Genomic DNA, 113,301 nt, shown 5'->3' with positions numbered 1-113,301 from the left:
GGTGCGGGCTGCGGCCGGGCGGACTGCTCGGGCCGCGCCCCGCCGGACGACGCCCCCGCAACCTCCCAACGCACCTCGTACCGCCGCCCGAGCACCGCCTCGATCGCGGACTGCACCGCTTCGACATATTTCGGATTCGCCAGCCGCTGCGCCAACGGCGCGTGCTGATGAGCCAACACGACCGTCTCCCCCTCCAACCGCGCCACCGATGCCCCCGACAGCAGCGCGTGCACGGCCGCGCCGAACTCCCGCACCTTGGACCGAATATCTCCCCAGGCCGCCTCGACCTCGCGCAACGTATCCGCTCCGGCCGATTGCCGCGGTGCGACAGCGGGTTCGGCAGCGGGAGCGGGTTCGGGCGCCTGTTCCGACACGACTTCGTCCGGCTCGACCGCGAGGGGTTCGGAACCGGCCGACTCCGCCGAGCGCGGGTCACCCTCGGGTACGGATGGCGTTTCGTTCAGCGAATCATCCTGCGGCACAACATCTTCGGCATCAGCTTCGGCGTCCCGCCGACCGGACGCGAAGGCGAATTCCGAAGGATCCGGCGACCCCGGATCGAGCGAATCATCCTGCGATGCATCGAATTCCGACTCCATCGACAGGTCGGCATTCGAGTCGTCGGCAGCCGGTCGACCCGGCACATCGACAGCGGGCGCGGGGTCGTCCTCGACCGGATCACCGCTCCGCGACGACTGGGAAGCAGTGCGGTCAGCAGGCTGTTCCGCAGCCACACCATCGACGGGCGGCATAGATGCGGCATCGGACCGCGACACGCTGCTAGTTGCGGATTCCTGACCTGGCTGCGACGCACCACTCGGCGCAGACTCCCGGCCGGACCGCGACACACCGCCCTGCGCGGACGCCTGACCCGACTGCGACGCACCACTCGGCACGGACTCCTGACCAGACCGCGACACACCGCCCTGCGCGAATTCCTGACCTGGCCGCGACGCACTACTCGGCGAAGACTCCGGGCCGGACCGGGTCACACCGCCCTGCGCCGACTCGTAGCCGGACTGCGACACACTCCTCGGCGCGGACTCCTGATCGGACGGCGAAGCGCTGGCCGGCGCGGATTCCTGAGGTGAGGCCGCGCCTTCTGCATCCGGATTTCGTTGGGAGCCAGTCGATTCGGTGCCAGGCGGCTGGGCGCGCTGGGCTGGATGGGGACGTTGCTGGGCGGCCGGGGCAGGCGAATCCTGCGGCTCGGGCGCTGCCTGAGGCCCACCGGCGCGGGTCCCGCGGATGGCGGCCAGCGCCTCGGCCCCGCGACGACGAGGCGGACCGGATTGCGGACGTTCGACGGGAGCCTGGCGGGGCTGCTCGCCCTCCTGGGCGGGCGAGGCTGGGGCGCGGGTCGGTGCGGCCGCACTCGGTGCGGGCGGAACAGCACCGCCCGCCATCTGACGTTCGAGTCGCTCGAGACGTTGCAGGGTCGCGGATTCGGAGTCCGAGGCGACCGGCAGGAGCATGCGGGCGCAGATGACCTCGAGCAGGAGGCGGGGGGCGGTCGCGCCGCGCATCTCGCCCAGGCCCTCGTGCAGCAGTTCGGCGTAGCGGGTCAGGGCCGCGGAGCCCAGGCGCTGGGCCTGATCCCGCATCCGGTCCAGGACGTCACCCGGGCCGGTGACCAGATTGCGGTCGGCGGCGTCGGGGACCGCGCGCAACAGGATCAGATCGCGCATCCGCTCCAGCAGATCACCCGCGAACCGGCGAGGGTCGTGTCCGGCCTCGACCACGCGGTCCACGGTGCCGAACAGCGCCGCGCCATCGTCGTGAGCCAGCGCCTCGATCGCATCATCGATCAGCGCGATATCGGTCACGCCCAGCAGCGCCAGCGCCCGGGGATAGGTCACGCCCTCCGGGCCCGCGCCCGCGAGCAGCTGGTCCAGCACGCTCAGACTGTCGCGCGGGGAACCGCCACCGGCCCGGATGACCAGCGGATACACCGCCTCCTCGACCGGTACGCCCTCCTGCTCGCAGATCGTGCCGAGCAGCCCGCGCATGGTCGCGGGCGGGAGCAACCGGAACGGATAGTGATGGGTGCGCGAGCGAATGGTCGGCAACACCTTGTCCGGCTCGGTGGTGGCGAAGACGAAGATCAGATGGGCGGGCGGCTCCTCCACGATCTTGAGCAGGGCATTGAACCCCGCGGTGGTGACCATGTGCGCCTCGTCCACGATGAACACCCGGTACCGCGACTCGGCGGGCGCGTAGAAGGCCCGGTCGCGCAGCTCGCGAGTGTCGTCCACACCGCCGTGGCTGGCGGCGTCGAGTTCGATGACGTCCAGATTCCCCGAGCCGCCCGGCGCGAGCGCCACACAGGACGAGCACACCCCGCACGGCCGCGAGGTCGGCCCCTCGACGCAGTTGAGCGAGCGCGCGAGGATGCGCGCGGAAGAGGTCTTACCGCAGCCGCGCGGACCGGAGAACAGATAGGCATGACTGATCCGCCCGGTGTCCAGCGCCGTACTTAGAGGCTCGGTGACATGCTCCTGCCCAACCACCTCTGCGAATGTTGCCGGTCGATACTTCCGGTACAGAGCCACGGCCCGAGGGTACCGGCGACCACCGACACACAGTATTTTCGGCCTCCGCTTCGCTCCGACGGACGTGGCCGGGCCCGGGGTGTTCCGGGGAGTGGGCGGTAGTCGGCAGGCTTGCGGCGCGCTCTTCCGTCCACCTCACCTCAATCATTCCTTCGGCTTGTTCACGAGCCGGGCAGCGAACTCTGCGAACTGCGGTGGTGCGAAGAAATTGGAAATGCAATCAATCACCGTTTCGTATAGCTGAACCGAAAACAGTCAAGACGCGAAGTAACAAACTGTACACCTGTATTAATCGGACAACACATACATAACGATCGAGTAAACCGATTGGCATTCAAGGCAATCGGCTGGCTAACGTGGATCACGGCAACTTCGGTAGCCAAACCTTCATCAGGTTGGTGGTCCCGGCCGGTCCCTCATCCCGACCGGGGCGCAACCTGGCAATCCACAGCACGCATCGGGAGTCCTCCCATCTCCGCGTCGCGCTCCCGCCAACGTCCCGGAGGAATATCCACCGTGCAGTCGTGTGACACCACCGCCGCCGCGTGGCTCTCACATACCGAATTCGCCGGTAACAACGCGGCCACCGGCCTGCTGAGCAGGGCGATCAGCCCCGCGGATTTCGCGCTCAATCGCGATTCGCTCCCGGTCTCGGCCGCCGCCGACCCGCACACCGCCGCGGCCATTCTGGAACTCCTCGACCGCGGCCAGGTGCCGACGCCCGCCGCGGTCCGCACCCTCATCGTGCAGAACCAGATGCGCGCCGAGGCCGAACGCATCGAACGCCTGGGCCGCCGCGCACAGCGCAATATCGACGAATTCGGCCGGGTGCTGGCAACCCTGACCCAGCAATACTGGGACGACCACGGCCACGGTCCGACCCGTCGCGACATCCTGCAGACCCGGCAGGTCATGAACCTCATCGTCGAACACGTCGGCGATATCGCGCCGACCGCGGTGAAACACCTCTGGCTGATCGAGCGGGTGCAGCGCGCCGGGTGGATCGCCTACGACGCGACGCCCCGGTCGCTGTGCGCGGCACGGCGCTTCCATTCGGCGAAATTCGGCAACCGGGTCTCACTACGGCCGGTGAATGCCATAGGCACGATCGTGGCCACCTACCTCGAGGACTACCGGAACGAACAGGGCCGCCCGCCGCGCTGGTCCGTGCTCGCGCACGAGCTACGCGACGACCGCGGCCGCCGGGTGTTCAACGACACCGCCGACGCGCGGGCCCAGCAGCAGTGGCTCGCCACCGCCGGCTGGCTGGCCCTGGAGGACGAGCTGCCGGTACCCGGCCCGCGCGGACGCCGCGCACTGGCCCGGCGCGCCCGCCGGGGATAGCTTCCAGCCGGACGCGCCCGGCCACCCGACACGCCGGGGTGTGAGCATTCGGTAACTTCCATGCAGCGCTTCACGCGCGTGGAAGGAGTCCCCATGCCCTCAACCCTCGACCCCGCTGCCACCGCCTGGCTACTTGCCAGCACCGCGCTCGTTCTGCTCATGACACCCGGCCTGGCCGTGTTCTACGGCGGTATGGTGCGGTCCACCGGCGTGCTGAACATGCTGATGATGAGCTTCATCTCGATCCCCCTCGTGACGGTGACGTGGCTGTTGTTCGGCTACACCCTGGCATTCGGCCCGGACGCGGGCGGCGGCGTGATCGGCACACTCGCGCACACCGCGATGTCCGGCATCGGCCCGGCCACCGTGCGCGGCGGCGTACCGGAACTGCTGTACGCCACCTTCGAGCTGACTTTCGCCATCCTCACCGCGGCGCTGGTCAGCGGCGCGATCGCGGACCGCGCGAAGTTCTCCGCGTGGATGGTGTTCGTCCCGTTGTGGACGCTGCTGGTGTTCGCCCCGGTCGCGCACTGGGTGTGGGGGCCGAACGGCTGGCTCTCCTCGTTCGGCACGCTCGATTTCGCGGGCGGGCTGGTGGTCGAGATCGCCTCCGGCGCTTCGGCATTGGCCCTGGCCCTGGTGCTGGGACCGCGGATCGGCTTCAAGGTCGACGCGATGCGCCCGCACAATCTGCCGTTCGTGCTGCTGGGCGCGGGCCTGCTGTGGTTCGGCTGGTTCGGGTTCAATGCCGGATCGGCGTTGCGGGTCAACGGAATCGCCGCGGCGGCCTTCCTCAACACCCTCGTCGCGGGCTGCCTGGGCATGCTGGGATGGCTTGCGGTGGAACGGATTCGCGACGGCCGGCCCACCACCTTCGGCGCCGCCTCGGGTGCGGTGGCCGGGCTGGTCGCGATCACGCCGTCCTGCGGTTCGGTGAACACCCTCGGCGGAGTGATCGTGGGATTGGTTGCGGGCGTTGTCTGTTCGTTCGCCGTTGGCTGGAAATTCCGTGCCGGATACGACGATTCACTCGATGTGGTGGGCGTGCACTTCGCGGGCGGCATCGTCGGCACGCTGCTGATCGGCCTGCTGGCCAGCCGGGTGATGACCGGCGGTCCGCGCGGGCTGTTCTACGGCGGCGGCCTGACTCAGCTGGGCAAGCAGGCGGTCGGGGTGATCGTGGTCGCCGCGTGGGCCTTCGTCGTCTCGTACGTGCTGGGCAAGATCATCGATCGCGTGATGGGCTTCCGGATCAGCAAGGAGGAGGAGGTCGGCGGCATCGACTTCGCCCTGCACGCGGAGACCGCCTACGCCGAGGGCGTGCACGGGCACGCCCCGCGCGGGCTGTTCGGCCACGGTCAACAGGGCCACCGCGACCAGCACGGTGACCGAGATCACTGACCCCTTGCGCGACGGTGAGGTAACGGCGTTATGCTAACGCTGTTACCTCACCGTGGACTGGGGGCTCCCATGTTGACCCGAATCGCACAATTCTCGACCCGATACCCGCGAGCGGTGCTGCTCACCGCACTCGCGCTGGCCGTGTTCTGCGGCCTGTTCGGCGCATCGGTCGCCGCGCATCTCGAGGCCGGCGGCTTCACCTCCGACGACGCGGAGTCCTCCCGTGCCGCGCAGTTGCTCGCGCGGGATTTCAACGGCGCGCAGCCCAATTTCGTCCTGCTCGTCGATGCCGACCAGGGCGTGGACACCCCCGCCGCACGTCAGGCGGGGACGCGGATCGTCGACACCCTGCAGGCCCGCGACGACACGGTAGGAGTGCGGTCGTACTGGACCAGCCCGGGGCCGGTCGCCTCGGCCCTGCGCGGCACCGACGGGCACGGCGCCCTGGTCCTGGCGTATCTGAAGGGCGGTGACGACCTCGCCCAGAAGACCGCCGGACACATCGCCGCGCAATTCGCGGACACGTCGCCCGGAATCACCGTCCGGGCCGGGGGCGAGACGGCGGTCTACCACGATGTGAACAACCAGATCACCAAGGACCTCACCCTCGCCGAGGGCGTCGCCGTGCCGTTGACCGCGATCGTGCTCACGCTGGTCTTCGGCAGCGTGATCGCCGCGGCTCTGCCGCTGGCGGTCGGCCTGTTCGCGATTGCCAGCGCGCTGGCGATCCTGCGCGGATTCACGCTGTTCACCGACGTGTCGATCTACGCGCTGAACATGACCACCGCACTCGGGCTGGCGCTGGCGATCGACTACAGCCTGTTCATCGTCAGCCGCTTCCGCGAAGAGTTGCGCGGCGGGCGCACGCATCGGGATGCCGCCATCCGCGCGGTGCAGACCGCCGGACGCACGGTGTTGTTCTCGGCGCTCACCGTGGCGCTGGCGATGGCCGTGCTCAGCGTGTTCAACCTGTACTTCCTCAAATCCTTCGCCTATGCGGGCGTCGCGGTGGTGGTGGCCGCGGCGGCGGCCTCGATCGTGCTGCTGCCCGCCGCGCTGGTCCTGCTCGGCGACCGGGTCAACGCCCTGGACGCTCGCGCCGGGGTGCGGCGTCTGCTGCGCCGGGGTGCGCCGGTGCCCGTCGCACCCGAACGGTCGCGGTGGTATCGCACGGTCGATTGGGTTATGCGACACGCGATTCCGGTGGCGCTGGTGATCGTCGTGGTGCTGCTCGCGCTCGGATCCCCGTTCCTGGGCGTGAAATTCGGTTATCCGGACGATCGGGTGATGCCCAAGGGCACCACGAGCCGGACGGTCGGCGACGCGTTGCGCAGCGACTTCCCGAGCGTCAACGCCGGCAACGGCACAACCGTTGTACTGCACGGTTATTCGGGCAACGCGAGTTCGTATGCCACGGCGTTGTCGAAGGTGAACGGCGTGTCCGCGGTGCTGTCCGACGCCGGGGTCTACATCTCCGGCGGCCGAATGGCTTCCGCGCCACCGGGTATGGCCAACCCCTCGGGTCAATACCTCACCGTCGCGTCGACGATCGACCCGTATTCCGCGGCCGGACAGCAGCAACTGCGTGACCTGCGGGCGGTACCGCCGCCCGCCCCGGCATTGTTCGGCGGTATGGCCGAAATCGATGCCGACGGACTGCATTCGCTGGCCGCGCGCCTGCCGCTGGCGATCGCGCTGATCGCGCTGTCCACCTTCGTGGTGCTGTTCCTGTTCACCGGGAGCGTGGTGATACCGCTGAAGGCGGTGCTGATCAACACTCTCTCGCTCACCGCGATGTTCGGCATGATGGTGTGGATCTTCCAGGACGGGAATCTGTCGAATCTGCTGGGCTTCACCACAACCGGCTATCTGGTCCCGACGATGCCGCTGCTGATGTTCTGCCTGGCGTTCGGTATGTCGATGGACTACGAGGTGTTCCTGCTCTCGCGGATCCGGGAGGCATGGCTCGCCTCCGACCGCACCCCGGCGGACAACACCCGCTCGGTGGCCCTGGGCGTCGCGCACACCGGGCGGATCGTCACCGCCGCGGCCCTCCTGATGGCTATCGTGTTGGGAGCCATGGTTTCCGCGAAGGTGTCGTTCATGCAGATGTTCGGCCTGGGTCTGACCCTGACCGTACTCGCCGACGCCACCGTCATTCGCGGACTGCTGGTACCCGCGCTGATGCGGCTGCTCGGCACCGCCAACTGGTGGGCGCCCGCACCGCTGCGCCGCCTGCACGAAAGGTTCGGATTCCATGAGGAATCCGCGCCGCCCGCCCACGACCCCGAGCTGGTGATGCATACGTGATGTCCTCCCGGCGGCCGCGTTCGGCCCGCGGATCCGGAGCGCGGTTGCGCGAGGAGATTCTCGACGCCACTCGAGAACTGCTCGCGCGCACCGGAAATGCCGACGCGGTCTCCATCCGGGCGGTCGGCAAACTGGTCGGGGTGAGCGCTCCCTCGATCTACCGGCACTTCGCCGACAAGGACGCGCTCATCGACGCCGCGGTCGCGCAGGTTTTCGAGAACCTCGACGCCGCAATGGGTTCGGCCACCGATCCGGCGCGCTCACCGATCACCCGGCTGCGCGATCAGGGGGTGGCCTACGTGCGATTCGCCCTGGACAACCCCGAGCAGTACCGGCTGGCCTTCATGCCCACCGGCGAGCAGGGGCCGACCGCGGTGGACAAGGTGCTCGGCAGCGGCGCGGTCGTCCGGTTCGCCGCAACCGTCCGGGAGGCAATGGATTCCGGCGTCATCGCCGAGGGGGATACGCTGCCGGTCGTCCTGGAATTGTGGGCCGCGGCGCACGGCATCGCCTCGCTGCTGATCGCCAAACCCGCGCTGCCGTGGGGTGATGTGGATACGCTCATCGATCGCGTGCTGGGCTCGGCGTGCATGGGGCACGCGGTTCTGGACATCATCGGCTGCGACCCGGTCCCCGAACCCGACGAGGGCGCCCGCTGGCTGGCCGAAATTCGTCGCGCACAACGCGAATCCGGGACCTGATCAGTTCACTCCGCTCTCATCGAGCATCCGAAGTCAGCTCACCTGACTCGACGAGGCTGTGTAGGTATTGCACCGAGCGGTGTTGTTCCGGTCGTATCCGAGACTGAACCAGTCACCCGAATGCTGGTTCGTGCCGTGATCGCGCATATCGGAATCGTCGTCGCCGCGGGAGTAGGCGTCCTTGCGCGCCATGGTGATCTGCGTCGAGGTCAGTGATCCGCCTCCGGCGCTCGACGCCAGGTACATGCCGTCGAAACACTGCGCCTGCAACTCGATCCGGCGCGAGACCTCCATTCCCTTCGAGGTGTCCACGCCCGCGTCGTACTCGTCCTCGTGCGCCTTGCTCAGGATGCCCGCCTGCTGCTGGACGTGATGTCCGTACTCGTGCGCGAAGACCGAAAGGTAACGCTCCCAATGGTTTCCGATGATATCGGTCTGGATGTGATCCAGCGGGATGTAGATGGTCTGATTCGCATTGCAGTAGAACGCGGCGAAGTTGGTCGTGCTGCCCGTGCAGGGTGTGCTGAGCCCGGTGGTGCTCGCGGTCACGTTCAGCACCGGCGGGTTGAACGGCAGATTCGCCTTGGCCAGCACCGGTTTCCAGGCCGCGGCAAGGCACGTCGCGGCGCTCTCGAAGAATTTGCGGGCCTGGTCGACCCGGGTGCTCCAGGCGGCGTAGGGACAGTTCGCCGTGCTCAGCGCCGTTCCAGGATCGGCCAGGATGGGATTGCTGCCCGTCGCGGCGACTCCGACGGTGGCGGTCGAGGTGGGATAGGTGGTGTAGGGACCGGCCTCGGATGTGGTGCTGTGGTCGATCGCGGTGTACAGCCCGAGCCGCACCAGCGTACCGGCGACGACGACCACGACCACGGCGACGAGCACGCCGATCGCGCCGCCGCGCCCGCCGCTCGGCGGACGTCCGGGCGGCGGCGCGTACGGCATCCGGCCCATCGGCGGTCCGTAGGTCGCGGGGCGAACTCCGGCCGGGCCGTAGGGACGCGGGGGCATCTGCCCGCCGTATCCCGGTGGTCGCGGCGGCGCGGCATAACCCGGCTGCTGTGGATAACCCGGTCCGGGGCCGTACTGCGGCTGGCCGGGCTGTTGTGGATAACGCGGCTGTTGTGGATAACCGGGCTGCTGGGGATAGCGGGATGGCTGTGGATAACTTGGATTACGTCCGTATCCCGGTGGGTTTCCCGGCTGCGGACCGTGCGGCCCGGCCGGACCACCGGGCGTGCCGGGACCGTTCCCATAGGGTGGTCGGCTCACTCCCCCGCGCCCCCGTCTCTCGGTCAACTGATTAGCTGATGCCGAAGAATACCAAGCTGTCTATGCTGTTGCGCCATGCTGATTTTTCGGGGGGGCGCTCTCGGCGCCATGATGCTGGTTCTCGCCGGGATGTTGCTGACAGCACCCGCCGCAAGAGCACAGGCACCGGCCGACGGGGTGGCGATTTCGGCCGATGTGAAACTCAGCAGGGACGGGAACCTCGAGGTCGCAGAGAAGGTGACCGTTCCGCCGGGCGGGGAATTCCGGATGGCGCTGCCGCTGCGAGTTGCCTTGGGAGACAAGGGCGGTGAGCGCCGGTTCAAGGTCAGCGACATCTCCAGCACGGGACCCGGCTCGGCCACGGTGAGCGGTGAGGTGTTCACCGTCGACGCGCCCGTGGGGACATCGTCGTTCAGGTACACCGTGCACAACACGGTCAGCGATGCACCGGGTACTCAGATCTTCCGCTGGACAGGCGTTCTCCAGTCCGATGTGGCCTCCTTCGACGCCAGTCTGATCAGCCCCAGCTACCGGATGGGCATCATCGACTGCAAGGTCGGCCCGCAGACCGGCACGCACAAATGCGATGCCACAGTCGAACCCGACGGCGTGCTCACGTTGCACGAGACCGGCCTGCACAAGGGCGATATCGTCGATGTCACCCTGCAACTGCCGCCCGGGACCGTGCCCGCCAACGCCGATATCACCGACGGCGGCTCGCACGGCCCGTTCTCGATCACCGCGCCGGTGCTGATCGCCTTCGGGGTGCTGATCGTGGCACTCGTCGCACTGGCCGGATACGTGCTGTGGTCGCGTCGGCAGAACGCGGCGGCGCTCGGCGGTGACGAGGTCGTGGATCCGGTGCAGCGCAAGGGAAGCAGGGCACAGTTCGTCTCACCGGACGGCGTCCTGCCGGGCGAGGCGGGTCTGCTGCTCGACAATTCCGTCGACGCCGTCGATCTCGCCTCGACCGTCGTGGATCTGGCTGTGCGCCGGTACATCTGGGTCGCGCCGGTCGGCGATTCCGACTGGCGCATCACCCGGTTGAATCCGGCCGACGAGCAGTTGCGCGAGTTCGAACGGGAGATCCACCGGGCCGTCCTGCCCGACGGTGCGGAGTCGATTCTGTTGTCGGAGTTGCGCACTCGCGTCTCGGGCGAACCGGCCCGCGCGGCACTGCGGGCCGACGCCCTGGCCCATGGCATCCTGATCGACCGCAAACGCCGTGGCCTGACCTTCTGGCTGGGCGCGATACTCCTGATCGTCGGCGCGGCCGCAACCGTCGGATTGGCGATATCGGGCGGATACGCGCTGGTCGGCGTCGCGGTCGCCCTCGGCGGCGTGGCCGCGCTGCTGCTGCCCGCCTACCTTCCGGCCCGCACGGCCGCCGGGCGGACCCTGGCCGGACGGGTGCGCGGCCTACAGCGCGGACTCGAAACGATGCGGGTGGAGATGGTGCCGCCGGCCGAACGCGAGCAGGTGTTCTCCCGCGGCCTGCCGTACACGATCATCGGCGCCCGCTCGGACAACTGGATCCGCACCTTCCGCGAGATCGATCTGTCCGCCGACCGCGAACCCGGCCTGTACTGGTTCGGCGGATTCGAACAGGATCGGGACCTGAGCCGCTTCGCCGGACGTTTCCCGTATTTCATCACCGCCGTGGAGGGGCTGTTCGCCACGAACGGCACCGCTCGATGACACCGGCGGCCGCGCTCTCCGTGGTGGAACCGGCCACGATCGCCCGGCTCGTCGATCTCGGGCCCTGTTCGAGCAAGGCATCGGATCTCAGCGGGCGCGCAGGCCCGCCAGGACGATATCCATTGTGCGGCGGGCGGTTTCGACGTACGACTCGTCCGGGAAGACGAACACCTGCAACGTCATGAGTGCGGCGATGTCCCGGGGGCCGACGTCGGCGCGTAGATCGCCGGACGCCCGGGCCCGGGTGGTCATGTCCTCGACGTGGTCGGCGATGCGGGCGCGCACCTCGGTCAGCGCGGGATCGCTGCGGATGTCGGCGTGCAGGGTCGGCTCGATGGCCGAGGCCAGCGCGCCCAAGCGCATCTCCGCGCATTCGCGCAGGAACCGGCACAGGGTAGACCACGCGTCCTCCTCGTCCCGGATGGCGGTTGCCGCCAGATCCGCCAGACCCGACAGATAGGCGTGTGCGGCCGCGCTGATCAGCGCCCCGCGATCGGGAAACCGGCGATACAGGGTGCCGACGCCGACGCCCGCGCGGTCGGCGATCTCCTTCATCGAGACCTCCACGCCCTGCTCCAGGAACACGACCTGCGCGGCCGCCACGATCTGGTCGCGATTACTGCGTGCGTCGGCTCGCACTGCACAAACCTCCGAAACAAGTGGACGATTTTCTTCCGCTTAGTGTACAGTCAATGAAGTGGACGAAATCCGTCCGCTTACCACGGAGGATTCGATATGAGCGGGTTCCCGAACGAATCATCGACGCAGCACGCCGTGCGCCTGCCGAAGGCGAGCGTCGGCAGGGTACGAAAATGAGAAGGCGCGTGCTGATCTCCGGTGCCGGGGTCGCCGGTTCGACCCTGGCGTATTGGCTTGCGCGACAAGGGTGGACGGTGACCGTCGTGGAACGCGCGGCCGGGCAGCGCTCCAGCGGCAATCCGGTCGACGTCAAGGGACCCGCGCTCGACGTGGTCGAGCGGATGGGGATCGCGCCCCGGCTCCGGGCCTCCGCGACAGCCGTGCGGCGGATCGCCTTCCTCGACGCATCGGGGCGCGAGCGGGCGTCGATGAACATCAACTCGATACAGGGTTCACCCGACGGTCGCGAAATCGAGATCGCCCGCGCCGATCTCGCCGCGGCGCTGCTGTCGACCGCGCAGGATATCGCCGAAATCCGTTGGGGTGAAACGATCACCGGACTCACCCAGCGCGACGGCGGGGTCGAGGTCCGTTTCGAACACGGCGAACCCGCCCGGTTCGATCTGGTCGTCGGGGCGGACGGACTGCATTCGGGTGTGCGGCAGTTGGCCTTCGGCCCCGAGCACGAGTTCATCCGGCACATGGGCATGTTCGTCGCCACCCTGCCGGTGGACCGCACCCTCGCCGGGGATCACGCCGTGGCCATGTACAACACGCCCGGCCGATCCTTCAGCGTGCATCCGGCACACGGAATTCCGTTGGCGGCGTTCATCTTCCGGCACGCGCCCGTGCCCGGCTTCGACCATCGCGATCTCGCCGCGCACAAACGCCTGGTCACCGAGACGTACACCGGCCGACTGGGCATATTCGAGGACTTCCTCGACCGGGTCGCCGATGCCGAGGACATGTACTTCGACTCGGTCAGCCAGGTCCGGCTGCCGTCGTGGACGAACGGCCGCGTCACCCTGATCGGCGACGCCGCCTCGAGCCTGTCTCTGTTCGGCGACGGCTCCACCCTAGCCATCGCCGCCGCACACACCCTCGCCGAAGAACTCGCCGACACCCCCACCGACATGTCCGCCGCCCTACGCCGCTACGAACGCCGTCACCGCACCCTGGTCAAGCCCAGACAACGCGGCTTCGCCCTGGCCGGACAACTCCTCGTCCCCCGATCCCGCGCGGCAATAGCGTTGCGCAACACCGCGGTTCGCACCTTCGCCCACTGATCCCGTAGCCTCGCACCTCGAACTCCGCGACGTCGGACCAGTCCAAACCCGATGCATCGAGCAGCCGGATGTCACATCGCCGCGGAACAGCGGCCCGAGAGCCGCAACTGGGCACCGTACCGAACACAGGCAACGCCAGCGCTACGGCCACAGGGCAATCCAGGACCGAGACGCCAATCCAGCAGGGCAGCAGCCGATCCCGCAACCCGCATACGGACGACCGGACTGCACCCAGGGCGATTGCGGACCAAGTGGAAGAGCGAAGAGAACCGCCGCTCAGGTAGCCCCCGGGGGGATGCCGTACAGCGGACGAGAGGTCCGCACCGAGCCTCCGCACCGCTGAAACGAAGCGGAGGCGATCGGCGACGACGGAACTATGCCCGGGTGGCGCGGCGCATGGCGGACAGCGGGTCGGCGTAGAAAACGCTCAGCGACGTCACCGCGGCGGCGTGCTCCTGGACTCGGCCGCCGAAGCGGCTGATCCGCAGGTCCGCGGGTGGGAGGTTGGTGTTCTTCGCGAATGCCTGTGCTACGCCTTCGATTCCGGGGCGGTAGCCGGTGAATGCCTGGCCGCCCAGGATCACTCGGTCCGGGTTGAACATGTCGCGGATGAGAGCCGCTGTGCGGCCGAGGATTTCGGCGCGCTCGTCGAGCATGTCGCGAGCGGCGTCGGATCCGGAATCCGCGGCGCGGTACAGGTCGGCGATCACCGGGCGGCGGGGAGCCTCGCGGCGGGGCACGATTCCCGCACGCACGGCGCGGCCAAGGATCGCGGCCTCGCCGATGGTGGCCTCCAAGCAGCCGCGACGTCCGCAGGCGCATTCGATATCGGAGCCGGTGGGCAGGTGCGCGATCGAACCCGGACCGTTGGCGGGGGTGTGCACGCGATCGTGCAGGGTGACCGCGACACCGGCGGTCTCCCGCGCGTAGATGTACAGGCTGCTGCCGGGACGCTGCTGTTCACCGGGGGTGAGCAGCAATTCCGCCGCCGCCATCGCCTCCACGTGCGCGGACACCGAAACCGGCAGGTCGAGCACGGCGGCGAAGACCGCGGCAACCGGTGCGGCCTGCCAGCCCAGGCGCGGATGATCGACCAGCCCGGCGGCCGGATCGACCCGCCCGGCCAGCGCGACGCCGGTCCACAGCGGACGACGGCGCGGCAGCCGATCCAGGAATGCCTTGGCACTGCGGGCGATGATGGTCAGCGCCGCATCCTGACCGACCTGCGGCGTCGCGATCTCCAGCCCGCCGAGAATCCGGCCGGACAGGTCCGCGGCGATGATCCGGGTCACCGTGGCGCCGATGTGCACGCCCAGCGTGGTGAACGTGTCGGTATCGACCTCGAACGGGATGCGCGGGCGTCCGACCGCCCCCGACGCGGTCAGATCGGCGCGCTCACGCAGGAGACCGGTCGAAAGTAGCGCCGACACTTGGCGATTCACCGTCGCGATGCTGGAACCCGTTGTCTGCGCCGCGGAATCGCGGAAGATCGGGCCGCGGGTCGCGGCACGCAGCACGGCGGCGGCGGGGTTGTCGGAGATGCGCAGTTCCGGCGGTACCGCCGGACGCGCGGATACGACCCGGACAGGCGCGGTAGCGGTGGTCGACGGTCGCTCGATGGTGGGGATCGTCATTTCGAAATCCTTGTTGAAAGCCCGCGAAGGGTGTGTTCGGCAACGACAACAAGGCAGTGAGAAGGGGCCCGGACAAAACGCGACAGGCCGTCACGAATCAAGCAGGAGCGGTTCTCAGCTGCGCGGCCGAGGGCAACACAGCTCCCGCTGCCGCGGCAGCCGCACACCGAGCGCAATGGTCATGTACGTGACCTGAGCGGGGTTCGGTCGGCTGGGGGACATGGTTGAGAACGTTATCATCCGATGTGTGATGGACGCCAGACCAGGCGGTCTGCATCCATTCCGATCAGCGAGATTCCAATGTCCCGGCCCGGTCGGCCGGGTGGCGCAATGGCCGAAATCACTCCCGTTTCGGCTGGCCGCCGCGATCGGTGTGCGGCGCATTACCCACCGGCGCACGCCCCCGGCCCGGACATCGGCCCGGAACCGCTACGAGATCCCGTTACTCTCGGAAACCGCAGGTCACAGGCGGAAGGAGGATGAGATGACGCCGCAGCCGGCCCCCCCGCGCACACCTATCCGCCGCGCCGATCGCGCCCGTCAGGTGGCCGATGTGCTGCGTCAGCAGATCCACGCGGAGACCTTCGCGCACACCCTGCCCAGCGAGGGCGAGCTCGCTGCCGAATTCGCGGTCTCGCGCAATACCGTGCGCGACGCCCTCGCTTTGCTCAAGGACGAGGGGCTCATCGAACGCGCGCCGAAGGTCGGCACCCATGTCGCCCAGCGCAAGTACGAACACGGCCTGGACGCGCTGCGCGGACTGAAGGAGACCCTGCGCGGGCACGGCGAGGTCCGGAACGAGGTGCGGGTGGCCACCTGGGTGACCCCGCCGCCGGCCGTCGCGTGCCGCTTGGACCTGAATCCGGGCGAGCAGGCCGTGTACATCGAACGGCTGCGTTATCTCGCTGATCTGCCGCTCAGCCTGGATCTGACCTATCTCGCACCGGACATCGGTTCCCAGGTGATCACCCGGGAACTGGAGACCAACGACGTGTTCGCCCTCATCGAGGAGATCGGCGGCGGCGCACTGGGTTCGGCCGATCTGGTGCTCGAGGCGATCACCGCGGATCCGCATTCCGCGGCCGCCCTGCAGATGCCCGAGGGCGGCGCGCTGCTGCTCCTGGAACGACTGACCCGGCTCGAGGACGGCCGCCCGGTGGACCTCGAGTACATCCGGCTGCGCGGAGACCGAATCACCATGCGCGGCAGCCTCGTTCGGCCCGCGGAAAGCAGCGATTGGAGGCTGATCTGAATGGCCCTGGTGAACCAGCGTGCAGACGTCCCGGTGACCATCGACGAATCCCTGTGCATTCAGGGATGCACCCTGTGTGTCGAGATCTGCCCACTCGATTCACTGGCGATCAACCCGGACAACGGCAAGGCGTACATGCACGTCGACGAGTGCTGGTACTGCGGCCCGTGCGCCGCACGCTGTCCCACCGGCGCCGTCACCGTCAACATGCCCTTCCTGCTGCGCTGATCCGCGCACCGAGATCGCCGCCGCGCGATCACATTTTCGAGGATTCCGATGAAATACCGTCCTGCCCGCCTCGTCGCGGGTCTATCAGCCATGGCTCTGATCGCCGCGGGCTGCTCACTCGAGTCGGCCACATCCGGGAATACCGTCCGGGTCGTGGTGGGCTATCAATCCAAGACCATCAATACCGTGACTGCGGGAACACTGTTGCGGGCCAAGGGATTTCTGGAACAGCGCCTGGCGAAGCTGACCGCCGCGGGCGGGCCGGAGTACCAGGTCGAATGGCAGGATTACGGCACCGGTGCGCCGATCACCGCGCAGATGGTCGCGGAGAAGATCGATATCGGCTCGATGGGCGACTATCCGCTGCTGATCAACGGCTCGCGCACGCAGGCGAGCGAGCGATCCCGCACCGAACTGGTCTCGGTCACCGGGTATCAGCCCAAGGGTTCGCTCAATATGGTTGTGGTGCCGCCTACTTCGCCGATCCACGACCTGAAGGAGCTGGCCGGGAAGAAGGTCTCGGCGAGCGTCGGTTCGGCCGGTGACGGGACGCTGCGTCAGGGACTCACCCGGGCCGGGATCGATCCGAAGTCGGGTGTGCAGATCCTCAATCAGCAGCCGCAGATCGGGGCATCGGCGCTGGATTCCGGTCAGGTGCAGGCACTTTCGCAGTTCGTCGCGTGGCCGGGACTGCTGGTGTTCCAGAACAAGGCCCAATTGCTCTACGACGGCGCGGAATTGAATGTGCCGACCTTCCACGGAGTCGTCGCGCGGCGGGATTACGCGAAACAACATCCCGAGGTGCTCGACGCATTCCTGCAGGCCCAGCTGGACGCGACCGATTTCCTGCATGCGAAACCGGTCGAGGCCGCCGAATCGGTCGCGCACGATACCGGGCTGCCGGCGGAGGTGGTGTACCTCTACAACGGCCCCGGCGGAACCTCCTTCGACACGCCACTGAAACCGCAGCTCATCCAGGCTCTGAAGGGTGACATCCCGTATCTGAAGTCGATCGGCGATTTCGCCGATCTGGACGTGAACGGATTCGTCGACGACGCCCCGCTGCGAAAGGCGTTCGGCGAGCGGGGTGTCGACTACGCCAAGGCGGTCGCGAATTTCGCAGATCCCGCGCCGATCACGGGTACCGATCCAGTGCGGAACCGGCCGGTCACCGATCCCGCTCTCGCCGGGGAGATCTGGCTCGAGGGACAGGAGAGCACCCAGCCCGCCGCCGATCCGACGAGTCTGCTGCGCGCGGTGAAAGCCGCTCGGGCACAGGACCGGAAGGTGCGCGCGGCGTACGTTCCCGATGCCGAGGTGGCCACGCGCTGGTTCGCCGACAAGGCGCTGTGGGTGCGCGACGGACAGACCTATCTGCCGTTCACCACGTCTGCGGCGGTGCAGCGGTATCTGAGCGGGCATCCCGGCAGCGTTCAGCTGTCCTACGACCAGGCGGTCGACGAGGTGCAGCCGTGAACGAGCCGATCACGGGCACAGTGCCCGGCGAGCACGGGCGACCGGGCGTGACAGCCGTCGAGCGAAACGCCGCACTCGAAACGGAATCGCTCACAGGCGAGGTGAATCGATGAAAACACCGGTTGATCGGATGACCGAAGCGGCCATGCACGGACGAAACGTGGGCGCAGCGCCCGGTGCGACGCACGCGAGGTGGCGCGTCATGGTTTGGACGACATCCATGGCGGTAGAGGCGAATCGATGAACGCCCCGGCTTCCGCTCGGCTGGACTCGCACGACGGTGGCGCCGATATCGACGCGGTGCCGCTCCCGGTGGTCGCTGATGAATCCGCCGAGGACGCATCGGATCGGGGCGAAGGCGGCCGGGTGTGGCGGTCCCGCATCATCCGGCTGGTATCCGTGATCGCGGCCGTCGTCGCTTGGCAGTTGTCGACCGCCAACCACATTCGGCTCTGGGTGCGTTTCGACACGCTCCCGACAGTCACCCAGATCGTGCACGCGTTCGGGCACCAGCTCGGCACCGGAACCTATTGGCTGGATCTGGGCCAGTCGGTGATCCGCATCCTGAGCGGATTCGTACTGGCCGCCATCGCTGGCGTGGGATCCGGTGTGGCCCTGGGACGTTCGCGTTTGTTCGCCGACATCTTCGGACCGCTGACCGAATTAGCCCGGCCGATTCCGGCGATCGCGATCGTGCCGGTGGCCATTCTGCTGTTCCCCACCGACGAGGCCGGAATCGTATTCATCACCTTTCTGGCCGCGTACTTCCCGATCATGGTCAGCACCCGGCACGCGGTGCGGGCACTGCCGGTGATCTGGGAGGATTCGGTGCGCACGCTCGGCGGCAGCCGGTGGGACGTGCTGATACGAGTGGTATTGCCCGGCAGTCTGCCCGGGGTGTTCGGCGGCCTGTCGGTGGGCATCGGCGTGGCCTGGATCTGCGTGGTGTCGGCCGAAATGATCTCGGGCCGTTTGGGTGTCGGTTATCGCACCTGGCAGGCGTACACGATCGTGGACTATCCGGGCGTGTTCGTCGGCATCATCACCATCGGGGTACTGGGTTTCGCGACGTCGGCGGCGGTGGAGTTGCTGGGTCGCCGGGCCACCGTATGGCTTCCCCGGGCAGGAGCGGAGACGAAGTGAGCGAATCTCGCGGTACCGCAATGGATCTACAGCTGGACAAGGTCGAGCTGCGCTACTCCGGAACACCGGTGATCAGCGAGTTGACCCTCGATATCCGACCTGGCGAGATCCTCGTACTGACCGGGCCGTCGGGTTGCGGCAAATCGACCGTCCTGCGGGCGCTGGCCGGGCTGCTGCCCGCACGCTCGGGCCGGGTGCTCGCCGACGGCCAACCCGTCACCGGCCCCTCCCGTGATCGCGCGATGGTGTTCCAGGACAACGCGTTACTGCCCTGGCGAACGGTCCGCTCGAATGTCGAACTGGCCCTGCGGCTGCGCGGTGAACCCCGGGCCGGACGACGCGAGCGTGCCGAACGATGGATCGACGAGGTCGGCCTGACCGGATTCGGGAAATACCTGCCCAAGGACCTGTCCGGCGGTATGCGCCAGCGCGTGCAACTCGCCCGCGGCCTGGCCGGTGCGCCGCGCGCGGTGCTGATGGACGAACCGTTCGGCGCCCTGGACGCGCCCACCCGCGCCACCATGCAGCGCCTGCTCGTGGACACCTGGCGGGCGCATCCGACCACCGTCGTGTTCGTCACCCACGATGTGGACGAGGCGCTGCTGCTGGGTGATCGCATCGCCGTACTCGACCGGGCCGCGCTCCCGGTGCGCGCCCTGCTGGACATTCCCGCACCCCGCGATCCGGCTGCCGACCGCACCCCGCTGCGCACCGAAATACTTGCCGCCCTTGATCGTTCGGACGATCTCGCCCCGGCCCACCGCTGACCATCGCCGCTTGGAGCACCGCTGATGAAGATTCCCGACCTGGCCGACACCGTCCGGCTCGACTGCGATGTGCTGGTGATCGGCGGCGGCACCGCCGGAACCATGGCCGCGCTCACCGCAGCCGAAAACGGCGCGAACGTGCTGCTGCTGGAGAAGGCGCACGTGCGGCATTCCGGCGCGCTGGCGATGGGGATGGACGGGGTCAACAATGCCGTCGTCCCCGGTAAGGCCGAACCGGAGGACTACGTCGCCGAGATCACCCGGGCCAACGACGGAATCGTCAACCAGCGCACCATCTATCAGACCGCCACTCGCGGTTTCGCGATGGTGCAGCGGCTCGAGCGATACGGGGTGAAGTTCGAGAAGGACGCCTACGGCGAATACGCGGTGCGCCGGGTGCACCGGTCCGGATCGTACGTCCTGCCGATGCCCGAGGGCAAGGACGTCAAGAAGGCGCTGTATCGCGTTCTGCGGCAACGGAAGATGCGCGAGAAGATCCGGATCGAGAATCGGCTGATGCCGGTGCGGGTACTCACCGACGGCGGACGGGCGGTCGGCGCGGCCGCATTGAACACGCGCACCGGGGAATTCGTCGCCGTCGGCGCGAAGGCGGTGATCCTGGCGACCGGCCCGTGCGGACGGCTGGGTCTGCCCGCCTCGGGATATCTGTATGGCACGTACGAGAATCCGACCAATGCCGGTGACGGGTATTCGATGGCGTATCACGCGGGTGCGGAGCTCTCGGGTATCGAATGTTTCCAGATCAACCCGCTGATCAAGGATTACAACGGTCCGGCGTGCGCGTACGTCGCGAACCCGTTCGGCGGCTATCAGGTGAATGCCGACGGCGAGCGGTTCGTGGATTCGGACTACTGGTCCGGGCAGATGATGAGCGAGGTCAAGCACGAGATCGAATCCGCCCGCGGTCCGATCTATCTGAAGGTCTCCCATCTGCCCGACGAGACGCTCACCGCATTGGAAGGGATTCTGCACACCACCGAGCGGCCCACCCGCGGCACCTTCCACGCCAACCGCGGTCACGACTACCGGACCCACGACATCGAGATGCACATCTCCGAGATCGGTTTGTGCAGTGGTCATTCCGCGTCGGGCGTCTGGGTGGACGAGCACGCCCGGACCACGGTGCCCGGTCTGTACGCGGCCGGGGATCTGGCCTGCGTTCCGCACAACTACATGATCGGCGCGTTCGTGTACGGCGATCTGGCCGGTGAGCATGCCGCGAGTACGCGCGTCGATATCGCTGCACCGCAAGAGCTTCCGACCGATCAGCTGGCCGAAGCGCACGAACTGGTGTATCGCCCGCTGCGCGATCCGGACGGCCCGCCGCAGCAGCAGGTGGAGTACAAACTCCGCCGCTTCGTCAACGACTATGTGGCGCCGCCGAAGACGGCGACGAAACTCTCCCTGGCGATCGAAACGTTCGAGCGGATGAGCCGGGAGATCGCCGAGATGGGCGCGACCACGCCACACGAGCTGATGCGTTGCGCGGAGGTGAGTTTCATCCGCGACTGCGCCGAGATGGCGGCGCGCTCCTCGCTGACCCGCACCGAATCCCGCTGGGGCCTCTACCACGAGCGCGCCGATCTGCCCGAGCGCGACGACGCGCAGTGGCACTATCACCTGAACCTGCGCAAGGGCACGGACGGGACGATGGAATTCCTGAAACGCCCTGTCGCACCGTATTTCGTCCCGGTGCCCGAACTCGCCGGGCGATTCAGCGCATCCGATGTCACCGAGCCCGTGGCACAGCCCGGCCTGATAACCGGACCGCCCCGCACGGCCGCGCCGGAAGCGGGCGTCGCACGGGCACGCACCGCGACCGTGGCCGATACCGCCGACGAGGTCGCGCCCGCGATCGCGCGACTGCTCAGCCTGGACGCGCCGTCGCTCGCCGAACTGCGTTCCTTCCTCGCCGATGGCGATCCGCGGGTGCGCGCCACCGCGGTCTCGGTCCTGACCGAGGGCACGCCGGACGGTTTCGCCGACGCACTGATCGCCGCGCTCGCCGATCCGGTCGCGGCGGTCCGTGCCGCCGCCCTGGCGGGACTTCGGGAGTTGGTCGAAATCCTGCCTGCCACAACAGGGTTGAGCGAGCACGCCGAATCGCCCGATCCGCTCGTCCGGGCCGGTGTGGTGGATCTGCTGCGGGCGCTGCGGGCGGGTTCGTCCGAACTGTTCGGCAAGGCCGTCGTGGACGACGATCACCGCGTGCGGATCGAAGGCGTGCGCGCCCTGGTCTCGATCGACGACTGGACCGCCCTGACCACCGCCGCACGAGACGAGAACCGCGAGGTCCGCATCGCCGCCGCCCAGGGCCTGGCCACCGTCGGACAGGGCGGCGCGGACACCGTGCGCGAGCTGACCGGCGACCGCGATCCGCTCGTCCGCGCCGCCGCCCTGTCCGCCCTGTCCCGGCTCGGCGACGCCACCGACGCCGCCGCCCTCACCGCGGCCCTCACCGATTCGGCCTGGCAGATTCGCGAGGGCGCGGTCCGCGGCTGGACCGCCCTGGGCCCCGAACTCGCCGCCGCCCCACTGCATACCGCCCTGTCCGACCCCCACCCCGACGTCCGCAAGGCCGCGGTCCTCACCCTGGGCCTCTGGCCCGACAACCCATCCGCCCGCGACGCCCTCCACCAGGCCGTCGACGATTCGGACGCCGATGTCCGCGCCTACGCCCGCCGCGCACTTGGCTGACGGTCGGCACCGCGTCCGACAGCAGCACACAGACCCGCCCGCCGGACATCTCGACCGCCGATGTACCGGCCACACGGGCGTGCGGACGCCGCGCGCCATGGGACCGGACGGACCGCACCGTGCCCGGCAGCGACATCCGGATCCACTCGTGACACCCCGCACTCGGCCGTTGTCGGCTACGAGAAACACCCGTGCATTCCGTACTCGAAGCCGACCGTCGAGGGTCACGAGGTGGTCGGCGGTGCAGCGATTTCTTCGTACTCGAAGGTCCCGCAACGGCGCACCGTTCCCGCGGGCAACCTCGTATGGAGGCGGTGGGACCACCATCCTCGGAGTACGACATGCCATTCGTCGATGGGTGGTCGGCATATTGTGCATGCGGACCGGAAACCCCCGCGACACTCCGGATTACGCCTGCTTTTCGCTGCGAGCGCCTGGTTCGATCCAGGCGCGAAATAAGCTACGCACCACAGAGAGCCCACAGAAATAGGCGGTACGCTCCCGCGCGCACCCATTCATTAGCCTCGCTAGGAATCATATGATCCGGAATTCCAACCGTATCCGTCGCGGCGCCGCCGCCCTGGCCGTGGCCGCCGTCGGGCTGGGGACCTCCGCACTCGCTCCGTCGGCCACCGCCGCGCCGTTACCCAGTGTGCCGGTGGGTGCACTGACCTACACGGTCGATGTGAACAAGCCCGGCGCGAGTCCCGGGTACATCTACTACACCAGCGGGGTCAGCGCGGCGGCGCTGGTGCCGGGGCTGGGGCAGGCGCTGTCGAACGTGCCGCAGGCCGCACCCGGCAATGTGGTGATGGACAAGGCCGGACACGAGGTCTGGCGGTACACCCCGCCGAAGGGTCAGGACGTGTCGAACTTCCGGACGCAGACCTATCGGGGCAAGCGGGTGCTCACCTGGTGGCAGGGCAGCACAGTCGGCGGGCACGGCACGGGTACCGACTACATCGCCGACGAGCACGGCCGCGTCATCGAAACGCTCACCGCCGGAAACGGTTCGGGCTCGGATGTGCACGAGTTCCGGCTGACGCCCGACGGCCGCGCGCTGATCACCTCGTACCGTGAGGTCGACGCGGATCTCAGCGCGATCGGCGGCCCGAAGAACGGGAAGATGTACGACACCATCGCCTCGGTGGTCGACGTCGCCACCAAGCAGGTGCTGTTCCAGTGGAGTGCGGCCCAGCACGTCCCGCTCACCGACACCACGGCGAGCACCTCTTCGCCGGGCTCCACGGTCTACGACCCGTACCACATGAATTCGATCGCCCTGGATCCGCAAGGGAATCTGGTGATTTCGATGCGCGACACCTCCGCGGTGTACGACGTCGACATCCACACCGGCAAGATCCGCTGGCAGCTCGGCGGTAAGCATTCCACCCTCGCGCTGGGCCCCGGCGTGCAGTTCGCCTTCCAGCACGACGCAGAATTCGACGGGCCCGATACGGTCCGGCTGTTCAACGACAATTCCAGCGGAACTCAGACGCTGGGTCTTTCGAGTGTGCAGTGGATCCACCTGGACACCGCCGCGCACCGAGCGACGCTGGTGCGCAACCAGACTCACCCGAACAACCTGGTCGCCCCGGCGATGGGTAACGCGCAGGGCCTGCCCGGCGGCAATACGCTGGTGGGCTGGGGCATGGCGCCGCACATCTCGGAGTTCACCCGCTCCGGCGCACTGGTCTACGACGTCGCGCTGCCGATGGGCACGTACCGTGCGTACCTCGAAGACTGGGCTCCGTCCAAATAACCTGTTACGCAGCTACTTCCACCGCCCGTCACCGTGTGTGGCGGGCGGTGCCGCATGCCGGGCCGGTCAACGGGTGTACCCGAGCACCGAAGTTCCCCGTTTCGCGGCAATGCCTTGCAGTGCCGCCGAATCCACCGGACCTGGTCGTCATCGGCCGGAGTCGCCGGGGCGAATCCGATCTGACCTCGCGCGGTGAGCCAGGACAGGTTGGGGGCGTCGCACACTCTCAGCGCGAGTCAGGCCACAGGGCACGCGCACCGGCTGTCAGGCCGCGCGCACGTGCGAGAGCCCCCACTCCTGGGCGAGCAGGCGGTGCGAAGCGAGACGGTCCTCGTGGCGGTGGGTGACGCTGGTGATCACGAGTTCGTCCGCGCCGGTCAACTGCTGTAGCGCGCTCAGGCGGGCGGTCACTTCGGCGGGGGTGCCGACGAATTGGGTGGTGGTTCGGTCGCGCACCAGACGTTGCTGCTGCTGGGACAGGGGTTCCGCGGTGTCGGGATCCTGGTAGTCGGCCGCGCCCGCCCCGCTGCGGATGCTGTAGACCCAGTGCCCGTAGGTCGAGGCGAGATGTTCGGCGGTCGCGTGGTCGGGCGCGACGACGACGTCCGCGGAGACCACGAGATACGGCCTCGGGTAGCGCGCCGACGGCCGGAACGAGTCGCGATATGCCGCAACGGTTTCCAGAATAGTCCCGGGCGAGACGTGGTAGTTCGCCGCGAAGGGCAATCCGAGCCGCCCGGCCAGTTTCGCGCTGTCACCGCCGCTGCTGCCGAACAGCCACAGTTCGATGTCCGCGCCCTCGCCCGGAACCGCGTGCAGCGCGACGTCTTCCGCGGATCGATAGCTCCCGTCCAGGAAATCGCGGATCTGCCCCACCTGCTCGGCGTAGTCCAGCGGTCGCGACCCGGGCAACGTCAACACCTGCAATCCCGCCGACAACCGGGTCGTGTTCAACAGCTGCCCCGGGCTGAACGGCGGCGGAATCACCACGCCGTCGCGCACCTCGATGGGCCGCTCCTGCGACGGCACCGGCGGCACACCGGCCGAACGAATCTGGTCGGCCCGATGTCCGGACCGCCCGAGCCCGAGATCCAGGCGTCCCGGATACAGCGCATCGATCGTCCCGAACGCCTCGACCACCGAGGCCGAGGTGTGATGCCCCAGCTGCACCGCCGCCGAACCCACCCGGATCGTCTCGGTGGCCGCCGCGATCAGCCCGATCAACGTCACCGGCGAGGAACTCGCCACCCGGACGAAATGATGTTCGGCCACCCAGAACCGCCGATACCCCCAGCTCTCGGCCCGCTGCGCGAGCTCGATGGTGTTCCGGATCGCTTGGCGCGGAGTGGATCCCGCGCTGACCGGCGACAGGTCCAGGACCGACAGCGGGACACGCCCGCCCGACACGGTCACGACCGCACCTCCCGCCGCGGATCGCGCTCGCCCGCTTCGACGGCGACGCCGAGCCGGTTCTCCGGCGGCGCGATCGGGCAGGTCGCGTAATCGGTGAAGGCGCACGGCAGATTCTGCGCGCGATTGAAGTCCAGCCGGACCGCACCGTCGGCGTCGGGCGTGCCGATCGTCAGTATCCGCGCTGCGGGATAGGTGCTCACTCCGCTGGTGCGATCGGTGAACAGCAGGCGCAGACCGGCTTTCGGATCGCCGAAGGCGATGACCGTGTGCTCGTCCCCGCCGAGTGCGAAGCGCACGGTGCCCGCCGCCGGATGATGGTGTTCCAGACCTTCGACCACCGCGCCGGTGGTGACGGTGCGGGCCGAATCATAGGGGGTGAATTCGCCGGTCGCCACCCAGCTCGAATCCGGTGGGAAGGCCGGGATTTCGGTGAACGCGGCAAGACCGGGCGCGGCGGGATCGTGAATGCGCAGGGCGAATTGCCCGGTACGGCGGATCACCTCGACGACGCGATCGCCGACGCGCACCTCGATACCGGGCGCACCCTCCCCCGGGGTCAGCGTCACGCGGCCGGTGAGCGCGATCCCTTCCAGGATGTATCCGTCGGTGGAATCGGTTGTCACCACGACGTTTTCGCCATCGACGTGCCAGCGGCCCGGCAGCGTGTCGACCGTCTCCTCGGTCTCGCTCAGCCAGTACAATCCGGTCAGGCTCAGCCAGCCCAGCGGCTGCCGGGCCCACTCCTCGCGTTCGGCATGCCAAGCACGCCAGTGCTGTTCGAATTCGGTGATCGCCGTGGTCATGACACAGGTACTCCTTCACTGCGGGGATGGGTGAGCTCCTCGGACGAACCCCGTCCGCCCGGGACGGCCGAGAGCAGCTCGCGGGTGTATTCGTGCGCGGGTTGATCGAACAGTGCTGCGGTACGGGCGGTTTCGAGGATGCGGCCGGACCGCATCACCGCGACGCGGTCGCCGACCCGACGCACCACGGCAAGGTCGTGGGAGATGAACAGATAGCTCAGCGACAGCTCGCGTTGCAGGCGCTCGAGCAGTTCGAGGATCTGCGCCTGGACCGAGACGTCCAGCGCGGAGACCGGTTCGTCGAGCACCACCAGGTCCGGACGCAGGGCCAGCGCCCGCGCGATCGCCACCCGCTGACGCTGCCCGCCGGAGAGTTCGGCGGGCAGCCGATCCCGGTGATCGGGCGGCAGGGCCACCTGCTCGAGCAGTTCGCCGATCTGCTCGCGGCGCGAGCGCCGATCACCGATACCGAAGGCCCGCAACGGTTCCGCGATACTCTGCCCGATCGTCAGCTTGGGGTTCAGCGACGCGTACGGATTCTGGTAGACGACCTGGACTCGCCGCCGAAACTCGCGCAGCCGCGCACCACGCAGTCCGCCGATGTCCTGGCCGTCGAAGGTGATCGTGCCGGAATCGGGTCGTTCGAGCAGTGTCAGGATGCGCGCCGTGGTGCTCTTGCCGGAGCCGGATTCGCCTACCAGCGCCAAGGTTTCGCCGCGATCGATGTGCAGCGTGACGTCGTCGACGGCGGTGAGCCTGCCGCGCGAGCCGGTCCGGAAGGTGCGGCGAAGTCCGGTGGCCGACAGCAGCGGCGTAGCCGCCGAGGGGCGGATCGACCGCGTCGGCGCGTCCAATGTCGGAACCGAATCCAGCAGCCGCCGTGTGTATTCGTGCTGCGGGTTGCCGAGAACCGCTGCGGTACTTCCCGATTCGACGATCTCACCGCGCCGCATGACGACGATGCGGTCCGCGCGATCGGCCGCGACGCCCAGATCGTGGGTGATCAGCAGGACCGCGGTGCCGGATTCGGCGGTGCGGGCGGCCAGATGGTCCAGGATGCGGCGCTGCACCGTGACGTCCAGCGCACTGGTCGGCTCGTCGGCGATCACCAACTCCGGGCCGCAGGCCAGCGCGATGCCGATCAGCACCCGCTGGCGCTGCCCGCCCGAAAGGTCCTGCGGATATTGGCGCGCACGCAGTTCCGGCCGGTCCAGTCCGGCGGCGGCGAGAATCTCCACCGCCCGCACCCGCGCGGTCCGGCGGGTCGCGCGGCCGTGGATGCGCAGCGCCTCGGCCACCTGATCGCCGATCCGCAGCACCGGATTCAGCGAGACCCCGGGATCCTGTGGCACCAGGCCGATCCGCGCGCCGCGGATCGCGCGCAGATATCGCGGGGAGGCGTCGTCGATCCGCTCGCCCGCGAAGGTGATCCGCCCGCCCGTCACCGTGCCGCCGCCGAGCAATCCGATCACCGCATGCGCGAGAGTCGACTTGCCCGAACCGGATTCGCCGACCAGAGCGACGGTCTCCCCCTGCGAGACCGTCAGCGAGGCGCCCGCGACGGCGAGGACCGGGCCGCCACCGCCGGGATACTCCACCCGCAGATCCTCGACACACAGCAGCGATTCGTCCGTCATCACCCTGCCGTCCTTCGCGTGGATTCGGCCATCCTGCTGCCGATCCGCTGAGCGGACAGCACGACCGCGACGATGACCAATCCGGGAAGCGTGGTCATCCACCACGCGGTGGCCAGGTAGTCCCGGCCGTCGGCGATCAGCGATCCCCATTCCGGAGTCGGCGGCCGGGCACCGTAACCGAGGAAGCTCAGCGAGGACACGGCCAGCACGGCGACCCCGAATTCCACCGCCACCAGGGCGGCGACCGGCGCATACGCATTGCGCAGCACATGGCGCACCAGCACACCGGGCCAGCGCACACCCGCGGCGAAGGCCGCCTCGACATACGGCGCGCGCCGCACCCGGACCACCTCGGCCCGCATCACCCGGGCGAAGGTCGGGACCAGCGCGACGCCGACCGCGATCGCGACGTTGCGTGTTCCGAAGCCCAGGGCGGTGACCAGCACCAGCGCGCTCAACAGCTCCGGAATCGACAGCAGCACATCGACTGCCCGCATGATCGCGGAGTCGACCGTGCCCCCGATCGCCCCGGCGAGCAGGCCGAGCAGCGCACCCGCGACCAGGCCGATCAGTACCGCGAACACCGTTGCGGTCACGGATAATTCGGTGGCGTGCACGACGCGCGTATAGAGGTCGCGTCCCAGATTGTCGGTGCCGAACCAATGTCGCGCACTCGGCCCGCGCAATTTCTCCGCCGGGACGCCGTGCAGCGGGTCGCCCCCGGCGAACAGCGAGGGCCACACCGCCCAGCCGAATACCAGCAGCAGCACGATGGACGGCAGCACCGTGGATCGGCCGGAACGGAGCAGGGTGCGCGCACGCGGCGCGAACCGCCGCGCCGCATCCGCTCTCGAATCCGCGCCGGACGTTCGCAAACTCCCGGCGCTACTGAGGATTTCGATCATATTCACACCTCACCAAAGCTTCGGCCCGACATGTGCGACAGCTCTCGGCTGCGACCATTCGCTCGCACCCGGCCGCTCTGCCGCCCGGTGTCCCCCGCACGAGCCGCGTCGGTGACTCGCCCTCGTTCATGCCCGCACCCAGCGGCAACCGGTTTCGGCACAGGCGAAGCACGCTCGGTCACCGACTCGTCCGCGAACCTCCTCATCCGGGCACTCCCTGGCGTTCGATTCCGGAACCGCTGATCTGCGCTGCCGACGCCTCGTCCGGACGGCCGCGACCACGCCGAACCTCCTGCCGCACCCGGGGATCCAGGATCGGTTGAACAAGGTCGACCGCGAGATTCACGACCGCGAAGGCCAGCGCGGTCAGCATGACCACGCCCTGCACGACCGGAATGTCCTCGGCGAGTACCGCGGTCTGGGTCAACCGGCCGATCCCCGCGCGCGAGAACACCGTCTCCACCACCACCGATCCGGCCAGCACGGTCCCGACCCACACCCCGGCTACGGCCAGGGCCGGGGCCAGCGCGGGGCGCAGCACATGATGTATCTGCACCCACCAGCGCGAGGCCCCCTTGGCGAACGCCACCTCGACGAAAGCCTGCCGCCACACCCCGGCCAGACCGGTGTACAGGACCTGCGCGATGACCGCGCCGACCGGAATCGCCAACGTCACAGCGGGCAGCACGGTCCCCGCGAATCCGGTGCCGCCGAACGCTGGGACCAGCCTCATCCGGAACGAGAACAGTTGCAGCAGAAGTAATCCCACCCAGAACGTCGGCGCGGACGCGCCGATCGGCGGCAGCGAGGTCAACAGCCCACGCAGCCAACGTTGTTCGGTGTAGGCCGCGGCCAGCGCGAGCGCGGTGCCGAACACCAGCGCCAGGACCAGTGCCAGCGCCGCCAGCGCGAGCGTCGAGGGCAGCGCCTCGCCGAGCGCGCCGGTGACGCTCTGCCCGGTGCTCAGCGAATGGCCGAGATCGCCCCGCAGGGCATGCTCGAGCGCAGTCCAATACTGTTGCCACACCGGCTTGTCCAGCCCGTAGCGCGCCCGCAACTCGGCCACGGCCGCCGGATCCACCGCCACCCCCGGATTCGCCCCGACCGCCAACTGAACCGGATCAGCGGGCAGCAGATACAGCACACCGAAGGTGACCGTGAACGCGGCCCACAACACACCGACCGCCTGCAAAACCCGCGCACCGGCATACCTGATCATCGAATTCGCCTACCGTCCAATGGGATTACGAGCCGCTCGGGACTCACTGAACGACCTCCTCGGTGAGATACCGCTGTGCGCCCAAGGGGCGGCTCGGGATTCGCTCGCGTAGAACGGGGGCGACCTCGGCCTGAAAGAGTTCGAGGCTGGCGCGATGCTGTGCGGGGGTGAGGCCGTCGCTGTCGGCGCTGAGGTGGATGGCCTCGTGGCCGAATCGATCGTGGTAGCGCAGGACCTTCTCCGCCACCTGCTGGGGGCTGCCGATCAGTGCGGAGCTGCGCTCGATGAAATCCTCGACGGTGTCGAAGACGATCGGGAGCCCGTGTGCGCGGGCGATCGCCTGCCGCGCGGCGAAGATCGGCCGGTACGTCCGCAGCGCGTCCTGTGAATCGTGGGTGACATAGAGCCCGGCGGTCCCCGCGCCGACCAGGGCCAGAGCCGGATCGTGGCCGTGCGCGGCCCACCGCTGCCGGTAGTACGCGATCAGTTCGGCATACGGCTCGATGGGATTGGTGACGTTGGCCGAGAACAGTGGATCACCGTGCAGTGCGGCGAGTTCCACCGATTCGCGACTGGTGGCGCTGCCGTGCCAGATTCGCAGCCGCGACTGCAACGGCCGGGGCAATGCCTTGGCCTCGGTCAGCGACGGACGGAATCGGCCCGCCCAGGTGACGTTGTCGCTGTCCCACAACCGGCGGAACAGCTCGTAACCCTCACGATTGCGTGCCCACTGATCCTGCGCCGTGACGTGGAACAGTTTCGCCTGTGCCGCGCCGTTCCCCTTGCCGATGATGAGCTCGAGCCGCCCGCCCGAGAGGTTGTCCAGCGTCGAATAGTCCTCGAAGGCCCGCACCGGATCCAGCAGGCTCAATGTCGTGACACCGGTGAACAGCGCGATGCGCGAGGTCACCGCGGCGATATGGCTCAGCACCACCGGCGGCGCGGCCGAGATGAACGGATCCTCGTGCCGCTCACCGACCGCGAAGCCGTCGTAACCGAGTTCCTCGGCCAGTAGCGCACTCTCGACCGCCCTGCGCAGGCGTTGGGCCGGCGTCTCGGTCGCGCCGGTCACCGGATCGGGTTGATGGGTGATGAGGGTCAGCAGCAGGAACTTCATGCGTGGCGAACCTCCGCGAATCGGCCGATCGGGTCACAGGACATGGGCGAGAAAGGCTTTCGTGCGGGGATGCGTGGGCTGATCCAGCACCTGCGCGGGCGGGCCCTGCTCGACGATCCGGCCGTCGTCCATCAGCACCACGGTGTCGGCCACCTCGCGGGCGAACCCGATCTCGTGCGTGACGATCACCAGCGTCGAGCCGTCGCGGGCCAGGCCGCGGATCACGTCCAGCACCTCGCCGACCAGCTCCGGATCCAGCGCCGAGGTGGGTTCGTCGAACAGCACGACCCGCGGACGCAGCGCCAGCGCCCGCGCGATCGCCACCCGCTGCTGCTGCCCGCCGGACAACCGGCGCGGATACTCCTGCGCCTTGTCCGCCAGCCCGACCCGCTCGAGCAGCTCGGCCGCCTCGGTCCGCGCCTGCGCACGCGACCTGCGCTGCGCGGAAACCGGCGCCAGCGCAACGTTTTCCAGCACCGTCAGATGCGGGAACAGGTTGAAGTTCTGGAACACGAAGCCGATCCGCGAACGCTGCCGCAGGATCTCGCGTTCACTCAGCTCGCGCAGCACCGCACCCTTGCGGCGGTATCCGACCAACTCGCCGCTGACCCGCACCGTCCCGGCGTCGACCTTCTCCAGATGGTTGATGGTGCGCAGCAGAGTCGATTTCCCCGAGCCCGAGGGCCCCAGGATCACCGTCACCTCGCCGGGCCGCACCGCGAGATCGACCCCGCGCAACACCTCGTGCGCACCGAAATGCTTACGGACGCCGCGCAATTCCACCGCGTAATCGCTCGCCTGCGCACTCACCGCCGCTCCCCCGTGATCTCGGTGACCTTCGCGCGAACCCGCTGCCACGGCGTCGGCGGCAGATCCCGTTGACTTCCCTTCGCGAAATGCCGTTCGATGTAGTACTGCACGACGCTCAGCACGCTGGTGAGCACGATGTACCAGACCGTGGCCACCATGAGCAGCGGCACCACCCGGCCGTTGCGGCCGTAGATCACCTGGACCTGGTAGAACAGCTCCGCGATGGCCATCACCGAGACGATCGAGGTGCCCTTGAACAGGCTGATCACCTCGTTCGCGGCGTTGGGCAGGATGCCCCGCATCGCCTGTGGCGCGACGATGGTGAAGAACTGCCGCCGCCAGGGCAGTCCGAGCGATTTCGCCGCCTCCAGCTGCCCCGGATCCACCGAAATGACTCCGGCGCGGATGATCTCGGCCGAATAAGCTCCCTGGTGCAGCGCCAATCCGATCACCGCCGCGGTGAACCCGCTGATCACGCCGTTCACATCGAAGGTGAAAAAGGCCGGGCCGAACGGGATTCCGACCGACATCCGCTTGTAGAGGTAGGCGATGTTGAACCAGAACAGCAATTGCACGATGAGCGGAATCGACCGGAACGCCCACACGTAGGCCCACGCGATCACTTGCAGCACAGCGATTTTCGACAGCCGCGCGACCGCGATCCAGACGCCGAGCAGGAATCCGAACAGCGTTCCCCAGAAGGTCAGCTCCAGGGTCACCCGCATCGCGGACAGGACCGAGGTCGCGGTGAAATACCGTGCGAACGTCGGCCAGTCCCACCCCGGATTGGTGACCAGGCCGTGCGCGAATTGCGCCACCACGACCAGGGCGAGCACCGCGGCCAGCCAGCGCCACGGGTGCCAGGTGCGCGCGACCGGCAGGGCCCCCTCATCGGCCTCCGGTACCGGCGGACTGTCGACAGCGGTCACTGTGCTCATGAACTCCTCCAGCGATCCCGCGGTAGCGCTCGCACCCGGCGCGGCGATGCCGCTTCCCTGACGCTAGAACACCCGTGTGCGGCTGTCGGTACTCCTGCTCAGCGTGAATTGAACTGTTGGCCTGCGGTTCCACGGGTGAGCCCGGGTGCGGTATTTCTATGTACACTGTTGTTCGCAATACGCTGACCTGCCTCTCGCCACGTTCGGAACCATCCTGTTTTCACAAAACCCGGAGGAGTCGTCGATGAAAGACCTGAACGGCCGCCTGTGCCTGATCACCGGCGCGGCCAGCGGCATCGGGCGCGCGACCGCCGTCGCCGCGGCGCGCCGGGGTATGCGCCTGTTCCTCACCGACATCTCCGAGGACGGGCTGAACGAAACGGTCGCGCGAATCCGCGCCACGGGCGGCGAGGTCCTCGACGCGCAGGCCCTGGACATCTCCGACTACGAGGCCGTTCGGGCGTGGGCAGAGCGGATCCACGGACGGTATCCGAGCCTGGACGTCGTGATGAACATCGCGGGCATCGCCATCTGGGGCACCGTGGAGAACCTCGAACACCAGGACTGGAAATCGGTGATCGAGGTCAATCTGATGGGCCCGATCCATGTCATCGAGAGCTTCCTGCCGCCGATGGTGCGCGCCGGGCTCGGCGGACATCTGGTCAACGTCTCCTCGGCCGCCGGACTGCTCGCCCTGCCCTGGCACGCGGCGTACAGCGCCAGCAAATTCGGCCTACGCGGCATCTCCGACGTGCTGCGATTCGATCTGGAGCGGCATCACATCGGGGTGAGCCTGGTCGTCCCGGGCGCGGTGCGCACACCACTGGTGGGCACGGTGCGGGTGGCCGGCGTCGACCGCGACGACCCGCGGGTCAAGCGGCTGACCGGCCTGTTCGAGGGCCACGCCGCGACCCCGGAACAGGTGGCCGAGCGAATCCTGTCCGGCGTCGAGCACAATCGCTATCTGGTGTACACCTCGGCCGATATCCGGATCGGCTACTGGTTCGCCCGCAAATTCGCCCTGCCGTACGAGATCGTCATGCGGCTGGCCAACCGGCAGTTCAGCCGCCTGCTCGACGCGCAGCAGCGAAATACGGTGTCGCGCTGAACGATTCAGGTGCGAGTCACATCTGGGCCAGGCAGACGACGAACCGGCGCTGCTTGTAGACCACACCGTGGTTCGAATCGGTGCAGGTGTTCACGTCCGCGGTATTGCGGTTGATCGCCTGCACGCGCATCGTCCCCGGAGTCGCATCGGCGCAGTCGGCCGGGGTCGCGGAATTGCCCGAGACGGCCATGCAGCGCCCGACCTCCCAGTCGGTGTCGAGGCACAGCGTGTTCTTCGCGCCGCCGGGCAGCGTCTGCGACACCGAACGATCCGAATCGCTCGGGCACTGCCCGCCCGAACTCGCCGTGCTGTTCACCCGGTAAGTGGAATTCGAACTGCCACAAGAGGTTTTGGTCAACGTACCGCCCGAGCCGGTCCCGACCACGCAGTCGCCCGCGGCGACCACCGCCGAGGCGTCACGCTGATTGGCGCCCTTGTTGGTCGTCACCGCCGGGGTCGGCGTGGCCGATGACGCGGCGGCCAGCGGCGGCAGCGGCGCGATGGTGCTCGCGCCGGGCGACTTGGCCGTACCGGGGGTCTTGCCGATGGTCTTCGGCGCGAGTGTCGCCGCGGGCGTGTCGGCGGCCGGGGTCGTCGTCTCCGGCGCCGAGGTTTGCGAGGCGCTGGCGTCGGCCGCGTTCACATGATGGCCGCCCACCGACAGCGCGGCGAAGATCAGGCACGCCATCGCCAATCCGGAGGCGATCACGAAGCCCACCAGGATGATTCCGGCGTGGACACGACGACGCGGCACGAAACCGTCCTCCAGAGCTGTAACACTCCGAATCCGTATCGCGAGATTCGAAGTTTGAACACATGTGTTTTGCGATCACATGCATACACCACGCGCGATGGCATGCGCGAATTGTGAAGCTGCATATTTTTACTCGGAAGCGGCAAACGCCTTTGCATATAACAATTCAATAACGATGCCGGACGCCCTCTCGCGTATCGCCATGTCTGCCAACAGGCTTCGGACCCGGTACAGTCATTCGCCGTCCGGCCGCACGTGCCGGCGGTATGCTCCGATAGGAAATCTGTATGAAGTTCGGCAAGTTCGCCGCAACCGCGCTTCTCGCGGTTGTGACGGTGGGGATCGCCGCGGGAACGGCGGACGCGAGCCCATCGGTACCCCATTCCCCCGCGGTGGCGAAACAGACCACGGCATCCGGTGTCGACCACGGCGTCGCTTATCACTCGGTCCTGTCGGACCTGTCGCACAAGCTGACCACCGTCGTGGACAAGGGCCGGTTCGAGCTCGCCAAGAACGGCACCGAGGTCGATCTGAAGAACACCGACGGCACCGCCCTCGCCAAGGTGCCGCTGGCGTTCCGGATCAACGGCGGCACAATGCGTCTCGCGCAGCAGATCAGCGCGGACGGCCATCAGCTCGTGCTGACCCCGAAGACCCCGAGCGCCAAGGACGTCGGCGAGATGCAGCCGGTCAGCTCGATGGCCCGGCTGCAGGCAGAGGTCAACAAGAACATCGTCGGCGTGGTGGTCGGCGGCGTGATCGGCGGCCTGATCGGCGCGGTGTGCGGCTTCTTCTTCCTGAGCTGGCTCACCGGGCCCATCGGCCTGCTGATCGGCGCGATCGGCGGCGGGTACGCCATGGGCGGGCAGCCGTTCCTGGACGCGTTCACCGCGGTGCTGTCCGGCCAGCCCTGATCCCGCACGCACGAGCCCACGATCTCGACACGAGGTCGTGGGTTCTGTGCTGGGACGTTGCGCGCCCGGGTAATTCGTGGCTCAATGCGAAGGGGCGGCCCCTACCGGTCGCCCGTTCGCACAGACCTGAGGGTTGCGCTGATGACCGGGCACGAGCACGACTGGGTCCCCACCGCGGATCCGGCGATGGTCGAATTGCGGGATCCGTTGTCGCAGCGGGCGGTTCGGATCGTCCGCCCCGACGAGGGCGAATTGCCCGGCGATTTCCTCGTCGAGCTGGAAGCCCTGGTGTTCCAGTGGGAGGACACCACCACCCAGGCCGCCGCCGATGCCTATCTGGCCCTGCGCGGATCGCAGGAGCGGATCACCATCCTGCGCGGGTTGAGCTGGCTGTGCGCGCTGTGGGCGGTGGTCTGCGAGACCCGGCTCGGCAAATCCGCAGACAACATCATTCGTGATCTGGACTACCGCGGGGGCCGGCGCGTCATCCGCAACGCTGACCAGGCCCGTCGCTGGGAAAACCTCACGCAGCGGGTGCGTCTGGGCGCGCTCGCGGCGTTGACCGAGGATCCGCGCGCGGTCGGGGCCTATCGCACGGCCTGCACCGAACCGACCGGAATCGCCGCGGATCTGATCCGGCACACCCTGATTCACCTCGACGGATTCAGTCAGGACATGCAGCGGCACGACCTGAACGCCCGTGGTCTCGCGGCCGGTGTCATCGCCAATACGCAGCCCGGCGTGGGACCGCGCGGACGTCTGTGTTTCCGGCCCGCGCATTCGCTCTGATCATCCGGATGAGATGGAATTCACCACCGCGCAACCGTTTACATTGTCGAGATAAGCATTTCCCAGCTGTGGGCATGCGCCCGCGCACGTGATCGATCTCACCCTCGACACGACGACCGACCCGCCCGGACATCGGGCCGGGGACTCACCCGGCGGCGCGCAATTCCTCGCTGTGCAGGCGCCGATACCTGCTGCCGTGGAAGACCAGCGGATCGATATCGGCGCGAGTGGCCAGACGCTGGATGTGCACCAGCACCACCTGGTGATCGCCCGCGGGCACCTGCGCGTGCACCGTCCCCTCGATCCACGCCGACGCACCCTCGACGAACACCGCATGCCCCGTCCCGCGATGCAGCCCCACGCCCGCGAACCGGTCACCCGTGCGGGACCCGAAGGACCGCGCCGCATCCTGCTGATCGGTCCCCAGCAGGCTCAACCCGAGATGACTGGCCTGCGACAGCAGCGGCCACGTCGACGAACTGTTCTGCACACAGAACGACACCAGCGGCGGATCCAGCGACACCGGCACGAACGTGCTCACCGCCAATCCGTAACGCGCACCGTCGATTTCGGCGCACACCGTCACCACGCCACTGGGAAAGGCGGCGAAGGCGGTGCGCAGCCCTACGGCGTCGGCGGGAATCTCCTGGAGTTCGGACATGGGGTACCTCTCTTGCGCCGATATGCCACCGGGTCACGCTGTGCACGTACCCGGCACCCCGTCCGGGTGACACCGAAGCCGACAACACGACTGCGGAGCGTCGCCGGTCCGGCGGAGCGAGGCGGAACACCGGGTCACCCGATTTCCGCGCGCTCCGGGACACGCCGACTCCGGACGGGGTTGACAGGGCCCCGACTCCGTCCGAACGAAGCGGGGGCCGAAAAATTCAGCCTGCCTTTCAGATGACCCCGTGCAGTGGGGGCGGGGTGTCGTGCAGCAATGCCCGGCCCAGGTGCTGGTACTTCCAGCGCACCGGATCGTGCAGTGTGTGGGTGCGCGCGTTGCGCCAGAAGTGATCCAGGTTGAGATCCGCTGCGGCACTGCGGGTTCCGCTGATCTCGAACAACGCGGAGGACACCTCTGTCGCGGCCCGGTCGGCGAGGATCTTGGCCGCCGCGACCGCGAGCGAGGCCCGCGCGACGACGTCCTGTCCCGGCTCGGGACTCGCGGTGGCGGCGTCCACGGCCAGTCCGGCGGCGGTCAGGGTCGCCTCGGCGGCGGTCACCGACACGGCCAGCTCACCGATGCGCTGGATCACCAGCGGATCATCGCTGGCCCGTTCGACCTGTGCCTCGAACCACGGGCGACTGCGGGTGCGCACGAATTCCGTTGCCGCGCTCAATGCTCCGCGCGCGATACCGGTATCGATCGCCACGTGCAGCAACTGCGCGAACGCCCCGTATCCGGTCGGCGCGCGCACCGCCGCGTCCCGGGCGACCAGCTGACCGGCCTCGACGCGCACACCATCGAATCGCACCGTGCCGCTGCCGGTCGTGCGCTGCCCCAACGCATTCCAGTCGTCGACGATCTCGACGCCCGGACTGCTCGCCGGAAGAAACGCCACGTACTCCCCCGGACCGAGCCCGGTACGTTCCTCGGGATCGTCCAGCCGGGCGAGCACCGCGAGAATTCCCGCGAAAGGTGAACCGGTGCAGTAGTACTTGGTTCCATCGATGCGCAGACTCGAACCGTCCGGACGCAACGTGGTCGCCACCTCCGCGACCGTCGCGCCACCCCGCTCGGACTGCGCGTTGGCGATCTGCGCACCGTCGAGCACCTGCGCGAAATACCGCTGCCGCTGTTCGGGCGATCCGGCCAGCCGCAACAGATTCAGGTAGACGAAATGGCTGTGCGGAATCTGCGCGATATTCGGATCCGCGACCGCGAGAGTCCTTACCAGCTCGGCCAATTCACTCGGCGGCAGATCCGCGCCGCCATGCGCGGCGGGCACGGTGACGGCCAGCAATCCGCTGGCCGCCAACCGTACCACCTCGCCATACGGCAACTGCCGCAAGCGATCTCGATCGGCGGCGGTAACGGCGAAGTCCGCCGCCAGATCCCGCGCCACCTGCCGGGCCTGCCCGGCGGAGGTGATGCGCTGTGCGGCCGTGGCGGTCATCAGCCCGCCACAGCCGCCGCCGGCCGGCGCTGCGCCTCGAGTTCGCGCACCAGCGGCAGCACCCGCTGCCCGAAATACTCGATCTCCTCCTGGAAGTGCAGGAATCCACCCAGGATCAGATCGACGCCGCGATCGCGGTAGGCCACGATCCGCTCGGCGATCTGCTCGGGCGTGCCGATCAGTTCGGACCGGAAACCGTCGTTGTACTGCACGAGATCCTCGAAGGTGGAATCCGCCCACATCCCCTTGCGGTCCCCGGTCGAGGCCCCGGCCTGCTGCACCGCGTCCCGGAAACCCTCCACCGCCGGCTTGTTCGCCTTGGCTACGATCTCGCGGAGGACCTCGCGCGCTTCCTTCTCGGTGTCGCGGGCGATGATGAACGCGTTGAGCCCGAACTTCACCTCACGATCGTGCGCGCGCGCCACGGCACGCAGATCGTCCAATTGCTCTGTGACACCGTCGAAATCCTTGCCGTTGGAGAAGTACCAGTCGGCGAAACGTCCGCCGTTGCGGCGAGCCGCGGTGGAGTTACCGCCTTGGAACAGTTCGGGATTCGGCCGCTCGGGGGTGTTCAGCGGTTTGGGCTTGAGCGTGAAATCGCGAATCCGGTAGAAGTCGCCGCCGTACTCGACCGCGTCCTCGGTCCAGATCTTGCGAATCACCTCGAGGAATTCCGCACTGCGCCGGTACCGTTCGTCGTGTTCGAGCCACGGCTCGCCCAGCGCCTTGAACTCCCCGGCGAACCAGCCCGAGACCACGTTGATCGCGAATCGCCCGTTGGACAGATGATCCGCGGTGGCCCCGAATTTCGCGAGCACCGCGGGATGCCACAGTCCCGGATGTATCGCGGCGATGACCTTGAGCCGTTCGGTCGCCCCGAGCAGCGCCAGACTGAACGAGGTCGACTCGTGCTGGTACTCCGCACCATAGGAGGCGGTGTAGCGCACCTGGGACAGCGCGTATTCGAAGCCGTTGTTCTCCGCGGTGCGGGCCAGCTTCTTGTTGTATTCGAAATCCCACGATGTGCGCTGCTCGATGTCACTGGTGACCAAGCCGCCACTGACATTGGGCACCCAGTAGGCGAATCGAGTCTGCTCGGCGATCTTTTCGGTACTCACTCCTGCTCCCAGTGGTGTCGGCCGGATCCCGCGCCCTCGTGGACCGGGCACCTCATGTGCCCTTCACTTCAGCATCACGGTGTGCCCGGCACGAGGGTTTGAATCTGGCTGTGTTCAATTGCCTCCGCTCCGCTCCGGCGGGCCGCGGCCCCCAAGGGCCGATTCTTCCCTCCCTCCGCTCCCCCGCTTCGCTCCTCCGCTCCGGTCAGTCCAGAATCGACCCGGGCCGCGGCCTCGGTGTCGGCGTTGTCCAGGGTGGGTGGAACAGGGTGACCAGTGGTGTTCTGGCGCAGGTCATTCGGTGTTGCGAAGTGGGATGTGGTCCGCGCTAGACCTGGGCCGCCGCGCTGTACTTGGAACGCTCGAAGCGGCCCGCCGGGGCGAATTCGGCCAGCACCTCGTCAGCCTTGACGCCGGTGACCTGCTCGATGTAAGCGTCCGCCGCCTCCACCGTCTCGATGCCGAGGAACGGCTGCGGGCGATGCAGCAGCGAGACCAGCGCGGAGGCGAACTTCTTGTTCACCGCGGCGGCCGGGAAGAACCGGTTGGCGATGTCGCCCAGTTCCGGGTCGCTCAGGAACAGCCTGGTCACGTGGCTCGCCGCATCGGATCGGAAGTTCAGGAAGTCCTCGTACCGCGCCTCGATCCAGGCTCGATCGAATTCGCCCTCATGTGCCGCCGCGGCCGCGACCAGGCGTTGCGCCTGAACCAGTCCGCTCTGCGCACCCTGTCCGGCGATCGGGTCGTAGGCCACCGCGGTATCGCCGAGCGCGGCCACCAGATGGCCGTTCTCGGTCGTCCCGACGCCCTTGCGCACCACCGGCCGCACGGCGCCCTTGAGCCAGGAGTGCGGATCCTCCTCGATCACCCGAGTGGACAGCACCTCGGGCAGATCCCAGTCGATGTAGTCGCGGTAGAGCTCCTTGACGATCTGGTGTGCCGAGGCCGCGGAATCGGCAGCGGAGAAACGCTTGTCCCAGTCGCTGCCGGGACGGGCCCACCCCAGGAAGACCCACGACAGACCCGCATCCTTGTGCAGATACGGTCCCCACCAGGCCTCACCCTGCTCGGCGAAGATCGAGAACAGGCTGTGCGCACCGCCGGCCTCGCTCCGGTGCGCGAAAACCTCTGGGCCGGTGCCCAATCCGGTGAGAGTGACGGTCAGGACCTTGCGCTGCGGCTCGGAGTACACGGTGCGATCGGTGTCGACCTCGAACAGATCCGACAGGCCGCCGCGACCGGTCGCGACGAGGGTCAGGTCATTGGCGGCGGCGATCTCGTCCAACTTCTGCGGCGTCACCTGCTCGACCACGAATCGGCCACCGCGCTCCCGGAACGCGGTCAGCCGCTCGTCCGCCTTGAGGCGGGTATCCACCGCGAGACCGACGAATCCGTCGAAATCCCCGTCGAATCCGATCAATTCGGCATTCTCCGGCCCAGCGATACGCACGCTGAGCCCCGTGTGGTTGGCGGCGCGGTCGGCATAGGTTTCCTGGCCGAGCGCGGCCTCGGCCGCCTGAGCCTCACCGAAGCCGAGGGCGGTGCCGGTGGCGGGCACATCGTCGCGCAGGCTCTGCTGATCGCGATCGCTGTAGATGGTGACCTGGAAACCCGCGTCCAATAGGCCCAGGGCGGCGGTAGCACCGGTCTGCCCGGCACCGATGATTGCGGCTGTGCGAGACGAATTCTGCTGAGTCATAAGGAAATTCTGCAATCGAGCGGGATCGCCGTAGAGTGTTGCAATCACCCAGAACCAATCTGTGGAACCGGTTTCCTTTATTCGCGGTCACAACGAAAAGGGCCCGAATTGCAAAATTGATAATTTCACAATTCGGGCCCGGTTCAGGACTGCGTGGCGGTCGTGAGATCCGGACGACGCACCGATGCGGGATACGCCGTGGACCCGGAGCCGTCCAGGCGATAACGCGCCCCGCGATGTTCCGGCGGCAACCGGTCACCCGCGCCGAACAGCGCATTGCGCAACGTCCCCGGCACATACTCCGCCGGATAGGCACCGCGCTCGGTCAATACCGGAATCACATGTTGCACAACGTCTTCGAAGCTTCCGGGCGTGATCGCATAGGCCAGGTTGAACCCGTCGACGTCGGTCTGCGAGACCCACTCCTGCAACCGGTCGGCCACCGACTCACCCGAGCCGACGAAGACCGGACCCATCCCGCCGATACCGCCCCAGCGCGCGATATCGCGCACCGTCCATTCCCGGCCGTCGTCGTCGAACTCCTGGAACGCCGACACCGCGGACTGAATGGCATTGCTGTGCACCTGGCCGATCGGGTCGTCCAGATCGTATTCGGACAGATCGATACCCATCCATCCGGACATGAACACCAACCCGCCCTCGACGCTGGCGTACTCCAGATATTCCCGGTGCTTGCGTTCGGCGGCCTCGTCGGTGGCATCGGTGATGATCGTGGCCAGCGCGTAGATCCGCGCCGAATACGGATCACGCCCCGCTTCCCGCAATGCTTCCCGGATCCGCGAGACGGTCTGTCCCAGAACGCGTTTCGACGGCGCGGCGACGAAGATCGCCTCCGCGTTCTCCGCGGCGAACCGGGTGCCGCGAACCGAGGCCCCGGCCTGGTAGATCACCGGCGTCCGCTGGGGCGAGGGTTCGGACAGGTGAATGCCCGGGACGGTGTAATGCGTGCCGTAATGCCCGATGTGGTGCACCTTGTCGGGATTCACGTAGATCCCGGCGTCGGCGTCACGCACCACCGCGTCCTCCTCCCAGGAGCCCTCCCACAGCTTGTAGAGCACTTCGAGGTATTCATCGGCCCGGTCGTAGCGATCGTCGTGATCGAGCTGATCCGCCTCGCCGAAATTCCTTGCGGCCGAAGGGAGATAGCCGGTCACCACGTTCCAGCCGAGGCGTCCGCCGGTCAGGTGATCCAGTGTGGACAGTCGCCGGGCGAACGGATACGGATGTTCGAATCCGGTCCCGGTCGTGATGCCGAAGCCGAGATGCGTTGTGACAGCGGCCATCGCGGAGACCAGCAACAGCGGGTCGGACAGCGGAATCTGCGCGCCCTGGCGCAGCGCGGCGGTGTCGTCACCGCCGTACACGTCGTAGGTGCCCAGGACGTCGGCGATGAAGATCCCGTCGAACCGCCCGCGCTCCAACAGTTTCGCGAGTTCGGTCCAATAGCTCAGCTCGTTGTACCGGTGCGACTGGTCCTTCGGATGCCGCCACAGCCCCGGGGATTGGTGCGCGACGCAATTCATATCGAAGGCGTTGAACCGAATCCGCCGGGTCATTTCGCGGCTTCCCGCGTCCCGCGCGCGCCCGCACTCCAGGCGAAAGGCAGCGCGCTGCCGTTGAGCAGGTGGTCGCCGATGGCGCGGGCCTTCTGGATCGCCGGGTTGTGCACCGAGATGGTCCGCGCGTTGCGCCAGTGCCGATCCAGCCGCAGCCGTTCGGACACGATCGAGGCACCACCGACCTCGAACAGTTTGGTGGTGGCCGCCAGCACGATGTCGATCACGCCCAGCTGCGCCTGCGCGGCCGCGAGTTCCAGCGCCACCAGCGCGTTCTCATCGCTCGCACCCGAATCCAGCACCCCGTCCAGGAGGTCGGCGACGGCCAGTACGGTGGCCCGCGCGGTGAACGCCGCCGCCGAGAGCTGACCGATCACCTGCTGCACCAGCGGATCCTCGCGCGGCAGATCCGCGGCGGCGTGGGTATAGGTGCGCGTGCGCTCGGCCACCCAGGTACGCACGTCGAGTTCGGCGCGCTGGGCGATCCCCGCGAGAACGGCCAGCTGCACCAGCTGTAGATAGGCGGTGGCGTAGGTGGCCCCGGGCCCGCCGTACCCCGGCCCCAGAATCCGGTCCTCGGCAACGGCAACGTTCTCGAATTCGGTTGTGCCGCTCGCAGTCAGCCGCTGTCCGAAACCGTCCCAGTCGTCGTGCTGGCGGACGCCCTCGACATCGGCGTCGACCAGCACCGACACCCGCTCGCCGTCCTTGTCCGCGGCGACCAGGATGTGATCGGCGTACAGCGACCCCGTGCTGTAGTACTTGACGCCGTTCAGCCGCCAGCCCGACCCGTCCGCGGTCAGTGTGGTCCGGTACCGATCCACCGCGCCCACCCCCGGTTCGGTGATCGCATTGCCGACCAGTGTCCCATCCGCCACCGCCCGCAACCACTGCTCACTCGCCGGGGACGGCTGGGCCAGCAGCTGATCCTCGACGAACGAGAAATGCACCCGAAGTGCTTGCGGCAGATTGGATTCCGCAGCGGCCAGATCGATCAGCAAGCCGAACAGCTGGCGCGCGCTCGCACCGTAGCCGCCGAATTCGACGGGCACCCGCAGCGCGCCGAACTTCGCCTCGCGCAACCAGCCCACCTCCTCGTACGGCAGTCGACGGTCGATCTCGCGCTGCAACGCTCCGGCGGCGATCCGCTCGAAGATGGGCGCGAAGATCTCGGTGAGCTCGCTGTCGGTGGTGGTGCGAGAGGCGGTGGAGGTCATATCCGAACGATCACCCGAACGCGGATCTCGCTCACGGTTTACACGCAGCGGGATCGAAAAGCCGCTGACGCCGCAGGGCCCCGCCCGGATTCCGGACGGGGCCCTGCGGATTCGAGACTACTTGCTCTTGGACGGGGTGAACGGCTCGTTGATCGTGGTGAAGTACTGCACCGCGGCCGCGATCGCGACCGGGGCGGTCACCAGCAGCTGGCCCGCGAGGGTGCCCAGCGCGCCGACGGCGATGATGCCGCCGAGGCAGCCGATCACGGCAGCCGGGACGAACGCACCGAACAGGCCGATGATCGCCGCGGAGGACACGGTGGCGCCCGCGATGCCGCCGAGCACACAGCCCACGGCCCCGCCGGACAGGCCGCCGACCAGGGTGCCGATGGTGGCGCCGGTGGCGATGGTGTCCTTCATGCGGTTCCAGGCCGCCTGCTCACGGTCGTACGGGGTCTTCCACGGCGCGGTGTCCTGATACGGCAGTGCCACCGGCTTGTAGACCGCGTGCCGCATATCGAACTGCGGGGTCAACGTCGCGGTGCGGTCTGCGATGTTGGCCGCGATCGGGAACTCGAAATCATCGACCCGGAACTTCAAAACCGTTCCGTCCAGGGTCTTTCCGTTGGCGGCCTTGATCTTGAACACGCCGTTCTCGACATCCATCGAGCCGGCGTCGGTCTTGACGATCGTGGCGGTCGGAGTGGTCCACGCCTTGTAGTTGACTGCCTCCGGCGCACTCTGCGGAGTGGCGTCGGCAGCCCCGGCGGTCACGCCGAGAGCGGTTGTCACGAGAGCCGCGACCACCGCGAACTTTGTGAGCTTCACTTTTTTGCTTCCCTCATCATCAAGCAACAGGACTGGGGCGCGCTAACGCGCCCGCTTCCGGCGAATCCACCCGTTACGGATTTCCGAGCTGCCCACTACGGATTTCCGAGCTGTCCACGCACAGGTCGACTCGGGATCCGCTCCCGCCCAGGTCTGCATTCCCCGGGCGGGGCGGTGTCCCCCCGGTGCGGAGGCACCGGGTCAGATCCACCTATCGGGTCGTCGCGCTCGACGGCGACTCGATAACGGCGGACGTTACTTTGCGGGAGTGAACGGGGCGTTGATGGTGGTGAAATACTGAACGGCCGCGATAATCGCCGACGGAGCGGTCACCAGCAACTGTCCCGCGAGGGTGCCCAGTGCGCCGACCGCGATGATGCCGCCGAAGCAGCCGATCACCGCCGCGGGCACGAATGCGCCGAACAGGCCCACGATCGTCGCCGCCGCGACAGTCGCACCGGCGATACCGCCCAGCAGGCAACCCACGGCTCCACCGGTCAGACCGCCGACCAGGGTGCCGATGGTGGCACCGGCACTGATAGTGCTGGTCAACCGGTTCCACGCCGCCAGCTCACGGTCGTACGGGGTCTTCCACGGGGCGACGTTCTGATACGGCAGATCCACCGGCTTGTAGACCGCGTGTGCCAGATCGAACTGCGGAGTCAGCGTCGCGGTCCGCCCGGCGATGTTCGCGGCGATCGGAAAGACGAAGTCGTCCACCCGGAAGGACAACTGGGTTCCGGCCAGGGTCTTGCCATTGGCAGCCTTGATCCTGAATACCCCGTCACGCGCGTCCAGCGAACCGGCATCGGTGGAGATGATCGTCGAAGTCTTGGTGGTGGTCGCCTTGTAGTCGACGACGCCGTCGGATCCGGTCGGTGTGGCGTCCGCCACACCGATCGAAAGACCCAGCGCCGTGGTGACCAGAGCTGCGACCACCGCAGCTTTGTTCAGTTTCACGGTATTTTCCCTCATCATTGAATCGTGACGCCGTCTGCAGTAACCACACAGCGTGGTTCGGCGCCACGAAGATCGGCGAACTTCGCCGAGGTCAGCCGATCGATTATCGCTAATCGACGGCCGACGGCAAGCGTATAGCAACGAGGTGCGCCGCGACCAGATTATGAAACAACCAGATTTGAATCGGTGACTCGTGGGCCCGGCATGGGCAACATCGGATGTTGGCTCGCCGACCGTTCGGCGCCGCCCGCCCGCGTCCGCCACGACCGCACGAGTACCGCGTTGCCTTCTGAAAGGGACGAGCTCGAATGAGCCTGAATTTCCATTGGTTCCTGCCCACCTACGGCGATTCCCGCAACCTGGTCGCGGGCGGCCACGGCACCGCGATGTCGGGCGATCGGCCCGCTTCGCTGCGCTATCTGAACCAGATCGCCGGGGCGGCCGAGGAGAACGGCTTCGAGGGGGTGCTCACCCCGACCGGGGCGTGGTGCGAGGACGCCTGGCTCACCACGGCCATGCTGGTGGAGACCACCGAGACGCTGAAATTCCTGGTCGCCTTCCGTCCCGGCGTGGTCAGCCCGACCCTCGCCGCGCAGATGGCCGGAACCTTCCAGCGGCATTCGCGCGGGCGGCTGCTGCTGAACGTCGTCACCGGCGGCGAGCCGCACGAACAGCAGGCCTACGGGGACTTCCTGGACAAGGAGCAGCGCTACGAGCGCACCGGGGAATTCCTGCACATCGTGCGCGAGCTCTGGGGCGCGCGGGAGCCGATCAGTTTCGAGGGCAAGCATCTTCAGGTCCGCAACGCGCTGCTGAACAACCATCCGGACCCGATCCCGCCGGTGTTCTTCGGCGGCTCGTCGGCGCCCGCGGGCCCGGTCGCCGCGCAGTACGCGGACACCTATCTGACCTGGGGTGAGCCGCTGTTCGCGGTGAGCAAGAAGCTGGAGTGGATCCGTCGTCTGGCGGTGGACCAAGGCCGCAAGCTCGACTACGGCCTGCGCATTCACGTCATCTCCCGGGACACCTCCGAACAGGCGTGGGCCGAGGCGGACCGGTTGCTCGAGGCGGTCGATCCCGCGGATATCGAACGCGTGCAAACGAATCTGGCGCAGAGCGAGTCCGAGGGGCAGCGCCGGATGCTGGAATTGCACGGCGGGTCCACCGACCGGCTGGAGATCGCGCCGAATCTGTGGGCCGGCGTCGGCCTGGTGCGCGGCGGGGCCGGTACGGCGCTGGTCGGATCGCACGAGGAGGTCGCAGAGCGGCTGATCGAATATTCGCGCCTGGGGATCTCGCAGTTCATCCTCTCGGGTTATCCCCATGTGGAGGAGGCGTACTGGTTCGGTGAGGGAGTCCTGCCGATTCTGGAGCGTCGCGGTCTGTGGAAGCACCCCACGCGGCGAGTGCGCCACGTGGCGACCACACCGTTCGCCACGGCGGCGGCGAGCAGCAGCTGAGTCCTGCACAGCTGCCGCGGCGGCGGCCGTCCCATCCGGGCGGCCGCCGCTGTCGTATCCGCGGCTCGCGATATGGACGGGGTCACGACACGATACCCCGCATTCGATGCCATTCTCAGAATTGGGAATATTCGAATCCGGCAGCGTGCCGATAAAGAGCTTCCGCGGGCGATAAATAATGTTTGCTCGATCACAAGAATTCACTGCCCACGGAACTGGAATTTCCCATTTCTACCACTCGCGACACATCGCTGACACACTAAAGTTACTGTTGTGCAACAGGATTGAACGAGGTCCGCACAGGCGGCCCAACTTCCGAAACATCAAAATTTTACTGTGCGCGGAGTCTCTCTGGGATTCGAAGCACGTTGCTCAGCACAGGAGAACCGGACTACCGTGAACGCGGCACTGGTCGCCGCCGCTCATTGCCACGAACCATTGAAATGAACACGCATCACACCATTCACGAGATGGCATATCGGAGAACAAGATCACGATATACGCGGTGCGGAAAATTACGACTGGAACAATGACCTCTTCGACACCCTGGCATGTTCACGACGACTCGGAAAACCTCCCCGCGCCGCCGACCCGACACACTACCCTTGTGACACAAGGCATTTCGACCGCACGCGCCGACAAGGGCTATGTGGCCGCGGCCGTCGCGGCGGCCCTGGCCGTCATCCTGATGTTCCAGCCGTGGCTGACCGCATCGGGCCCGAACGGTCGGCTGCGTTCCGATGCGTTCGGCCGAATCGACGGCGCGACAAGGAGTTTCGATGACTGGCTCACCGACGGCTACAGCCAGCCGAACATCAGCGGCGTCTGGGCGGTTCTGGCCGCCCTCGCCGCGGTGGTCACCATCAGCGCAGTCCTGATGTACCTGCGCATCCGCACCGCAGCCCTGTCCTACCTGGTACTCGGTTCCGCCCTGGCCACCGCCATGTTCATCCTCGCCGACCTGCTCTACCTCAGCGGCAAGGCCCCCGAACTGCGCACGATCGTCCAGAGCAACCACGGCGACGGCTTCGGCAACCTGCTCGGCCTGTTCCTCGGCGACGACACCGCCCGTCACAGCACCCACCAGGTAGCCACCGCGGGCCTGGACCCCGCCGGAATGCTCTGCGGCGCAGCCACATTCGGCGGCGCGGTAACCGCCATCGCCGCGGGCCTCCGCAAGCACACCTGGTACACGCTGCGGCCGGTTCCCGTGCGGCAGCGAGTGAACGCCCTGCCCCCACACGACGTCCGCGACCAACGAACCGTCATCACGGTCGCCTGAACTCAGCACTGCGCACAGAGCCTGGCAGCAGACCGCGACCACCTCATCGATCCAGGGCGATCACGCTTTCTTCTTCGCGGCCGCCTTCTGTTCCTTCTTGAACGCCCTGACCTCGAGCAACGTCTCCCCGTCCACGATGTCGGCCGCCGAACGCCGCGAATTCTGCTCCGAATACGCTCCGGCGGCCTTCTCCCAGCCGTTGGGCCGCACCCCGAGCTGCTTACCCAGCAGCGCCAGGAAGATCCGCGCCTTCTGATCCCCGTACCCGGGCAGATCCTTCAACCGCCGCAGCACCTCCGCACCGTCCGGATCGTCCTGGGTCCAGATCCGCTCGGTGTGCCCGTCGTAATTCTCGATCACGTATCGAGCCAGTTCCTGCGCCCGCCGCGCCATCGACCGCCCGTACCGGTGAATCGCCGGCGGCGTGGCCGCCAGCTCCTCGAACTCAGCCGGATCCGCCTCGGCGATCTTGAGGATATCGAACCCGCCCATCCGCTCAGCGAGCTTGCGCGGCCCGCGAAACGCGTGTTCGAGGGGATACTGCTGATCCAGCATCATCCCCACCAACAGCGCGAACGGGTCCGACGACAGAAGCTGATCCGCTTCGGGATCCTGGGCGAGACACAGCTGATGGGCCATCAGGCCATTATGACGCCCGGCGAATCGAAACCGGCGAGTAGCCGGATGCGCCGCGTAGGCTCGGCGCATGCCTGACACTCTGGTGGTACCCCCCACAGTGGACAAGGCGCCGAAAGACAGAACGGCAAGTTATATGGCGCCCACACACAGCACCACGAATCCTGCCCGCCGACCGGATCGCTTCGACCGCGAGGGGCACGATCAACTCATCGACGTCCGCGATCTACAGGCGGCCCTGCCCGGTATCGCGCGGCTGCGGTCCTGGGCCCATGAGGCCCTGGCCCTGCGGCCCGGCGAGAGCGCGGTCGACATCGGTTCCGGCACCGGTTCGGAGGTCCTCACCTTCGCCGATGCGGTCGGCCCGAACGGCAACGCCGTCGGCGTGGAACCCGATCCGAACCTGCTCGCCGTCGCGGAACGCAATGCCGCCGAGGCACGTTCGGCCGCGCGGTTCGTCACCGGCGACGCCTACGGCCTGCCCTTCGGCGCGGGATCGTTCGACGCGGCGCTGTGCGAGCGCGTCTTCCAGCATCTGACCGCACCCGTGCGCGCGACCGCCGAGATAGCCCGCGTGCTGCGGCCCGGCGGCCGGGTGGTGGTGACCGACAGCGATTGGGGCACCGCGATCGTGCATCCGGGCGACCGGAAAGTGGTGCACGAGGTGATCGAGACGCTGATCGGCAACACCACCAACCCGTTCGCCGGACGTCGCCTGCACGGACAGTTGCAGCAGGCCGGGCTGATCGTCGACGAGGTCGGCTCGCACGCGCTGGTTCAGGACGCCGGGATCGGCGCGGGTGCGCTGGTCGCCCGGATCTCCGCGATGGCCGTCGCCCGCGGCGCGATCACCGAGCAGCAGCGGGACACCTTGCTCGACGATCTGCGGGCGGGCGCGGAATCCGGCGACATCCACCTGTCGGTGACCATGTTCGCGGTACTGGCCCACAAACCCGCATAAGCGCAACACTTTTCGAATGAAGAACGGGCCGCCCGCGCCGGGCGGCCCGTTCGTCGTTCCGATCTACTTGTCGAGCAGCTTCTCGGTGGCCGCGAGCAGCACGCAGGTGGCCAGGCCGTCCATCGCCTTCTCCAGATCACCCAGCGGCGGGAAACTCGGCGCGATGCGAATGTTCTTGTCGTCCGGGTCTTTTCCGTACGGGAAGGCCGCGCCCGCGGGGGTGAGCGCGATTCCGGCGGCCTTCGCCAGCGCGACGACCCGCGCGGCGGTGCCCTCGAACACGTCGAGGCTGATGAAGTAGCCGCCCTTGGGCTCGGTCCACGACGCGATCTTCGACGCGCCCAGGCGATCCTCCAGAATCCGAAGCACCAGTGCGAATTTCGGCTCCAGGATCGCGCGATGCTTCTGCATGTGCGCGCGCACGCCGTCGGCGTCGCCGAAGAATTTCACGTGCCGCAGCTGGTTGATCTTGTCCGGGCCGATGCTCTTCTTGATGGCATGTTTCAGATACCAGTCCAGATTGGCGGTCGAGCCGCCCAGGAAGCTCACGCCGCTACCGGCGAAGGTGATCTTCGAGGTGGAGGCGAATACGTAGGGGCGGTTGGGATTTCCGGCCGCGGCAGCCAGTCCGAGCACATCCAGCGAGGGTGCGGTGGTATCGGTCAGCGGATGCACCGCGTAGGCGTTGTCCCAGAACAACCGGAAGTCCGCTGCCGCGGCGGGCATCGAAACCAGTTCCCGGACAACCTCTTCGGTGAAGGTGACGCCGGTCGGGTTGGCGTAGTTCGGCACCGCCCACATACCCTTGATCTGCGGATCCGCGGCCACCAACTCGGCGATGGCGTGCACGTCCGGGCCCTCGGGGCCGATCGCGATCGGGATCATCTCCACGCCGAGCGCCTGCGACATCGCGAAGTGCCGGTCGTACCCCGGGCTCGGGCACAGGAACTTGACCACCGGCTCGTCCACCCAGCGGCGCGGCGAATCGACGGTGCCGTACAGCAGGCCGAAGGTGAGCACATCGTGCATCAGCTCGAGGCTGGAGTTGTTCCCGGCCAGCAGATTGGCCACCGGAATGCCCAGCAGCTCGCCGAAGATCGCACGCAACTCCGGAAGCCCTTGCTGGCCACCGTAATTGCGCAGGTCGGTACCGGCGGCATCGTGAAATTCGGTGCCGGGCAGGGTGAGCAGGTCCAGCGACAGGTCGAGCTGCTCGGGCGAGGGCTTACCGCGGGTGAGATCCAGTGTCAGCTTCTCGGTTTCGAGCTTCGCGTAGTTCGCGGTCTGCGTCTCGTGTTCGGACACGAGTTCCGCATGGCTCATCAAACCGATCTGCGTTTGCCGGGGCATCACTCAACAGCCTTTCCAAGCAGCGTGGGGATCTTGTTCGGACGCGGCCCGCGCCGGTCCAGCCGTCCACGTTACTCGGAATTGACACCGAGAGTGCGGCATATTTGCGCCCCGCGGGACCGGACCGGTGAGTAATAAGGGGACCCCGCGCACCCGGCAGAGCCCGTTGACCCTTGCTGCCTTCCGGCCCTGGGGGAGTTCACAGGATGCGCGCCGCGCGGGATCCGTCGGCCAGTGTAGCGGTCCGCCGCCGCCCGGCGCACATGCGCCCCGTCGAACCGGTGCACACGCCCCGTCAAACGCGGGAGACGCGGGGGCAGTGGACTCGCTACGATCTGTCCGACATTCCGAGGGGGCTTCGGCTACCGCATCCGGAGGGAAGGAAGACATGACGGACAACACCCCGCCGCAGGACGAGCCGCCCAACGACTCCAACCAATGGTGGTCCACGCCGGCCAGCTCCGGTTCGAGCACGCCGCTCACCGGCACCGACCCGACCATCATGGGCGGCAGCCAGGGCTACGGCGCCTCGGGGTACAGCCAGCAGCCGTACTCGCCGCAGCAGTTCAACCCGCAGCCCTACGGCCAGTCGGCGCCGCAGCCGACCGCGATCCCGCAACCACCCTCGCAACCGACGCCGCAGCCGCAGATGGGGTACACCGGCCAGCAGCAACAGATGGGGTACACCGGGCAGCAGCCGCAGTTCACCGGCGGTTATCCGCAGCAGCCGGCCTTCGCGCCGCGGCCGCCGCAGAAGAGCAATGCCGCACTGTGGGTCATCGGCGGTGTGGTCGGCCTGGTCGTCGTCATCGGGGTCGTCATCGGCATCGTGGCCGTGGCCGGCGGCGACGACAGCTCCAGCTCGGTCCTGGGCAAGAACAAGATCGACGGCGACTACAGCATGTCCAGCGTCACCAACGCGTGCAGCCTGGTCGACCTGACCGTGCTGAGCAAGTGGGCGCCGACGGCCAAGCCCAACCCGACGCACACCGAGCGCGCACCCGACAGCAGCATCGGCGGCGGCTCGCTGGACTGCACCGGCTCCTACGAGGGCGCGGGCAAGTACAGCACCGACAGCTCCCAGCTGTCCCTGGACGTCGAATTCCAGAGCAAGTACGGCTCGCCCGACTACAACATGTGGAAGGACGAGGACACCAAGACCACCGGCAGCGGCCGCAGCTCCGGCGACATCACCGGCATCGGCCAGCATGCCTACTACGCCATCGAGGAACAGAACTACTCGAGCTTCACCGTGCTCAACTACACCTGCGCCACGACGGACTCCAACGTCTCGGCGAAGGTCGAGCTGCGCATCTACGCCGACAGCACACCCAGCAAGGAAGACGTCGGCACCACCTGCAAGGACCAGCTGAAAAAGGTCCTCACCGGCCTGCGCAAATGACCCCCCTGACCCCCTCCGACGGGCCGGTTTGGTGCCGCGAGGGGGTCAGCCGGTATATTGCTGACCGGAGGATTCGCCTAGTGGCCTATGGCGCTCGCCTGGAACGCGGGTTGGGTTAACGCCCTCAGGGGTTCAAATCCCCTATCCTCCGCCAGGGACTCCCTGGTCGGAAGCCGTACATCGGTCTCCGGCCGGGGAGTTTTCCAATACCCGGGTTTGTTGGATCTCCGGTGCGCTCGCAGATCTTGCGGTCGCCGACTGGTGAGGCCGCGCAGTGGACGCGCCCTCTAGCTTGTGCAAGTGGCGTGATGGCGTTCATCGCGGCGTGGAAGTCGTCCCGAAAACCCAGGACCGATGTCCTTCCTTGCAGGAAGCGCAGCGCAGCCTCCTCGACCCGTTGGTCGGCAGGCCGGTCCATCGCATGATCCTTTCATCATCTATCGCACCTGGCGTCGGCGACGCGGGCCGGGTGTAGCGGGGGCGTTCGCTGACCGACCACGGCCGCAGCTTGTCCTGCTGACATGGTTCGGTTCGTTCCGGCCAAGGGGAAGGCTCGACGGCGGTCGGCTACTTCCAATAACTGCATGCGACAAGGCCATTCACGCAGGTGTGGACCCAAGCGCCGTAACCGGGCGGCAGATCCACCGTGACGTCGTATACCCGGGTCCGGCCCGGCTGCGCTTCGGCGAGGTCGATTATCTGGGCGCAGACGTTCTTCTGGGCCGACAGGCACAATTGAGCTGTCGCCGGGCCGGAGTCGGGCGGAGCGACCAGCTCACCCTGCGCTCGAACGGATTTCGAGGTCCAGCACAACTTCACCGCGGTGAATGCCAGTGCCTCGGATGCTCGAGCCTCGACCCGGTAATCTCGGCACTTCGTGGTTCCCGATTTGTCGCGGAAAGCACTGGTGCAGAAGAAGATCAGTACGCCCACTACGAGGACCGCTGCGGCCCCGCCCACCAGGAGCCTGCGCGTCCGGGTCGGCAGCGAAAACCTATGCGGGGAGGTGGATCTCGCTTCCGGCCGAGCCGCAGCGCTTGCGGCGTCCCACAATTCGAGTAATGGCTCGGGATCCACGCGGCAGGCACGCCCGATGCCGTGCACAGCCTGCCGCGGCGGGAACAGCTTGCCGTTGATGTAGCGCTCCAACGAGGCTCTGCTGTAGGGAATCTCGGCCGCCAACTTGGCGAAGCTCAGCCCGGACTCCTGTTTCACCCGTCCCAGCTCGGCGGCCAGCCGCTGCCCCGCATGCGATGCGAGCGCCCCTGCCGGTGGCCCCGCGGACTGTCCGGCGGAACTCGATTTTCGCGCGACCATACGACGCAACTTCCCCTGTCAGCCGATGGGGCACCCTTGCCGACGCCACCCAGCTTCCTGCCTCGAAGTCGATCGTCCCACACAAAAGCCCGGCGTCCCAGCGCATCTCACGACATCCCACAGCGTCTCACGGGAGGTGAGAGCCCTTTTCCGGCCCGGCTCGCGCACCCCAGGCTCGATAGCGACCGACTTGGTCGTCACCGAAAGGAACTGGGAAATGCATGCATTTAAACGAACCATCGTCACCGCGGCCGCACTCGCACTGGGCGGTGGACTCGCCTTCGCACCGATGGCCTCGGCCACACCGACTCCCGCACACACCAGCATCAACGATTGCCCCTCCGGCTACATGTGCCTGTGGACCGGTCACGATTTCACCGGCCGGATGATGCAGTACCAAGACACCGGCCGCTGGCAGGACCTGCCCGCGCAGGCGTTCTCCTACTTCGACAACCGCGGCGACGACGCGGCCGTCTCCCCGGTCAGCAACCACACCTCCGGGAAAATCTGCGTCGACGGCGGTTCCCGAAACACCTACGACCACAACGGAGTAAAGGCGGTGTACCTCGCCCACACCGGCAGCAACTGCTGATCCGAACTGCGTTCGCGCGGTGGCCGCACCACCCAGGAGCCCGCCCCGCCCCGTCGACCGGGCGCGTGGAGGCGCGGATTTCGCTGGTGCGGCCAACCGCGTCCCCTCACCCGGGCCAACGGTTACACCCCGTGCCGCCTTCTTCGGTCGCCACCGTGACTACGGCGCGAATGTGGACGGTGACCTCCACGTATTACGGACTGCCATTGTTGACATCGACGTGGCGTGGCTCACCGAGATCGATGTGGTAGCCGGAAACCCCGGCGCGCTCACCTTCCGCAAGCGCATCCCGCCACCAGTCCTGCGCCGCTGTCGGTTCCTGCCACACGTGTGGGGACAATCTGCAATGTCCTTCGATCGGTGAAAGGTTCAGCCTCGCGCCGCGCCCTCCGGCCACACGACCTCCACCGGCAGACCGCGCTCCCGCGCCAACGCGACGACACTGCCCGTGCCGCTACGCTCGCCGGCCTGCCCGTCCCATACCGCGATCAACCGATCGCAGGACTCGACCAGTGCCTCGTTCGCGGCCCCGTACGCGTCAGCACCGGCGTCGTCGAAGTCCATCACCCGAACGCTCTCCGCTCGCTTCAGCAGTTCATCGAACAGCGGCGCATGGTCGGGCTTCACCTTCCGCTCCCGGTAGTTCCGCGAGGGCAGCACCACCTCCAACCGGCCACCTGCATCGAGCACGGCCTGGGCGAACACCGAATCAGCCCCTCGCGCAATGCAACTCACACCGACTACCTCATCGGTGTCGCCCGTCGCGGTGATTTTGCGAGCGATCTCCGCGTACACCAGCGGCATTGTGTCCGCGGTCAGGTTCATGTGACCGGTCACGCCGATTCGCACGGCTCGACTCCCTCCACGTCGTCGCGGCAACCATCGGTCGGATCCCATCACACAATCCCGACATCACTCACCTACGCCAGCTGCACGGCCCGGTCGTAGACCTTCAGGAGCTTCTTGCGTATTGGTCAGACCGTGACGCCGAGCCGTGTAGCGAGCGCGCGAGATTCACGCGCGATGAGCTTGCCTCCGTGTATCACCAACTCCGAGGCCAGGTTCCGGCTCAGCGGGTGGCAACGCATCGATTCCTCGGAGATCGCGGTGGCCGTTCTCAGCGCTCCTAGAGCGCCGGTCCAATCCTTCTGCTGCTCATAGGCTCTCGACAATTCGAGCCACAGCCGCGCACGCCTGTCGACGCTGGGCACCGAGTCCGGGTCGACGACACTGGCCGCCTCGAGCGCACTCCCCGACTTGCGCAGTTCGACTTGCACACTCACCGCGCTGATCTCGGTATTCGGCAGCCCGAACAGCGTCCACGGGTGCGCGGTCCCGGTCGGTAGCCCGCGGGCTATACCCAAGGCCTGATCGATCGACCGCAGTGCGTCGCCTTCACGACCGAGCCGTCCGGCGGTGATTGCGCTGTGCAGCTGGCATGAGCCCCATAGGGCACGAGCATTCGCGCTGTCGTCGAGCCGCGGTTCGAGCAATGTCACCGCATCCTGTGCCAAGCGGTAGGCGTCCTCCTCACGGCCGGTGGAGCGCCATACGTTGCCCAACACCCAGGAGGCCGCCGCAAGTGAGACCGGATCGTCGGCCACCTCGGCAGCGCCCATCGCACGATCGGCGGCGAGCCACAGCAAGGGCGAGTCGGCAACCCATGCGAGCACTTGCTCGGATAGCACGTACGCACCTACGAGCGCGGCGGCTGCGGTGCGCCGATGCTGTCCCTCCGCCCTTCGCATAGCGCGACGCCCGTCGGTGATGAGCGACGGCAACATCGCACCGGCGTCTGTGCGTGGGTTCGCCGACTCGTGCCAAATACGCCATGCACGCTCGACACGGGCCTGCAGTTCGTCACCGTCGACCAGCGGTGCGCTACCAACCAGATCGACGCCTTCGATGGCCTCACGTATGGCGGGTACGACAGGATGCCCCGCCCGCCTGGCCACTCCGACCAAAAGTTCGTGCTCCCCTGTGATCTCGGTGAGGTCGCGCACGCCGAGCACCTGAGCAAGTTGCAGCAGCATGTCGAGCGGAGGCGGGTTCTGCAGACGCCCCTTTTCGACATCTCGCAGCCAATCCTCCGAGCGGCCTACGAGACCGGCGACGACAGCACGCGATTTACCCGTGCGTGTGCGAATGATCTGAATGCGCTCGCCGATAGTCCGCCCGGCGAGGTCGCTCGAATTCGGCTGCGCCACAGCCATCACCTTCTCCGCGGTCGAGTCTCCCCGCGGTCCCCGGCCCGTCGACCGGGAGAGCTGAGCCTTCGCGAAGAGGTAGCACCAGGATACTGGCACACCAACGCAATTCGCCGGAATTCGTATGCGGGGAGAATCCCCCCATCTGTGGCGCTGGGGAAATTCCACCAGGCCGACCTGCGGTGCAGTCGGAGGCTGTTGCCAGCGCCGCCGCCGGGTGGGAGGCAACCTCGGCGGCGGTGCTTTCCAACATCAACCGGAAGGCATCACCCGCATGGAGAACAGCACAGCTGCACGGCGCATCGCAATCACCCTCCTGCGCATAGCGATTCGCGGCGGGAACGACATCCGCAATATGCGCGAGCTCGGCGCGTGTCTCGGCTATGCCGTCGCGGCCGAACTCGCCGCCCTGGGTTCGACCCACGAATGGCCACTCACCACGATCGTGCGCGCTCTGTCCACGAGGTTCGGCGCGACCGTGATCGTGCCGAACCTGCACCACCTCGACGGAATAGGCGCCACCGTGCGGTTGATCGCGCCGATTATTACCGTGGAGGACGATCGCGTGCTCGAACGCGCCCAGCATCGTCTCGTCGACACGTCGGCAGCGAAAGCATGACCGAGCCCGCAATGTTTTGGACGATCCTCATCGGCCTGACCGTCATCGGCTTCGGAGTGATCGTCGTGATGGTGATCCGCGATGTGCGCGAACCGCGCGCCGATCTTCCGCTAGAGCTGGCGCACACACCGCACCCGGCCACCGCTCGCATGTATCAGCCAGGCCGGCATCTGATCTGGACACACACTGCCCCACCGCGCCCGTTCACAGTAGAGCAGGCACACCAGGTGATGCGCCAGCACCTCGAATGCGCCCCGGCCCAGTGTGGCCGCAAGCGTGAGGCGCGCCGGACACTCACCGAGGCCGGAGTCATGAAACCGCGCACCAGGCAGCGCGTCCGGGCAGGCTCATGAGCCGCGTCGACGACGAGTGGTGCGACTGGTGCGGGGACGAGATCCCGGCGCAGACGCGCCGTAGCCAAGACGACCGTGTGTTCTGCGGCCACGAGTGCCTCGCCGAATATCGACAGCGCGGGGATCTCGCGCATGCCGTAGTCGAGCTGCCCGCGGAAAAGCTGGCGCAGCTGCAGGTCGAAGGGCCACGGGAGTGACGGCCGAACTGCCGCACCGCACGTCCGGCGCGACCCACATCCCTCACAGCCACCATCGAACCGCGGCACCATCCGCCGCGCTGCTGATCCGTGTCGCGCAGGGTCTCGATCAATGGGCCGAGCGTGACCGGAAAACCCAGGTGTCATCGAAAGCGGGTTAGCCCAAGGTAATTCAGGGAGGAACAAATGAAGATCGTCATCGCGGCGGCAATTGCCGCCGCCGCCCTCACGATTGGCGTGGCACCCGCGCACGCGAGCCCTGTCCGACAAGCGGACCATGTGAGCTGCTTCGCGCGGGCGCTGCCGCCGGTCAAGACCGCCTATGGTTCCGTGGCACCCATCGCCTACGGCTACACACTCCACTGCGACCCACATCCACCGGCGCTCATCGCTATCCGGATCAAGCTGTGGCGGTTCGACTTCAACAAGCTCGGAACCTACGTGCATACCTCGCATACGATTTTCAGCCCGAACTACGACCGGGACACCTATCTCTACGCCTCCTGCTCGAACACCTCGGTTCGGTACTCTTTCCACACCGAGGTGATCCTCGACGGGATCAACGGGAACGCGGGCGAGCACTCCGACAACTCGTCGTCCGAATTGATGACCTGCTGAACGGAAAAGGACAGACCATGATCCATTCCCAGCATCCGGCAGTAGCGGTCGCGCAGTCACGCGTTGCCGAACTCGATGACGGCTTCGGCACCGGTTTCGCGCCAACGGCGATCCGGGTCATAGATGACGCGGTGGCCGTCACCATGGACTCAACCAAGGCCCGATTCATCATCATCATGGAAGACATCGACGGGGAATGGTCTGCACCGTCGACGCTTGTCGGCACAACGCGTCCCGATGGACCGCGCGCCGAACGCACGCCTGACCATCTGCCGTTGAAACAGATGTCCCGCAAGCGCGTCCCGACCTTGCGGGCACCGGATCAATCATGGTTCGCGGTCGCCGGACTTGCCGCGCAGGACGCCGCGGAGGTCTCCATCGTCGTCGACGGGCACGAGTATCGGGAACCGATCGACGCGAACGGCACCGCGTTCGCCATCGTCAGGATTCGCGAAGGCCAGGAACCGACCGCGTTCGTGCACACTCGCGACGGACGCGCGGTGAAGGCGACGCACTGATGCCGTGGACGACAGGCCGGTACGCCGAGAGCGGCAAACCAGCGACGTTGCGGAGCCGCTTGTTCTGGCTGCGACACAACGTCGGCACATTCCTGCTGGAGGTGCGGGACGGACTGTCCGCGGACACTGGCTTCGGGCATTCGTTCCAACGCGAGTGGGGTGGATGGGCTGTGCGCCCGCGGCGCGGCTGGCGACGGATCCGCCGGGTGACGCCGCCCACCCACTACACGCGGCGCTACTCGGCCGACGAGCACGACGCCGCGCTCGATTGGATCCTCGAGCGGATGGGCCTGCCGCACTGACCTCGAGTGCCCCGCTCGCGATCAGGCGTTGTCCAATACGGCTCGCCGATGGCGATGTCTGCCCAGACACCGGCCACGGTCAGATCGACGCCGGTCCCGACCGCCACTGTGCCGACGGCGGTGTCCGCGGTCGGAATATCGAACGTTCGACAGGCACCAGCGTCGATTCAGCGGCGCAGGGCACTTACGGTTTCGGTGAGGGCGACGTTCAGAAGGTCCGCATAGACATCGATGTCCGGGATGACGGCCGGGTCGGCGTGGATCGAGACGGTCACCTTGTCGCCGAGGCCGTGGATGCCGTGGGTCAGGTGCATTACCGTGCCCAGGGCGGGGAATCCGGCGGTCCAGTGGGCCGGGGCGCCGCCGAAGGTCAGGTCGGCGGGGCCTCGGTTGACGCTGGAGATGACGGTGTGGCCGGACAGGGTGTCGGGGGAGAGGTCGAGGGGGTAGCCGGCGATGTCGCGGCGTAGTAGGGGGGCGGGGATGACCTCGGTTACCGCGTTGCGGGTGGTCATGAGGGGGTGGGTGGCGCGGGTTCGGCGGGCGGTGAGGGCGGTGGTGATGCGGTCGGCGCGGCGGTGTGGGTCCGGTTCGTCCACCGGCAGTTCGATGGCGAGGTCGACGTAGTTGTTGCGGGGGCGGCGACGCCGGGACGCGGATTTCGCGGGCTGCCGATCGGCCGCGGGTAGGGCCATGGAGACCTGCGCGCCGAGACGTACCCCCGGTTCGCCGCGTTCGGCCAGGTAGCGGGACAGGGCCTGGGCTATCGCCGACGCGGCCACCACGGTCACGGTTCGGCCCGGGACTCGCAGGTCCTCGCGGACGAGCATGCGGATCGCGTGGGCGCTCGGCGCGGGCGGATGATTGAGCAGTGTCGGCGGGAATTCCGTTGCAGGAGCATCGATCTCGCCTCGCGTAGTAAGCTCTTCGAGTCCCCGGCGCGCCCGCTCGGCGGCAAAACCACGAATTACCGTGCGGGCCAACGCAACCGGCATACCCAGGAGCGCCATTACCTCCACCGGCCGGAGCGATACGACCCGCCTGCGAATCACCTTGCGTGCCGAACCGATCGGCAGCGACACCGCCTTCAGCGGCCGAAGCGATGCGATGGCTTCACGAATCACCTTGCGCGCCAATTCGATCGGAACATCCAGCGGGATTGGCGCCGACTTCCGGAGCAATGCCGTGGACCTGCGCACAACCCCGCGCATCGACCTGATCGCATCCCTCATCTGCGCCACGCCACGCGAAAGCGGGGGCGGGTACGCATCCGGTTCGGTCGACGCATCACTCCACAACGCCCGCGCGATCTGCGCCGCCCGACGCCCATCGGCCAGCGCATGTGACAGCTGTAGGACCGCGACCAGCGCGGGTGCGGCGCAGCCGGGTGCATCGCGAACGCCGCGAAACAGGTACAGCCGCCACGGATGTTCATCTGCTCGGACACCGTGCGACAGCAGATCCTCAAGTGCCGCAATGACATTCGGCCAAGACGGATCGAGGAGGGCGGGTTCGGTGATCTGCTCGGCCGTGACGGTGCACCGCACCCATTCCGGATACGCGAATCGGTTCTCCCGCAGCCGCACGCACAGGTCGGGGATGCTCGCGGCGCGCGCGAGCACTTCGCCCCGCAGCCGCTCGGACGGATGTCCGGCATCGGTGAAGCAGTACAGCAGGAACAGATCGTTGACCGTCCGGCGGGACAGCCAGTGCCTCGTCGCATCCTGCGGTGCCAACGAACTCATCCGACGACGATATCCATCGCCGAAATCGTCCGAAAAACCCCATCGATCTCGGCACAGGTGAGTGCTACGCTCTGTAGTAGAAGATTACGGATCTCTCTCCCGGGCGGGGTGACTGCCATGGCGGTACGAGAAGGTTTCATCGGCCGAACGCTCGCCGGACAGGCCGATTCGGCGGATCAGCGATATCGGGCGGCCAATTTCGCGAAGCGTTCCATCAACAAGGTCTTTCCGACGCACTGGTCGTTCCTGCTCGGCGAGATCGCGCTCTACAGCTTCATCATTCTGCTGCTGTCCGGCGTCTATCTGACCTTGTTCTTCGACCCGTCGATGACCGAGGTGATCTATCACGGCGGCTACCAGCCACTGCGCGGCGTCTCCATGTCACGCGCCTACGAATCCGCGCTGAACATCAGCTTCGACGTGCGCGGCGGATTGTTCGTGCGACAGGTACATCATTGGGCCGCACTGCTTTTCACCGCCTCGATGATCGTGCACCTGTGCCGCATCTTCTTCACGGGCGCGTTCCGCAAACCGCGCGAGGCCAACTGGGTGATCGGCTCGGTGCTGTTGATCCTGGCCATGTTCGAGGGCTTCTTCGGCTATTCACTGCCCGACGATCTGCTGTCCGGCACGGGCCTGCGCGCCGCGTTCGCGGGCATCACCATGGGCACACCGGTGATCGGAACCTGGTTGCACTGGTTGATGTTCGGCGGTGACTTCCCCGGAACGATCATCATCCCGCGCCTGTACATCGCGCACGTGCTGCTGCTGCCCGGCATCATGCTGGCGCTGATCGCGGCCCATGTCGCCCTGGTCTGGTATCAGAAGCACACCCAGTTCCCCGGACCCGCCCGCACCGAACGCAATGTCGTGGGCGCGCGCATCGTCCCGGTGTTCGCCGCGGATCAGGGCGCGTTCTTCATGTTCACCCTCGGCATCGTCGCGGCGATGGGCGGTGTGCTGCAGATCAATCCGATCTGGAATATGGGCCCCTACAACCCGTCTCAGGTCTCGGCGGGCACCCAGCCGGATTTCTACATGATGTGGACCGACGGATTCCTGCGCCTGTTCCCGGCCTGGGAGCTGTACCCGTTCGGGCGCACGATTCCGGGGCCGTTCGCGGTCGCGATCATGATGACCGTGGTCTTCGGCCTGCTGATCGGTTATCCGTGGATCGAGAAACGCCTGAGCAGGGACCGCGCACCGCACAATCTGCTGCAACGCCCCCGCGACGTCCCGGTGCGCACCGCGATCGGCGCGATGGCGCTGACGTTCTACGTGGTTCTCACCCTGGCCTGCGTCAACGACATCATCGCCTTCAAATTCAACATCTCGCTCAACGCCACCACCTGGGCCTTCCGCATCGGCCTGCTGATCGCGCCGCCGCTGGCGTACATGCTCGCCTACCGGATGTGCGTCGCGCTGCAACGCAGCGATCGCGCGGTGCTCGAGCACGGTATCGAGACCGGAATCGTGCGCCGGATGCCGGACGGTGAGTACATCGAGATCCATCAGCCGCTGGGCCCGGTCGACGAACACGGGCATCCGATTCCGCTGGAATATCAGGGAGCGGCGATTCCGAAGAAACTGAACCGGCTGGGCCTTTCCGGCAAACCGGGGCGCGGCAGCTTCCTGCGCGCGGATCCACAGGTAGAGGCCGCACAACTGGAGGCGGCCGACCGCAATCAAGAGCGCGAGCAACTCGCCGTACTGCGAAGTCGTCTCGCGCGACCCGGTGACGAGGACTGATCCGCACACGCGAAGGCCCCGAGCCGCACGGCCCGGGGCCCGATGTGTCGATCCCTATCGGCCGGTCAGGCCCGCCCCGACAGCCGACCCGTCACCCCCGCGACGAACGCATCCCATTCGCCGGGCGTAAACCCCAGCACCGGACCGCGGCCATGGTCCTTGGTGTCCCGCAGGGCGACATTGCCGTCACCGAGGAAGGCAACCTCGACACAGTTTCCATCGGGACCACTGTGTCTACTCTTGAACCAGACGGCATCGGTCGTATCAACCTTCACGGCACTTACTCCTTCACTGCTTCGACCCTGAGAATTAGCTGACTTCATTCGTTCCAACAGCGGGATCCTTCAGAAAGACGACAGACCCCGTTACTGCGCCGCACGGGCGCAGTCTGCACACTGCATGACTCGCGGTGCGTGTCCACTTTCCGCACCTTGCGGGGGCTCGCCCCCGTTGAGCACACTAGCAGGTTTCCGCAATGTTGCGCTGGCCACTTTTCGAATACAACCATGCATATCTTCCCAGACCGGAACCACCGAAATTGTTTGCAGAATTATAGCTAGCAAATATTTCGCGAGTCCGGCAAACATTATTAGGTACATAATTCGATCGGGCTTCCACCATGCCGATCCGCCCGGACCGGCGCCCGCCACGGGCACCGTGGATCATGGAGCCGTGGCGCAACGCGATCGAGACGATGCCGGACATGCCCGCAATGCCCGACCCCGCGACCGTTTCGGGCGCCCGCTACCGCCCGGCAGCCCCGGTGTGGAGCGGATTCCGGACGATCTCGAGCTGACCCCGAACGAGACACTCGACTACGCACAGCGACTGCTGGACGACGGTCTGGCCTTCAACGCACACGAGGTTCTGGAGGCCGCGTGGAAGAGCGGGCCGTTCGCCGAAAGGATGCTGTGGCAGGGACTGGCCCAATACGCGGTCGGGCTCACCCACATCCAGCGCGGTAATCCGAAGGGCGCGAGGACACTGCTCGAACGGGCCGTGGGACGCCTGGACGTCGCGGAACCGTTGCCGTACGAGGTCGACGGCGCAGGTCTGCGGGCACATGCCGAGCGACTGCTGGCCGATCTGTCCGCCGGGCGCGAGATTCCCGAGGAAAATCTGATTCCTCGTCTACGGGGCTGAACATGAACGCACAGCACGGCGCCGGCCGGTTCGCCCCGAGCCCGTCGGGCGATCTACACCTGGGCAACCTGCGAACCGCCCTGCTGGCCTGGCTGTTCGCCCGGTCCACCGGACGCGCCTTCCGCATTCGGATCGAGGATCTGGATCGCGTGCGCCCGGGTGCGGCCGAACGCCAGCTGGAAGACCTGTCCGCCCTCGGCCTGGACTGGGACGGCCCGGTGGTCCGGCAGTCCGAGCGGCTCGCGCTGCACCACGCCGCCATCGACCGGCTCACCGCGGCCGGGCTGACCTACGAATGTTATTGCACCCGAAGGGAAATCCAGAAGGCCGCGCAGGCGCCGCACGGTCCGATGGGCGCGTATCCGGGCACCTGCCGCGACCTGCCCGAGGCCGAACGCGCCGACCGGCGAGCGCAGGGACGGCCCGCGGCACTGCGATTGCGTTCGCGGACAACCGAGTTCGAGGTCATCGACGGGCTGCGCGGGCGGTATCGGGGAATCGTGGACGATTTCGTCCTGCGGCGCGGCGACGGCATCCCGGCCTATAATCTGGCGGTCGTGGTCGACGATGCCGACCAAGGTATCGACCAGGTGGTCCGCGGCGACGATCTGCTGCCCTCCACGCCGCGTCAGGCCTATCTGGCCACGTTGCTCGGCGTCAATGTGCCACGGTACGTACACGTTCCACTGGTTCTCAATCGCGACGGCAAACGACTGGCCAAGCGGGACGGAGCCGTCACTCTCACCGATCGGCGAGCGCTCGGTGAATCGCCGCAACAGGTATTCGCACTGCTCGCGGACTCGCTGGGATATCGGGCAAACCGCCCGCACGAGTTGCTCGCGCAGTTCCGGCCCGCAGCGCTGCCGACCACGCCGTGGATCCTCGCGCCTGGTGATGTGGTGGAACCGAGCCGGAATCCGTAACGTACGCCGGGTCCGAAGCCACGATCACATATACGAGGACTACACGAAATATGACGAGCGGTGGGTACGACCCCAACCAACACCCCCAGGGCGGACAGCCGTACGGTCAGCCGTATCCCCAGGCCGGTCAGCCCTACCCGGGCCAGCCGAACTACGGACAGCAGCAGCCGTACGGCCAGCAACCGTACCCGCAGGGGGGACAGCCGTATCCGCAGGGGGGACCGCAGGACCCGTACGGACAGCAGCAGCCATACGGACAGCAAACCGGCGGACAACCATATCCGCAGCAGGACCCCTACGGGCAGCAACAGCCGTACGGTCAGCAGCAGCCATACGGTCAGCAGACCGGCGGACAGCCGTATCCGCAGCAGGATCCCTACGGGCAGCAGCAGCCGTACGGTCAGCAGCCCGGCTACGGCGCACCGGGTGCGCCCGGTTTTCCGGGGATGCCCGGGATACCGGGCCTTCCGCCGGGGGCGCAGCCCGCTGAGCTGGGCATCCGGATCGGCGCGCGACTGATCGACTCCATCATCGCCGGTATCCCGGGGTACCTGCTCTTCTTCGTCATCCGAATGACGATGGGGACCACCGTCGCCGGTGAACTGGTCGGCGGGTTGCTCATGGGCCTGATCGGCGTCCTGTACTACGTGCTGATGGAGTCCACGCAGGGCTACACGCTCGGCAAGAAGATCCTGGGCCTGCGGGTCCTGGGCCCCAACGGTGCGCCGAAACCCGACTTCCAGCAGGCGCTCATTCGCAATCTCTACCTGATCTGCAACCTGCTGATCTGCATCGGCACCATCGCCGCACTGGTCATCGTCATCGTCATGATGGTCACGATCGATCAGTCCCCCATCAAGCAGGGCTGGCACGACCGGATCGCCGGCGGCACCCAGGTGATCAAGGGCTGAGACGCAGAGCCCACGGCACGGCGAAATACCGAGGGGCGCACCCGATCACGGGTGCGCCCCTCGTCGTGTCCCGGCTCTCAGTAGGTGTTCGACGAACTGTTCGCGATGACGACGAAGACGATGACGAAGTAGGCGACGACCAGGACGATGATCCCGATCCCGATCCAGATCCCGGCCAGCGCCAATCCGCGGCCGTCCTGATTGCGCTCCCTGATCTGATTCAGCGCGATGAATCCCAGGATCACCCCGACGATCGAGGTGACGCCGCAGGTCGCGAGCCCGGCGAGGGAGGTGACCAGCGAGGCGATGGCCATGCCGTTCGAACTGCGCACCGGCGGATAGCCGCCGTACGGCTGATATCCGGGCTGCTGATATCCCTGCTGATATCCGGGCGGATAGGGTTGCGGGCCCGGCTGGACCGGTTGCTGCGGATAACTCGGATACGACTGCGCCTGCGGCGGCGCGGCCGGATACTGCGGAGCCGAGTTGTAGGACGGCGGAGGCGGCGGCGCCGATGGGTGGCCCCCCGACTCCGACGACACGCCCTCGCCGCCGTACTGCTTCCACCACTCGTCGGAATCGCCGGGACTCGTCATTCGCCTAGCCTATTCGAAGTCGCCCGCCTCCCGGTATCGTCAGTACCTCGTGAGTGAAACAAGACAAACGCCGGAAATCGACGAGTCTGGACGCCCCGCGGCCGAACACGCGTCCTTCGCCCGTGCCGTGGGGAGTCCCTACACCCTGATCGTGGTGGTCTTCACGACCACACTGATGATTTCGAACATCTGCGCCACCAAGGGAGTGCAATTCTTCGGCGGCAGCCATCTTTCCCTCGGACCGCTCGAGATCCTGCCGATCACCACCGACGGCGCCTTCTTCCTGTTCCCCCTGGCCTACGTCATCGGCGACATCCTCAGCGAGGTCTACGGCTTCAAGGCCGCCCGCCGCACCATCTACTACGGCTTCGGCATGCTGGCGCTGATGGTCGTGTGCTTCTGGATCGCCATCGGCCTGCCCGCGGCCGACTTCTACAGCAACCAGGACGCGTTCCGCACCGTCGCCGGGACCACCCCGCAACTGGTCGCCGCGGGCCTGGCCGGATACGTCGTCGGCCAGTTCCTGAACTCGGTGACGCTGGTGCTGATCAAGGAGCGCACCAAGGAGAAGCACCTGTGGGCCCGCCTGCTCGGCTCGACCGTCGCGGGCGAATTCGGCGACACCCTGATCTTCTGCTCGATCGCCGCGACCGCCATCGGCATCAACACCTGGGGCGCCTTCCTGAATTACGTTCTGGTGGGCTTCATCTGGAAGACCCTCTGCGAAGTGATCGTCATGCCGATCAGCTACCGCTGCATAGCCTTCCTGAAGAAACGCGAACCGAGCTACGGCCCCCTGGACCGCCCCGCGCTGTACAGCTGAGGCGGCGACCGCCGACGGTAACCCATTACGGTCGAATACATTTCGGACACCCGAGAGATCGGGTGTCCGAATGATGTTGCGCCCCTTTGGTCCCGAAACTGGACAACTCTCCACCATCTCGTCGGCTCCGATTACCACTGGTTTCGTCCTCCAGGATGTGACAGATCCCGCCTGAACCCACTCGAACTCACAGCAGATCCGACTGCCAACGCCTGCTGGGCTACAGCTGAGCCGAGACCTGACGACCACCCGACATCGATCCCGGCCCGAGTGCGCGGACCGTCGACCTCGTCCCCATAGTCACAGTGTTGCGTTTCAGGGCGAAAATCGACCCGAAACGCAACAGAAGTGGTCGTTCCCTTGCGTTGTGCGCCTCGAAACGCAACACAGGAGGGCGTTCACTTGCGTTGTGCGCCTGAAATGTTCGCCAACAGCCCCGAAGGTTTCGATGTGCCCAGGACCGGAACAGACCTGAGTCGGCGGGATGAGCGGGGGTTGCCGTCACAGGATTCGACCAGCACAATCGAAGACATGCTCGAGCGGCGATGTTTCGCTCGGAGGATGGTGGGTTCTGGACCGAGCCGGTAGCCGCAGAACGGGTCGGCCGCGAGAGCGGAGGGGAAGAGACCAGGCGCCACCGAACCGATTGAGCGCATACTACGGCGTTGTGATGCGCCCCTGCCAGCGGCCGAGGGTTTCGGCTTTGAATTCGTCGTAGTTGCCGCCATCCATGCTTGCGCGGATATTGTCCACTAGGCGAATTGTGAAGCGCTCGTTGTGGATTGTGCACAGGGTGGCTGCGAGCATTTCTTTCGCCTTGAACAGGTGGTGGATGTAGGCACGGGTGTAGTGGGTGCAGGTGTAGCAGTCGCAGTTTTCGTCTATGGGGGTGAAATCTCGGCGGAAACGGCTGGTGTTGATGTTGAATCGGCCCTCGGCTACGTAGATCGCGGCATTGCGGGCCACTCGGGAGGGATTCACGCAGTCGAAGGTGTCCGCGCCGTTCTCGATCGCGACGAAGAAATCCTCCGGTTCGCTGATGCCCAGCAGGTGACGCGGTTTGTCCTCGGGCAGTTCGTCACAGCACCAGCCGACGATCGTACCGAGATTGTGTTTCTCCAGCGCGCCGCCGATACCGTAACCGTCGAATCCCGTTCCGGCACTTCCCCGCAACGCCTCCAGATCGCGACATGCCTTGCGGCGCAGGTCCTCGTACTGCGCGCCCTGGATCACCGCGAACAACGCCTGATACGGCCGATGGGAACGTTCGGCGGTGAGCCGCTCGTGCTCGTCGATGCAGCGTTGCGCCCATTCGTGCGTGCGCTGCAGCGACTTCTCCTGATAGCCACGGGTATTGAACAATGTGGTGAGCTCGTCGAAGGCGAACATGATGTCCGCGCCGAGCCGATGTTGAATACCCATCGACACCTCCGGGGTGAAACGATGTTTCGACCCGTCCAGATGCGATCGGAAAGTGACCCCGTCGTCGTCCACGACCGCTAGTCGTTCTTTCCCCTTCGCGATCACCTCGTCGCTCTGCACGCCGACCGCCTCCATGGCGAGCACCTTCTTGAACCCGACCCCCAGCGACATCACCTGAAATCCGCCGCTGTCGGTGAAAGTGGGCCCCGGCCAGTTCATGAACCGGCTCAATCCCCCGGCCTCGTCCACGATGTCCGATCCCGGTTGCAGATACAAATGATAGGCATTGGCGAGCAACGCCTGCGCCCCGATCTCCCGCATCGTTTCCGGTAACACCGCCTTCACGGTCGCCTTCGTCCCCACCGGAATGAACGCCGGAGTGGAAATGTCGCCGTGCGGCGTCCGCAACACTCCGGATCGCCCGTGCCGCCCCTCCAGCCGGGTACCGATGGAAAACGAGAAATCAGCGGGATCAGCCACCCCGCAATACTGCCAGGCAGGCAGAACGCACCCGCCGCCCGGTGCAGATCAGGCGGCCCGGTGAATATCCGATGCCGACAACGGCTACCAGCCGTTCGACCCGCAAGACGGCAGCCAGCTGTCGCGGCGAACTCTATGAGCCGACTCGCATCTGAGCGATATCGCCTGGTGTGGTTGCACTTTCACGCCTCCGCACCAGGCCCGGCCGGATCCAGCGGCCCATCGGGTGGAGCTCGAGCAGCCGATGAAATCCTACACCGTGTCGAGCGACTCCTCGAGATCCTGATCCGTTGCGGCACCGGTGAATTGGGCGCGATAGAGCTTGTGGTAGTGCCCCCGGGCCGCGAGGAGCTGGGCGTGCGTGCCCTGTTCCACGATGCGGCCGGATTCCATGACGATGATCAGATCGGCATCGCGAATCGTCGAAAGACGATGGGCGATAACGAAACTGGTGCGATCCCGGCGCAAGGCCGCCATGGCCTGCTGGACGAGCAGTTCGGTGCGGGTGTCCACCGAGCTGGTGGCCTCGTCCAGGATCAGGATCGAGGGTTTGGCCAGGAAGGCACGGGCGATGGTGATGAGCTGCTTCTCCCCGGCGCTGACGCCCGAACCCTCCTCATCGATCACCGTGTCGTAGCCGTTGGGCAGCGAATGCACGAAACGGTCGACGAAGGCGTCGCGGGCGGCCTCCAGAATCTCCTGTTCGCTCGCCTCGGGATTGCCGTAGGCGATGTTCTCCCGGATCGTGCCGCCGAACAACCAGGTGTCCTGCAGCACCATGCCGATCCGCGACCGCAGATGATCGCGCGTGAGCCGGGTGATGTCGACGCCGTCGATACTGATGACGCCCTCGTCCACCTCGTAGAATCGCTCGAGCAGATTCACCAGCGTGGTCTTGCCCGCACCGGTCGGGCCGACGATCGCGACGACGTGTCCGGGCTCGGCGACCAGCGACAGATTTTCGATGATCGGCTTGTCGGCCTCGTACCGGAACGAGACGTCCTCGAACGCCACCCGGCCGCGATCCACCGGACGCGAATCCTCCTGTGCCGGATCGGCGATCTGCTCGGGCGCATCGAGGATCTCGAAGATCCGCTCGGCCGAGGCCACGCCCGATTGCAGCAGGTTGATCATCGAGCCGATCTGGGTGAGCGGCTGGCTGAATCCGCGCGAGTACTGGATGAACGCCTGCACCTCACCGAGGGACAGGCTGCCCGAGGCCACCCGCAACCCGCCGACCACGGCGATCAGCACATAGTTCAGGTTCCCGACGAACATCATCACCGGCATGATCAGCCCGGAGATGAACTGCGCCCGGAAGCTGGCCTCGTACAGTTTGCCGTTGCGCTGGTCGAACTCCCGGCCGACCTCGTTCATCCGGCCGAACGCGGTGACCACCTCGTGCCCGGTGTACGCCTCCTCGACCTGGGCGTTCACCAGGCCGGTGTATCTCCACTGCGCGACGAAATGCGGTTTGGAGCGTTTGGCGATCTGCGCGGTGACCACCACCGCGACCGGCACGGTGAGCAGCGCGATCAACGCCAGCAGCGGCGAGATCCAGAACATCATGATCAGGATGCCGATCACCGTCAGCACCGAGGTCACCATCTGGCTCAGCGTCTGCTGCAGGCTCTGCGACATGTTGTCCACGTCGTTGGTGACGCGACTGAGCAGATCACCGCGCGGATTGTTGTCGAAATAGCTCAGCGGCAACCGGTGGATCTTGTCCTCGACATCGGCACGCAGCCGCTTGATCACGCGGTTGATCACGGTGGTGAGCAGATATCCCTGCAACCAGCCGAACACCCCGGCGCAGATGTACAGCACCAGCACCACCAGCAGCACCCGGCCGACCGCGCCGAAATCCACGCCGGTGCCGGGGATGACGTCCATTCCGGCCAGCATGTCGGCCAGGCGGCTCTCGCCGTGCTCGCGCAGTCCGGCAATCGCCTGATCCTTGGTCAAGCCGACGGGCAGTTGCTTGCCGATCACGCCATCGAAGATCAGGTTGGTGGCCCGGCCGAGGATCTGCGGGCCGAGCGTATTGAGCACGACCGCGATCACGGCGAGCACCAGGATCACCGTGACCAGCACACGATCCGGCGCGAGCCGGCGCAGCAGCCGCTTCAGCGAGGGGCCGAAGGATTTCGCCTTGGTTCCGGGAGCGCCCGGTCCGGGCATACCGGGTCTCATCGCGCGGCCTCCTCCGGGCTGTACTGCGATTCCACGATCTCGCGGTACTCCCCGCACTCGCGCAGCAGTTCGTCGTGTGTGCCCTGCCCGACCACCGCGCCATCCTCCAGCACGATGATCCGATCGGCGTCGCGGATCGTGGAAATCCGTTGTGCCACAGTGATAACCGCCGCGTCGGCGGTCTCCGGACGCAATGCCTCGCGCACTCGCGCGTCGGTGGCGACGTCGAGTGCGGAGAAGCAGTCGTCGAACAGGTAGATCCGGGGTCTGCGCACCAGCGCGCGGGCGATCGCCAGGCGCTGACGCTGACCACCCGAAACCGTGGTGCCGCCCTGCGCCATCGGCGTCCGCAGATCCTGCGGCATGGCCCGCACGAAATCCGCGGCCTGGGCGATCTCGAGGGCGTGCCACAGTTCCTCGTCGGTGGCCTCGGGTTTTCCGTAGCGCAGATTGTCCGCGACCGTGCCGGTGAACAGATACGCCTTCTGCGGTACCAGGCCGATCTGGGCGCGCAGCACATCCAGATCCAGGCGCCGCACATCGACGCCGCCGACCAGCACCTCACCGCCGGTCACATCGATCAGGCGCGGAACGAGATTGATCAGCGTGGTCTTACCCGCACCGGTCGAACCGACGATCGCGGTGGTCTGCCCCGGCTCGACGCGGAATCGCACATCCCGCACCACCGGTTTCTCCGCGCCGGGAAAGGTGAATTCGGCCGCGGCGAATTCCACCGATCCGGGATCGCGGCTGAAGGCCTGTGGCTGTCGCGGCGGGACCACCGAGGATTCGGTCGCCAGCACCGTGGAGATGCGCTCGGCCGAGACCGCCGCGCGCGGGGCCATCATCGCCAGGAACGAGGCCATCATCACGGCCATCAGGATCTGCATGATGTAGGCCAGCATCGCGGTCAGCGATCCGACCTGCATGGTCCCGTCGTCGATCGCGTGCCCGCCGAACCACAGCACCGCCACCGTGGTCACGTTGCTGATCAGCATGACCGCGGGGAACATCAGCGCGCTCAGCCGCCCGACGTACAGCGACGCCTTGGTCAGATCGGTGTTGGCGAGGTCGAAACGCGCGGTCTCGTGCCGCTCGCGCACGAAGGCCCGGACCACCCGGATGCCCGTGATCTGTTCGCGCAGAACACGATTCACCCCGTCGATGCGGGTCTGCACGCTCCGGAACCCGGGCACCATGCGGGAGATGATCACCGCCATGGTCAGCGCCAGCACCGGCACCGCGACCAGCAGGACCCAGGACAGCCCGAGGGCCTGCTTCAAGGCCATGACGATGCCGCCGACGCACATGATCGGCGCCATCACCAGAATGGTCACACTCATCACGACCAGCAGCTGTACCTGCTGAACATCGTTGGTATTGCGGGTGATCAGCGAGGGCGCGCCGAACAGCCCGACCTCCCGTGCGGAGAAGGTGCCCACCCGGTGCAGCAGGGCCGCGCGGATATCCCGCCCGGCGCCCATCGCGGCCTGCGCGCCGAGATAGACCGAGGTCGCCGAGGCGAGGATCTGCACGCCCGAGACCAGCAGCATCCACAGCCCGGTACGCCAGATGTAGCCGATATCACCTTTGGTCACGCCGTTATCGATGATGTCGGCGTTCAGCGTCGGCAGGTAGAGCATCGCGATCACCGAGATCAGCTGCAGCGCGACGACACCCGCGAGCTGGGCGCGATACGGTGCGGCGAAGGTGCGGAGCAGTCGGATCAACATGATGGATGCAGGCTACCGGCAACCGGTGACACGATCGCCAGGATTCTGCCCTGAGCGGACACTTGCGCACCCACGTCAACGGCCGGTTCGGCATAACCGCGCCAACCTCAGCTCATCGGACCGACTCCGGTCCTCGCCGGTCGCCCGGCCGAGAGGCATACCGGATTCGTTCCGGATCCACATCGCGTCGCCTATGGGCTCGCGCGGCGAACCGCATCGGCTGGAATCCAGCCCGGCAACCCGATGGCCGGGCCCCACATCCGATCCCGATCCCGCCCTGTTCCCATGCCTCGTTCTCGGGTCTGATTCGATCGCCGCACAGGATTCAATCCCCGGCCCAACTCGATGTGTGGATCGGGACCCGGCCCACACCACGGCAATTCGGTCCGGTATCGGATTCGCGCCCAGCTCACACCCGATTCGGCGGCGCGGCGGATTCCCGCTCGGCGGCCGCGCCTGCGGGCCCCTCGAGGGTGGGCCGCCGGGCCCACGCACCCGGATCGGCGGTCAGCGCGTCGACGAATTCCGGCAGTTCCCCCGTGGCGATCTGAGCGATCGACACCTCCTCGAGCACCGCGCGGATGTTGACCCGCAACGCGATCCAAACCTGTTGGAGCGGTTCGGCCACACCGGAATACCGCACGTCCTCGGGACGTCGCCCACGCACCGAGGCGAGCGGTCCCTCGACGGCGCGGATCACATCGGCGATGCTGATCCGATCGGCCGCACGCGCGAGCCGGTAGCCGCCCTCGGGGCCGCGCCGACTGGTCAGCAGGCCCGCCCGGCGCAGCTGCGCGGCGGTCGCCTCGAGAATTTTCGGCGGTATCTCCTGGGCCGCGGCGATGGTTTCGGCCTTCACCGAATCCTGTTGCGCGCCAACGTGATTGGATTGTATGCGCGCGATCTCCAGCAGTATCCGGACGGCGTTGTCGACCCGCGGCGAGATGTGCACGGCTACTCCCCGCCGAGGACGCCGAGCGCCGCGTTCAGCAGCACCCGTTCGATGAGTTCATCATCGGCGCCGGGCGCGAGTTCGCGCGACCAGAACACCGAACTGAGCATTTCCAGTGCCGCACTCGCCCGCAGCATGGCCGCGTCATCGGGATCGGGACCAGCCAGCCAGGTACACAGCCGACGATGGATATCGAGCAGGTCCGGGTAGCGATCGCCGAGCGCGTTGAGGATCGTCACACTGTCCCGCACGCACATCGCGCCCGCGGTGCGATTGCGCAGCAGCACCCGCAACTGTGCGGCGAGCACCTCCCGAACAGCGGTCGGATCGTGTGCGAGCCCCTCGGCGACATCGACGTTCGCCCGCAGCTCGTCGAAGATCGGCTCGATGACGGCGAGCAGCAGATCGAGCTTCGACGCGTAGTGATAGTAGAGCGAGGCCTTTGTGATTCCTACCGCATCTGCGACCTCGCGCAGGCTCGTCTGATCGAATCCCTTGACGGAAAACAGCCGGATCGCAGCGTCCCGAATCGCCTCCTTGGTGCTTCTACCTGCGGCGACCGATCCGGCGGCACTGCGCGTTGCCATCTTTCGATCCTCTCATCCACCGTGCGCGGCGCGGGCGACAGTGACCAAGTCGAGGTTGTTGCTCCGCTTACAGCTCGGTAGTCTACCTACCGCACGGTAGGCAGAAAATGCTGTGGCAGCGGCGCTCACGGCAGCCATGGAAAAGCTGCCTGCGCTATACGCATTCCGCCCAGCACACGACCCAGCGATAGCTAGGAGAAACCGCCCGTGTCCGTATACCTCTACCGGTGGGGCAAGTTCGCCTACCGCCGGAAATGGATCGTATTACCGGTCTGGCTACTGATCGTCCTGATCATCGCCGGGCTCGGGTTCGGGCTGAAGAAGCCGGTGAAGGATGATTTCAACATCCCGAACCTGCCGTCCCAGCGAGCGACGGACATCCTCGACAAACAGTTCCCCGGCCTGTCGGCGCAGTTCAGCTTCGACGCGGTCACCGGCACCTATGTGATCGGCGCACCGGCCGGTCAGAAGCTCACCGATCCCGCGAACCGTGCCGCGATCACCGAGTTGGTACAGAAGCTGGGCGAGCTGAACATCGTCGACCACAGCAAACCGCTGATGGATCCGCTCGCCGCCGCGGACAAGATGGGCTGCCTCACCGGCGACCGCACCGACGCGGCGTTCGTCGCGCGCTGCGGGCTGGCCCCGCTGAACGTCCTGGGCAAGGGCGACGGTTCCACCGCACCCGCGGATACCGTTGCGTACCTTCAGGTTCCGTTCAGTATCAAGAAGTTCTCCGATATCACCGCCGCCGACCGCAAGACCGCGTACGACGTGGCCGATGTCGCGCGCAGCGCCGGGCTGACCGTCGAGATGGACGGCACCATCGCGCAGAACAACGCCATCGACACCGGCGCCTCGGAGATGGTCGGCTACGTCGTGGCATTCATCGTGATGATGATCGCGTTCGGCGCACTGCTGGCCGCGTTCGTGCCGATCCTGACCGGCATCGTCGGCGTCGGCGCGGCGTCGGCGCTGATCATGGCCGGAACATCGGTGGCGAACATCCCCAGCTTCACCACGATTCTGGCCTCGATGATCGGTATCGCGCTGTCCATCGACTACGCGCTGTTCATCGTCTCGCGCTACAAACACGAACTGGCGGTACAGGATTCGCCCGAGGAGGCGGCCGGTACCGCGATCGGCACGGCCGGTTCCGCGGTGGTGTTCGCGGGCCTGACGGTGATCATCGCGCTGTGCGGGCTGAGCATCGTCGGGGTCAGCTTCCTGACCTGGATGGGTCTGGGCGGCGCGCTCGCGGCGGCCTTCGCGATCATGGTCGCGCTGACGCTGCTGCCCGCGCTGATGGGCGCGTTCGGCAAATATCTGTTCAAGCCGAAGCTGCCGTTGGTCGCCAAACACGACCCCGAGAACCCCGCCTCGGTCACCAACGGCATGCGGTTCGGCCGCCTGATCGGCCGGATGCCCGCGGTGACGCTGGTGCTGAGCATCATCGTGCTCGGCCTGTTCGCGCTGCCCGCCACCAAGCTGAGCCTGGGCCTGCCCGGTGAGGACAGCCAGCCCACCACCAGCACCGTGCGCAAGGCATACGACCTGCGCACCGAGGGATTCGGTGTGGGCAGCAACGGCATTCTGACCATCGTCGCCGATCTGAGCGGTGTCGCACCCGGTCAGCGGCAGGCCGCGGTGACCGCGCTGCACGACAAGCTGGCGTCCTATCCGGGGATGGACTTCGTCACCCCGGCGGTCACCAACAAGGTCGATCCGGCCACCCAGGCCGGCAACTACGCCGAATCGACCGGTGCGCGGCTGTCGGCGGTGCCCAAGACCGGGCCGAACGACAAGGCCACCCAGGATCTGGTGAAGAACGCGCGCAGCGCCGAGAGCCAGTTCAAATCCCAGTACGGGATGGAATACGGCATCACCGGCACCACCGCGATCTACGCGGACGTGTCCAGTGCGCTGCTCGGCAAGATCGTGCCCTATATGGCCATCGTGGCCGCGGCGGCGTTCATCCTGCTGATGCTGGTGTTCCGCTCGATTCTGGTGCCGCTGACCGCGGCCCTGGGCTTCCTGTTGTCGATGGCCGCGACCTTCGGCGCGACCGTGCTGATCTTCCAGGAGGGCAAGCTCGGGCTGGTCAAGGAGACCCATCCGCTGGTGAGCTTCCTGCCGATCATCCTGATCGGGCTGGTATTCGGCCTCGCCATGGACTACCAGGTGTTCCTGGTCTCGCGAATGCGTGAGGAGTACACCCACGGCAAGTCACCGAAGGAGGCCGTCGTGGCGGGCTACCACCACGGCGCGCGGGTGGTGACCTCGGCCGCGATCATCATGATCTCGGTCTTCGGCGGATTCGTGATGATGCCCGACGTGACGGCCAAGTCGATGGGCTTCGCGCTGGCCGCGGGCGTGCTGTTCGACGCCTTCCTGGTGCGCATGGTGCTGATTCCGTCGCTGCTGGTGCTGCTGGGCCGCTCGGCCTGGTGGCTGCCCGGGTGGCTGGACCGGATCCTGCCCGATATCGACGTCGAGGGCACGAAACTGCGTGCACTGCAGGAGCGTGAGCGCGAGGCGGCGCGGGAGAAGGAGCCCGTGCCGGTCGGCTGATCACGCGTAGGCACGCGGCCCTCGTTCGCACCGCGGGCGAGGGCCGCGATGTTCGTCCAGTCGAAAAGATTTGGGCCCCGGTCGAATTCGACCGGGGCCCACGTCGTATCACATAGCGGCGGCAGATCGCTCCGGCACGGATCGTGCGCCGGACCGCCCGCCGCCCCTGACGAGAGATCAGTTCAACTGCGGCGCAATCTCCGACGCGGCGAATTCGATGTGCTCGAGGTCGGACAGATCCAGCACCTGCAGGTACAACCGGGTGATGCCGGTCTCCTCGCGATAGCGGCCGATCTTGTCGACGATCTCCGCCGGGGACCCGGCCAGGCCGTTCTGCCGCATCTCGTCCAGCTCGCGGCCGATCGCCGCCGCACGACGGGCGATTTCGGCATCGTCACGGCCCGTGCACAGCACCTGCGCGGCCGAGCGCACGATCTCACCAGGATCGCGGCCGATCGCCCGAGCCGCCGCGTCCACGCGGTCGACCTGCGCCTTGGCCGTGGCGGCGTCGACGAACGGCAGGTTGAGCTCCTGGGCGAAGCGGGCGACCAGCTCGGGGGTGCGCTTCTTACCGGTGCCGCCGATGATCACCGGCGGACGCGGACGCTGCGTCGTCTTCGGCAGGGCCGGGGCGTTCTCCAGCCGGTAATGCTTACCCGCGTAGTCGAAACTCTCGCCCTCGGGGGTCTCCCACAGGCCGGTGATGACCTCGAGCTGTTCGGCGTACCGGTCGAATCGCTCCTTCACCTCGGGCAGCTCGATGCCGTAGGCGGTGTGCTCCTCGGCGAACCAGCCCGCGCCGAGACCGAATTCGACTCGCCCGCCGGACATCTGGTCCACCTGCGCCACCGACACGGCCAGCACCGAGGGATGCCGGAAGGTGGCGGCGGTGACGAGTGTGCCGAGACGGATCCGGGACGTCTCGCGGGCCAGGCCCGCCAGGGTGATCCACGCGTCGGTGGGTCCGGGCAACCCGGACACATCACCCATCTTCAGGAAGTGGTCGGACCGGAAGAACGCGTCGTATCCGGCATCCTCGGTGGTCTTGGCGACCCTCAGGAGGTCGTCGTAGGTTGCGCCTTGCTGGGGTTCGGTAAAGATCCGTAGGTCCACGGGCGTCTACCGTACGCCCATGCCAATCGGTTCAGCGGACAGATCCTGTCCTGTTTCGTCTCTAACGTGGCGGATGCCGGGGAATTCGCCCCGGCATCGACCGAAGGGCATTGCCGTGAATCTCGTATCGATCCGCCTCATCACCGACGACGTCCGCGGCCTGGCCGAGTTCTACCAGCTGCTGACCGGAGTCGAACCCGCCTGGGCCACACCGGATTTCGCCGAGATCGTCACACCGGCCGGAACGCTCGCGATCGGAAGCACCCGAACCGTGGCGCTTTTCGCGGCCGGGAGCGCGCGCCCGGCCGACAATCACACCGCGATCATCGAATTCCTGGTCCCCGACGTGGACGCGCAGTATCGCCGATTGCGTACCGCCGTAGCGGATTTCGTCACCGAACCCACCACGATGCCGTGGGGGAATCGGTCCCTGCTGCTGCGGGATCCGGACGGCAATCTGGTCAATCTCTTCACACCGGTCACCGAGGCGGCCATCGCCAAATTCGCCGTTCGCTGAACGCCCTGGAAAATCGCCCGGGCAAACTCCCCCTCCCCTTTCAACATATATCGCACCCGGGGGCTTGCGGCAAGGCCCGGGTAGTACCGCACAATAGGCGGCCGAAGCCAGAACCTGCGGAAATCCGGAATTCGCGAGACGTGCGCGCACAGCCGCGCCTCGCGCCGGATATGGGCTGGAACTGGATGGGAGAGGATTCAGCGAATGGGTGGTTCATGTTCGATGTGATCATTGCCGGGTGCGGGCCGACCGGCGCGATGCTGGCCGCTGAGCTGCGGCTGCACGATGTGCGGGTCCTCGTCCTGGAGAAGGAGCCCGAACCCGTGCCGTTCGTGCGCGCGCTCGGTCTGCATATTCGCAGTATCGAGGTGATGGCCATGCGCGGGCTGCTGGACCGTTTCCTCGAGCGCGGAAAACAGTATCCGGTCGGCGGTTTCTTCGCGGCCATCACCAGACCCGCACCCGAGGGCCTGGATTCCGCGCACGCCTATGTGCTGGGCATCCCGCAGCCGATCATCGATGAACTGCTCGAGGAACACGCGCTCGAGCTGGGCGCGCAGATCCGGCGCGGGCGCGAGGTGGTCGGTTTCGCGCAGGACGACGAGGGGGTGACCGTCGAGCTGGCCGACGGCGAGCGGCTGCGTTCGCGCTACCTCGTCGGCTGCGACGGCGGACGCAGTACGGTGCGCAAACTGCTCGGCGTCGGCTTCCCCGGCGAGCCCTCGCGGACCGAGACGCTGCTGGGCGAGATGGAAGTGGGTGTGCCGCAGGAGGAGGTCATCGCCAAGGTGACCGAGGTCCGCGAGACCAACAAGCGGTTCGGCCTCGGGCCTTTCGGGGAGGGGATCTACCGCGTCGTGGTCCCCGCCGAGGGGGTGAGCGATCGTGCGGAGCCGCCCACGCTCGAGGATTTCCGGCGACAACTGCGAGCCATCGCCGGAACCGATTTCGGCGTGCATTCCCCGCGCTGGCTGTCCCGGTTCGGCGATGCCACGCGATCGGCCGAGCATTACCGGGTCGGGCGCGTGCTGCTGGCCGGTGATGCGGCGCACATCCACCCGCCCACCGGCGGTCAGGGCCTCAACCTGGGTGTTCAGGACGCGTTCAACCTCGGCTGGAAGCTCGCCGCGCGGATTCGCGGCTGGGCCCCGGATGGCTTGCTGGACACCTACGAGGCCGAACGTCATCCGGTCGCCGAGGACGTACTGAACAACACCCGCGCCCAGATGGAACTGCTGTCCACCGAACCGGGCCCGCGGGCCGTGCGCGAACTACTCACGGAACTCATGCAATTCGACGAGGTGAACCGCTATCTCATCGAGAAGATCACCGCGATCGGCATCCGCTACGACTTCGGCGAAGGCCCCGACCTGCTGGGCCGCCGCCTGCGCGATATCGACCTGAAGCAGGGCCGCCTCTACGACCGGACACATCAGGGCCGTGGCCTCCTGCTCGACCCCACCGAAACCCTGTCCGTGGACGGCTGGTCCGATCGGGTGGACGTCATCGCCGATCCCACCGCGGCACTGGACGTTCCGGCCGCCCTGCTACGCCCGGACGGCCACATCGCCTGGATCGGCGAGAACCAGCAGGACCTGAACGACCACCTCACCCGCTGGTTCGGCAAGCCCGCCAACTGATTTCGTCAGAATAGACGCAATCGATCGCCCTGCTGGGGATTTCGATGCCCATCATCGCGATCCCCGCAGGGCGTCCGGCCCGATATTGTTCGCCGGGGGGCTGTTGATACCGCCGAAAACCAGGCCGGTACTGCGTAGTTGCCTGATAGAGAACAGCTTTCATGTTCGTGACGCAGGTGCTTCCCGTTGGCGCTCGGTTCAGGTCGTCTCCGGCGAGCAGATGCCTGTGGGTTTTCCGTGCACGGCGTCGACCACCCCAATTCGGATGGGGCCCGTTGTCGTTCAGCGGCCGGAAAGACGGACATCTCAACGCTCGAGGCTCATCGGCGTCGGCAGCACGGCCATGGATCAGATGGACTCGTCGTCGTCAGCGGATGGAAAGGCTGATCGTCTCAGCGGCAAGCTCATCGCGCCGGTAACGCAGGCACGGGCCCAGCTATCGTTCGGCGGCTGGAAAGGCGGACCGGCTCAGCGTTCGGTGCTCGTAGGTGTCGGTAACGCGGGCGCGGAAAGGGTGCGCAGATCATCGAAGGCTTGGCAGAGGTGCGCGTCCAGACTTCGGGCGGGGTCATCGATCCAGGCTTGGACGGCGTGCTGATAGGCCGCCCAGCCGGTCCGGGCGGCCAGGTCGGCCACGCGCTCGCCGAAACCGCGGCGGCGTAACGCCTCGGTGACGGCATCGGTGAGCGAAGCATGTTTGGCCAGTTCACGTTCGCGAAGAGCCGGGGTCGCGGCGATGATCTGCCACCGCGGGTCGCGGAACGGGCGATCGTTCTCCAGGTTTCGCGCGGATTCCCGGAAGGCGCGCAGCAGGATCTCGAACGGTTCGAGGCCCTCGGGCGCATCGACGACCGCCCGCATCAGCGCGGCGCGCAGATCGGCCTCGCCGTCGAAGAGCACCTCGCGCTTATCCGGGAAGTGCCGGAAGAAGGTGCGCTCGTTGACCCCGGCCCGCGCGGCGATCTCCGCGGCCGTGGTCCGGTCGAACCCCTGTTCCCGATACAGGTCCAGGGCCGCCTGCCGGAGGCGGCGTCGCGCTTCTGCTCCGCTTCGTGGCACCCCCGGAGACTACCGCAAGACGCCAGTGACTGGCGTCACGTTGCGCCAGTGACTGGCGCTACAGGTAGAGTCAGTAACTGGCACTAAGTAGTGCCAGTCACTGGCGTTCAAATCGATCGGGAGTGTCTCATGCACGTCTTCGTCACCGGCGGCACCGGCCAGACCGGGCCCACCGTCGTCGCCGAGCTCATCGCGTCCGGCCATACCGTCACCGGCCTGGCCCGCTCGGATATCGCCGCCGCCCGGCTGGAATCGCTGGGCGCGACGCCACACCGCGGTTCCCTGGACGACCTGGACAGCCTGCACCGCGGCGCACAGGCCGCCGACGGCGTGCTGCACATGGCCTACGGCGGCGATTACGCCGATCCGGGCACCCTCATCCGCCGCGACCGCGACGCGATCCAGGCGCTCGGGCAGGCGCTGGCCGGATCCGGCAGGCCGCTGGTCAGCACGTCGGGGACGCTGGTGATGCGGGCCGGCCGGGTCGGCGTCGAACAGGACGAGCCGGACCCCGATTCGGTTGCGGCCTTTCGGATTTCGGGAGAACGGGCATGTCTGGACCTCGCCGCTCAGGACGTCCGAGCCAGTGTCGTGCGACTCGCCCCGACCGTGCACGGCCCCGGCGATCACGGCTTCATTCCGGCTCTCATCGCGGCGGCGTGTAGGGCCGGCGTCTCGGCCTATATCGGTGATGGCGCCAATCGCTGGCCGGCCGTGCACCGCGCCGACGCCGCGGTCCTGTTCCGGTTGGCGCTGGAGAACGCTCCCGCCGGAAGCGTTCTGCACGGCGTCGGCGAAAGCGCCGTTTCGATCGAGAGCATCGCGGAGCGGATCGGAGCGATGCTCGGCATCCCCACCGCATCGCTGACCCTGGACCAGGCCACCCGGCATCTCGGCAATCCGTTCCTGGCCACCTTCTTCTCCCTGGATGTCCCCATCTCCAGCGAATACACCCGAAACCTCCTGGGCTGGAGACCACACCACGCGACCCTGCTCGAGGACCTGAGGACCGGCGACTACTTCGACCCGGAAGCCAGCAAACGCGCCGAAGAGATCTGGCTGCCACACCGCGAGCACAGCATTCACTGAAATGTGCTCCTGCACAACAACTTCAGAGAAAGACGAAAGCCATGCTTTTCGAAGACCTGCGCATCATCACACCGAAATCAGTGACCCCTGGCCCAATTTCACCGATACGCATTGCAACCCTCACGGACCCCTGAACGAGTTCCTCACGAGCGCAGCCCAGCAGCCGAAGCTTCCCTTCTTCCGCGCGAATCTGATCAAGACTCACGGGCCGAAGATCAGCTGTTCTCGGGATATGTTGCGGTTGCCCGGATTTCGATGAGAAGCTCGGGACTTGCGAGGCCGTCCACACCGATGATGGACCAGGACGGGTAGGGGACGTGGATGAGACGTTGTTTGGCGGTGAGGAATTCGGGGAGGTTGCGGCGGATGTCGACGTGGTAGCTGGTGACGTCGACCAGTGCGGTGAGGTCGAGGCCCTCCTGACGCAGGATCTCCTCGAGGCGGTGCAGGGCGAGTTCGGTTTGCTCCTCGACGGTTTCACCTGCGGTTCCGTCGGCGCGGCGGCCGATCTGTCCCGAGATGAACAGCAGGCCGCGCGCCCGGACCGCGGCGGAATGACCGAACCGGGCGAAGGCGTCGACGGTCCTGCCGAAAACCTGCGAGCTCTCGGCGATTTCGATGGCCTGGATGGTCATGGTGGTGATTCCCTTCTGATCAGTTGCCCCATCGGGAGGTTCGGCAGGCATGCTCCAGCCGGGTGCGGCCGAAGGTTTCGCGTTCGCGCAGTAACTCGCCCGCAAGCGCGTATCGCGGTGCGTTTTCGGGTTCATGGCGGCCTGCGCGACGATCGCGTCGGTGAGCGAGCGGACCATGTCCAGCCGCGGATAGGCGGCGTGCACGGCCTCGGCCTGCTCCTCGGTGAGGTCCGCGAGATGGTCGGAGGCCAGCGGCCCGCCGAAATCCATTGCGACGCCTTCGCGTACGAGTACGCACAGCTCTCCCCGACGTTCCGCGATACCCTGTCCGATACCCGAGGCTGGGCCCTGCAACGCCTCGGCGAACCGCTCACCCTGCGCCTGCTCGCCCGGTACGCGGGCGTCTCACAACGCACCCTCATGCGCCGTTTCGCCGAGGAAACCGGCACGACCCCCATGCAGTGGCTGCTCAACGCCCGCCTCGGCCGAGCCCGGGAACTCCTGGAAACCACCGAGCACCCGATCGATCACATCGCCCGCGACTGCGGCCTCGGCACCGCCGCCAACTCCGCCTACACTTCCGCCGCACCCTCTGCACCACCCCCACCGCCTACCGCCGCACCTTAACGCATTAGGCGAATAGACTCTGCCGCACCATATTTCGGTGCGGAGGACACCGTCACGCCGTCCTCTCCGTATCCGCATCGGCGGCCAGAATCAACCCGACCGCCCGAGAAGTCCCCGGTGCGAATGCATCCCGCGCCGACCTCACGAACGAACCCGGCCGCGAGATCGACCGCACCGGCTGCCGCTGCGGCGCAAGGTCGATAATCCTGCCATGCGGTCGAATTCGGGTATTGATCCCGGAAGTCTCACCAGTACGGATGAATTCGGGCATCCGATGCCTGGCGTAGATCCGCGATGGCACGTATCAGATCAAACCCACAGTGGTGCAAGCGGTTTCCGAGGCAGGAACCAAACAGCCAGGACACCGCTCGCTCCTGCCGAATGCGCGGTGTGCCGAGCGAATGTCCGGCTTCAACGGCGCAAGATGGTTTCGCACTGTAGCCGGGTGAGTTTGCCGGGGTTGCGGACGGAATAGAGGCCGGTGACCAGGCCGTCGTCGAGCCGTAGCGCAAGGACGGTGTCGATCCGGCCATCGATGTGCAGCAGGAGTGCCGGATGGCCATTGATGTGGGCCGGTTCAGGTGTTCTGGCGGCCAGGTTGACCAATCCGGCGGCCAGGACGGCGGCGACCGCTTCCGCTCCGACGATGGGCGTCAGGGCAGCTCGGGCGATACCGCCGCCGTCACCGAGGAATACGACGTCGGGGGCGAGGATGTCGAGCAGATGTTGCAGGTCGCCGGTGTCCACCGCGCGCTGGAAGGCCGTGAGCGCGTTCCGGGTGTCCTCGGCGGACACGTTTCCGCGCGGGCGGCGCGCCGCGACGTGGGAGCGGGCCCGGTAGGCGAGCTGGCGGACCGCGGCCGGGGTCCTGCCGACGGCGTCGGCGATCTCCTCGTACTCCAGGTCGAAGACCTCGCGCAACACGAAAACCGCTCGCTCGATCGGCAACAGGGTTTCCAGCACCAGCAGCATCGCCATCGAGATGTGTTCGGCCAGTTCGATATCCTCGGCCACATCAGGCGCGGTGAGCAGGGGTTCGGGCAACCAGGGACCGACGTACGACTCCTTGCGACGGCCGAGGGCGCGCAGCCGGTCGAGCGCTCGGCGCGTGGTGATCCGGATCAGATATGCGCGCTGGTCCCGGACGGTGTCGAGGTCGACGCCGGTCCACCGCAGCCAGGTTTCCTGCAGGACGTCCTCGGCGTCGGCGGCCGAACCGAGCAGTTCGTAGGCGACGGTGAACAGCAGATTGCGATGTGTGACGAAGACTTCGGTGGCGAGGTCCGGGCGGCCCCCGCCACCGCCGCGATCGGGCGGTGTGGTGTGCGTCGTATCTGCCATGGCTGCTGCTTTCTCTGGACGGTCTCCCCCATCCGACGCCGGTGACCGCCGCGCCGTAACACGGAACCGGCATGGTTCACCTCACACCGCGACGCCGTTATGCCGGTCGGCCCACCGCCGTCTTGTGATCGTTCAATCCAGTACCGTGAGTGAGGATCACCCGATGGAACCCCGTTTCGACCTGAATGCCAACCAGCTCGGCGCCGAGATCGGCAAGCGCTTCGCCAACACCAGCGCCGCGATTCTGCGGTCACCGCTGCCGAAATCCCTGATCGAGCTGGTCGAGTTGCGTGCCAGCCAGATCAATGGCTGCGGATACTGCGTCGACGCGCACGCCAAGGAGCTGGCCGCCGCCGGTGAGCCCGCCGTACGAGTCAACCTGGTCGCCGCCTGGCGCGAGTCCACGGTTTTCACCGATGCCGAACAGGCCGCATTGGCCCTGGCCGAAGAGGGCACCCGCATGGCCGACGCCGACCACGGCGTCTCCGACGACACCTGGGCCCTGGTGCGCAAGCACTTCGACGACGACCAGATCGCCGCGCTGATCTATCTGGTCGCCATGATCAACGCCGCCAACCGGCTGTTGGTGATCACCCGGACCAAGGGCGGCTCGTATCGACCCGGCACCTTCGACACCGTGGCGAGCTGACCACAGGCTGTATCGCGCTTCGGTCGGGCCGGGTGCGGGCGGCGGTCGGGCGATGTCGTACCCCAGGACCATGTCCCGGGCGAATCCCCCGACCGCCGCCGTACCGAGTTCTCTGCCCAGATCTCCGTTCGACCGAATGTGCTGCCGCCCTGGGCGATTCCGCCGTGGAGTGCCACCGACAGCGGCTAAGCTCCGAGAGATGGTCCCGCTGTCACATGCCGCGGCCTTCTCCGTGGCCGCATTGATCCTCATCGTCATTCCGGGACCGAACGTGTTGTTCGCCGTCGGCCGAGCACTGAGCCTGGGCCGCCGGTCCGCGATCCTGTCGGTCGCCGGCGGCGTGACGGGGTCGTTCGTACCGCTGGTCGCGGTGGCGTTCGGCCTGGGCGCGATACTGATGGCCTCGGCGATGCTCTTCCTGATCGTGAAGATCGTCGGGGCCGCGTACCTGATCTACCTGGGCATCACGACGATCCGGCAACGCAAGAAACTCGCGGCGGCCCTGCAGTCGCCAGCCCCCAGCCGCAACGGCGCCCGGGTATTCCGACAGGGATTCATCGTCGGAGCGACCAACCCCAAGACGATCGTATTCTTCGGCGCGGTGCTGCCCCAGTTCGCCGAACCCAGCCGGGGAGCCCTCCCCGCACAGCTGCTGACCCTGGGCCTCATTTTCCTTGTACTCCAAGCACTTTCGGACAGCACCTGGGCCCTCCTGGCAGCAACCGCCCGTTCCTGGTTCGCCCGCTCCCCCCGGCGCCTCGAAACCGTCGGCAGCACCGGCGGCCTGATGATCATCGGAGTTGGCGCGGGCATGGCGCTGACCGGCGCCAACTGAGAGACCTCGAATACTCGAACTAATGTTCGAATGCGGGTAGAGTGTGCCCATGCCACTCGACCGCCACATTCATTTCGCACAGCTGTGGTTGGAGCAGGTCCGCGACCACCTGGCCGATGCCGCCGCCACCAGCACCCCCGTCCCGCCAGAACAACTGAACATCATGTCCGGCAAGATCGCCGCAGGACTACACATCCTCACGGAAGCGGCCCACGCGGCCGAGAGAACCGGCCCCGCCTCCGCGGCCTGACGCGCACGGCTTTCAGCCGGGTTACCCGAGATCGAGCATCGACGTCAGCCAGCCGACAGCATCGCCGCGACGCACCCGATGTCGTGACCATCCCGGACACCGGGTCCTCGCGACGCGTCCGCACTCGATTATTCAATCGAATCCGCTTGTCCTCGAATGAGTTCGCATAATGGGCACATCTGCTCCGGACAGCCCGGCGGAGCGACCGGGGAGCGCCGAACCCCCCGATGCGTCGGTCGCTCAGAGCGGATGACGGCACCGCTGACCTCGACATCGCGGTCCACCGATCCGGACACGGTCGCCGGTACATCGGCCCGGAGCTTGTGCGGCGAAAGAAAAGGCCCCTCACCTGGCGATTCAGGTGAGGGGCCGAAGCGGTGGCGGAGGGATTTGAACCCTCGGAGGGGGGTTACCCCTCACACGCTTTCGAGGCGTGCTCCTTAGGCCGCTCGGACACGCCACCGCAGGTGACTTTACCGGAACACCCCGCCGATCCCGAAATCGGGAGGTTCGGGCTGGTGGAGTGGAGCAGTGGCGGACGGTCAACGCTGCTTGCGGAAGAAGGCGTCCAGCGTTGCGGCGCAATCGGATTCGAGGACTCCGCCGCGGACTTCGGCGCGGTGGTTGAGACGACGGTCACGCACGACGTCCCAGAGCGAGCCGACCGCGCCGGTCTTGGGTTCCCAGGCGCCGAAGACGAGGCGTCGGACGCGGGCCAGGACCAGTGCGCCCGCGCACATCGTGCAGGGTTCCAGGGTCACGGCCAGGGTCGTGCCCTCGAGGCGCCAGCCGTCGCCGACGACCGCGGCGGCGGCGCGCAACGCCAGCACCTCGGCGTGCGCGGTGGGGTCGCCGAGGGCCTCGCGGGCGTTGGCGGCGCGCGCCAGCTCCCGGCCGGAGGCGTCGAACACCACCGCGCCGACGGGGACGTCACGCGGGTCGGCATCGCGCGCCGCGGACAGGGCCGCGCGGATCAGCTCCTCGTCGGCGCGCACATCCCGGGACGACACCCTCAGCGCGGCAGCTTGTCCAGAACCGCGGACAGCTCGTTGGCGAAACCGAGCCGCTGGGCGATCATGCCGAGCTGCTCGTCCGGGTACAGATCGCTCTCGGCGAGAATCACGCTGAGCACCGGTTCGGGCAGGCCCAGATCCGACAGCACGCCGAGATCGCCTTCCTCCCAAGGCTCTACGTCGTCGAGGTCGTCCGGGTCGAGATCGGGAATCTCGACGTTGAGGGCCTCGAGCACGTCGGCGGCGATGTCGTAGTCGATCGCCGCGGTGGCATCGGAAATGAGTAGGCGAGAACCGGTGGGTGCGGGCCGCAGCACGATGAAGAACTCATCGTCTATATCCAGCAATCCGAATACCGCGCCGGTGCTGCGCAGCTCGCGCAACTCGTCCTCGGCCTCGGCCAGGGAATGCAGAGCCGCGGAACTCAGCGGACTGCATCGCCAGGTGCTTTCTTCGCGGACAACCGCTACTGCGAACCCTTCCACGTCGTCGTAATCATCCGACGTCGCCCTGTTCGTGCTCGAGCGCTGTGCTGCCATGGCCGCAACGGTAGTCTGCTCGAGCTCAAATGTTGAAGTCGTATGGGAATCTGGTTCGGTGACCCTGGAACCGAAATCCACGATATGTGTGCTGGGAACCGGTTTGATCGGCGGTTCCGTGCTTCGCGCGGCCGTCGCGGCGGGATATGCGGCGTGGGCGTACAACCGCTCGCACGCCGGTGTGCAGGCCGCGCGAGCCGACGGATTCGACGTCTCCGACGATATCGGGGCCGTGTTGCGCCGCGCCGCGATCGACGACGCGTTGCTCGTGATCGGCGTCCCCATGCCCGCCCTGGATTCGATCCTGTCCGATGTGAAACTCTTCGCCCCCGGCTGCGCGCTGACCGATGTGGTGAGCGTCAAGGCGCCCGTCGCCGGCGCGGTGCGCCGGCATGAACTCGGCGCACGGTACGTCGGCGGGCATCCGATGGCCGGAACATCCGAATCCGGCTGGGCCGCATCGACTCCCGAGCTGTTCCGCGGTGCGGCGTGGGCGGTCGGCGTTGATCCGGGCACGCACGCGCAGACCTGGGCCCGCGTGGCGCGACTGGCGCTGGACTGCGGTGCGGACGTCGTGCCGGTCCGGGCGGCCGAACACGATCGCGCGGTGGCGCGCATCTCGCATCTGCCGCATGTGCTGGCCGAGGCGCTGGCCGTCGCCGGTGCGGGCGGCGGCGATCTGGCGCTGGGCCTGGCCGCGGGGTCGTTCCGCGACGGCACCAGGGTCGCGGCCACCGCGGCCGATCTGGTCCGCGCCATCTGCGAACCGAACGCGACGGCCCTGCTGGACGCCCTCGACGACACGCTCCGCCTGCTCGTCGACGCCCGCGCCAGCCTCGCCGCCGACGGCACCCTCGGCGAACTCGTCGACGCCGGATACAGCGAACGCACCCGCTACGAGGACCTGGAACGCTGGGAGATCACCGATATCCGCCCCGGCGACCAGGATTGGCTGGACCGCCTGCACGAGGCGGGTCAGCGCGGCGGTGTGCTCCGCAACCTGGACTGAGCGGCCGGGAGTCTCGAACGCGGCTCAGATTCGCTCGGCCAGCCCCGGGTAGTCCAGGACGAATCCGTCCGGGTCGACGGTGAGGGTCGCGCTGGAAACCGGGGACAGCACGTGGATGCCGTCGGGTCCGGCGGAGTAGGTCAGGCTCGCTTCCTGGACCAGCAGGTCGGGCAGGCGGACGTAGACGACCGGTACCTCGACGTCGCCGGAGGAGCGGGCCAGCGCGTGGCGGCGGATCGGGAGGGTGTTGAAGAACGGGCTGAGCACCACGTCGACGTCCAGCGCCCCGGCGAAGGTGGAGCGCACATGGCTGCCGCCGGTGTCGATGAGCCAGTAGTTCTCCTGGTCGCGGGCGATCGAGGCGTGCTGCTCCCCCGCCGCGACGGTGCTGCGCAGCGACAGGCGCTTGGTCGCGCCGTTCTCGTCGGTGATCAGATCGTAGGAGGCGCTGAAGGCCGGGTGATCAGCGCATTCGCCACCGGTGATGCGGCCCGAGGCCCGAATCCGATTGCCGGTCACCACGACTCGCACCGACTCCATCCGGCTGCCGTTGTGCGCGCGCCAGGTCAGCAGCGCGGGCCATCGCGACACGGTCGGCTGCGCATCCGCAACGGCGCCGGTCGCCGGGGCGGCCTGCGAATTGCCCTGGGCTGGATTCGTCACACCTATACCGTAGGCGACTGCGGACGCCTTACCACCCCGGCGGGCGATGTGGGGGCGGGATATCGCACTGTCGAGGCGGTGCAATGGCAGTACGTGGGCCCGCAAGCACCTCGCAATCGCCCGGACAGCCGCTCAGACCAGGGATTCGCGCCAGGCGTTGTGCAGGCCGGCGAAATGGCCCGTTCCGGCCATCAGGTCCGCGGGCGCGCCGTCCTCGATGATGCGGCCGGAGTCCATGACCAGGACGCGATCGGCGATGGCGACGGTGGACAGGCGGTGCGCGATGATGACCGCGGTCCGGTCGCGCAGCACCGTCTCCAAAGCGTTCTGCACCTGACGCTCGCCGGGGATGTCGAGGCTCGAGGTGGCCTCGTCCAGGACGATCACCGCCGGATCGGCCAGGAACACCCGCGCGAAGGCGACCAGTTGACGCTGCCCGGCCGAGAGTCGTCCACCGCGTTTGCGCACATCGGTGGCGAATCCCTCGGGCAGGGACATCGCGAAGTCGTAGAATCCGACCGCGCGGGCGGCCGCGCGCACCTCCGCGTCGGTGGCCTCGGGTTTGCCGAGCCGGATGTTGTCGGCCACCGAACCGGAGAACAGGTAGGACTCCTGGGTCACCATCGTCACCGTGCGCCGCAGCCGGGCGTCGGAGATCTCGCGCAGATCGACACCGTCGAGCAGCACCCTTCCCCGGGACGGGTCGTAGAAGCGCGCGACGAGTTTGGCCAGCGTCGACTTGCCTGCTCCGGTCGCGCCGACGAGCGCGACGATCTGCCCGGCCGGAACAGTCAGCGAGAAGGTCGGCAGCACCGGGATCGGCTGCCCCTCGGTTTCATCGCCCTGGATTCCGCGCGCCGGATATTCGAAACCGACGTTTTCGAAACGCAATTCACCGCGCGGGCGCTCCAATGCCCGCGGTTCCACCGGTTCGGGCACGCTCGGTTGTTCCTCGAGCACACCGGAAACGCGTTCGAGCGCGGCGGCCGCGGACTGATAGGAATTGAACACCTGCGCCAACTCGTCCACCGGACCGTAGAACTGCCGCAGATATAGCAGGAATGCCGCGAGAACGCCGATCGCGGTGTGGCCGTGGATAACTCGCCACGCACCGAATACCAGGATCAGCACGGTGGTGACGTTCTGGATCAACCGGGCCAGACCGATATAGGTCGCCATGCCGCGCAACGCGCTGGTATTCGCCGCGCCGTAGACCGAATCCTCTTGCGCCAGCAGGGTTTCGTTACGCTCTTCACGCCGAAATGCCTGCACCGCACGGATTCCCGCCATGACTTCGACGAAATGCACCACGACCTTTGCGATCGCGCCGCGCGTGCGCCGGTATCCCGCGCGTTGATGCCGCTGCGCCCACCGCGTGAGGAACACCAGCGGCACGAATCCGGCCAGCACCACCAGCGCCAGCGGAACGTCCAGCCAGACCAGCACGACCGCGATGGTCAGCACCGACAGCACCGCGCTGAGCGCATCGTTGAGCGCGCGGTCGAGCAGGTCCTCCAGCGATTCCAGATCGCTGGTCAGCCGCGCGACGATCTTGCCGGAGGTGTAGTTCTCGTGGAACGCGATCGAGAGTCGCTGCACGTGTACGAACACCCGCATCCGCAGATCGAACAGCACGTTCTGACTCAGCCGCCCGGATATCCGCACGAAGGTGAAGGTGGTCAGCCCACCCAGCAGCGCGCATCCGGTGACCCCGCCCACCGCCGCGAGCAACGGAATCCAGTTCCCGCCCAGAGCATTACGCACTCCGGAATCGAGTCCGCGCGCGACGAACAGCGGCACCGCAACCATGGTCGCGTTGTCCACGATCACCAGCAGCACCGCGGCCACGGCCCACACCCGGTAAGGCCGCACCAGCGACCACAGCAACCGCCGCGAGCGAGCCGCCAGCGCCAGATTCACCTCCTCGGTGGCCTCGGCCTCCTCCGCCGCGACACCGCGCCAACCGTCGTCGTCGGGCCTTGAATCCGTTGCCGCAGTTGAAGGTTCCGAGTTCGTCTCCGTCTCGTGGTCGGGCTCGCGATTGCGGTCCCGAGCAGTCGCGACTTCCGAGAATTCGTGCCCTGCCCGCGTTGCCCCGCGAATGGGCTCCTGGCCGGTTGCGGTAGTGGAACCATCGCCCGTCTCAGCCGTCGCACTGCCCCCGGCGGCACGGGCAACGCCGGTTGCGGCGGTGCGGGACTCCGGAATCGAATCCGCCGTCACGGCGTTCCCGGATCTATTGGGTTGTGAATGTTGTTGGGTATCACAATCTTCCGACATCTTCACTTCCTGTCGAACGACCCGAGGATTTCATCGGGCGGGTGCCGGGGTCGCGTCCTCGGTGATCTCGCCGCCCATCAGTTCGCGGTATCGGGGGCAGGTGTCCAGGAGTTCCTCGTGCGGGCCGTCGGCGATGATCCGGCCGCCGTCCAGGACCGCGACCCGGTCGGCCCAGGCGGCCGTGGAGGGCCGGTGGGCGACCAGCAGGACCGTGGCGCCCGACAGGGCCGCGTGCAGGCGGTCCTGGACCTGCTTCTCGGTGGTGACGTCCAGCGCCGAGAGCGGATCGTCCAGCACGACGATGTGCCCGCCCGGATGCCGCTGCCGGGCCAGCACCGCGCGGGCCAGCGCCAACCGCTGACGCTGACCGCCGGACAGGCTCAACCCCTGCTCCCCGATGCGGGTGCGCCGGCCCCACGGCAGCGCATCGACGAAGCCGTCCGCGCGGGCGACCTCGAGCGCGGCGCGGACCTGCGATTCGGTGGCCTCGGGATGGCCGAGGGTGATGTTCTCCCGCACACTCGCCGAGAACAGCACCGGATCCTCGAACGCCACCGACACCATCGACCGCAGATCCGCCAGACGCAGCTCGCGGATATCGATGCCGTCGATCGTCACCGCGCCCTCGGACACGTCGAACAGCCGCGGCACCAGCCCGAGCAGCGCGGATTTACCGCTGCCGGTCGCGCCGACGACGGCGACGGTCTCGCCCGGCCGCAATCGCAGCGAAATCCGTTGCAGCAGATCGCGTTCACTATCGGGGAACCGGAATCGCACGTTGTCGAAACACAATTCGCCGCGCAGTTCGGCGGGCCGGGCCACCGCCTCGGCGGGATCGGTGATCTCGACCGGGGTGTCGATCACCTCCCAGTACCGCTCGGCCGCCGTGCGCGCATGTTCCAATTCCGCCAGCAGGAAACCGAATCCCATGATCGGCCACTGCAGATAGGTCGTCAGCGTGATGCCCGCGATCAGCGCGCCCAGCGACATCGCGTGCTCGGCAAGCAGATATCCGCCGATGGCCAGGGCCGCCGCGATTCCCAACGCGGACAACATGTTCAACGCCGTCCACAGCGTCGCGGCCAGCCGCACCTTCGCCAGTTCGAGGGTGCGCAGTTCGCGGGACTGCCGGCGGAACCGCTCGCCGAACCACGGCCCGCGCCCGAACGCCTTGAGCACCCGGATGCCCTGCGCCGACTCCTCCACGATGGTCGCCAGGTCACCGGATTTGTCCTGCGCACGCCGCGAGGCGAGACCGTAGCCGCGCTCGAACCGCAGCGCCAGGATCACCAGCGGAACCTCGATCACCAACTCCACCAGCCCGATCTGCCAGCTGAACACGAACAGCAGGCCGATGCCGATCCACAACGTCGCGCCCAGCGACAGCAGCGAGGGCGCCACAGCGGCGAAAAACCTTCGCAGCGTTGACATATCGGTGATCGCCCGCGAGGTCAGCTGACCCGATTCCATCCCGTCGTGCACACCCACCGACAGGATCTGCAGGCGGGCGAAGAGTTTCGCGCGCAGATCCACCTCGAGGCGGCTGGCCGGGGAGGCGACCATCCAGCGTCGGATCCAGGCCGTCACGGTGCTCACCGCGGCGAGAAACGAGACCACCAGCAGCGGAGACCAGATCGCGCCGAATTCGCGATGCGCGACCGGGCCGTCCACGATCCGCCCGGTCAGTACCGGCAGCAGGATGTCGCACAGCATGCCCAGCGCGGACAGTGTCGCCGCGACGAACATCGCCCGCCGATACCACCGGACCTCCGGCCACAGCCGGCGCAGCGAACCTTTACCCGGGTTGGCTTGCGGGACAGCCGATTCCGGCACACCAACATCCTGGCGAGCCGAGTTCGCCGATACGGAAACGGACAAGGCTCCCCCTTCCTCATCGGCAGATTGCTCGCGCGCCGCGGCGAGGGCGTGGTCGCACGCTGCGGGCGCGACCTTTCAGGCTGCCAGCAATCGCCAACCGGGCCAACCGAATTTCCGGTCGGACCGCGCGACCAACGCGATGCACACAGCCGACCGCGCAGGGTGGCGCAGCTCACCGATGCGGATTCTCAGGGTTTACCAATAAAGCACACGGATCGCATACAGACTGGTCTGGCACCGTGAGGTCATGACCACAGTTGCTGAGTTCTTGGCCGTGACCGCCATACTGGCCGTCTTCCTCACGATGGCCGCATCCGGATTCATGGCCTCCTCGGCTCCCCGCTCGCTGGTGGCGGTGCGGGTACGCCGCCGCTGACCGTGCGCTCGGCCACGAATATCTGCACGGCCAGCGCGACCAGCCACAGCGACATCGACCCGACCTGAATGCGCTGGGCGATGCCGAGGGCGTAGTTCCCCGGCAGGTTGTCCGCGATCATCATCCATGTCGTCACCCCCGATCCGAGAATCAGAATCCACAGCCCGCTGTGCCGCAGAATCGGCCAGCGCCGATACCGGAACGCCGCCGCACTGAAGGCGATCATCGCGACGAAGATCGACATCACCGCGAGCGTGCTGGTCAACGCGTGGATCTGATGCAGTTGCGGGAACATGCCGTCGTCCGAGGGCGGACACGGATCCGGTGTACAGGTGTGCAACGGCCACTGCGCGTCGGCGATCGTCGACGCCCCGAAGCAGGCCAGCGCCACCCATCCGACCGTCGACAACCTCCGCCGCGCGAACGCCACCAACCCCGCGATCCCCGCGACCAGCGCGAACGTCCCGGTAATCGTGTCCCCCGCGGTGAACACCCACGCATCGGCCCGCCCCCGCGCATCCAACTCGCTCAGAAACGACCGCACCGGATTCGCACCCAGCGGCAACACGAACTCCAGCACCCACGACGAATAACAAACCCCCGCAACAGCAATCGCGACCGCAATCGCCCATCGCACCACGCGCCCATGCCACCACGACGGCCGTGTCGAATCCACCACCCCGGCCGAACCGCCCGAGCCAGCCCGCGTCATGGCCATCGCGCACCCGAAACCACCGGCAGACGCGTCGTCATCCTTCCGGACGCCCCCGGCGCACACTCCCGCACCGACAACCACAACGGTCGCGGACTCTCCGCCGGACTCCATCCGACCCGATACGGGGCACGCTCACCCGGTACGAACACTCGTCCCGCCGATATTCGCCCGCACCCGCCACCCGGCGCCGATGGCCGGCCGGCCAACACATATCCACCGGACACCGACATCCATGTGCCCACCGCCCGCTCCCGCACCGACAACCGCGACGATCTCGTGCTCTCCATAGGCCTGCATTCGGCCCGGCACAGGGCTCGCACATTCGGCACCGGTACTCGTCCCGGCGATATTCGCCCGCACCCGCAGGCCGTCGGCCGACCGACTGCCACACGTTCACCCCACGCGGGCGACCAAGATGGTCGCGCGATCATCGGCAGAGCTCGGGCGGGCCGGTACGTGGCGCTCGCGAGCGACCCGGCCGGTGGCGATGTTCGACCGGGTGACGACGTTTGCCCGTTCGGTGTCATCGCCCTCGATTCCTCGATGCCCAGTCACATACCGGACGTCCGGGTTACCGCGGTTGTTCCTCAATCATCCCTGATGAGCGAGACGGAATCGGTTATTGCGGGGCCAGTGCGGCCTGGACCCGGTCGGCGGCGCGGATGGGGTCCTCGTGTTCCCAGATGCGGACCACGGTCCAGCCCGCGGCGGCGAGGCGGGCGTCGGTGTCGCGGTCCCGGGCGACGTTCCCGGCCAGTTTCTCGGCCCACCACCGGGAATTGTTCTTCGGGAAGGTGGCGTGCTGGGGGCAGCGGTGCCAGAAGCAGCCGTCGACGTAGACGGCCACGCGATGTCGCGGGAAGACCAGATCCGCGCGACGGCGGAGCCCGGGCATCGGCGCGCGGTCCACGAAATAGCGGCGTCCGCGCCGATGCAACTCCCTGCGCAGGGCGATCTCCGGCGCGGTTCCGGCCCGGCGCTGCCGGGACATCCGGGCGCTGGTCGCCGCGTCGGTGGCGGGACGTCCCGGATTCATGCACATACCTCCTGCACGTCAAGCGGCTTCTCGAGGCGATCCACCCATGCGCAACAGATGATTCTGCACGTCGGCCAGGAAACCCGGCGGAAAACGCAACGTTCCGCGCCCGGCCCGGCGCAGGAATCCGGCGGTGGCGCGCGCGGACAGCAACTGGGCGTCCTCGAGGAACCAGCGCAGATCCTCGTACGGCGCGTGGATCGGCCACGTCGAGACCGGCACGCGATATGCCGTCCCGGCCCGCCCCCACGCCGCGGTCGGCCACCGCTGCCCGGACAACGCATCCTGTTCTTCGAGCACCACATCACCCGACGGATCGGCCAGCCGCCCGCCGACCCACGTCGCCATCCGCACACTCACCGCATTGCCGACCAGTTTCCAGCGATGTCCCGGCCGAACCCCCGGCGCGGCCAGCGCGGGCGCGGTCCAGTCGCGTGAAAAGCCTTGCAGCCGTTCGGCATCGACGATTCCGGGCGTCACGATCTCCCCCGAGGGCAGTCGCACCGCGGGCGGGCTGGCGATCCCGAGCCCCGACCCGCCCTTGAGCGTCGGCACGGCATTTACCGCCCACCCCAGCCCGCGCACCCCTTCGGTCCAGTAGAAACCACACGGATCGATCCGCGGATCGCCGATATCGTGCGGCCCGGCATCGGCGCCGAACAGCACCGGTCGCGGATCTTCGGTGCGCGAGGCCAGCATCAGCACCCGCAGCCGCCGCTGGGGCAACCCGAACGCCCGCGCATCCACCACCCGATACGCCCACATGTACCCGAGCCCCTCCAACGCGGAGGTGATGTGCCGCATCGCCTGCCCGCGCCCGAGTTGCAGCATGAACGGCACATTTTCGATCAGCAGCCAGCGCGGACCGCGACGCCGTCGCACCAGCCGGAACACCTCGTCCACCAGACCCGAACGCGTACCGGTGATTCCGGCGGTCCGCCCCGCCTGCGACAGGTCCTGACACGGGAATCCCGCGGCCACCAGCTCGGTCCCGGTCGGCAGCGCACGCAATCGGGTGACGTCCTGGTGCACCTCGACGTCCGGAAAATGCGCCGAAAGCACGGCCCGGGCACCGGAATCGATCTCACACAGCAATTCTGTGCTCCACCCGTGCACGCCGAGGCCGAGCTCGAGTCCGCCGATCCCGGCGAACAGCCCCACCATCCTCGCGCCCGCCACTCCTGCCCTTTCGCCGTGAACCCCGACCGGAATCGAGGCGCCTGGATGAGCAGATTACTCGAGTCCCTTGGGGCGACCCGCGAGCAACTCGTCCTCGGCACGCTGACACGGATATCGGCGGGCGATTGTCGCGGTTGATACGAGCCCACTTGGGCGACGTTCCAAATAAACGAAATCGATTGCATCCCAAGGGATCTGCTCGAAATCATGACGTAAGGTGGTGACACCTCCGGCCGAGGGGCGGTGGACATGGTCCACACACCGCGCCCAGGAAGGAGGTGGTGGGGAATGGCGAAACACCGCCGGGCAAAGAGCAACGCCCCGGTCGATTACGGCATCGTGTTGGGAAGCTGGGCCGTAATCGCCGGAGCGTTCGTTCTGGTCCGCTGGTTCATCCGGCGGGCTAGGTAGTCCCACCAGGTGAGGGCGTCGTAGGCGCGGCGTCCTCACCGCCAGCATCACTCACGTGACCAGATCAGTGTACTGCAGCAGCTCGGTTCGAGGTATCGAACCGCCTCTCCGGCAGAAGCCCGGTCAGCTACGGCGGGTGTCCGGCAGCCGGTGCTGCAATCGCCGGGGCACTCCCATCGAATCGGCCGACCGGACCTGTCAGCGCCGACCACAACCGAACCGGCCGGTCCGCGCATCCTGCACACGATCGCCGAACCGCGCACGGATCCCGTTGTCTCCCGGGAGAATCGGGCTATGGTCGATCTTGTTCTGACAACCGAGCGCCGCACCGAACTGGCCGCACTGCTGGCCGACGAGCAACGTCTGAACACCGAGTTCCCGAAGGTCGCGGAGTATCTCGACGCCTCGCCGGTACTCCCGGGCACCGGCGATGAAAGAGCCGATGCCGCATTCGATCTGCGACTGGTCCACTACATGACCGGCGATCGTTCGTTCAGCGCCAATCCGTACTGGGACATCGTCGCCCCATCGGTCTCCGAACACGATGGACGACGCGTGGTGAACGGCGGCCGCCCCAACGGAAGCGCCCGCCTCGGCTTCGCCCAAACCGTCCTACAGTCCAGTTACGCGTACGCGATTCCTTCCCCCGAGACCATCGACTGGGTGGCCGGGTTCTGCGAGGGACGCACGGTGGTCGAGCTGGGCGCGGGCCGCGGCTACTGGGCTGCTCAGCTGCGCGCGGCCGGATTGTCCGTGGCGGCTTACGATTCCGAGCCGCCGGACCGCTCCGACAACCCATCGTTCACCAAAACCATTGGCCAGAAGGATATTTGGTTTCCAGTAGGCACCCTGGACGACTACCGCGCCCGCACCTGCCGGGGTTCGGACGACGTCCTGTTCCTGTGCTGGCCACCCGGCTGGGGCAACCCGATGTCCGCCGAAGCCCTGACCGACTTCGAAGCCGCCGGCGGAGAGCGCCTGATCTACCTCGGCGAACCGAAAGGAGGAAAGACCGGCAGCGACGCCTTCTTCGACGCACTGGCCTCCGGCTGGGAACTGAAATCCGGAGATCCCCAATATGTTTCGTGGTGGAATCTCGCCGACCGCGCTCAGGCTTGGGTGCGGCGCTGACCGATGCGACAGAGCAGGGATTATCGCCGCTCGTTCGGCCGCGACGAGTCGGGCCTGATATGCCCTGCGGCGACGAGGGTTTCGAATGCGGCGCGCTTACGGCCGCACGAGTGCTCGCGATGCATCTGCATCGTCAGGTGCGCCTCGGCAACCGTCAGCGTCCGCTCCGGCGTCGAACACGATCGACCCGGTGGCCGGAACCCCGTGTCCCGGCGGCGCCGGGCGGGTGGGCCCCGATGCCCCGAGATCGCCGGCCACCACATCGGCAGCAGCACGATGAGACCAGCCAGCACGAACCCGCAACCGGCAAGTGCGATCACCACCACCGACGCCGTACTCCATGCGCCCATAACCGAATTCCTTCCGAACGCTCCTACTAGAACCAGGTTCTCGGCCGCACTCCGTTGGCGAGATCGACCAGCCGGATGCGGTGGCCGGCATCGGTGGTGACGCGCGCAAGCTGGCGCAGTCCGGCCTCGACACCGTGCCGCAGGCCCGCCACGGTGTTGGGGGTGCCGAAAATCGAAGTCTCCGGATTGCGTAGGCGCCCACCGGATTCGAGCCACACCAGGGCCGTCCACAGCAGAATCAGCCGGGTCGGCAGATAGCGTCGCGAATCGGACAGACTCGCCAATCTGCCCGCGGCCACCCGCAGATCGGTCTCGGTGAGCTCGGCGGCGGGACCGCCGACATGCAGGAGGCACCCGGTCAGCCCCGCGGTGTCCCGGTGCGGCGATCCGACGGGCAGCTCGTCCAGCACCGCCACCGCCGAACGGACATCACCGTCGGCCGTCAGCATCCGCGCGAGTCCGAATGCGGCGCTCGCTATTTCGCGATGCGGGCGCCAGGCCCGCCCGTAGTTGTCGATCGCCGCACGCCGCCAATGTGCGGCGTCGGCGCGCGCACCGCGTGAGAGCAGCAGCAGTTCGGCGGTCGCCGCCATGGCCAGACTCGGGGTCGGCTCGTCCGGCAGCATCACCCGGACGATGTCGAACTGCCGGTACGCGCGCCGGTAGTCCGCCTGAACCAAGGCCGCGATGCCGGTGAACCAGGCGATGCGCCAGTCGCCGATACAGGTACTCCGCAGCGCGTCCAGCATGCCCTGAGCCATATCGGCGTGCCCGAGCTCGAGCAACGCCCGGATCGCCTGCAGAGATACCTCGACCTCGAAATTATTCGTCGCGACCTGGGAACGAACAGTGATGCGCCGCAACAGTTCCAAGGTATGGCGAGGCTGGGTGTGCGGCAGGTTGGCCAACAGCGCGCAACTGGGATCCTGGCCACGCACCCGTGGCGCGGGCAGCGTCGCCACGATCTGGTGTGCGTCGAGGCGCGTCCGGCGCGACTTGCCGTCGACCATGCCATCGAGCTGACCCACCGCCATGTCGATGCCGAATTCCCCACGCGGACTCCCGAATTCGCCTGCCGACTCGCCCCGGCCGTGCTCCTGGGCGACGATCTTCGCGAGCAGGTCGACATGCCCGTGCTCAGTGATTCCGGGCGGTACCGGGGTGTGAACGGTGGCCATGGCGGTCCTTCCGCGCAGCAAACCATGCCATTGTTCTATGTAACATACCGCCGATTGATGGCACATAACAAGGGTTCAGGTGGCCGGGGTATACCCATCGGCGATACTGTGCATATCCTGAGTTTTTCCTGAGAACGTCGCCCGCGTCATTCCTACGGCCCCTCACCGGCGACCTCCTCACTAGGCTCCCGATGCGCTCGAGCGAATAGCGAAAGGCGGCACTATGCCCCGGAAGGTCCTGCTGGCGACGATGATCGGTGTGCTGATCGCCGCACCGGCGACGGCATCCGCGGATGTGACCGCGGGCGCTGTCGCAAACCGCAACGTCGCCGCACATGAAATAGAGTTCAATACCGGCTCGGGAGTAGCCGACACGATCATCAACGGCCTGATCCTCGCCATCTTCGGCCCGGACGACCCGATGAAATGCAAGTTCCCCTACTGCTTCTGAGCGTTCATGACATCAAACATGTTGCTGACGAACATTTTTCATGCAACTGTCGACGGCTTGTGTTTCCCGCGTTCGCCACGCAGGACAGCTCGGTGAGCCGCGGCCAACTGCTCGACCGCTGCAGCGAAATCTTCCTCTGGCAGTGAATAGGGCAGGCGCACATGACGTTCGAACGCGCCGCCGATGCCGAATCGCGGCCCAGCGGCGAGGGTGATGCCGTAGTCGGGTGCGATCGCGGCCAATCGCGAGCTGATCGGATCGCCCAGAGCGACCCAGAACGACAACCCGCCCGGCGGGATCGGCACCGTCCAGTCCGGAAGGTGTTGGGCCAGTGCGTTATACAACGCCTGGCGCTGTGCCCGAAGTAGATCGACCCGGTCGGGTAGGTGGGTGTGGAGGCTGTCGAGCAGCACGCTCGCGGCCAGTTGTTCCAGGATCGGGGTGCCCAGGTCGGTGCCGGGACGCATCTGGGACAGGCGGTTCAGGATCGATGGCCTGGCGCGGATCCATCCGATGCGCAGGCCGCCCCAGATGCTCTTGGACGTCGACCCGATACTGATCGCGTCCGGGTGATCGGCCGCGAACGCGACCGGCCGGGGCAGATCGATGGCCAGATCCGCCATCGTCTCATCGACCACGATCGGGCATTCGAGTTCCAGGCCTCGCCGCACCCGAGCGGGCATGCACTGCCCGGTCGGGTTGTGGAAATCGGGAATGAGATAGGCCATCGCCGCACCCCGGCCGGCGACGCGGAGTTGTCCGGCATTCCAGCCGTCGGGTTCGAGCGCGACCGGAACGAGGCGAGCGCGGGCGTCGGTGAACGCCCGGATCGCGTGCGGATAGGTCGGATGATCGATCACGACGCGGTCGCCGGGCCGGACCAGAGTGCGGGCGATCAAGGCGACGGCGTGCAGGGCCCCGTTGGTGATCATGATCTGATTCGGCCGCGTCGCAAGTCCGCGCCCGGCGTACCACCGCGCGACGGATTCCCGGAGTTCGACAACCCCGTCGCGCTCGTACCCTCGACGGTCGAAATAGCGGGGCAGTCGTTCCAGCGCAGTGGCGAAAGCGCGGTGCAGTATCGGGCCGGGCGCGGCCGGTGCGGCGAACGACAGATCGATCGTCGGAGCCGATGACGCGGCCCGGCGGTGCGGCATCGGATCGTCGGGCAGCCGAACGACGGCCCGGGATCGCGGTCGGGTGTCGATGAACTGCGCGTCGGCGAGCGACCGATAGGCGGTGCCGACCGTCGTGCGGCTCACCCTCAGGGCGAGCGCCAGATCCCGCTCGCTCGGCAAGGCCGCATCCAGCACCAGGCGTCCATCCAGCACCAGCAACCGCAGCCGGTCCGACAGGCGTTGATGCGCCGGGCCCGGCCCTGCGTCCCACGAGCCCAGCATCTGCGCCACCACCGATGCGCTGATCTTCATCGAACCAGCATCGCAAATCTGGCTATGGAATTACATACCAGAATCGGCCGAGGATGGGCCGGTGACTCCATCCCAGCTCCCGGCCTCCGATCACGGCGATCGATTCGTCCTCCGTCGCATGAACGCTGCCGAGCAACTGCGCGCCGGACGGAAGCTGCGCAGATTCCCGCAACTGCTGGCAGGGCTGATCGGTTACGGCGCGTCGGTGATGGTGCTGGTCAGCTCCGGGTTGGGCGCAGCCAGTTGGAGCGTGCTCACCGAAGGAATCTCCAGATCCACCGGAATCTCTTTCGGTACCGCAACCAATCTCATCGCCCTCGCCGTGCTCGTCGCGTGGATCCCGATGCGCGAACTCCCCGGCCTGGGCACACTTCTCAACGTCGTACTCATCGGCATCGCCGCCGACGCGACAGCGCGAATAATTCCCAACCCACCCGACATCGAAGTCCGAGCGCTCTACCTGATCGCCGGAACCGTCGGCCTGGCATTCTTCGACGCCCTCTACCTCGGCGCACAATTCGGCGCCGGACCACGCGACGGCCTCATGACCGGGCTGGTCCGACTGACCCGCAAACCGATCCCGTTGATCCGCACCGTCATCGAAGTCACCGTCGCCGCCACCGGCTGGCTCCTGGGCGGCACCGTCGGCATCGGCACCGTACTCATCGCAGTAACCATGGGCCCCCTCGTCGGTTACTTCCTACCGCGGGTCGCCGTCGAAATCCCCAGCAGGACATAGGAATACCAGGGCGAGCCGATCTATCCCGAAGTGGATGTCGCGGTTGCGGACCGCTCCGCGGGATCGGAATCGGGCGGGCGTTTCCGCTGGGCCGCGAACATCACTACGCCACCGACCAGCATGATCCCGGCGCCGACCGCGATCATCGTGCCGTAGGGATCCGCGACAGCTCGCGAGGAGCCCGAACCAGGGCTGATGAGCAGCCCCAGCAACTGAGAGACCGCGACCGTACCGACAGCCGAGGCCAGTGCCATGGCGGGAGTACTGATCGCGGTGATCCGGCCCATGTATCCGGCCGGGGTGGCCTCCTGCAGAATCGGCCCCTGACACAGCACGTACAGCGAGAACACCAAGCCGCACCCGAACATCGTCACGAAGGCCACCGGGACCGAACGCACCAAGCCGTAGACGCCGTACCCGACACCCAATCCGATCAATGACAGCACATAGACACGATGCTGGCCGTATCGCTTCACCAGCCGGACCCCCGAGATGCTGGCGACAAGATTTCCGGCTGGAAACATCATCGACAGCAGACCGTATTGTTTCGGTTCGAGATGCAGGGTCTTCAAGCCGTACAGACTCAACGCCGTATTGTTTATTCCGAGCGAGAATCCGTACAGCAGGACACCGATCAGAACCATCCGCAGCGGCGCACTCGCCCAGGCCGTTCGAAACCCGCCGACGAACTCGGACCAGAAATGCCCCGGAGGATCGTCCGCGCGAACCGATCGATTCTCGGTGAGACAGGTCATCAACAGCGATAACCCGTACGCCCCGATACACACGGAAATAGATGCCGCTACCCCGAGCACCGCATAGGAAATCGGACCGAGCGCCGTCGCGGCCATGGCGACGCCCGTCAACGCGAACATACTCGTACTGGCCGCCTCCACCCGCCGCTCTTCGGGAATGACCACCTGCATCAACGCCGCACGAGCAGGATTGAAGAATTGGGCGGACACGTTACCCGACGTCAAAACGATCAAGGCCGCCCAGTACCGCACCGCGTCGGATCCGGATTCCCACTCGACCACAATCAGCAGAACCGTATAGCACAACACGCGAGCCGCATCACTGACGACCATCGTATATCGAACATTCCACCGATCGACCAGCACACCGGCAATCGGCGCAACCACAATCCGCGGAACAGTGGCCGACAACACGATCAGCGCCATGAAAGTCGGCAGATGTGCACTGTGCGGAAACAGGCCGGTCGCCACCCACACGGTAGCGGTCGCGGCGAACAAGAACTCCCCGAACGAGGACCCCGCCTGCGCGAACCACAGCAGAAGAAAATCCGAACCGATGAACCTGCGACGAAACACCGAGTTCATATCAGTCCAATCTGCCGCCATTCATCGAGCAACTCACGTGCCTCGTCACGGATCGGCGCACTTTTCCCGAATTCGCTTGCGATCATGAGGCCGGTATAAGCGCGGATATTTCCTCGACGCCCCTCCTTGACAGCCTCCACATCACGCCAGCGTTCCCACGTCGGATCGTGCGGAACTACAGGCGGATGCCGATCATACCAGTAACCGGCATATTCTCGCCATCCACGATAGTGAGCATCCCAGCTCGGCGAGAAGATGGGTTGCATGTTCCCCTCGATAATCGAATCGGCAAGGGGCTGCACCCGGCACTCGACGCTGGCGCGCCAGCCCGCACCGCGATTCTCCGAACCACCGTGCGGGGTGAGCGTATGGAAGACCAAGGCGTCACCCGGGGCTAATTCCGCGACCACCGGATGCGGTAGACAGGATCCGTCCGTCGCCCAGCCCGATGGATTGTCGGCGAGAGTCAAGGGGAGTATTCTTCGCACACCCCCGGTGGGATATACCGGCAAGGTTCCGCTTTCCGAGTCCACCTGGAAAAATGGAATCCAGAATGCCAGTTGACGTAAACTTCCCTGCAACTCGGGATAGTCTTGATGGACTCCCGCAGGATAATGCAGATCGGATTCTATCGGCGGCACCGCACGCAGGTATTTATTCGGGTGCACGAACAGATCATCGATATCGATCGTAAGCAGCGACGCCGCACATTCAAGGAATTCCGGCGTATGGAACAGCTTCTCCAGGATTTCACTCCTGGCCACCCCGGCGAGATCCGGGGGAACTATCGAGTCGGTCCGTTCCAGATACGCCGGTTGCCCGGATGCTGTCTCGGAGCCGTCACTCAGTCGGGCACCGACCAGAGCCGCGGTGACCTCGGCTCCGATCTCCCTCGAGGTGTCCCCCGGCAGCAGCTGGCGAAGAAGACAAAACCCGTCGGCCTCCAACTGATCTCGTGCCGAGCCCCAGCGCGCGAGGACCCGCGAACTCATCGGGAGTCCCGGTACGGATGTGCGATCCGCAGAAAGTACAACGCATCCGCGGCGGGATGGAGACCGAACATTTCCGCGGCAGTCGACTCGTGTACCGCCGGCGTCATCCGCGTGACCAGGTTCAGTTGCAGTGCCTCGAGCACCAGCGCATGTCCCACTCGACCGCATCCCACGAGGGCTTCGGCATATCCCAGATCGCCTCCGCTCGCCGACTCCGCGTCGAGCCCGAGCACCACGCCCAGTCCCGGCCCAGCCGACCACGCCTGCCCCTGGAGCAACCGGCTCACACCAGCGGCGTCGAACGATTCCGAGCGCCGAACCAAGGCCCGCGGGCTGTGATCCACCAGCCAGCAGCCGTCCGGCCAGTCACCCACATCGACGGTTACGAGGCCGGCGAACAGGTTCGGCTCGTGGACCAGGGCGGCATAGAGGCTGCGAATCAGAATCCGCGCATCTGCGTTGGATATTCCGCGATCCGCGGTTTTCGTCAGGCTCCGGCGCCGCAGGCTGCGTTTGCAGTCGAATCCGGAACTCAGCTTGTCGAACAGGTAATCGTGGTGACGGATATCAGGGGGTTCGGTCGCGCAGGCCGATTCCACTGCGCGAAGGAAGCCGTACGGACGTTCCCAGTTGTGCTTGGACCAGAGTTCGGGGACCGTCCAATTTCCAGCCGTACTGTGGACTCGTATCATGACCAACCTTCGAGTAGTCCGGTCATCAGAAGCGGCAGATCCGTGGATTCGTCGTCCGCAACGGTCGCGAAATTCATCCGGACATTCAGACCGGACCGATAACGCCAGTTACAGTAGGCGGACAGCGCGGCGAACTGCGCATCTGCATGACCGAGATCTACGAGAATCGCGCGAAAACTTCGCGGATCCCGATATCTGAACATCGCTCGCCGAACCGCCGAGGCCAGGTACAGCCGGACGACCCAATCGGCCCCGGAATCTTCCGACACCGAGTCAGCCCGCTGGAAGGCATCCGGAGACAATCGGTCCAGGGTATTCGTTCGCGGTTGGTAATGATATTTACCGCTCGGAATCACAGGCGACCGCAGCACCTCCACGAACAGCTCGGTCGGATGCCTGCCGCCTCCGGAGGGAATCGATTTCTGAACCAGTTCGACCTGGTGATACTCCGTGCGAGGATCATAGTAATGCGGCTGGCGGCGACGGACGCCGAGAGTCCCGGAGAGAATCAGTGAAAACTGATACAGATCGGAATTCCGCAGTTCATCGATTCCGAGGTCCGCCGCATCCTCGAGCCGGATCGATCCGTGGTGCTCGATATCGAGGTACACCGGTGGATAGTCGTCGGCCTCGACGTATCCCCCCATGATCATGGCGTCTGTGATCCGCGCCGCCATACCGGTCGACATATCGAGGAACGGGTGGTCACGCGTCGCCGCATGGTAGCCGCACATTCCGGCTCCCGCGTCCTCGGACCCGACCAGGATGCCCTCGTCGATCAGACGGTTCAGGTCATCCAATGCTTCCAGTTCGAAAGCAGCGACATCCATATCAGCGCGGAGTTGGGCGATGGCCGCACCAGTTTTCTCGGAAACGTCCACGGCGGCACGCCGCGTCGTCGACTCTATCCACCAATTGCCGTCGTGCTCGAACACGATACTACTCGGATTACGGCGGTACACAGCTATTCCTCTTCCAGTGGTTTCGGGATGCGGACGTATCCGCATCCCGAAAACGACCACTACTTCTTCGCAGCGGATACCGCAGCCACCTGCGGACGCTTGCTCCTGAATACCGGGCCCGGCAGCTGCAGGTTGCAGGTCGATTCCTGCAGCAATGCCGTCTTGACGGTGTGAGTCATTCGATTCACCTCCTATCCGATGAATTTCCCGGCAATGTTCCGCCGGAATACGACCACTATCGGCGGAGGACATCACCGAGATCAATCACCCGAGTCCATGATCGTTTCGAATACGCACTTCATCGGCCTGATCCCGCTGTCCGCTCCGGGCACGCCGATCAACAATCCCTGCGTATCTCGTACTCCGGTGTCGGCAGCAACGCCAAAGCCGTGCGGGCGTTGAAGCACCGGAGGATTTCGGTTCTGCCACCTCTCGGACACACCTCAATGTTCCGAGCTCGCAGAGGCGGGCGGCGCGGCGCGTCAGACCCGCTCGGCGGCGCGTCAGACCCGCCCTGGGACTGGGCCCATCCGGTAGCAGCCGACCAAGCTGGCAACACAGTGGCAATGCTGCGCACAAGGCAAGGACGCCAAACGGACTCAGGATCCGAAGGACCCGGCGAAGCTGTATCCCGAGTGCGCCCGGTGCTGCGCGGGCTCCGAAACAGCTCTAAACCGCCAAACACCATCGGCTCCACGCACTTTGGTCTGTGGCGTTGACGATCGCGCTGCGACGTTATGAGGCCCTCGGGCGGTGGTGGACGGATGCGGACCTGGCTGCGGGCACGGCCGATATCGCTCAGGCGCTCTATCGGGCCGACGGGAGCCCGGATCTGCACGACCTGAAACCGGCAACTCCAAGTCCACAGTGCCGCTACCCGATGAACTGGCTGGGCTGTCTCGTCGAATAGTGTCGTCAACGACACGAAAGAAGCCCCTCCGCGCTGAGCGAAGGGGCCTCCGACCTGAAGCGCGCCCGAAGGGATTCGAACCCCTAACCTTCTGATCCGTAGTCAGATGCTCTATCCGTTGAGCTACGGGCGCAGGTGTATCAAGTTGTGTGTCCGGCGGACCGGACGTGGCGGAGGCGAGAGGATTTGAACCTCCGGTCCCCGTGAAGGGACAACTCATTAGCAGTGAGTCCCATTCGGCCGCTCTGGCACGCCTCCTGGAGCCTTCTCTTCGAGGGCACCGGTCCTTTCGAACCGCCGAGACGAAAGAGTACAGAGCTACAGCTCAGGACGCAAAACGGCTGGTCAACGTAGGTGAGAATCGAACCAATCGAAGATTCTGGTCTGTGCGGCGACGATGTCGTCCGCATCGTCGGAGTCGAAGCCGGGACGATCGGGGCGGTGCCGCAGGCCCGGATAGCTGACCACCAGGGTCGCCACGGCGGCGGCCGCGGCGGCCTCGCGCAGACGTTCGACCTGGTCGGCGGTGATGACCGGATCGTCCGCGCCGTACAGGCCCAGCCAGGGGGCCTGCAGTTGGGCGGCGGCTCGGGTCAGCGCGTCCGCACGGTCGGTGAGCGGCTCATCGATACCGGGTGCGGCGATGCTGACCGCCGCGCCGATCCGGCGATTGGTGGCGACCAGGAATGCGGCCGTTCCGGCGCTGTCGAAACCGAGTACTCCGGTCAGGTCCGGGAAGACGCCGCGGCCGACGAGCCAGTCGAAACAGGCGTCGAAATCGGCGAACAACTCCTCGCCGAAGACTTGGTCGTCGTCGGCGCTGCGATGGAACAGGTTGGGCGCCACCACGATCCAGCCCTCGGCCGACAGCGCCGTCATCAATTCCAGCAATGTTTCGGCGAATTCTCGTGATTCGTGCAGCACGACGATCCCCCCGCGCGCAGTGCGGTCCGGTTCGATCACCCGTATGGGTACTCGCAACAATGTGGTGGCCTGTCCGTCCTGCGCCTGACCGGGGTCGCCGGCGCGCAGGGGCGCGTTGTCGTGGTAGCTGCCCGGCATAGGTCCAAGACTAGTTCGATTGGGTAACGTTCCGGACAATTCTCATGCCGGATATCCAGGCCGGATATTCCGGTGGCATCCGGCGGGTAATCGCCGTTGTACCGCCCGTCTAATGTGGAGGGGTGACTGCTCGTATTCGTCCGGACCTCGAGTCCATCCCGGCCTACTCTCCTGGCCGCAGCCACCCCGGCGCGGTGAAGCTGGCCAGCAACGAGACCACTCTCGGCCCGTTGCCGACCGTCGCCAAGGCCATCGCCGAGGCCGCCGAGCAGGCCAACCGGTATCCGGACAACCAGTCCGGCGAACTTCGCGCAGCCATCGCGAAGTTCCACGACATCGAGGTCGAGCGGGTCGCGGTGGGGTGCGGCAGTGTCGCGCTGTGCCAGGAGCTGGTGCAGATCACCTGCGATTCGCCGACCGACGAGGTGTTGTTCGCGTGGCGGTCGTTCGAGGCGTATCCGATCGTCACGCAGGTGGGCAATGCCACGTCCGTGCAGGTGCCACTGACCGAGGGCCTGGTGCACGACCTGGACGCGATGGCCGCGGCGATCACCGATCGCACGCGACTGATCTTCGTCTGCAATCCGAACAATCCGACCGGCACCGCGGTCGGCCGCGAGGAGCTGATCCGGTTCCTCGACAACGTGCCCGAGCGCATCCTGGTGGTTCTGGACGAGGCCTACTACGAATATCTGCGGCTGCCCGCGCAGGATCACCCCAACGGCGTGGAGATCGGCCGCGACCGCCCGAATGTGCTTGTGCTACGCACCTTTTCGAAGGCCTACGGCCTGGCGGGACTGCGCGTCGGCTACGCGGTCGGCGATCCCGAGGTGATCACCGCACTGCTCAAGGTGCACATCCCGTTCAGCGTGAACCGTCTCGCCCAGGCGGCGGCGATGGCCTGCCTCGAGGCGCGCGACGAACTACTCGATCGCACCGATCACACTGTCGCCGAACGTGACCGGATGCGTGCGGCACTGCTGGCCGCCGGATATCCGATCGTCCCGAGCGAGGCCAACTTCGTATGGCTCGCACTGGGTTCGCGCAGTGCGGAATTCGGTGAGGCCAGTGCGGAGGCCAGCGTGCTGGTACGGCCGTACGGCGCCGACGGCGTGCGGGTCACCGCGGGTGATCCGCACGAGAACGACAAGTTCCTCGCGTTCGCGACCGATCCGGAGATCACCGGGCGTTTCCTGAAGTGATCGGACTCAGCTGACGCCGAGCGCACCGGCCAGCGTCGGCCACGCCTTCGGCAGTTCCGCGGCCCAATACGGCCAGGAATGCGTGCCGACCTTGGGCAGATCGACCGTCGCGGGGATCTGCATGCGCTCGAGCCGGTCTGCCAGCGCCATCGTGCAGATGGAGGCGCCCGCCTCGAGCGGGCCGCCGAAGATCACCGAGGTCCGGGAATCGGGATTGCCCGGACCGTCGAAGGGGCCGGGCATGCCGCTGCCCGCGGACAGGAACAGGGCCGTGCCGCGCAACTCGTCGGCGTGCATCATCACGTCGTGCGCGAGCCAGGCGGGATTGTTCTGATCACCGAACATGTTGTCCGGATTGCCGTTGTAGGTACTGACGATCGCGCGTGCCTGTGCCTGGCCGACGTCCGAACCCATGGCGTAACAGCCGCTGTGCGCGGCGACCGCGCGGTAGGCGCCCGGATGGCGCATGGCCAGCATCATGGCCGCCTCGGCGCCCATCGACACCCCTTCGAGAGCCTTCGAACCGTTTCCGCCGAACTTCGCGTCGATCAACGCGGGCAGCTCACGGGTGAGGAAGGTCTCCCACCGGTTGTTGCCCAGCACCGGATCCGGGTGCTGCCAATCGGTGTAGTAACTGGCCGGGCCGCCGAGCGTGAGCACCACGTTGACGTTCTTGTCGGCGAAGAACTGCACCGCCCCGCCGTGCTTGGTCCAGTTGTTCACCTCGTTACTCGCGCTGCGACCGTCGAGCATGTAGAGGGTCGGGCGCGGACGGCTGAGATCCTTCGGCAGCAGGATCTCCACCGGCAACGTGCGTCCCATCGTGGGCGACCGCACGTACACCTCGAGCCGACGATCGGTGATCTTCTGGATGCGATCGATCGCCGGGACGACCGGGCGCGGATTGTCCGCAGGCGCCTGCGGTTCGGGACCGTCCGAGGATCCGGTGTTCACCGGTGGCCCAGCGAGCGCAGTCGGCGCCGTGGCCGCACCGATAACCAGTGCGACGCACGCGAGAGCGCCGGCTAACCGACGCCGGTTCGAACGGCGTCTCATGGCGGACATCCTGCCAGAACCCCCTGAATCATTCTTGTGAGGCGCACCGAGGCTTCGACCATTCGGAACCACCGATTCGGCAACCCGCCCCTCCCGCCGCTACGCTGAAACGGCCTCGTTCCCCGCGAGGCGAGGTGGGTTGCCCGAGCGGCCTAAGGGAACGGTCTTGAAAACCGTCGTGGTTCACGCCACCGTGGGTTCAAATCCCACACCCACCGCAGGTGAGGGTTTGTTTCCACCTTCTTCGGCGTCGGTTTTCCAGGGGACGCCCCGCAGCGGACCAGCCAGCCGAAAATTCCGGAACGGCACCAGCGAGTGGTGTGGTTCTTCGTATCGGTCTCCATGACGCCGCGCCCTGTGACCGACGATGCCGATCGTGACACCACGATCCGCCGCTTGTCGAGGTCGAGTGCGCAGCCGAACAGCCTCACCCAGCAACTCTGAAGGATGAATTTCGTGGACTCCGTCCTGATCGAACGACTTACCGCCGAAGCGAATAGCGACGGCATCCAGCAACTCGTTGTCGGTGCTGTTGTCCAGCACACCGACAGGGTGCTGTTGCTTCAGCGACCCGAGGACGACTTCATGGGTGGCATCTGGGAACTGCCCAGCGGCAAGGTCGAACTCGGCGAAAGCCTCGACGAAGCCCTGGTACGGGAGGTCAGGGAGGAGACCGGTCTCGAGGTCGCCGCCGTGAGGAACTACCTCGGCAGCTTCGACTATCGATCGGGCAGCGGTAAGACGGCGCGGCAGTTCAACTTTGCAGTCAACGTCGCCAGCGATGATCCTGTGCAGCTCCAGGAACATGACGCATATGCCTGGACGGCACTCACCGAGGACCCGCCGGTGACGGATGCGGTCCGGCAGGTGCTTGCCGCGTATCAATCGCTGTAGGAACGAACACACTCGGGATACGACAGAGCGGCGTGCTCAGGGTTCGGCTTCCAGCGGGCGGACTGGACTCGGATCAGGGTTGGGTCGAGACGTTGATCGTCAACTGGCGCAGGATTCGCCTGGCTTCGGCGAAGTCCTTTTCCGGTAGGGCCATGGCCGCGCCCATGGCGGCGGGGACTTCGCGGGCTCGGGTGCGTAGGTCGGCGCCGCGGTCGGTGAGGCTGACTCGGACGGTTCGTTCGTCTTCGGGGTCGCGATCGCGGCGGACGAAACCTGCTGTCTCCAAACGTTTCACGAGCGGAGTCAACGT

At 66.8% G+C, this 113,301-nt stretch carries 102 protein-coding genes, 5 tRNA genes and 1 other RNA gene (1 of these 108 cut by a window edge); 49 read left to right on the top strand and 59 right to left on the bottom strand.

The window, feature by feature from the left end; translation table 11 throughout:
- Positions 1–2,552, bottom strand: a 2,552-nt coding sequence (locus NM2_RS03990; protein WP_245717830.1) for a DNA polymerase III subunit gamma and tau, incomplete at its 3' end; no start/stop codon positions are given.
- 516 nt (positions 2,553–3,068) lie between these two features.
- On the opposite strand from NM2_RS03990, the gene NM2_RS03985 reads away from it, so the two are divergent.
- From NM2_RS03985 to NM2_RS03970, 4 genes are all read left to right on the top strand, one after another.
- Complete coding sequence (locus NM2_RS03985) at positions 3,069–3,896, top strand: hypothetical protein (RefSeq protein WP_067664133.1); 828 nt, start codon at positions 3,069–3,071, stop codon at positions 3,894–3,896.
- Positions 3,897–3,989: 93 nt separating this feature from the next.
- Positions 3,990–5,297 (top strand): ammonium transporter, encoded by a 1,308-nt coding sequence (locus NM2_RS03980; protein ID WP_067664199.1) that lies wholly within the window; start codon positions 3,990–3,992, stop codon positions 5,295–5,297.
- A 69-nt stretch (positions 5,298–5,366) separates the two neighbouring features.
- Positions 5,367–7,607, top strand: a complete 2,241-nt coding sequence (locus tag NM2_RS03975; RefSeq protein ID WP_067664130.1) for an MMPL family transporter — start codon at positions 5,367–5,369, stop codon at positions 7,605–7,607.
- Positions 7,607–8,308 (top strand): TetR/AcrR family transcriptional regulator, encoded by a 702-nt coding sequence (locus NM2_RS03970; protein WP_067664127.1) that lies wholly within the window; start codon positions 7,607–7,609, stop codon positions 8,306–8,308. The genes NM2_RS03975 and NM2_RS03970 overlap by 1 nt, the downstream gene beginning before the upstream one ends.
- Positions 8,309–8,341: 33 nt before the next feature.
- Here NM2_RS03970 and NM2_RS03965 read toward each other — a convergent pair whose 3' ends face one another.
- Positions 8,342–9,316 (bottom strand): neutral zinc metallopeptidase, encoded by a 975-nt coding sequence (locus NM2_RS03965; protein ID WP_245717829.1) that lies wholly within the window; start codon positions 9,314–9,316, stop codon positions 8,342–8,344.
- Between the two features lie 336 nt (positions 9,317–9,652).
- Between NM2_RS03965 and NM2_RS03960 the strand changes: the two genes are divergently transcribed.
- On the top strand, positions 9,653–11,275 hold the full coding sequence (locus tag NM2_RS03960) for a DUF2207 family protein (RefSeq protein ID WP_067664125.1): 1,623 nt from the start codon (positions 9,653–9,655) through the stop codon (positions 11,273–11,275).
- Positions 11,276–11,362: 87 nt separating this feature from the next.
- Here the strand turns inward: NM2_RS03960 and NM2_RS03955 are convergent, their stop codons facing one another.
- Entirely contained in the window at positions 11,363–11,914 is a 552-nt protein-coding gene (locus tag NM2_RS03955; protein ID WP_067664122.1) for a TetR/AcrR family transcriptional regulator, read from the bottom strand.
- Between the two features lie 173 nt (positions 11,915–12,087).
- Between NM2_RS03955 and NM2_RS03950 the strand changes: the two genes are divergently transcribed.
- The gene (locus tag NM2_RS03950) at positions 12,088–13,200 is read left to right on the top strand and encodes an FAD-dependent oxidoreductase (protein ID WP_067664119.1); all 1,113 of its coding nucleotides are present in this window, start codon (positions 12,088–12,090) and stop codon (positions 13,198–13,200) included.
- A 374-nt stretch (positions 13,201–13,574) separates the two neighbouring features.
- On the opposite strand, the gene NM2_RS03945 is transcribed toward NM2_RS03950, so the two are convergent.
- On the bottom strand, positions 13,575–14,834 hold the full coding sequence (locus NM2_RS03945; protein ID WP_067664116.1) for an ROK family protein: 1,260 nt from the start codon (positions 14,832–14,834) through the stop codon (positions 13,575–13,577).
- 484 nt (positions 14,835–15,318) lie between these two features.
- Between NM2_RS03945 and NM2_RS03940 the strand changes: the two genes are divergently transcribed.
- The 7 genes from NM2_RS03940 (at position 15,319) to NM2_RS03910 (ending at position 24,180) form a co-directional block, all read left to right on the top strand.
- Complete coding sequence (locus NM2_RS03940; protein WP_067664114.1) at positions 15,319–16,086, top strand: GntR family transcriptional regulator; 768 nt, start codon at positions 15,319–15,321, stop codon at positions 16,084–16,086.
- Positions 16,087–16,314: a 4Fe-4S dicluster domain-containing protein gene (locus NM2_RS03935; protein ID WP_040817529.1), complete on the top strand. Its 228-nt coding sequence runs from the start codon at positions 16,087–16,089 to the stop codon at positions 16,312–16,314.
- 48 nt (positions 16,315–16,362) lie between these two features.
- On the top strand, positions 16,363–17,790 hold the full coding sequence (locus NM2_RS03930) for an ABC transporter substrate-binding protein (RefSeq protein WP_067664111.1): 1,428 nt from the start codon (positions 16,363–16,365) through the stop codon (positions 17,788–17,790).
- Positions 17,791–18,030: 240 nt separating this feature from the next.
- Entirely contained in the window at positions 18,031–18,933 is a 903-nt protein-coding gene (locus NM2_RS03925) for an ABC transporter permease (RefSeq protein ID WP_084530451.1), read from the top strand.
- Positions 18,934–18,953: 20 nt separating this feature from the next.
- On the top strand, positions 18,954–19,700 hold the full coding sequence (locus NM2_RS03920) for an ABC transporter ATP-binding protein (RefSeq protein WP_084530450.1): 747 nt from the start codon (positions 18,954–18,956) through the stop codon (positions 19,698–19,700).
- A 24-nt stretch (positions 19,701–19,724) separates the two neighbouring features.
- Positions 19,725–22,418, top strand: a complete 2,694-nt coding sequence (locus NM2_RS03915) for a fumarate reductase/succinate dehydrogenase flavoprotein subunit (RefSeq protein WP_067664105.1) — start codon at positions 19,725–19,727, stop codon at positions 22,416–22,418.
- A 538-nt stretch (positions 22,419–22,956) separates the two neighbouring features.
- Complete coding sequence (locus NM2_RS03910; RefSeq protein ID WP_067664102.1) at positions 22,957–24,180, top strand: arylsulfotransferase family protein; 1,224 nt, start codon at positions 22,957–22,959, stop codon at positions 24,178–24,180.
- 264 nt (positions 24,181–24,444) lie between these two features.
- On the opposite strand, the gene NM2_RS03905 is transcribed toward NM2_RS03910, so the two are convergent.
- The 8 genes from NM2_RS03905 to NM2_RS03870 all read right to left on the bottom strand — a co-directional run bounded on the left by NM2_RS03905 (position 24,445) and on the right by NM2_RS03870 (position 33,022).
- Entirely contained in the window at positions 24,445–25,593 is a 1,149-nt protein-coding gene (locus NM2_RS03905) for an LLM class flavin-dependent oxidoreductase (protein WP_067664099.1), read from the bottom strand.
- On the bottom strand, positions 25,590–26,396 hold the full coding sequence (locus NM2_RS03900; protein WP_067664088.1) for a DUF1684 domain-containing protein: 807 nt from the start codon (positions 26,394–26,396) through the stop codon (positions 25,590–25,592). The genes NM2_RS03905 and NM2_RS03900 overlap by 4 nt, the downstream gene beginning before the upstream one ends.
- Positions 26,393–28,033: a dipeptide ABC transporter ATP-binding protein gene (locus tag NM2_RS03895; protein WP_067664085.1), complete on the bottom strand. Its 1,641-nt coding sequence runs from the start codon at positions 28,031–28,033 to the stop codon at positions 26,393–26,395. Before NM2_RS03895 ends, NM2_RS03900 begins: the two co-directional genes overlap by 4 nt.
- The gene (locus NM2_RS03890; RefSeq protein WP_067664193.1) at positions 28,033–28,938 is read right to left on the bottom strand and encodes an ABC transporter permease; all 906 of its coding nucleotides are present in this window, start codon (positions 28,936–28,938) and stop codon (positions 28,033–28,035) included. Before NM2_RS03890 ends, NM2_RS03895 begins: the two co-directional genes overlap by 1 nt.
- 202 nt (positions 28,939–29,140) lie before the next feature.
- Positions 29,141–30,157 carry an ABC transporter permease gene (locus NM2_RS03885; RefSeq protein WP_067664082.1) on the bottom strand — a complete coding sequence of 339 codons (1,017 nt, stop codon included), beginning with the start codon at positions 30,155–30,157 and terminating at the stop codon, positions 29,141–29,143.
- A gap of 43 nt (positions 30,158–30,200) precedes the next feature.
- Positions 30,201–31,274 carry an LLM class flavin-dependent oxidoreductase gene (locus NM2_RS03880; protein ID WP_067664079.1) on the bottom strand — a complete coding sequence of 358 codons (1,074 nt, stop codon included), beginning with the start codon at positions 31,272–31,274 and terminating at the stop codon, positions 30,201–30,203.
- 33 nt (positions 31,275–31,307) lie between these two features.
- Positions 31,308–32,084 carry an amino acid ABC transporter ATP-binding protein gene (locus NM2_RS03875; protein ID WP_067664076.1) on the bottom strand — a complete coding sequence of 259 codons (777 nt, stop codon included), beginning with the start codon at positions 32,082–32,084 and terminating at the stop codon, positions 31,308–31,310.
- Positions 32,081–33,022: an amino acid ABC transporter permease gene (locus NM2_RS03870; RefSeq protein WP_067664073.1), complete on the bottom strand. Its 942-nt coding sequence runs from the start codon at positions 33,020–33,022 to the stop codon at positions 32,081–32,083. Before NM2_RS03870 ends, NM2_RS03875 begins: the two co-directional genes overlap by 4 nt.
- 244 nt (positions 33,023–33,266) lie before the next feature.
- Here NM2_RS03870 and NM2_RS03865 point away from each other — a divergent pair, with 244 nt between their 5' ends.
- A complete protein-coding gene (locus tag NM2_RS03865; RefSeq protein WP_067664070.1) occupies positions 33,267–34,130 on the top strand; it encodes an SDR family oxidoreductase in 864 nt (287 codons plus the stop codon).
- A gap of 16 nt (positions 34,131–34,146) precedes the next feature.
- On the opposite strand, the gene NM2_RS03860 is transcribed toward NM2_RS03865, so the two are convergent.
- On the bottom strand, positions 34,147–34,884 hold the full coding sequence (locus NM2_RS03860) for an LppU/SCO3897 family protein (RefSeq protein ID WP_067664067.1): 738 nt from the start codon (positions 34,882–34,884) through the stop codon (positions 34,147–34,149).
- A 287-nt stretch (positions 34,885–35,171) separates the two neighbouring features.
- On the opposite strand from NM2_RS03860, the gene NM2_RS03855 reads away from it, so the two are divergent.
- Positions 35,172–35,798, top strand: coding sequence for a DUF8020 domain-containing protein (locus tag NM2_RS03855; protein ID WP_067664064.1), 627 nt, complete (start codon positions 35,172–35,174; stop codon positions 35,796–35,798).
- 141 nt (positions 35,799–35,939) lie between these two features.
- A complete protein-coding gene (locus NM2_RS03850; RefSeq protein ID WP_067664060.1) occupies positions 35,940–36,587 on the top strand; it encodes a hypothetical protein in 648 nt (215 codons plus the stop codon).
- A 145-nt stretch (positions 36,588–36,732) separates the two neighbouring features.
- Here NM2_RS03850 and NM2_RS03845 read toward each other — a convergent pair whose 3' ends face one another.
- The 8 genes from NM2_RS03845 to NM2_RS03810 all read right to left on the bottom strand — a co-directional run bounded on the left by NM2_RS03845 (position 36,733) and on the right by NM2_RS03810 (position 46,106).
- Entirely contained in the window at positions 36,733–37,248 is a 516-nt protein-coding gene (locus NM2_RS03845) for a flavin reductase family protein (protein ID WP_067664057.1), read from the bottom strand.
- 238 nt (positions 37,249–37,486) lie between these two features.
- Positions 37,487–38,707: an SfnB family sulfur acquisition oxidoreductase gene (locus tag NM2_RS03840; RefSeq protein WP_067664054.1), complete on the bottom strand. Its 1,221-nt coding sequence runs from the start codon at positions 38,705–38,707 to the stop codon at positions 37,487–37,489.
- Positions 38,707–39,825, bottom strand: a complete 1,119-nt coding sequence (gene sfnG, locus NM2_RS03835) for a dimethylsulfone monooxygenase SfnG (protein WP_067664050.1) — start codon at positions 39,823–39,825, stop codon at positions 38,707–38,709. Before sfnG ends, NM2_RS03840 begins: the two co-directional genes overlap by 1 nt.
- Before the next feature lie 328 nt (positions 39,826–40,153).
- A complete protein-coding gene (locus NM2_RS03830) occupies positions 40,154–41,524 on the bottom strand; it encodes a styrene monooxygenase/indole monooxygenase family protein (protein WP_067664047.1) in 1,371 nt (456 codons plus the stop codon).
- A 143-nt stretch (positions 41,525–41,667) separates the two neighbouring features.
- Entirely contained in the window at positions 41,668–43,101 is a 1,434-nt protein-coding gene (locus NM2_RS03825; protein ID WP_067664044.1) for an LLM class flavin-dependent oxidoreductase, read from the bottom strand.
- Positions 43,098–44,318 carry an acyl-CoA dehydrogenase family protein gene (locus tag NM2_RS03820; RefSeq protein ID WP_067664041.1) on the bottom strand — a complete coding sequence of 407 codons (1,221 nt, stop codon included), beginning with the start codon at positions 44,316–44,318 and terminating at the stop codon, positions 43,098–43,100. Before NM2_RS03820 ends, NM2_RS03825 begins: the two co-directional genes overlap by 4 nt.
- A gap of 117 nt (positions 44,319–44,435) precedes the next feature.
- On the bottom strand, positions 44,436–45,146 hold the full coding sequence (locus NM2_RS03815; RefSeq protein ID WP_067664038.1) for a DUF8020 domain-containing protein: 711 nt from the start codon (positions 45,144–45,146) through the stop codon (positions 44,436–44,438).
- A gap of 255 nt (positions 45,147–45,401) precedes the next feature.
- Positions 45,402–46,106, bottom strand: a complete 705-nt coding sequence (locus NM2_RS03810; RefSeq protein ID WP_067664034.1) for a DUF8020 domain-containing protein — start codon at positions 46,104–46,106, stop codon at positions 45,402–45,404.
- Between the two features lie 308 nt (positions 46,107–46,414).
- On the opposite strand from NM2_RS03810, the gene NM2_RS03805 reads away from it, so the two are divergent.
- Together NM2_RS03805 and NM2_RS03800 are read left to right on the top strand one after the other, a co-directional pair.
- Positions 46,415–47,566 carry an LLM class flavin-dependent oxidoreductase gene (locus tag NM2_RS03805; RefSeq protein ID WP_067664031.1) on the top strand — a complete coding sequence of 384 codons (1,152 nt, stop codon included), beginning with the start codon at positions 46,415–46,417 and terminating at the stop codon, positions 47,564–47,566.
- Between the two features lie 607 nt (positions 47,567–48,173).
- Positions 48,174–48,848, top strand: coding sequence for a hypothetical protein (locus NM2_RS03800; RefSeq protein WP_157120868.1), 675 nt, complete (start codon positions 48,174–48,176; stop codon positions 48,846–48,848).
- Between the two features lie 60 nt (positions 48,849–48,908).
- Here NM2_RS03800 and NM2_RS03795 read toward each other — a convergent pair whose 3' ends face one another.
- Entirely contained in the window at positions 48,909–49,487 is a 579-nt protein-coding gene (locus tag NM2_RS03795) for an HhH-GPD-type base excision DNA repair protein (RefSeq protein ID WP_067664025.1), read from the bottom strand.
- A gap of 133 nt (positions 49,488–49,620) precedes the next feature.
- On the opposite strand from NM2_RS03795, the gene NM2_RS03790 reads away from it, so the two are divergent.
- Entirely contained in the window at positions 49,621–50,445 is an 825-nt protein-coding gene (locus NM2_RS03790; RefSeq protein ID WP_067664022.1) for a methyltransferase domain-containing protein, read from the top strand.
- Positions 50,446–50,508: 63 nt separating this feature from the next.
- Here the strand turns inward: NM2_RS03790 and NM2_RS03785 are convergent, their stop codons facing one another.
- Together NM2_RS03785 and ffs are read right to left on the bottom strand one after the other, a co-directional pair.
- Positions 50,509–51,795 carry an aspartate aminotransferase type Ic gene (locus NM2_RS03785; RefSeq protein WP_067664191.1) on the bottom strand — a complete coding sequence of 429 codons (1,287 nt, stop codon included), beginning with the start codon at positions 51,793–51,795 and terminating at the stop codon, positions 50,509–50,511.
- A gap of 134 nt (positions 51,796–51,929) precedes the next feature.
- Positions 51,930–52,024, bottom strand: an RNA gene (gene ffs / locus NM2_RS03780) — signal recognition particle sRNA small type.
- A gap of 159 nt (positions 52,025–52,183) precedes the next feature.
- Between ffs and NM2_RS03775 the strand changes: the two genes are divergently transcribed.
- Both NM2_RS03775 and NM2_RS03770 read left to right on the top strand, forming a co-directional pair.
- Positions 52,184–53,197 carry a hypothetical protein gene (locus NM2_RS03775; protein WP_067664019.1) on the top strand — a complete coding sequence of 338 codons (1,014 nt, stop codon included), beginning with the start codon at positions 52,184–52,186 and terminating at the stop codon, positions 53,195–53,197.
- 66 nt (positions 53,198–53,263) lie between these two features.
- Positions 53,264–53,351, top strand: a tRNA-Ser gene (locus NM2_RS03770).
- Positions 53,352–53,764: 413 nt separating this feature from the next.
- Here the strand turns inward: NM2_RS03770 and NM2_RS03765 are convergent.
- Complete coding sequence (locus NM2_RS03765; RefSeq protein WP_067664016.1) at positions 53,765–54,514, bottom strand: helix-turn-helix domain-containing protein; 750 nt, start codon at positions 54,512–54,514, stop codon at positions 53,765–53,767.
- 217 nt (positions 54,515–54,731) lie between these two features.
- Here NM2_RS03765 and NM2_RS03760 point away from each other — a divergent pair, with 217 nt between their 5' ends.
- Complete coding sequence (locus NM2_RS03760; RefSeq protein ID WP_067664013.1) at positions 54,732–55,106, top strand: peptidase inhibitor family I36 protein; 375 nt, start codon at positions 54,732–54,734, stop codon at positions 55,104–55,106.
- 369 nt (positions 55,107–55,475) lie between these two features.
- On the opposite strand, the gene NM2_RS03755 is transcribed toward NM2_RS03760, so the two are convergent.
- On the bottom strand, positions 55,476–55,955 hold the full coding sequence (locus tag NM2_RS03755; RefSeq protein WP_067664010.1) for a hypothetical protein: 480 nt from the start codon (positions 55,953–55,955) through the stop codon (positions 55,476–55,478).
- Between the two features lie 125 nt (positions 55,956–56,080).
- Positions 56,081–57,319, bottom strand: a complete 1,239-nt coding sequence (locus NM2_RS03750; protein WP_067664007.1) for a helix-turn-helix domain-containing protein — start codon at positions 57,317–57,319, stop codon at positions 56,081–56,083.
- 268 nt (positions 57,320–57,587) lie between these two features.
- Here NM2_RS03750 and NM2_RS03745 point away from each other — a divergent pair, with 268 nt between their 5' ends.
- The 6 genes from NM2_RS03745 (at position 57,588) to NM2_RS03720 (ending at position 59,920) form a co-directional block, all read left to right on the top strand.
- Positions 57,588–57,932, top strand: a complete 345-nt coding sequence (locus tag NM2_RS03745) for a hypothetical protein (protein ID WP_157120867.1) — start codon at positions 57,588–57,590, stop codon at positions 57,930–57,932.
- Positions 57,929–58,285 (top strand): hypothetical protein, encoded by a 357-nt coding sequence (locus NM2_RS03740; protein WP_067664001.1) that lies wholly within the window; start codon positions 57,929–57,931, stop codon positions 58,283–58,285. The genes NM2_RS03745 and NM2_RS03740 overlap by 4 nt, the downstream gene beginning before the upstream one ends.
- On the top strand, positions 58,282–58,482 hold the full coding sequence (locus tag NM2_RS03735) for a hypothetical protein (protein WP_067663998.1): 201 nt from the start codon (positions 58,282–58,284) through the stop codon (positions 58,480–58,482). The genes NM2_RS03740 and NM2_RS03735 overlap by 4 nt, the downstream gene beginning before the upstream one ends.
- A gap of 186 nt (positions 58,483–58,668) precedes the next feature.
- Positions 58,669–59,100, top strand: a complete 432-nt coding sequence (locus NM2_RS03730; protein ID WP_067663995.1) for a hypothetical protein — start codon at positions 58,669–58,671, stop codon at positions 59,098–59,100.
- 17 nt (positions 59,101–59,117) lie between these two features.
- Positions 59,118–59,618, top strand: a complete 501-nt coding sequence (locus NM2_RS03725) for a hypothetical protein (RefSeq protein ID WP_067663992.1) — start codon at positions 59,118–59,120, stop codon at positions 59,616–59,618.
- On the top strand, positions 59,618–59,920 hold the full coding sequence (locus tag NM2_RS03720) for a hypothetical protein (RefSeq protein ID WP_067663989.1): 303 nt from the start codon (positions 59,618–59,620) through the stop codon (positions 59,918–59,920). Before NM2_RS03725 ends, NM2_RS03720 begins: the two co-directional genes overlap by 1 nt.
- Positions 59,921–60,087: 167 nt before the next feature.
- Here the strand turns inward: NM2_RS03720 and NM2_RS03715 are convergent, their stop codons facing one another.
- Positions 60,088–61,665 carry a WS/DGAT domain-containing protein gene (locus NM2_RS03715; RefSeq protein ID WP_067663986.1) on the bottom strand — a complete coding sequence of 526 codons (1,578 nt, stop codon included), beginning with the start codon at positions 61,663–61,665 and terminating at the stop codon, positions 60,088–60,090.
- A gap of 117 nt (positions 61,666–61,782) precedes the next feature.
- Here NM2_RS03715 and qcrB point away from each other — a divergent pair, with 117 nt between their 5' ends.
- Positions 61,783–63,414, top strand: a complete 1,632-nt coding sequence (qcrB, locus tag NM2_RS03710; protein WP_067663983.1) for a cytochrome bc1 complex cytochrome b subunit — start codon at positions 61,783–61,785, stop codon at positions 63,412–63,414.
- Between the two features lie 65 nt (positions 63,415–63,479).
- Here qcrB and NM2_RS47170 read toward each other — a convergent pair whose 3' ends face one another.
- Positions 63,480–63,689 (bottom strand): DUF397 domain-containing protein, encoded by a 210-nt coding sequence (locus NM2_RS47170; RefSeq protein WP_218025846.1) that lies wholly within the window; start codon positions 63,687–63,689, stop codon positions 63,480–63,482.
- A gap of 397 nt (positions 63,690–64,086) precedes the next feature.
- On the opposite strand from NM2_RS47170, the gene NM2_RS48695 reads away from it, so the two are divergent.
- From NM2_RS48695 to NM2_RS03695, 3 genes are read left to right on the top strand one after another with little or no spacing between them, the layout of a single operon-like run.
- Complete coding sequence (locus tag NM2_RS48695) at positions 64,087–64,557, top strand: DUF309 domain-containing protein (protein WP_067663980.1); 471 nt, start codon at positions 64,087–64,089, stop codon at positions 64,555–64,557.
- A gap of 2 nt (positions 64,558–64,559) precedes the next feature.
- Complete coding sequence (gluQRS, locus tag NM2_RS03700; RefSeq protein ID WP_067663977.1) at positions 64,560–65,480, top strand: tRNA glutamyl-Q(34) synthetase GluQRS; 921 nt, start codon at positions 64,560–64,562, stop codon at positions 65,478–65,480.
- A gap of 50 nt (positions 65,481–65,530) precedes the next feature.
- A complete protein-coding gene (locus NM2_RS03695) occupies positions 65,531–66,391 on the top strand; it encodes an RDD family protein (protein WP_067663974.1) in 861 nt (286 codons plus the stop codon).
- A 77-nt stretch (positions 66,392–66,468) separates the two neighbouring features.
- Here the strand turns inward: NM2_RS03695 and NM2_RS03690 are convergent, their stop codons facing one another.
- Positions 66,469–66,987, bottom strand: a complete 519-nt coding sequence (locus NM2_RS03690) for a DUF4190 domain-containing protein (protein WP_067663971.1) — start codon at positions 66,985–66,987, stop codon at positions 66,469–66,471.
- A gap of 49 nt (positions 66,988–67,036) precedes the next feature.
- On the opposite strand from NM2_RS03690, the gene NM2_RS03685 reads away from it, so the two are divergent.
- Positions 67,037–67,810, top strand: coding sequence for a queuosine precursor transporter (locus NM2_RS03685; RefSeq protein WP_174575596.1), 774 nt, complete (start codon positions 67,037–67,039; stop codon positions 67,808–67,810).
- Between the two features lie 657 nt (positions 67,811–68,467).
- Here the strand turns inward: NM2_RS03685 and tgt are convergent.
- The 5 genes from tgt to NM2_RS03660 all read right to left on the bottom strand — a co-directional run bounded on the left by tgt (position 68,468) and on the right by NM2_RS03660 (position 75,177).
- Complete coding sequence (tgt, locus tag NM2_RS03680) at positions 68,468–69,712, bottom strand: tRNA guanosine(34) transglycosylase Tgt (RefSeq protein WP_067663968.1); 1,245 nt, start codon at positions 69,710–69,712, stop codon at positions 68,468–68,470.
- Between the two features lie 252 nt (positions 69,713–69,964).
- The gene (locus NM2_RS03675; RefSeq protein ID WP_067663966.1) at positions 69,965–71,905 is read right to left on the bottom strand and encodes an ABC transporter ATP-binding protein; all 1,941 of its coding nucleotides are present in this window, start codon (positions 71,903–71,905) and stop codon (positions 69,965–69,967) included.
- Positions 71,902–73,638, bottom strand: coding sequence for an ABC transporter ATP-binding protein (locus NM2_RS03670; protein WP_067663964.1), 1,737 nt, complete (start codon positions 73,636–73,638; stop codon positions 71,902–71,904). Before NM2_RS03670 ends, NM2_RS03675 begins: the two co-directional genes overlap by 4 nt.
- 409 nt (positions 73,639–74,047) lie before the next feature.
- On the bottom strand, positions 74,048–74,590 hold the full coding sequence (locus NM2_RS03665; RefSeq protein ID WP_067663961.1) for an RrF2 family transcriptional regulator: 543 nt from the start codon (positions 74,588–74,590) through the stop codon (positions 74,048–74,050).
- Positions 74,591–74,592: 2 nt separating this feature from the next.
- Positions 74,593–75,177 (bottom strand): TetR/AcrR family transcriptional regulator, encoded by a 585-nt coding sequence (locus NM2_RS03660; protein ID WP_067663958.1) that lies wholly within the window; start codon positions 75,175–75,177, stop codon positions 74,593–74,595.
- A 207-nt stretch (positions 75,178–75,384) separates the two neighbouring features.
- Between NM2_RS03660 and NM2_RS03655 the strand changes: the two genes are divergently transcribed.
- Positions 75,385–77,748 carry an MMPL family transporter gene (locus tag NM2_RS03655; protein WP_067663955.1) on the top strand — a complete coding sequence of 788 codons (2,364 nt, stop codon included), beginning with the start codon at positions 75,385–75,387 and terminating at the stop codon, positions 77,746–77,748.
- Positions 77,749–77,925: 177 nt separating this feature from the next.
- Here NM2_RS03655 and NM2_RS03650 read toward each other — a convergent pair whose 3' ends face one another.
- Entirely contained in the window at positions 77,926–78,861 is a 936-nt protein-coding gene (locus tag NM2_RS03650; protein ID WP_067663952.1) for an LLM class F420-dependent oxidoreductase, read from the bottom strand.
- 115 nt (positions 78,862–78,976) lie between these two features.
- Here NM2_RS03650 and NM2_RS03645 point away from each other — a divergent pair, with 115 nt between their 5' ends.
- Together NM2_RS03645 and rox are read left to right on the top strand one after the other, a co-directional pair.
- Positions 78,977–79,378, top strand: coding sequence for a VOC family protein (locus tag NM2_RS03645; protein ID WP_067663949.1), 402 nt, complete (start codon positions 78,977–78,979; stop codon positions 79,376–79,378).
- 215 nt (positions 79,379–79,593) lie between these two features.
- Entirely contained in the window at positions 79,594–81,018 is a 1,425-nt protein-coding gene (gene rox / locus NM2_RS03640; protein WP_067664187.1) for a rifampin monooxygenase, read from the top strand.
- 468 nt (positions 81,019–81,486) lie between these two features.
- Here rox and NM2_RS03635 read toward each other — a convergent pair whose 3' ends face one another.
- Positions 81,487–82,077, bottom strand: coding sequence for a TetR family transcriptional regulator (locus NM2_RS03635; protein ID WP_067663946.1), 591 nt, complete (start codon positions 82,075–82,077; stop codon positions 81,487–81,489).
- A gap of 129 nt (positions 82,078–82,206) precedes the next feature.
- On the opposite strand from NM2_RS03635, the gene NM2_RS03630 reads away from it, so the two are divergent.
- The gene (locus tag NM2_RS03630) at positions 82,207–83,166 is read left to right on the top strand and encodes an SDR family oxidoreductase (RefSeq protein ID WP_067663944.1); all 960 of its coding nucleotides are present in this window, start codon (positions 82,207–82,209) and stop codon (positions 83,164–83,166) included.
- Positions 83,167–83,381: 215 nt separating this feature from the next.
- On the opposite strand, the gene NM2_RS51345 is transcribed toward NM2_RS03630, so the two are convergent.
- Complete coding sequence (locus tag NM2_RS51345) at positions 83,382–84,071, bottom strand: Rid family hydrolase (protein ID WP_245717828.1); 690 nt, start codon at positions 84,069–84,071, stop codon at positions 83,382–83,384.
- Between NM2_RS51345 and NM2_RS51340 the strand changes: the two genes are divergently transcribed.
- Entirely contained in the window at positions 84,039–84,428 is a 390-nt protein-coding gene (locus NM2_RS51340; protein ID WP_245717827.1) for a helix-turn-helix domain-containing protein, read from the top strand. The genes NM2_RS51345 and NM2_RS51340 overlap by 33 nt on opposite strands.
- A 411-nt stretch (positions 84,429–84,839) precedes the next feature.
- Here the strand turns inward: NM2_RS51340 and NM2_RS03615 are convergent, their stop codons facing one another.
- A complete protein-coding gene (locus tag NM2_RS03615) occupies positions 84,840–85,769 on the bottom strand; it encodes an RNA polymerase sigma-70 factor (RefSeq protein ID WP_067663943.1) in 930 nt (309 codons plus the stop codon).
- Positions 85,770–85,932: 163 nt separating this feature from the next.
- Between NM2_RS03615 and NM2_RS03610 the strand changes: the two genes are divergently transcribed.
- The 3 genes from NM2_RS03610 (at position 85,933) to NM2_RS03600 (ending at position 87,503) form a co-directional block, all read left to right on the top strand.
- A complete protein-coding gene (locus tag NM2_RS03610) occupies positions 85,933–86,418 on the top strand; it encodes a carboxymuconolactone decarboxylase family protein (protein ID WP_067663941.1) in 486 nt (161 codons plus the stop codon).
- A gap of 199 nt (positions 86,419–86,617) precedes the next feature.
- Positions 86,618–87,253 carry a LysE family translocator gene (locus tag NM2_RS03605; protein WP_067663938.1) on the top strand — a complete coding sequence of 212 codons (636 nt, stop codon included), beginning with the start codon at positions 86,618–86,620 and terminating at the stop codon, positions 87,251–87,253.
- 49 nt (positions 87,254–87,302) lie between these two features.
- Positions 87,303–87,503 (top strand): DUF6374 family protein, encoded by a 201-nt coding sequence (locus NM2_RS03600; protein WP_067663935.1) that lies wholly within the window; start codon positions 87,303–87,305, stop codon positions 87,501–87,503.
- Positions 87,504–87,878: 375 nt separating this feature from the next.
- Here the strand turns inward: NM2_RS03600 and NM2_RS03595 are convergent.
- The 3 genes from NM2_RS03595 to NM2_RS03585 form a co-directional block, all read right to left on the bottom strand.
- Positions 87,879–87,966: transfer RNA gene (locus tag NM2_RS03595), tRNA-Ser, on the bottom strand.
- A gap of 79 nt (positions 87,967–88,045) precedes the next feature.
- A complete protein-coding gene (locus NM2_RS03590; RefSeq protein WP_067664183.1) occupies positions 88,046–88,498 on the bottom strand; it encodes a nucleoside deaminase in 453 nt (150 codons plus the stop codon).
- 17 nt (positions 88,499–88,515) lie between these two features.
- Complete coding sequence (locus NM2_RS03585; RefSeq protein WP_067663932.1) at positions 88,516–89,055, bottom strand: tRNA adenosine deaminase-associated protein; 540 nt, start codon at positions 89,053–89,055, stop codon at positions 88,516–88,518.
- Between the two features lie 58 nt (positions 89,056–89,113).
- Here NM2_RS03585 and NM2_RS03580 point away from each other — a divergent pair, with 58 nt between their 5' ends.
- Positions 89,114–90,064: a prephenate dehydrogenase gene (locus NM2_RS03580; protein ID WP_067663929.1), complete on the top strand. Its 951-nt coding sequence runs from the start codon at positions 89,114–89,116 to the stop codon at positions 90,062–90,064.
- 24 nt (positions 90,065–90,088) lie between these two features.
- On the opposite strand, the gene NM2_RS03575 is transcribed toward NM2_RS03580, so the two are convergent.
- The 6 genes from NM2_RS03575 to NM2_RS03550 form a co-directional block, all read right to left on the bottom strand.
- On the bottom strand, positions 90,089–90,655 hold the full coding sequence (locus tag NM2_RS03575; RefSeq protein WP_281182384.1) for a putative glycolipid-binding domain-containing protein: 567 nt from the start codon (positions 90,653–90,655) through the stop codon (positions 90,089–90,091).
- Positions 90,656–90,859: 204 nt separating this feature from the next.
- Complete coding sequence (locus NM2_RS03570; RefSeq protein WP_067664176.1) at positions 90,860–92,647, bottom strand: ABC transporter ATP-binding protein; 1,788 nt, start codon at positions 92,645–92,647, stop codon at positions 90,860–90,862.
- A 390-nt stretch (positions 92,648–93,037) separates the two neighbouring features.
- Positions 93,038–94,840, bottom strand: a complete 1,803-nt coding sequence (locus NM2_RS03565; RefSeq protein ID WP_067663926.1) for an ABC transporter ATP-binding protein — start codon at positions 94,838–94,840, stop codon at positions 93,038–93,040.
- Between the two features lie 365 nt (positions 94,841–95,205).
- On the bottom strand, positions 95,206–95,973 hold the full coding sequence (locus NM2_RS03560) for a DUF998 domain-containing protein (protein WP_084530454.1): 768 nt from the start codon (positions 95,971–95,973) through the stop codon (positions 95,206–95,208).
- 622 nt (positions 95,974–96,595) lie between these two features.
- Entirely contained in the window at positions 96,596–97,012 is a 417-nt protein-coding gene (locus NM2_RS03555) for a very short patch repair endonuclease (RefSeq protein WP_067664173.1), read from the bottom strand.
- An 18-nt stretch (positions 97,013–97,030) separates the two neighbouring features.
- Positions 97,031–98,176 (bottom strand): DNA cytosine methyltransferase, encoded by a 1,146-nt coding sequence (locus NM2_RS03550; protein ID WP_067664171.1) that lies wholly within the window; start codon positions 98,174–98,176, stop codon positions 97,031–97,033.
- Positions 98,177–98,896: 720 nt separating this feature from the next.
- Here NM2_RS03550 and NM2_RS03545 point away from each other — a divergent pair.
- A complete protein-coding gene (locus NM2_RS03545) occupies positions 98,897–99,733 on the top strand; it encodes a hypothetical protein (RefSeq protein WP_067664169.1) in 837 nt (278 codons plus the stop codon).
- Between the two features lie 376 nt (positions 99,734–100,109).
- Here the strand turns inward: NM2_RS03545 and NM2_RS03535 are convergent, their stop codons facing one another.
- Complete coding sequence (locus tag NM2_RS03535) at positions 100,110–101,261, bottom strand: tetratricopeptide repeat protein (RefSeq protein ID WP_169816096.1); 1,152 nt, start codon at positions 101,259–101,261, stop codon at positions 100,110–100,112.
- A gap of 223 nt (positions 101,262–101,484) precedes the next feature.
- On the opposite strand from NM2_RS03535, the gene NM2_RS03530 reads away from it, so the two are divergent.
- Entirely contained in the window at positions 101,485–101,712 is a 228-nt protein-coding gene (locus tag NM2_RS03530; protein WP_067663917.1) for a hypothetical protein, read from the top strand.
- A 38-nt stretch (positions 101,713–101,750) separates the two neighbouring features.
- On the opposite strand, the gene yczR is transcribed toward NM2_RS03530, so the two are convergent.
- The gene (gene yczR, locus NM2_RS03525; protein ID WP_067663914.1) at positions 101,751–103,142 is read right to left on the bottom strand and encodes a MocR-like transcription factor YczR; all 1,392 of its coding nucleotides are present in this window, start codon (positions 103,140–103,142) and stop codon (positions 101,751–101,753) included.
- A 61-nt stretch (positions 103,143–103,203) separates the two neighbouring features.
- On the opposite strand from yczR, the gene yczE reads away from it, so the two are divergent.
- The gene (gene yczE / locus NM2_RS03520) at positions 103,204–103,881 is read left to right on the top strand and encodes a membrane protein YczE (RefSeq protein ID WP_218025844.1); all 678 of its coding nucleotides are present in this window, start codon (positions 103,204–103,206) and stop codon (positions 103,879–103,881) included.
- Between the two features lie 20 nt (positions 103,882–103,901).
- Here yczE and NM2_RS03515 read toward each other — a convergent pair whose 3' ends face one another.
- From NM2_RS03515 to NM2_RS03500, 4 genes are read right to left on the bottom strand one after another with little or no spacing between them, the layout of a single operon-like run.
- Positions 103,902–105,221 (bottom strand): MFS transporter, encoded by a 1,320-nt coding sequence (locus NM2_RS03515; RefSeq protein ID WP_067663908.1) that lies wholly within the window; start codon positions 105,219–105,221, stop codon positions 103,902–103,904.
- Positions 105,218–106,213, bottom strand: a complete 996-nt coding sequence (locus NM2_RS03510; RefSeq protein WP_067663906.1) for a phytanoyl-CoA dioxygenase family protein — start codon at positions 106,211–106,213, stop codon at positions 105,218–105,220. The genes NM2_RS03515 and NM2_RS03510 overlap by 4 nt, the downstream gene beginning before the upstream one ends.
- Positions 106,210–106,905, bottom strand: coding sequence for a hypothetical protein (locus NM2_RS50085; RefSeq protein WP_169816095.1), 696 nt, complete (start codon positions 106,903–106,905; stop codon positions 106,210–106,212). The genes NM2_RS03510 and NM2_RS50085 overlap by 4 nt, the downstream gene beginning before the upstream one ends.
- Positions 106,902–108,119 carry a nitroreductase family protein gene (locus NM2_RS03500; RefSeq protein WP_169816094.1) on the bottom strand — a complete coding sequence of 406 codons (1,218 nt, stop codon included), beginning with the start codon at positions 108,117–108,119 and terminating at the stop codon, positions 106,902–106,904. Before NM2_RS03500 ends, NM2_RS50085 begins: the two co-directional genes overlap by 4 nt.
- 457 nt (positions 108,120–108,576) lie before the next feature.
- Between NM2_RS03500 and NM2_RS03495 the strand changes: the two genes are divergently transcribed.
- Positions 108,577–108,777: a hypothetical protein gene (locus NM2_RS03495; RefSeq protein ID WP_067663896.1), complete on the top strand. Its 201-nt coding sequence runs from the start codon at positions 108,577–108,579 to the stop codon at positions 108,775–108,777.
- Positions 108,778–108,837: 60 nt separating this feature from the next.
- Here the strand turns inward: NM2_RS03495 and NM2_RS03490 are convergent.
- The 3 genes from NM2_RS03490 to NM2_RS03480 form a co-directional block, all read right to left on the bottom strand.
- A tRNA-Arg gene (locus NM2_RS03490) sits at positions 108,838–108,910 on the bottom strand.
- A 35-nt stretch (positions 108,911–108,945) separates the two neighbouring features.
- A tRNA-Ser gene (locus NM2_RS03485) sits at positions 108,946–109,035 on the bottom strand.
- A gap of 87 nt (positions 109,036–109,122) precedes the next feature.
- On the bottom strand, positions 109,123–109,839 hold the full coding sequence (locus NM2_RS03480) for a dienelactone hydrolase family protein (RefSeq protein WP_067663893.1): 717 nt from the start codon (positions 109,837–109,839) through the stop codon (positions 109,123–109,125).
- Positions 109,840–109,961: 122 nt separating this feature from the next.
- Between NM2_RS03480 and hisC the strand changes: the two genes are divergently transcribed.
- Entirely contained in the window at positions 109,962–111,041 is a 1,080-nt protein-coding gene (hisC, locus tag NM2_RS03475) for a histidinol-phosphate transaminase (protein WP_067663890.1), read from the top strand.
- Positions 111,042–111,047: 6 nt separating this feature from the next.
- Here the strand turns inward: hisC and NM2_RS03470 are convergent, their stop codons facing one another.
- Positions 111,048–111,995: an alpha/beta hydrolase gene (locus tag NM2_RS03470; RefSeq protein ID WP_245717826.1), complete on the bottom strand. Its 948-nt coding sequence runs from the start codon at positions 111,993–111,995 to the stop codon at positions 111,048–111,050.
- Between the two features lie 235 nt (positions 111,996–112,230).
- On the opposite strand from NM2_RS03470, the gene NM2_RS03465 reads away from it, so the two are divergent.
- Positions 112,231–112,315: transfer RNA gene (locus tag NM2_RS03465), tRNA-Ser, on the top strand.
- A gap of 238 nt (positions 112,316–112,553) precedes the next feature.
- Positions 112,554–112,991: an NUDIX hydrolase gene (locus NM2_RS03460; protein ID WP_281182382.1), complete on the top strand. Its 438-nt coding sequence runs from the start codon at positions 112,554–112,556 to the stop codon at positions 112,989–112,991.
- 73 nt (positions 112,992–113,064) lie between these two features.
- Here NM2_RS03460 and NM2_RS03455 read toward each other — a convergent pair whose 3' ends face one another.
- Positions 113,065–113,301, bottom strand: partial view of a MarR family winged helix-turn-helix transcriptional regulator gene (locus NM2_RS03455; RefSeq protein ID WP_067663883.1) — the 3' portion only. The gene runs 228 nt beyond the window's last position; only the last 237 of its 465 coding nucleotides appear in the window; its start codon lies beyond the right edge, outside the window — the gene reads right to left on this strand; the stop codon is at positions 113,065–113,067.

The sequence above is a fragment of the Nocardia miyunensis NBRC 108239 genome, assembly GCF_001613065.1.
Lineage (GTDB): Bacteria > Actinomycetota > Actinomycetes > Mycobacteriales > Mycobacteriaceae > Nocardia > Nocardia miyunensis.
The sequence above is the reverse complement of the archived record's forward strand: the minus strand, read 5'-3'. Positions and strand labels throughout refer to the sequence as shown.

Excerpts from the sequence above, each read along its gene's own strand:
- NM2_RS03535 (WP_169816096.1), bottom strand. The coding sequence starts at position 101,261 with ATGGCCACCGTTCACACCCCGGTACCGCCCGGAATCACTGAGCACGGG.
- NM2_RS03690 (WP_067663971.1), bottom strand. The coding sequence starts at position 66,987 with ATGACGAGTCCCGGCGATTCCGACGAGTGGTGGAAGCAGTACGGCGGC.
- NM2_RS03840 (WP_067664054.1), bottom strand. The coding sequence starts at position 38,707 with ATGACCGCCACGGCCGCACAGCGCATCACCTCCGCCGGGCAGGCCCGG.
- NM2_RS03660 (WP_067663958.1), bottom strand. The coding sequence starts at position 75,177 with ATGGCAACGCGCAGTGCCGCCGGATCGGTCGCCGCAGGTAGAAGCACC.
- NM2_RS03795 (WP_067664025.1), bottom strand. The coding sequence starts at position 49,487 with ATGGCCCATCAGCTGTGTCTCGCCCAGGATCCCGAAGCGGATCAGCTT.
- NM2_RS03480 (WP_067663893.1), bottom strand. The coding sequence starts at position 109,839 with ATGCCGGGCAGCTACCACGACAACGCGCCCCTGCGCGCCGGCGACCCC.
- NM2_RS03695 (WP_067663974.1), top strand. The coding sequence starts at position 65,531 with ATGACGAGCGGTGGGTACGACCCCAACCAACACCCCCAGGGCGGACAG.
- NM2_RS03850 (WP_067664060.1), top strand. The coding sequence starts at position 35,940 with ATGACCGGGCACGAGCACGACTGGGTCCCCACCGCGGATCCGGCGATG.
- NM2_RS03925 (WP_084530451.1), top strand. The coding sequence starts at position 18,031 with ATGAACGCCCCGGCTTCCGCTCGGCTGGACTCGCACGACGGTGGCGCC.
- NM2_RS03585 (WP_067663932.1), bottom strand. The coding sequence starts at position 89,055 with ATGGCAGCACAGCGCTCGAGCACGAACAGGGCGACGTCGGATGATTAC.
- NM2_RS03785 (WP_067664191.1), bottom strand. The coding sequence starts at position 51,795 with ATGCCCCGGCAAACGCAGATCGGTTTGATGAGCCATGCGGAACTCGTG.
- NM2_RS03935 (WP_040817529.1), top strand. The coding sequence starts at position 16,087 with ATGGCCCTGGTGAACCAGCGTGCAGACGTCCCGGTGACCATCGACGAA.
- NM2_RS03555 (WP_067664173.1), bottom strand. The coding sequence starts at position 97,012 with ATGAATCCGGGACGTCCCGCCACCGACGCGGCGACCAGCGCCCGGATG.
- NM2_RS03745 (WP_157120867.1), top strand. The coding sequence starts at position 57,588 with ATGGAGAACAGCACAGCTGCACGGCGCATCGCAATCACCCTCCTGCGC.
- NM2_RS03550 (WP_067664171.1), bottom strand. The coding sequence starts at position 98,176 with ATGGTGGGGCTGTTCGCCGGGATCGGCGGACTCGAGCTCGGCCTCGGC.
- NM2_RS03885 (WP_067664082.1), bottom strand. The coding sequence starts at position 30,157 with ATGATCAGGTATGCCGGTGCGCGGGTTTTGCAGGCGGTCGGTGTGTTG.
- NM2_RS03895 (WP_067664085.1), bottom strand. The coding sequence starts at position 28,033 with ATGACGGACGAATCGCTGCTGTGTGTCGAGGATCTGCGGGTGGAGTAT.
- NM2_RS03805 (WP_067664031.1), top strand. The coding sequence starts at position 46,415 with ATGAGCCTGAATTTCCATTGGTTCCTGCCCACCTACGGCGATTCCCGC.
- NM2_RS03965 (WP_245717829.1), bottom strand. The coding sequence starts at position 9,316 with ATGCCCCCGCGTCCCTACGGCCCGGCCGGAGTTCGCCCCGCGACCTAC.
- gluQRS (WP_067663977.1), top strand. The coding sequence starts at position 64,560 with ATGAACGCACAGCACGGCGCCGGCCGGTTCGCCCCGAGCCCGTCGGGC.
- rox (WP_067664187.1), top strand. The coding sequence starts at position 79,594 with ATGTTCGATGTGATCATTGCCGGGTGCGGGCCGACCGGCGCGATGCTG.
- NM2_RS03775 (WP_067664019.1), top strand. The coding sequence starts at position 52,184 with ATGACGGACAACACCCCGCCGCAGGACGAGCCGCCCAACGACTCCAAC.
- NM2_RS03545 (WP_067664169.1), top strand. The coding sequence starts at position 98,897 with ATGGTCGATCTTGTTCTGACAACCGAGCGCCGCACCGAACTGGCCGCA.
- NM2_RS03730 (WP_067663995.1), top strand. The coding sequence starts at position 58,669 with ATGAAGATCGTCATCGCGGCGGCAATTGCCGCCGCCGCCCTCACGATT.
- NM2_RS03670 (WP_067663964.1), bottom strand. The coding sequence starts at position 73,638 with ATGTTGATCCGACTGCTCCGCACCTTCGCCGCACCGTATCGCGCCCAG.
- NM2_RS03760 (WP_067664013.1), top strand. The coding sequence starts at position 54,732 with ATGCATGCATTTAAACGAACCATCGTCACCGCGGCCGCACTCGCACTG.
- NM2_RS03880 (WP_067664079.1), bottom strand. The coding sequence starts at position 31,274 with ATGAAGTTCCTGCTGCTGACCCTCATCACCCATCAACCCGATCCGGTG.
- NM2_RS03675 (WP_067663966.1), bottom strand. The coding sequence starts at position 71,905 with ATGAGACCCGGTATGCCCGGACCGGGCGCTCCCGGAACCAAGGCGAAA.
- NM2_RS03915 (WP_067664105.1), top strand. The coding sequence starts at position 19,725 with ATGAAGATTCCCGACCTGGCCGACACCGTCCGGCTCGACTGCGATGTG.
- NM2_RS03735 (WP_067663998.1), top strand. The coding sequence starts at position 58,282 with ATGAGCCGCGTCGACGACGAGTGGTGCGACTGGTGCGGGGACGAGATC.
- NM2_RS03900 (WP_067664088.1), bottom strand. The coding sequence starts at position 26,396 with ATGACCACGGCGATCACCGAATTCGAACAGCACTGGCGTGCTTGGCAT.
- NM2_RS03615 (WP_067663943.1), bottom strand. The coding sequence starts at position 85,769 with ATGGCAGATACGACGCACACCACACCGCCCGATCGCGGCGGTGGCGGG.
- NM2_RS03530 (WP_067663917.1), top strand. The coding sequence starts at position 101,485 with ATGCCCCGGAAGGTCCTGCTGGCGACGATGATCGGTGTGCTGATCGCC.
- NM2_RS03560 (WP_084530454.1), bottom strand. The coding sequence starts at position 95,973 with ATGACGCGGGCTGGCTCGGGCGGTTCGGCCGGGGTGGTGGATTCGACA.
- NM2_RS51340 (WP_245717827.1), top strand. The coding sequence starts at position 84,039 with ATGGTCGGAGGCCAGCGGCCCGCCGAAATCCATTGCGACGCCTTCGCG.
- NM2_RS03510 (WP_067663906.1), bottom strand. The coding sequence starts at position 106,213 with ATGAGTTCGCGGGTCCTCGCGCGCTGGGGCTCGGCACGAGATCAGTTG.
- yczR (WP_067663914.1), bottom strand. The coding sequence starts at position 103,142 with ATGAAGATCAGCGCATCGGTGGTGGCGCAGATGCTGGGCTCGTGGGAC.
- NM2_RS03825 (WP_067664044.1), bottom strand. The coding sequence starts at position 43,101 with ATGACCCGGCGGATTCGGTTCAACGCCTTCGATATGAATTGCGTCGCG.
- NM2_RS03890 (WP_067664193.1), bottom strand. The coding sequence starts at position 28,938 with ATGATCGAAATCCTCAGTAGCGCCGGGAGTTTGCGAACGTCCGGCGCG.
- NM2_RS03845 (WP_067664057.1), bottom strand. The coding sequence starts at position 37,248 with ATGTCCGAACTCCAGGAGATTCCCGCCGACGCCGTAGGGCTGCGCACC.
- NM2_RS50085 (WP_169816095.1), bottom strand. The coding sequence starts at position 106,905 with ATGATACGAGTCCACAGTACGGCTGGAAATTGGACGGTCCCCGAACTC.
- NM2_RS03855 (WP_067664064.1), top strand. The coding sequence starts at position 35,172 with ATGAAGTTCGGCAAGTTCGCCGCAACCGCGCTTCTCGCGGTTGTGACG.
- NM2_RS03515 (WP_067663908.1), bottom strand. The coding sequence starts at position 105,221 with ATGAACTCGGTGTTTCGTCGCAGGTTCATCGGTTCGGATTTTCTTCTG.
- NM2_RS03720 (WP_067663989.1), top strand. The coding sequence starts at position 59,618 with ATGCCGTGGACGACAGGCCGGTACGCCGAGAGCGGCAAACCAGCGACG.
- NM2_RS03940 (WP_067664114.1), top strand. The coding sequence starts at position 15,319 with ATGACGCCGCAGCCGGCCCCCCCGCGCACACCTATCCGCCGCGCCGAT.
- NM2_RS03600 (WP_067663935.1), top strand. The coding sequence starts at position 87,303 with ATGCCACTCGACCGCCACATTCATTTCGCACAGCTGTGGTTGGAGCAG.
- NM2_RS03820 (WP_067664041.1), bottom strand. The coding sequence starts at position 44,318 with ATGACCTCCACCGCCTCTCGCACCACCACCGACAGCGAGCTCACCGAG.
- NM2_RS03740 (WP_067664001.1), top strand. The coding sequence starts at position 57,929 with ATGACCGAGCCCGCAATGTTTTGGACGATCCTCATCGGCCTGACCGTC.
- NM2_RS51345 (WP_245717828.1), bottom strand. The coding sequence starts at position 84,071 with ATGGATTTCGGCGGGCCGCTGGCCTCCGACCATCTCGCGGACCTCACC.
- NM2_RS03970 (WP_067664127.1), top strand. The coding sequence starts at position 7,607 with ATGTCCTCCCGGCGGCCGCGTTCGGCCCGCGGATCCGGAGCGCGGTTG.
- NM2_RS03980 (WP_067664199.1), top strand. The coding sequence starts at position 3,990 with ATGCCCTCAACCCTCGACCCCGCTGCCACCGCCTGGCTACTTGCCAGC.
- NM2_RS03870 (WP_067664073.1), bottom strand. The coding sequence starts at position 33,022 with ATGAGCACAGTGACCGCTGTCGACAGTCCGCCGGTACCGGAGGCCGAT.
- NM2_RS03630 (WP_067663944.1), top strand. The coding sequence starts at position 82,207 with ATGCACGTCTTCGTCACCGGCGGCACCGGCCAGACCGGGCCCACCGTC.
- NM2_RS03930 (WP_067664111.1), top strand. The coding sequence starts at position 16,363 with ATGAAATACCGTCCTGCCCGCCTCGTCGCGGGTCTATCAGCCATGGCT.
- NM2_RS03950 (WP_067664119.1), top strand. The coding sequence starts at position 12,088 with ATGAGAAGGCGCGTGCTGATCTCCGGTGCCGGGGTCGCCGGTTCGACC.
- NM2_RS03945 (WP_067664116.1), bottom strand. The coding sequence starts at position 14,834 with ATGACGATCCCCACCATCGAGCGACCGTCGACCACCGCTACCGCGCCT.
- NM2_RS03910 (WP_067664102.1), top strand. The coding sequence starts at position 22,957 with ATGATCCGGAATTCCAACCGTATCCGTCGCGGCGCCGCCGCCCTGGCC.
- NM2_RS03750 (WP_067664007.1), bottom strand. The coding sequence starts at position 57,319 with ATGGCTGTGGCGCAGCCGAATTCGAGCGACCTCGCCGGGCGGACTATC.
- NM2_RS03920 (WP_084530450.1), top strand. The coding sequence starts at position 18,954 with ATGGATCTACAGCTGGACAAGGTCGAGCTGCGCTACTCCGGAACACCG.
- NM2_RS03865 (WP_067664070.1), top strand. The coding sequence starts at position 33,267 with ATGAAAGACCTGAACGGCCGCCTGTGCCTGATCACCGGCGCGGCCAGC.
- NM2_RS03975 (WP_067664130.1), top strand. The coding sequence starts at position 5,367 with ATGTTGACCCGAATCGCACAATTCTCGACCCGATACCCGCGAGCGGTG.
- NM2_RS03610 (WP_067663941.1), top strand. The coding sequence starts at position 85,933 with ATGGAACCCCGTTTCGACCTGAATGCCAACCAGCTCGGCGCCGAGATC.
- NM2_RS03960 (WP_067664125.1), top strand. The coding sequence starts at position 9,653 with ATGCTGATTTTTCGGGGGGGCGCTCTCGGCGCCATGATGCTGGTTCTC.
- NM2_RS03830 (WP_067664047.1), bottom strand. The coding sequence starts at position 41,524 with ATGACTCAGCAGAATTCGTCTCGCACAGCCGCAATCATCGGTGCCGGG.
- NM2_RS03715 (WP_067663986.1), bottom strand. The coding sequence starts at position 61,665 with ATGAGTTCGTTGGCACCGCAGGATGCGACGAGGCACTGGCTGTCCCGC.
- qcrB (WP_067663983.1), top strand. The coding sequence starts at position 61,783 with ATGGCGGTACGAGAAGGTTTCATCGGCCGAACGCTCGCCGGACAGGCC.
- NM2_RS03725 (WP_067663992.1), top strand. The coding sequence starts at position 59,118 with ATGATCCATTCCCAGCATCCGGCAGTAGCGGTCGCGCAGTCACGCGTT.
- NM2_RS03500 (WP_169816094.1), bottom strand. The coding sequence starts at position 108,119 with ATGTCCTCCGCCGATAGTGGTCGTATTCCGGCGGAACATTGCCGGGAA.
- NM2_RS03790 (WP_067664022.1), top strand. The coding sequence starts at position 49,621 with ATGGCGCCCACACACAGCACCACGAATCCTGCCCGCCGACCGGATCGC.
- NM2_RS03765 (WP_067664016.1), bottom strand. The coding sequence starts at position 54,514 with ATGGTCGCGCGAAAATCGAGTTCCGCCGGACAGTCCGCGGGGCCACCG.
- NM2_RS03605 (WP_067663938.1), top strand. The coding sequence starts at position 86,618 with ATGGTCCCGCTGTCACATGCCGCGGCCTTCTCCGTGGCCGCATTGATC.